Source organism: Flavicella sp. IMCC45668 (assembly GCF_057219105.1).
In genome coordinates this window covers 1556452-1671794 of sequence record NZ_CM170114.1, presented here as the reverse complement: position 1 = coordinate 1671794, position 115343 = coordinate 1556452, and the positions used below count along the sequence as shown (strand labels likewise).

General features: G+C 34.5%; 70 protein-coding genes (2 of these 70 only partly in view). 36 read left to right on the top strand and 34 right to left on the bottom strand.

Going from position 1 to position 115343, the window contains the following annotated elements:
- Window positions 1-1541, top strand: the 3' portion of a protein-coding gene (gene ligA / locus AC2DZ0_RS07055) for an NAD-dependent DNA ligase LigA (protein WP_484644606.1). Its footprint begins 460 nt before the window's first position; the window shows 1541 of its 2001 coding nt (coding positions 461-2001); its start codon lies beyond the left edge, outside the window; the stop codon is at window positions 1539-1541.
- A 30-nt stretch (window positions 1542-1571) separates the two neighbouring features.
- Here the strand turns inward: ligA and AC2DZ0_RS07050 are convergent, their stop codons facing one another.
- Entirely contained in the window at window positions 1572-3032 is a 1461-nt protein-coding gene (locus AC2DZ0_RS07050; RefSeq protein ID WP_484644604.1) for a carbohydrate porin, read from the bottom strand.
- A gap of 254 nt (window positions 3033-3286) precedes the next feature.
- Here AC2DZ0_RS07050 and AC2DZ0_RS07045 point away from each other — a divergent pair, with 254 nt between their 5' ends.
- The 6 genes from AC2DZ0_RS07045 to AC2DZ0_RS07020 all read left to right on the top strand — a co-directional run bounded on the left by AC2DZ0_RS07045 (window position 3287) and on the right by AC2DZ0_RS07020 (window position 14408).
- Complete coding sequence (locus AC2DZ0_RS07045) at window positions 3287-7573, top strand: hybrid sensor histidine kinase/response regulator (RefSeq protein WP_484644603.1); 4287 nt, start codon at window positions 3287-3289, stop codon at window positions 7571-7573.
- A gap of 133 nt (window positions 7574-7706) precedes the next feature.
- Window positions 7707-9227, top strand: a complete 1521-nt coding sequence (locus AC2DZ0_RS07040) for a sulfatase family protein (RefSeq protein ID WP_484644602.1) — start codon at window positions 7707-7709, stop codon at window positions 9225-9227.
- Between the two features lie 13 nt (window positions 9228-9240).
- Window positions 9241-10689: a sulfatase-like hydrolase/transferase gene (locus tag AC2DZ0_RS07035; RefSeq protein ID WP_484644600.1), complete on the top strand. Its 1449-nt coding sequence runs from the start codon at window positions 9241-9243 to the stop codon at window positions 10687-10689.
- 190 nt (window positions 10690-10879) lie between these two features.
- A complete protein-coding gene (locus AC2DZ0_RS07030; RefSeq protein WP_484644599.1) occupies window positions 10880-11575 on the top strand; it encodes a fibronectin type III domain-containing protein in 696 nt (231 codons plus the stop codon).
- Between the two features lie 2 nt (window positions 11576-11577).
- Window positions 11578-12576: a Kelch repeat-containing protein gene (locus AC2DZ0_RS07025; protein WP_484644598.1), complete on the top strand. Its 999-nt coding sequence runs from the start codon at window positions 11578-11580 to the stop codon at window positions 12574-12576.
- Window positions 12577-12584: 8 nt separating this feature from the next.
- On the top strand, window positions 12585-14408 hold the full coding sequence (locus AC2DZ0_RS07020; protein WP_484644596.1) for an arylsulfatase: 1824 nt from the start codon (window positions 12585-12587) through the stop codon (window positions 14406-14408).
- Window positions 14409-14473: 65 nt separating this feature from the next.
- Here the strand turns inward: AC2DZ0_RS07020 and AC2DZ0_RS07015 are convergent, their stop codons facing one another.
- The 3 genes from AC2DZ0_RS07015 to AC2DZ0_RS07005 form a co-directional block, all read right to left on the bottom strand.
- A complete protein-coding gene (locus tag AC2DZ0_RS07015; RefSeq protein WP_484644594.1) occupies window positions 14474-17386 on the bottom strand; it encodes a glycoside hydrolase family 2 protein in 2913 nt (970 codons plus the stop codon).
- 10 nt (window positions 17387-17396) lie between these two features.
- The gene (locus AC2DZ0_RS07010) at window positions 17397-18269 is read right to left on the bottom strand and encodes a family 16 glycosylhydrolase (RefSeq protein ID WP_484644592.1); all 873 of its coding nucleotides are present in this window, start codon (window positions 18267-18269) and stop codon (window positions 17397-17399) included.
- A gap of 122 nt (window positions 18270-18391) precedes the next feature.
- Window positions 18392-19243 carry an AraC family transcriptional regulator gene (locus AC2DZ0_RS07005; protein ID WP_484644590.1) on the bottom strand — a complete coding sequence of 284 codons (852 nt, stop codon included), beginning with the start codon at window positions 19241-19243 and terminating at the stop codon, window positions 18392-18394.
- A 160-nt stretch (window positions 19244-19403) separates the two neighbouring features.
- Between AC2DZ0_RS07005 and AC2DZ0_RS07000 the strand changes: the two genes are divergently transcribed.
- From AC2DZ0_RS07000 to AC2DZ0_RS06950, 11 genes are all read left to right on the top strand, one after another.
- Window positions 19404-20522: a Zn-dependent alcohol dehydrogenase gene (locus AC2DZ0_RS07000; protein ID WP_484644589.1), complete on the top strand. Its 1119-nt coding sequence runs from the start codon at window positions 19404-19406 to the stop codon at window positions 20520-20522.
- A gap of 6 nt (window positions 20523-20528) precedes the next feature.
- Window positions 20529-21332 (top strand): alpha/beta hydrolase, encoded by an 804-nt coding sequence (locus AC2DZ0_RS06995; protein WP_484644587.1) that lies wholly within the window; start codon window positions 20529-20531, stop codon window positions 21330-21332.
- A 22-nt stretch (window positions 21333-21354) separates the two neighbouring features.
- Window positions 21355-22512 (top strand): cytochrome P450, encoded by a 1158-nt coding sequence (locus tag AC2DZ0_RS06990; protein WP_484644585.1) that lies wholly within the window; start codon window positions 21355-21357, stop codon window positions 22510-22512.
- A gap of 12 nt (window positions 22513-22524) precedes the next feature.
- Window positions 22525-22839, top strand: coding sequence for a 2Fe-2S iron-sulfur cluster-binding protein (locus AC2DZ0_RS06985; protein WP_484644583.1), 315 nt, complete (start codon window positions 22525-22527; stop codon window positions 22837-22839).
- Window positions 22840-22853: 14 nt separating this feature from the next.
- Window positions 22854-24104: an NAD(P)/FAD-dependent oxidoreductase gene (locus AC2DZ0_RS06980; RefSeq protein ID WP_484644581.1), complete on the top strand. Its 1251-nt coding sequence runs from the start codon at window positions 22854-22856 to the stop codon at window positions 24102-24104.
- Window positions 24105-24116: 12 nt separating this feature from the next.
- Window positions 24117-26672 carry a glycoside hydrolase family 2 TIM barrel-domain containing protein gene (locus AC2DZ0_RS06975; RefSeq protein ID WP_484644580.1) on the top strand — a complete coding sequence of 852 codons (2556 nt, stop codon included), beginning with the start codon at window positions 24117-24119 and terminating at the stop codon, window positions 26670-26672.
- Between the two features lie 99 nt (window positions 26673-26771).
- Window positions 26772-28322, top strand: a complete 1551-nt coding sequence (locus AC2DZ0_RS06970; protein WP_484644579.1) for an alpha-L-fucosidase — start codon at window positions 26772-26774, stop codon at window positions 28320-28322.
- Window positions 28323-28638: 316 nt separating this feature from the next.
- Window positions 28639-29433 carry a T9SS type A sorting domain-containing protein gene (locus AC2DZ0_RS06965; RefSeq protein WP_484644577.1) on the top strand — a complete coding sequence of 265 codons (795 nt, stop codon included), beginning with the start codon at window positions 28639-28641 and terminating at the stop codon, window positions 29431-29433.
- Between the two features lie 313 nt (window positions 29434-29746).
- Window positions 29747-30943: a T9SS type A sorting domain-containing protein gene (locus tag AC2DZ0_RS06960; RefSeq protein WP_484644576.1), complete on the top strand. Its 1197-nt coding sequence runs from the start codon at window positions 29747-29749 to the stop codon at window positions 30941-30943.
- Window positions 30944-31218: 275 nt separating this feature from the next.
- On the top strand, window positions 31219-32262 hold the full coding sequence (locus AC2DZ0_RS06955) for a T9SS type A sorting domain-containing protein (RefSeq protein WP_484644574.1): 1044 nt from the start codon (window positions 31219-31221) through the stop codon (window positions 32260-32262).
- A 231-nt stretch (window positions 32263-32493) separates the two neighbouring features.
- Complete coding sequence (locus AC2DZ0_RS06950; RefSeq protein WP_484644572.1) at window positions 32494-33282, top strand: T9SS type A sorting domain-containing protein; 789 nt, start codon at window positions 32494-32496, stop codon at window positions 33280-33282.
- 66 nt (window positions 33283-33348) lie between these two features.
- Here the strand turns inward: AC2DZ0_RS06950 and AC2DZ0_RS06945 are convergent, their stop codons facing one another.
- Genes AC2DZ0_RS06945 through AC2DZ0_RS06905 form a run of 9 tightly spaced genes read right to left on the bottom strand, consistent with a single transcriptional unit; the run spans window position 33349 to window position 48434 of the window.
- Window positions 33349-34776, bottom strand: coding sequence for a sulfatase-like hydrolase/transferase (locus tag AC2DZ0_RS06945; protein ID WP_484644570.1), 1428 nt, complete (start codon window positions 34774-34776; stop codon window positions 33349-33351).
- Window positions 34777-34791: 15 nt separating this feature from the next.
- On the bottom strand, window positions 34792-36063 hold the full coding sequence (locus AC2DZ0_RS06940) for a glycoside hydrolase family 117 protein (protein ID WP_484644568.1): 1272 nt from the start codon (window positions 36061-36063) through the stop codon (window positions 34792-34794).
- Between the two features lie 40 nt (window positions 36064-36103).
- Window positions 36104-37345: a family 16 glycosylhydrolase gene (locus tag AC2DZ0_RS06935; protein ID WP_484644566.1), complete on the bottom strand. Its 1242-nt coding sequence runs from the start codon at window positions 37343-37345 to the stop codon at window positions 36104-36106.
- A gap of 9 nt (window positions 37346-37354) precedes the next feature.
- Window positions 37355-39082 carry a glycoside hydrolase family 2 protein gene (locus AC2DZ0_RS06930; RefSeq protein WP_484644564.1) on the bottom strand — a complete coding sequence of 576 codons (1728 nt, stop codon included), beginning with the start codon at window positions 39080-39082 and terminating at the stop codon, window positions 37355-37357.
- An 8-nt stretch (window positions 39083-39090) separates the two neighbouring features.
- Entirely contained in the window at window positions 39091-40203 is a 1113-nt protein-coding gene (locus tag AC2DZ0_RS06925; protein ID WP_484644562.1) for a glycoside hydrolase family protein, read from the bottom strand.
- A 37-nt stretch (window positions 40204-40240) separates the two neighbouring features.
- Entirely contained in the window at window positions 40241-41524 is a 1284-nt protein-coding gene (locus AC2DZ0_RS06920; protein ID WP_484644560.1) for a glycoside hydrolase family 117 protein, read from the bottom strand.
- 9 nt (window positions 41525-41533) lie between these two features.
- Window positions 41534-44563 carry a glycoside hydrolase family 2 TIM barrel-domain containing protein gene (locus AC2DZ0_RS06915; protein WP_484644558.1) on the bottom strand — a complete coding sequence of 1010 codons (3030 nt, stop codon included), beginning with the start codon at window positions 44561-44563 and terminating at the stop codon, window positions 41534-41536.
- A 2-nt stretch (window positions 44564-44565) separates the two neighbouring features.
- Window positions 44566-46845 carry an FAD-dependent oxidoreductase gene (locus tag AC2DZ0_RS06910; RefSeq protein WP_484644556.1) on the bottom strand — a complete coding sequence of 760 codons (2280 nt, stop codon included), beginning with the start codon at window positions 46843-46845 and terminating at the stop codon, window positions 44566-44568.
- Between the two features lie 26 nt (window positions 46846-46871).
- Window positions 46872-48434, bottom strand: a complete 1563-nt coding sequence (locus AC2DZ0_RS06905) for a sodium:solute symporter family protein (protein ID WP_484644555.1) — start codon at window positions 48432-48434, stop codon at window positions 46872-46874.
- A 245-nt stretch (window positions 48435-48679) separates the two neighbouring features.
- On the opposite strand from AC2DZ0_RS06905, the gene AC2DZ0_RS06900 reads away from it, so the two are divergent.
- Window positions 48680-49687 carry a LacI family DNA-binding transcriptional regulator gene (locus AC2DZ0_RS06900; protein ID WP_484644553.1) on the top strand — a complete coding sequence of 336 codons (1008 nt, stop codon included), beginning with the start codon at window positions 48680-48682 and terminating at the stop codon, window positions 49685-49687.
- Window positions 49688-49740: 53 nt separating this feature from the next.
- Here AC2DZ0_RS06900 and AC2DZ0_RS06895 read toward each other — a convergent pair whose 3' ends face one another.
- The 3 genes from AC2DZ0_RS06895 to AC2DZ0_RS06885 are packed head-to-tail and all read right to left on the bottom strand — an operon-like array spanning window position 49741 to window position 52723.
- Window positions 49741-50619 (bottom strand): hypothetical protein, encoded by an 879-nt coding sequence (locus AC2DZ0_RS06895; protein WP_484644552.1) that lies wholly within the window; start codon window positions 50617-50619, stop codon window positions 49741-49743.
- A complete protein-coding gene (locus AC2DZ0_RS06890) occupies window positions 50619-51782 on the bottom strand; it encodes a carboxypeptidase-like regulatory domain-containing protein (protein ID WP_484644551.1) in 1164 nt (387 codons plus the stop codon). The genes AC2DZ0_RS06895 and AC2DZ0_RS06890 overlap by 1 nt, the downstream gene beginning before the upstream one ends.
- A 56-nt stretch (window positions 51783-51838) precedes the next feature.
- Complete coding sequence (locus tag AC2DZ0_RS06885; protein ID WP_484644549.1) at window positions 51839-52723, bottom strand: T9SS type A sorting domain-containing protein; 885 nt, start codon at window positions 52721-52723, stop codon at window positions 51839-51841.
- 348 nt (window positions 52724-53071) lie between these two features.
- On the opposite strand from AC2DZ0_RS06885, the gene AC2DZ0_RS06880 reads away from it, so the two are divergent.
- The 10 genes from AC2DZ0_RS06880 (at window position 53072) to AC2DZ0_RS06835 (ending at window position 72859) form a co-directional block, all read left to right on the top strand.
- The gene (locus AC2DZ0_RS06880; protein WP_484644548.1) at window positions 53072-55555 is read left to right on the top strand and encodes a glycoside hydrolase family 2 TIM barrel-domain containing protein; all 2484 of its coding nucleotides are present in this window, start codon (window positions 53072-53074) and stop codon (window positions 55553-55555) included.
- Between the two features lie 11 nt (window positions 55556-55566).
- On the top strand, window positions 55567-57246 hold the full coding sequence (locus AC2DZ0_RS06875) for a sulfatase-like hydrolase/transferase (RefSeq protein WP_484644547.1): 1680 nt from the start codon (window positions 55567-55569) through the stop codon (window positions 57244-57246).
- An 8-nt stretch (window positions 57247-57254) separates the two neighbouring features.
- A complete protein-coding gene (locus tag AC2DZ0_RS06870) occupies window positions 57255-58643 on the top strand; it encodes a glycoside hydrolase family 28 protein (RefSeq protein WP_484644545.1) in 1389 nt (462 codons plus the stop codon).
- A 228-nt stretch (window positions 58644-58871) separates the two neighbouring features.
- Window positions 58872-60473: a sulfatase-like hydrolase/transferase gene (locus AC2DZ0_RS06865; RefSeq protein WP_484644544.1), complete on the top strand. Its 1602-nt coding sequence runs from the start codon at window positions 58872-58874 to the stop codon at window positions 60471-60473.
- A gap of 234 nt (window positions 60474-60707) precedes the next feature.
- Complete coding sequence (locus AC2DZ0_RS06860; RefSeq protein ID WP_484492291.1) at window positions 60708-62258, top strand: sulfatase family protein; 1551 nt, start codon at window positions 60708-60710, stop codon at window positions 62256-62258.
- Between the two features lie 203 nt (window positions 62259-62461).
- On the top strand, window positions 62462-63010 hold the full coding sequence (locus AC2DZ0_RS06855; RefSeq protein WP_484492290.1) for an RNA polymerase sigma-70 factor: 549 nt from the start codon (window positions 62462-62464) through the stop codon (window positions 63008-63010).
- Between the two features lie 118 nt (window positions 63011-63128).
- Window positions 63129-64295, top strand: coding sequence for a FecR family protein (locus tag AC2DZ0_RS06850; protein ID WP_484644543.1), 1167 nt, complete (start codon window positions 63129-63131; stop codon window positions 64293-64295).
- Window positions 64296-64450: 155 nt separating this feature from the next.
- The gene (locus tag AC2DZ0_RS06845; RefSeq protein ID WP_484644541.1) at window positions 64451-67789 is read left to right on the top strand and encodes a TonB-dependent receptor; all 3339 of its coding nucleotides are present in this window, start codon (window positions 64451-64453) and stop codon (window positions 67787-67789) included.
- 24 nt (window positions 67790-67813) lie between these two features.
- Entirely contained in the window at window positions 67814-69391 is a 1578-nt protein-coding gene (locus tag AC2DZ0_RS06840) for a RagB/SusD family nutrient uptake outer membrane protein (RefSeq protein ID WP_484492287.1), read from the top strand.
- Window positions 69392-69640: 249 nt separating this feature from the next.
- The gene (locus AC2DZ0_RS06835) at window positions 69641-72859 is read left to right on the top strand and encodes a VCBS repeat-containing protein (protein WP_484644540.1); all 3219 of its coding nucleotides are present in this window, start codon (window positions 69641-69643) and stop codon (window positions 72857-72859) included.
- Window positions 72860-72969: 110 nt separating this feature from the next.
- Here AC2DZ0_RS06835 and AC2DZ0_RS06830 read toward each other — a convergent pair whose 3' ends face one another.
- The 15 genes from AC2DZ0_RS06830 to AC2DZ0_RS06760 form a co-directional block, all read right to left on the bottom strand.
- A complete protein-coding gene (locus AC2DZ0_RS06830) occupies window positions 72970-74484 on the bottom strand; it encodes a sulfatase family protein (protein WP_484644538.1) in 1515 nt (504 codons plus the stop codon).
- 74 nt (window positions 74485-74558) lie between these two features.
- A complete protein-coding gene (locus AC2DZ0_RS06825; protein ID WP_484644536.1) occupies window positions 74559-76415 on the bottom strand; it encodes a sulfatase family protein in 1857 nt (618 codons plus the stop codon).
- A 7-nt stretch (window positions 76416-76422) separates the two neighbouring features.
- On the bottom strand, window positions 76423-78885 hold the full coding sequence (locus tag AC2DZ0_RS06820) for a glycoside hydrolase family 2 TIM barrel-domain containing protein (RefSeq protein WP_484644535.1): 2463 nt from the start codon (window positions 78883-78885) through the stop codon (window positions 76423-76425).
- Window positions 78886-79039: 154 nt separating this feature from the next.
- Window positions 79040-80374 carry a family 43 glycosylhydrolase gene (locus tag AC2DZ0_RS06815; RefSeq protein WP_484644533.1) on the bottom strand — a complete coding sequence of 445 codons (1335 nt, stop codon included), beginning with the start codon at window positions 80372-80374 and terminating at the stop codon, window positions 79040-79042.
- A gap of 338 nt (window positions 80375-80712) precedes the next feature.
- Window positions 80713-81963, bottom strand: coding sequence for a glycoside hydrolase family 117 protein (locus AC2DZ0_RS06810; RefSeq protein WP_484644531.1), 1251 nt, complete (start codon window positions 81961-81963; stop codon window positions 80713-80715).
- A 26-nt stretch (window positions 81964-81989) separates the two neighbouring features.
- Window positions 81990-83009: an L-rhamnose/proton symporter RhaT gene (locus AC2DZ0_RS06805; RefSeq protein WP_484644529.1), complete on the bottom strand. Its 1020-nt coding sequence runs from the start codon at window positions 83007-83009 to the stop codon at window positions 81990-81992.
- A gap of 48 nt (window positions 83010-83057) precedes the next feature.
- Window positions 83058-84092, bottom strand: coding sequence for an aldose epimerase family protein (locus tag AC2DZ0_RS06800; protein WP_484644527.1), 1035 nt, complete (start codon window positions 84090-84092; stop codon window positions 83058-83060).
- Between the two features lie 23 nt (window positions 84093-84115).
- Window positions 84116-85210, bottom strand: a complete 1095-nt coding sequence (locus AC2DZ0_RS06795; RefSeq protein ID WP_484644526.1) for a mandelate racemase/muconate lactonizing enzyme family protein — start codon at window positions 85208-85210, stop codon at window positions 84116-84118.
- Between the two features lie 24 nt (window positions 85211-85234).
- Window positions 85235-86689 carry an aldehyde dehydrogenase gene (aldA, locus tag AC2DZ0_RS06790; protein WP_152285429.1) on the bottom strand — a complete coding sequence of 485 codons (1455 nt, stop codon included), beginning with the start codon at window positions 86687-86689 and terminating at the stop codon, window positions 85235-85237.
- A gap of 9 nt (window positions 86690-86698) precedes the next feature.
- Window positions 86699-88126 carry a sulfatase gene (locus AC2DZ0_RS06785; protein ID WP_484644525.1) on the bottom strand — a complete coding sequence of 476 codons (1428 nt, stop codon included), beginning with the start codon at window positions 88124-88126 and terminating at the stop codon, window positions 86699-86701.
- Between the two features lie 14 nt (window positions 88127-88140).
- Window positions 88141-88905 (bottom strand): SDR family NAD(P)-dependent oxidoreductase, encoded by a 765-nt coding sequence (locus tag AC2DZ0_RS06780; RefSeq protein WP_484492487.1) that lies wholly within the window; start codon window positions 88903-88905, stop codon window positions 88141-88143.
- Window positions 88906-88990: 85 nt separating this feature from the next.
- The gene (locus AC2DZ0_RS06775) at window positions 88991-90007 is read right to left on the bottom strand and encodes a zinc-dependent alcohol dehydrogenase (protein WP_484492277.1); all 1017 of its coding nucleotides are present in this window, start codon (window positions 90005-90007) and stop codon (window positions 88991-88993) included.
- A gap of 209 nt (window positions 90008-90216) precedes the next feature.
- Window positions 90217-91008, bottom strand: coding sequence for an IclR family transcriptional regulator (locus tag AC2DZ0_RS06770; RefSeq protein ID WP_484644523.1), 792 nt, complete (start codon window positions 91006-91008; stop codon window positions 90217-90219).
- Between the two features lie 113 nt (window positions 91009-91121).
- Window positions 91122-93662 (bottom strand): glycoside hydrolase family 2 TIM barrel-domain containing protein, encoded by a 2541-nt coding sequence (locus tag AC2DZ0_RS06765; RefSeq protein WP_484644522.1) that lies wholly within the window; start codon window positions 93660-93662, stop codon window positions 91122-91124.
- 225 nt (window positions 93663-93887) lie between these two features.
- On the bottom strand, window positions 93888-96374 hold the full coding sequence (locus tag AC2DZ0_RS06760; RefSeq protein WP_484644521.1) for a T9SS type A sorting domain-containing protein: 2487 nt from the start codon (window positions 96372-96374) through the stop codon (window positions 93888-93890).
- Between the two features lie 492 nt (window positions 96375-96866).
- Between AC2DZ0_RS06760 and AC2DZ0_RS06755 the strand changes: the two genes are divergently transcribed.
- Genes AC2DZ0_RS06755 through AC2DZ0_RS06745 form a run of 3 tightly spaced genes read left to right on the top strand, consistent with a single transcriptional unit; the run spans window position 96867 to window position 103242 of the window.
- Entirely contained in the window at window positions 96867-99950 is a 3084-nt protein-coding gene (locus AC2DZ0_RS06755; protein ID WP_484644520.1) for a SusC/RagA family TonB-linked outer membrane protein, read from the top strand.
- A 22-nt stretch (window positions 99951-99972) separates the two neighbouring features.
- Window positions 99973-101667 carry a RagB/SusD family nutrient uptake outer membrane protein gene (locus AC2DZ0_RS06750; protein WP_484644519.1) on the top strand — a complete coding sequence of 565 codons (1695 nt, stop codon included), beginning with the start codon at window positions 99973-99975 and terminating at the stop codon, window positions 101665-101667.
- Window positions 101668-101682: 15 nt separating this feature from the next.
- Window positions 101683-103242 carry a PKD domain-containing protein gene (locus AC2DZ0_RS06745; protein WP_484644517.1) on the top strand — a complete coding sequence of 520 codons (1560 nt, stop codon included), beginning with the start codon at window positions 101683-101685 and terminating at the stop codon, window positions 103240-103242.
- A 164-nt stretch (window positions 103243-103406) separates the two neighbouring features.
- Here the strand turns inward: AC2DZ0_RS06745 and AC2DZ0_RS06740 are convergent, their stop codons facing one another.
- Window positions 103407-103826 carry a hypothetical protein gene (locus tag AC2DZ0_RS06740; RefSeq protein WP_484644515.1) on the bottom strand — a complete coding sequence of 140 codons (420 nt, stop codon included), beginning with the start codon at window positions 103824-103826 and terminating at the stop codon, window positions 103407-103409.
- Window positions 103827-104179: 353 nt separating this feature from the next.
- Between AC2DZ0_RS06740 and AC2DZ0_RS06735 the strand changes: the two genes are divergently transcribed.
- Window positions 104180-105814, top strand: coding sequence for a tetratricopeptide repeat protein (locus AC2DZ0_RS06735; protein WP_484644513.1), 1635 nt, complete (start codon window positions 104180-104182; stop codon window positions 105812-105814).
- Window positions 105815-105855: 41 nt separating this feature from the next.
- On the opposite strand, the gene AC2DZ0_RS06730 is transcribed toward AC2DZ0_RS06735, so the two are convergent.
- Both AC2DZ0_RS06730 and AC2DZ0_RS06725 read right to left on the bottom strand, forming a co-directional pair.
- Window positions 105856-107436 carry a ThuA domain-containing protein gene (locus AC2DZ0_RS06730; RefSeq protein ID WP_484644511.1) on the bottom strand — a complete coding sequence of 527 codons (1581 nt, stop codon included), beginning with the start codon at window positions 107434-107436 and terminating at the stop codon, window positions 105856-105858.
- A gap of 121 nt (window positions 107437-107557) precedes the next feature.
- A complete protein-coding gene (locus AC2DZ0_RS06725) occupies window positions 107558-109102 on the bottom strand; it encodes an alpha-L-fucosidase (protein ID WP_484644509.1) in 1545 nt (514 codons plus the stop codon).
- 304 nt (window positions 109103-109406) lie between these two features.
- On the opposite strand from AC2DZ0_RS06725, the gene AC2DZ0_RS06720 reads away from it, so the two are divergent.
- The 3 genes in view from AC2DZ0_RS06720 to AC2DZ0_RS06710 are tightly spaced (at most 45 nt apart) and all read left to right on the top strand, a layout consistent with a single transcriptional unit that may run on beyond the window.
- Window positions 109407-112568, top strand: a complete 3162-nt coding sequence (locus AC2DZ0_RS06720) for a SusC/RagA family TonB-linked outer membrane protein (RefSeq protein WP_484644507.1) — start codon at window positions 109407-109409, stop codon at window positions 112566-112568.
- A gap of 10 nt (window positions 112569-112578) precedes the next feature.
- On the top strand, window positions 112579-114501 hold the full coding sequence (locus AC2DZ0_RS06715) for a RagB/SusD family nutrient uptake outer membrane protein (protein WP_484644505.1): 1923 nt from the start codon (window positions 112579-112581) through the stop codon (window positions 114499-114501).
- 45 nt (window positions 114502-114546) lie between these two features.
- On the top strand, window positions 114547-115343 hold the start of the coding sequence (locus tag AC2DZ0_RS06710; protein ID WP_484644504.1) for a hypothetical protein. It continues 1246 nt past the right edge of the window; the window shows 797 of its 2043 coding nt (coding positions 1-797); its start codon is at window positions 114547-114549; the stop codon falls past the right edge of the window.

Genomic DNA, 115343 nt, shown 5'->3' with positions numbered 1-115343 from the left:
TGCCTTTAAAACTAACAAAACCGTTTTTAGACTCCTTTGAAATTCGTGGAGAGATCATATTGCCTTTGGATGGCTTTAATAAAATGAACGAAGCTCGGGAAGCAGAAGGGGAAGATGTTTATGCTAATCCAAGAAACACGGCGAGTGGAAGTTTAAAGTTGCAGGATAGTACTGAAGTAGCCAAAAGGCCTTTGGATTGTCTTTTATATCAGGTTGTTGTGGATCGATCGAAATTTGAGTCTCATTCAGATATTCTTAATGCGGCTGCAGAATCTGGATTTAAAGTACCAGATACCATGACTGTTACAAAAAGTATTGAAGAAGTATTTGGTTTTGTGAACCGTTGGGATTTAGAGAGACATAATTTGCCTTATGAAACAGATGGAGTTGTAATCAAGGTAAATTCTTTAAGGCAACAAGAAGAACTTGGGTATACAGCAAAAGCGCCACGTTGGGCAATAGCCTATAAATTTAAAACTGAGCAACAAAGTACTGTGCTTAATGAAATTACGTATCAAGTTGGTAGAACAGGGGCAATTACTCCTGTGGCTAATTTGGAACCAGTTCAGCTAGGAGGAACAACAGTGCGCAGGGCTTCTTTACATAATGCGGATCAAATTGAAAAGTTAGATATTAGGATTGGAGATTTTGTATATGTAGAAAAAGGAGGAGAAATAATTCCTAAGATTGTTGGAGTTGATTTAGAGAAGCGACCTAAACATTCTATTGAGACTAAGTATGCTACAAATTGTCCGGAATGTAATGCTGAGCTTGTTAGGAAGGAAGGAGATGCAAAACATTATTGCCCAAATGAGTTTGGGTGTCCACCTCAAGTTACCGGTAGAATTCAACATTTTATTAGTAGAAAAGCAATGGATATTGATGGTTTAGGAGGTGAAACAGTTGAGCTTTTAAGGAAAGCAAATTTGGTCGCAAACTATGCAGATTTATACGATTTGACGGAAGAGCAAATTCTTCCCTTAGATAGAATGGCTGAGAAATCCGCTCAAAATATTGTTAGAGGAATTGAGAAATCAAGGGAGATACCGTTTGAGAAAGTATTATTTGCTTTGGGGATCAGATTTGTTGGAGAAACAGTCGCTAAAAAATTAGCCAAATACTTTAAAAATATAGATTCTTTATTTGCTGCTTCTTTTGAAGAGTTAATTTCCGTGGATGAAATAGGAGACAGAATAGCAGAAAGTATTGTGAATTTCTCTAAGGATGAGCAGAATCTTGAATTAATTGACAGGTTGAAAACTGCAGGATTACAGTTAGAGTTGTCTGCTGAAGTTCTAGAGAATCAATCTAGTCTACTTGAAGGAAAAATATTTGTGGTATCTGGAGTTTTTTATGAGCTAACAAGAAACGAATTGAAAAAAGCGATAGAAGACAACGGAGGTAAGGTTTCAAGTTCTATCTCTAAGAAAACAACTTATGTTGTGGCGGGAGATAAAATGGGACCTTCTAAATTGGAAAAAGCAACTAATTTAGGAATTACGATAATCTCAGAAGAAGATTTTATTTCAATGATTAAATAAAAAAAGGGAGCAATTATTTGCTCCCTTTTTTTAATTCCATAACCACCATTCAGTCTTTACACCAAAATAGGTACCCCAACTTCGCTTTCCTGTGAATTGAAGAAAAGGGGAATACAAATTGTCTTGCGCGTATTGATTATATTTTGCAACAGAAGCAACAAATCTAAAATGTGGTCTTGCCCATATACTTCTCTGTCCATTTGGCACAAAAACAGGAGCTATCGTGAATTTAGTCATGCTTGCTGCTGGATTATCACCATCACTTCTTCTTGAATAATGAAATTCAGTTATTAGGTGAAAATGGTCTGTGAAAAAATATTCATCTCTTGCTCCAATGGTAAAGTCGACTTTTTTATTGTAAACTTCTCTACCAAAATAGGTTTTTGATAGTCCGTTTCCTGGAGCACCACCTTTACTATACGTCATGATCACATATGGGTTGATGGTATTGTTTTCGGAAGTGTGAAATACAGAATGATTCACTATTGCAAGGGAATGTGCTCCTTTAAAAGTTCTAGAAATAGTGTCTGGTGCTCCAAAAGTAGCCCAGGTTTTTGAGACTCCACCATCACCACCATTTGCAATTCTTGTACCGTATCTTATTGTAAAATCATTAAATGAACCTTCTTTCATGTTTTTGAAATTAACATGATGTCTTGCACCAAAAACGAATCCATAATCTGAGTCGTAGTTATAAACAGGAACTTCAGGTTCTATTGGGTTGGTTGGTATGTCTTCTATTTCACTTGCATGAGCGTCTGGAATTCTGTGATATTCACCTAATAAAGTAATTCTATTTTGATCATTTAAATCAATATCATGTTCAGCAACTAAAACAGTTCTTTGCCTTAATGCTGCACTTGGAGTTCCTGTTTTAATGTTTAGATAAAAATAGGGAGGTACAGTTGATGTAGTATCTGTTGCGGTAACAAAGATAGCAGCAAGTCTTGTTTTCTTAAATTCAATACCAAAACCTTGGCCTGAATGGTCGTTAAAATAGAAATGATCTGCTACATGTACATCAGGTCCTCTATAAAGTCTTGATCCTATCCAAAAATTAATTCCTGTATTCTTAATATTTCTTGCTTGGACAAATAATTCAGGAATTGCAAACGTAAGTCCACCAAGACTTGATGTTGTACTGTTACCAAAGGAAGTTAAACTATTACTATAAACAGAAAGTCTAAGTTGCATGTTGATATACGTACTATCACCTTTTTGGGGTTTGAATTGTAAAGACGGGGCAAATTCTAAATAATCTTGCTCTTCCATACGCCCACCTATACTTCCCATATTGTTTAAGTTTAATCGACGTCCAATGGTTCTACCATGATCAAATGACCAATCAACACCAACTCTACCGTAAGATCCAACCGAAACAGCTTTGTTTGTGATATGGTCATAAGCGATTTGCGATTTTGTCGTAGATGTACTTAAAATAAGTGCAGTTAAAAGTACAAAGAGTTGAAAGTTAGCGTTTTTGAAATTCATCTTTTTTCGTTTAGTTAGCAGGATAAATATAAAGAAAATATACTGTGAATGTTAAAAAATGTTAATTTTTTGCTTTCTGTATTTCTGAAGGATTGGATGAGTTTTCTATTTTGTTTTGATTATTGATTGAAACCGTCTACATTTGTTTTTATTGAATAAATTTTAGCCTGCTGTAAGTTCATCAACTTTTGGCGGCGCATTTCTTGAAAAACGAGTCTCTCTCCAGACTGATTGAATTCTTTTGAATTATGAATATGATTGATTTTATACATAGAAGTTTTATTGGATGTAGGTTGTTTTGTTTTTTTATGTTGTTTTGTGTTTCAACAAGTATATCAGGACAAAATTCTATTGAGTTTGAGCATTTATCAACTGTTGATGGACTGTCTCAGAATGATGTAAATTGTATTTATCAAGATAAACAAGGTTTTATGTGGTTTGGAACCCATGATGGGTTGAATAGATATGATGGCTATAGTTTTAAGGTTTTTAAACCGAATCCTAATGATGTTACTAGTATCAGTAGTAATTTGATATGGTCTATTGCTGAGGATGAAAATGGAAATCTGTGGGTTGGTACCACAGGAAATGGTTTGAATTTATACAATAGAAAAACAGAGAAGTTCACCCGTTATATACATGATGATTTTAATAAACATAGTATTGTAGATAACACCATACGTGCAGTATTTAAAGATACTAAGAATAGGCTTTGGGTTGGAACTGCCAAAGGGATAGATATGGTGAATCTAGAAATGCCACAAGATTCCATAAAATTTAGACATTTTAAATTGTCTTCAAACGAAGTGGTGCTAGGAGGTAAAAATGCGAACAGTGTAAATCAAATATTTGAGGATTCTAATGGGCAAATATGGGTAGCAGGAGCAAAAGGCTTGCACAGACTGTCTCATGATGAAAACGGAAGTATTTATTTTCCTAGAGTGAACAGTATGATTGGTCTTCCAAAATTTACGCCTGTTAAGAATATTATTGAAGATTCATTTGGAAGGGTTTTAATATCTACCTCAAAAGGATTGTATAAATTACAGTTGGATCAAAATGTTTACAGAGCCGATAGATTTTCGGCCATGAGTTATGGAGAACTTGCAGTTGCGGGAGATTATTTATGGGCAGGAAGTAATAGAGGCTTAACTTATTTTAAAAATAATAAAAATCTAAAGAAACCTAAAAAAATAAAAGAGTTTACTTACAATCCCAGGTTTCCAACAAAAAGTTTAAGTAAAAACAATGTAACATCCATTTTTGTGGATAAAACAGGAATTGTTTGGATTGGTGTAAATGGTGGAGGTATAAATAAATATGATCCAACAAGAAAGCAATTTGAAACAGTTAGGAAAACGTTAAACCCTAAAAGTCTTAGCAATGATAAAGTAAGATCAATTTATGAAGATTCTAATGGTACCTTATGGGTAGGTACAGAAGGAGGAGGCGTAAATATGATGAGGAAAAACGCTGAAAAAATTGAAGAATTTGAATTTGTGAATTTCGGATTTAAATGGCCAGTATATTCCATCAAAGAAGTTGAAATTAATAAGAGGAAAATCTTATTGTTAGGCTGTCAAGGCCCTGTTTCTTTGTATAAAATAGATATCACTGAAGATAAAGAAATTACAAGATCTGACTTAATAAAGAACAATGACTTTAACAGTAGTTTATTCTCTATGGCTGATGATAGTTATGGGAATTTATGGTTTGCAACATATGGGGCCGGGATTTACAGATGGATATTAAATGAAGAGACCAATGATTTTAAGAAAGACATCCTTTCTTATAATAAAAACCAAGAAGGTAGTGTTTCAAGTAATATTATCAGAAAAGTTTTTATCGATAAAAATAAAAATGTTTGGTTTGGAACCGGGAATGGATTATGTAAATTGGATTCGGTTGAAAGTCTAAAGAAAAACCCTGTTTTTCAGGTTTTTAAGAATGATCCTAAAGATGCTTCGAGTTTAAGCCATAATTATATTTTAAATATTTTTCAATCTTCTACAGGAGACATTTGGATTGGAACTTTTGGAGGTGGTTTAAATAAAATGATAGAAGACCCTGAGTCGGGTAGTATTTCTTTTGAAGTTTATTCAGAGCTTAATGGATTGCCAAATAATGTTATCAAAGGTATTTTAGAAGATAATGATGGGAATTTATGGTTAGCCACCAATAGAGGTCTCTCTAAATTTAATCCAGTTAATAAAAGCTTTAAAAATTTTGATGTTAATGATGGACTTCAAAATGATGAGTTTGGAGAGTTAGCCGCTTGGAAAACGAAAGAGGGAAAACTTATGTTTGGAGGGGTGAGTGGTTTTAATATTTTTGACCCAACTACCATAAAAAATAATAAAGTTAGCGGTGAAACTGTAATTACTGGATTTTCAATTTTCAATAAACCTATCTCAATAGGAGAAGAGGTAAACGGAAGAGTAATCCTTACCAAAGCAATAAATGAAGTTGGAAAGATAGATTTAAAATATAGTGAAAATAGTTTTTCTTTTGAGTTTGCCTCCTTGCATTATGCAGCACCCAAGAAAAATATGTTTGCCTACAAGCTGGATGGCTTTAATAAACATTGGGTATATACAACCTCAGATAAAAGGTTCGCAACTTATACTAATTTAGAACCTGGAGAATATACGCTACAGGTGAAGGCCTCAAATAATGACGGGGTTTGGGATCAAACACCAACGAAATTAAAGATTAAGGTAATACCACCTTGGTGGAGTTCAAACTTAGCAAAAATAATATACCTTTTACTTTTTGCATTAAGTCTGTTTGGTTTCAGGAGATATACCCTAATAAGTTCTTCTAAGAAGCATGATCTAGAATTAGAACATTTAGAAAAAGAGCAACACGAGGAAATACATAGATTAAAACTAGAATTTTTCACGAATATATCTCATGAATTTAGAACTCCGTTAACCTTGATTCGTGGTCCGCTGGATTATTTAAGAAAAAAAGGTGATTCTATTTCTAAGAAAGAAGTATCTGAGCAGTATGAATTAATGTTTAAAAACGTGGATTATTTATTGCGTTTGGTAAATCAGTTGCTTGATTTTAGGAAAATGGATAAAGGTAAAATGGATTTGGTTCTTGGTGAGAGTGATATGGTTGCCTTTGTTGAAGGATTGGGAGAACCTTTCCAATTTTTGAGTTCAAAAAAGAAAATAAAATTTGAGATTTCCTCAGAAAAGAAGAGTATTAATTCATGGTTTGATTCAAATGCTTTGGAAAAGATTATTAATAATTTATTATCGAATGCATTCAAATTTACGCCTGAAAATGGTTCCGTTGAATTGATGGTTCATGATGGAGCTACATTTGAAATACCACAAGGAATTCAGGAAGTTGAACATCAGTCTAAATATGTGATCATTCAAGTTAAAGATTCTGGCCCAGGAATTCCTAAACATAGAATTCAGCATATTTTTGAGAGATTTTATACTCAGGTTGGGAAAGCAAATTTAGATATGAAAGGTACTGGTATTGGACTTTCGTTTACTAAAAAATTAGTAGAACATCATTCTGGTATTATTGATGTAAAAAGTGATCCTTCTTATGGAACTTCTTTCTTTGTGTTTTTGCCGAAAGATAAAGAAATGTATCATGTTTCAAAAGATGTAAGTTTTAGAGATGTTAATGAGAAAGAACCTCTTGTTGGCCAGGCTGATGCGGAGACGCATGTGATGGGAGTTTTGGATGATATTGTGGATCAAAATTTATCAAGATCAAGATCTCAATTACCGGTGTTGTTGGTTGTTGATGATAATCCTGATATTAGATCGTTTATCAAAAAAGGATTAGGTGAGAGTTATTATATTTATGAAGCAGAAAATGGTGAAAAAGGTTTTGAAGTTGCAAATAAGGTAATTCCAAATATAATTATTACCGATTTGATGATGCCAATAATGGATGGAGTAGAGCTGTGTGGAAAATTAAAAACGACAAAAGAAACAAGTCATATTCCAGTAGTTATGTTAACCGCTAAAACCTCAGAAGAGTCTGAAATTGAAGGGTTGAAAATTGGAGCAGATGCTTATGTTAGAAAACCTTTTGATATGGAATTGTTAGAGTTAAAGCTGTCAAATATTTTAAAACATAGACAGAAGTTACGAAAGGTTTTTAACAGGGAAATAGTCCTTCAACCGAAAGAAGTGACGGTAACTTCAACTGATGAAACATTCTTGCAAAAGGCTATAGAGATAGTTGAAAAACATATGATGAATTCAGAATTTAGTGTAGAGTTGTTGGTAAAAGAAATGGCTTTAAGTAGGAGTAATTTATTCTTGAAAATTAAAGAACTTACAGGTTTGTCCTCTAGTGAGTTTATAAGAAATATAAGACTAAAAAGAGCTGTTCAGTTATTAGAAAAAAGTGATTTGTCGGTGAAAGAGGTAATGTATATGACAGGGTTCAATACCGCATCCTATTTCTCTAAATGCTTTAAAAAACAATTTGGGGTGATCCCTAGTAAATATGTAAGACAAGCGGACCGTGACTCTAATGAAGGGGATGATAGTGCAACTTAAACCATTTGTATCGGTTTAAAGAACATATGTATTTTAATTATTAGTTTATAAAATCAATCTTTGTAGAGAAGATGTAAATTAATATTAATTGCTAATTTATACTCGCTTTTAAGCGAGTATTTTTTTGAGACATATGAGAATAAAAATTATAATTCTAGCTTGTTTTGTTTTATTGACAAGTTGCGGAAGTAAAAAAGAAAAGCAAGAGGTAAGTTCTAAACCGAATATCGTATTTGTTTTTACAGATGATCAAACGTATTCTTCTATTCATGCTTTAGGTAATAATCAAATTATTACTCCAACTATGGATTCATTTGTGACAGAAGGGACTACTTTCACGCATGCTTATAATATGGGATCTTGGAGTGGTGCCGTTTGTGCAGCTTCTAGAGCTATGATGAATTCTGGAAGATTTGTATGGAGAGCCAATGAATTTAGACAGAAATGGAAGAGTAACGATCCAACCTCATTTGATAAGTCTTGGTCAAAAGTTATGGAATCAGCTGGTTATGATACTTATATGACAGGGAAATGGCATGTAGATGCTCCTGCAGGAAAAGTATTTAAAAATGTAAAACATATTCGACCTGGGATGCCAAAAGATGCATGGGATCATTATGCAATGGTAGAAAAATTCAAAAAAAATCCAGAATACAAGAAAAATGGATCAGAGGCAATTATGCCCGTGGGATATAACAGGCCTCAAAATGAAAATGATACCTCTTGGTCTCCAACGGAAACCAAATTTGGTGGTTTTTGGAAGGGAGGAAAGCATTGGAGTGAAGTATTAAAAGATGATGCCATTGACTTTATTAATCAAGCAAAAACAAAGGAAACTCCGTTTTTTATGTATTTAGCATTTAATGCACCGCATGATCCTAGACAGGCACCTCAGGAATATCAAGATATGTATAAGGTGGAAGATATGGAATTGCCAAAAAGTTATATACCTGAGTATCCTTATCGTCATGATATAGCTAATAGCAACGATTTAAGAGATGAAGCATTGGCTCCTTTCCCAAGAACAGAGTATGCTATAAAAACTCATATTAAAGAATATTATGCGAGTATTACACATGTAGACGCTCAAATTGGATTAATTGTAGATGCGTTAAAGAAATCAGGTAAAATGGATAATACGTATATAATTTTTACTGCAGATCATGGATTGGCAATGGGAAGACATGGATTACTTGGGAAACAAAATTTATACGATCATAGTATGCGTCCACCAATGATTATCTTAGGGCCTGAAATACCTAAAAATAAAAGAGTTGATGCTGATGTCTATTTACAAGATGCTATGGCTACCGCCATTGATTTGACAGGGATTCAAAAACCGGAGTTTGTTGAATTCAATAGTTTTCTTGATTTAGCAAAAGGAAATGTAACTGAAAGTCATTATAAAGAAGTTTATGGAGCATATTTAAGTGTGCAACGTATGATCAGAAAAAATGGGTTTAAGTTATTGGTCTATCCAGAAATCGAAAAAGTGATGTTGTTTGATATGAATAGCGATCCTGAAGAAATGAACGATATTGCTCAATTACCGGAAAATAAAGAAAAGGTGAGAGCTTTATTTAAAGATTTGATAAGGCTGCAGAAAGAAATGGATGATCCATTAGATATTCAATCTATATATAAGAAACTTTAAAAGCTCATTTCAGATGTATAAAAATATTGTATTTGGTATGATTACTGGACTCGTACTTTTAAGTTGTGAGTCTAAAGAGAATAAAAATAAGTCTCATAAAACTTCTCAGAAACCCAATATTATTGTGGTCCTCACAGATGATCAAGGTTGGGCTGATGTTGGTTTTAATGGCGGAACCGATATTCCAACTCCAAATCTGGATGCAATTGCAAGTGAAGGTGTGATTTTTTCTAATGGTTATGTTTCACATCCTTATTGCAGTCCTTCAAGAGCAGGACTTTTAACAGGTAGGTTTCAAGCTCGTTTTGGGCATGATTGTAATATGCCTTATAATACCGTGAATGATGAAACGGTAGGAACTCCTTTGTCTGAAGTGATGATTTCCGAAGCATTAAAAGAAAAAGGATATAGAACAAGTGCTATCGGAAAATGGCATGTAGGAGATCATCCTGATTTACACCCTCCTAAACAAGGTTTTGACCATTGGTTTGGTTTTCCTGGAGGAGGTATGAATTATTGGGGAATATCAAACGGACCTTTACAAACTATTTTTAGAAATGGAGTTGAGGTGCCGCAAGAGGAATTATCTTATCTAACGGATGATTTTACAGATGAAGCAATTCGTTTTATTAATGAAAAAAATGACAAGCCTTTTTTTATGTATCTAGCATACAATGCTCCCCACGGTCCAAATCATGCCACCGAAAAATACTTGGATAACACAAAGCATATTGAGTATGGTGGAAGAAGTGTTTATGGTGCTATGGTGAATGCAGTGGATTATAACGTGGGAAGAATAGATTCAACTCTTGTTGCAAAAGGGATTAAAGAGAACACGATTTTAGTCTATTTAAGTGATAACGGAGGTCGTGGTGAATTTGCGGATAATCGTCCAAACAGGGGGTATAAAGGAATGTTGTTTGAAGGTGGAATCAAAGTTCCATTTTTCATCAGATGGCCTGAAGGATTAAAAGGAAATCAAGTATATTCAAACATGGTAAGTTCCTTAGATTTATTTCCTACTTTTTTGGATGCTATTGGAGAGGATCCGAAGCAAAGAAAACAATTAGATGGAGTTAGTTTGTTACCATATGTAAGTGAGCAAAAATTAGATAAGCCTCATGATTTATTATTCTGGAGGTCTGTTGGCGGTTATGAATATGCTGTTAGAAAAGGTGATTATAAATTGTATAAAAGTGCCTCCAAAGAGAAAACACTTTTATTTAATTTAAAAGCTGATTCGTATGAACGACATGATATTGCGGATCTTTATCCAGATATTGTAAAAGAATTAGAAAAAGAATACAAAAAATGGGATGCTGAAAACATTGAGCCAGGTTGGTTAGATCCGCATATTCCAAACTGCATTAAAGGACAAAAAAAGTGGGAGTTTGAAAGAAAAAAATCGACTTATACCATGAGTAAAAAACGTTATTCTAAAAAAAATAAAGAAGAACATTAAAATTTTATTTTTAATTGAAATAACAAGGAGTTTAGAATTTGAAATAATGAAGTTCAGTTTTAATTCAGTAAAAAGTACGCGATGGGCAGTGGTCAAAACCATATGTTATACTGAATCAAGGTATTGATATGTTGTTCATATGCAATCTATTTATAACTTTACTACTTAAAACCAAATTAAACTTTTGAAAATGAAATTATTGAAAAACCAAGTCGGAATAGTTACCTTAGTTCTGTGTGTTATTATAGCATCTTGTTCTAAAGATGATCCTGCTCCTGCACCCGTACCAGAACCAGCGGTTTTAGTATATCCATTAAATAATGAGGCTTGTGAACCAGGTTCTATTGAATCTGAGACAAGAGCAACCGTTTTGTTTGATTGGAATAAATCTGCTAATACAACGAGCTATAGAGTTTATTATAAAAACTTGGATACAAATGAAGAATTATCTGAAACTACTTCAATAGATAGTAGAGAAATAACCTTGACAAGAGAAACTCCTTATTCATGGTGTGTAGTGTCTAGTTCAAGCTCTTCCGAAGCTACCGCGAAAAGCGATGTTTGGCAATTTTACCTATCGGGGGATGGAGAAGTCAATTATGTCCCATTTCCTGCTAAATTAATAAGTCCAGAGTTTGAAGCAATACTAACAAATACTTCGGTAACATTAACTTGGGAAGGGAGTGATGCAGATAATGATATTTTAAATTATGATGTTTATTTAGACGAGAATGAAACTCCGACAACGAAGGTGGGAGATGCTATTACCGATTCTGAATTGGTTCAAAATTTATCTGCTGGTAAAACCTATTATTGGAAGGTAGTAACAAGAGACGAAATTGGAAATACATCCACTTCTGTAATTTCTAAATTTTCTATTAATTAAAGATGAATTTTTATAAAAAGCTTTTATGTATCGGGGTTAGTGTCATGTTCTTGACGGGATGTACTGGCTTACCTACGAAAGATAAACCAAAAGATACTACTCAATGGATGGCTGTTTTATCTTCAGATGGATCTGAGCCGATTCAAAGACATGAAGCAGCTTTTGTAAATGTGGGGACAAAATTTTATTTGTTAGGTGGCAGAGGAATTAGACCGGTTAGTATTTTTGACACAACAACTAAAACATGGTCAAAAGGGACTAAACCTCCTATGGAGTTCCATCATTTTCAACCTGTGGTGTTTGGAAATAAAGTTTATATCATAGGGGCTATGACAGGTAAATACCCGGGAGAAACTCCTGTGTCACATGTGTATTATTATAATACAATTAAGGATTCATGGCATAAATCTTCTGAAATCCCTGTTGAAAGAAGAAGAGGTTCTACTGGAAATGCTTTGAAAGGAAGTACGGTTTATATTACTTGTGGAATTGTAGATGGACATAGAGGTGGTCATCAAAAATGGTTTGATAGCTTTGATTTAGTTAGCGGAAATTGGAAGATTCTACCAGATGCACCTAGAGCAAGAGATCATTTTCAGGCGGTCTATTTGAACAATAAAATCTATTCTTTGGCCGGTCGATTATCGAAGGCACCTAAAAAAACTTTTTCAGAAACAATTGCTGAAGTCGATGTGTTTGACATGAATTTGATGAAATGGTCGACCCTGAAAGAGAATTTACCTACGCAAAGAGCCGGTAATATGGCACTAGCCTTTAAAGACGAGGTTTTGGTGATGGGTGGTGAATCGGCTACACAAGATTTGGCACATGCTGAGGTAGAGGCGTTGAATACTAAAAATAATACATGGAGAAGTTATCCTTCCTTACTTCAAGGTAGACATGGGACAGGAGCATTTGTTTTTAATAAGCATATTTATGTGGCTTCTGGCTGCGGGCATAGAGGTGGTTCTCCTGAATTACAATCAATGGAACAATATTAAATAAGAATATGAGAATAGTAAAATTAGCAATTGTACTTGTTGCTGCACTCGGGAGTTGCACATCTAACAAAGTTAAAAAATCAGATAACCCTGAAAAACCTAATGTGATTTTAGTGATTACTGATGATCAGGGATATGGAGATTTGGGAGTGCATGGAAATAAAATTATTAAAACCCCAAATTTAGATGCTTTTCATGGAGAAAGTTATCATTTAACTGATTTTCATGTTGGACCTACATGTGCACCAACAAGATCTGCTTTAATGACAGGTAGATATGCAAATAGCACTGGTGTATGGCATACGATTGGAGGTTGGTCCTTATTGAGAGAGCAAGAAAAAACTTTAGCAGATATGTTCTCAGAAGGTGGATACGTAACAGGTGGCTTTGGAAAATGGCACATGGGGGATAACTATCCATTTAGACCTGAACATAGAGGGTTTCAAAATACAGTGATGCATGGAGGTGGTGGTGTCCAACAAACTCCAGATTTTTGGAATAACACTTATTTTGATGATGTATATTTCAAGGACGGTAAACCAGTCCAGTATAAAGGATATTGCACGGATGTCTTTTTTGGGGAAGCTATTGAGTTTATCAAAAAGAATAAAGAAAATCCATTCTTTTGTTATATAGCTCCAAATGCGCCGCACGGTCCGTATAATGTACCTCTTGAATACTATAATATGTATAAAGATTTACCTGGTGATGTTTTGCAGGAGAAGCAAAAGCGTTTTTATGGAATGATCACGAATATAGATGATAATTTCGGGAAATTGCGAGAGACATTAAAAGAATTAAAAGTAGCTGACAATACGATATTAATTTTTATGACGGACAATGGAACTGCAGCTGGTGAGTATTATAACAAGAAGACAAAAGTAAGTACTGGATTTAATTCAGGAATGCGCGGTCATAAAGGAAGCCAGTATGAAGGTGGACATAGAGTTCCATTTTTTATTCATTGGAAAAATGGGAATATCTATAAATCAACAGACATTAATGAGTTGACGGGAGTTGTTGATATTATGCCAACTTTAGCGGAACTATGTGGAATTTCTTTACCTAAAGACCATCTTAAGATTGCTGGAGAAAGTATTGTTTCAATGTTGAAAAATCCTGAGCTTACAAATGACAGAATGCTTGTTACGGATTCTCAGAGAATTCAAAACCCAAAAAAGTGGAAGAGTTCTGCCGTAATGCAAAACAAATGGAGGTTGATCAATGGAAAAGAATTGTATAATATTTCAAATGATAAAGGACAAAAGAATAACATAGCAGATGCTAACCCAGAAAAAGTAGCTGAAATGCGTGCCTTTTATGAAGCGTGGTGGAAAGAAGTATCTGTGGATTTTGATAAGGAAATTTATTTTAAAGTAGGTTTAGATATTGAAAACCCTATAGCTTTGACTTGCCATGATATTCATGCAGATAATGGAAATCAACCTTGGAATCAAGTGGCTATTAGAAATGGGGATCAAGGAAAAGGTTATTGGTGTATAGATGTTAAAGAAACAGGGAAATACAAAGTTTCTTTGACGAGGTATCCTGCGGAAGCAAATCTTTTAATAAATACAACGGTTCCTGCAATTACTAAAGAAGATTTACCAGGATTGGAAAGAGAATTACCAAAAGGAAAAAATCTTGGGTATACTAAGGCATCTATCAACATAGGAAATCAAGTAAAAAGAGAAGTTGAAGTTTCGGATAACGATAAGAGTGCGGATTTTGTTGTAGAACTTACTCAGGGTAAGGCCAAAATGAATGCGAACTTTTATAACAAGAAGGGAGAAAAGAATGTTGCTTATTATGTTTATATAGAAAAAATATAATAAAGTATCCATAAACAAAAAAGGTCAACCATTCGGTTGACCTTTTTTTATTTCTAAAGTTGTTATTATTTCCATTCACTAAGTTCAAAGGCATTGATCCAAATACCTTTACCTTCAGTTCCGTTGTAGTTTATTATTACCGGATTTTTTCCGTCTGATTGTATTATCACGGTACTTGTTCCTGGTAAGTCCCACTGCATTTGTTTTCCTTCTGTAACAGTTCCTTTGACTGGTGATTCTCCAACTAAAGATGAAGAAGTGATCGTTAGGTTCTTTTCATAGGGTAATTTATAAGTGTTTAATGATTTTAATTTGTCCTTATTAGGGTCCATCAAATCAGAATTTGTTCTTGGAGCATGATGCCAAACTTTTAACTTATAATTTCCTTTTGGTAGATTTTCTAAAGTCAAATTGACACCTTCCTTACTTACTCCAATGGCTCCATCGCCATAGGCAAATCCATATTTACCAACAACATTCATTTCTCCCAACCATTTTACAAAACCTTCTTTATGAGCTGAGGTAATACTAATTTTAGCCTTTTCAAAAGATTTGAATTCATACGAGTTTGTTTGATCATTACTTCCATTCCAAAAATTCCATCCGAATTGGGTTAATTGATCTGGGGCTCCTAGATCTACTCTTTCGTTTTTAAAATCATACACCGTTATGGCATCTCTAGAAATGATATTAGCATTGCTTTCTGTGGAATAGGTTGTGATTTTGGCTGATTTCAAACCTTTTGATTTTGCATAAATGGAAATTTTACCAGGTTTAGAACCCGCTCTTACCAATGCCGGAGCAATTCCATATTCTGTAAACATTGGGTTTGCATTTATTTCGATATCATCACCAATAATTGAGGCATCTCCTTTGGTAGAAAATGTGATCTTTTTCTCAGAATCTGTAACAGTATTACCGTTTTTGTCAACAATAGTGGCGTATACCATTAAAATATCTGTTTGATCTGCAACAAAAGTCCTCCCTTCAATGTCTGCTCTTAATTGAATAGCATAAGGTTTGCCAGCAGTGCTTTTAGATGTTTGTAAACTTGATGCATCGTCAAAATATGCTTTCGCAGTAAGTTTACCTTTTTTGTACTTGATATTTTTAAATATAAATGGAGGGTGATCTAATCCAACATAACTTGTATCTGCACTTGGTTTGTCTCTAGCAATTGATTTACCATTCAATAGTAATTCTACTTCGTTTCCATTGCTGTAAACTGTAATTTCCTCTGTATTGGAATTCCATTCTTCTTTGATGTCAATAAACGGTTTCTCTAATAATTCTGATTTGTACCATTCTGCAGCTGGTCTGGGCTGTCTAAATATGGTCATCAAACCACTTCTAGTTCTATCTATAGAATCGTTAGCTTTAGGGTGAGTTGGATGAAAAGTATAATAAGCATGTGCGGTCCATGCAATTAACCCAGTCATTAACGGATCTCTTTTATAAGGGGCAACTGATTTGGCTCCTATGCGTCCTTCCATTGCAAATATAGGTTCTGTTCGGTCCCAGATAAAAGGCCCATAAAGCATATTGGCATTGATGTCGGTTAACCCAGAGGCTTGCCAACCAGTCCAACGTGCTCCCTGTGAGGCTGTCAGTCTATTTGGGTCTTCTTGCTTAATGGTGTTATGGATTCTTGGGACGTAACCTCTGTGATTCACACCTGCTCCCCACATGACAATAGAAGGGTGATTTCTATGATTTCTTACCATAGTTCTTGCCGCTTTTTCAACGTTGTCCCACCATTCGTCTTTTTGAGAAATAGAAATCCAAGTTGGAGCTTCTTCATATGCTAAGATTCCAAGTTCATCGCAAGCATCCAAAAGAGCATTGTCTTGCGGGTAATGTGCTGTTCTAATAATGTTAAAGCCAAATTCCTTGAATTGTAAAACATCTTTATAATGAAGTGAATTAGGAACAGCATCCCCTAGATATGGATATTGTTGATGTCTATTCATACCTAGTAATTTAATTGGTTTACCGTTCAAAAGAAACCCTCTTATTGGGTCTTGTTCGAATTTTCTTAATCCAATTTTATTTTCGATAAAATCTACTTCTTTTCCGTCTACTTCAATAACTGAATTTACACGGTACAGATATGGGTTTTTAGTATCCCAAAGTTCTACATTATCTTCTAAACTTCCTATTTGGTTGAATTGATATTCTTGTCCGGGTAATAATTCTTGTGTGTTTTCTAAATTTAAAACAACGATATGCTCTTTGTCAATAATACGTGTTCTGATTTTTACAGTAGTAGGTTTTGTGTTTTCGTTTTTTACAGCTGTTTTGATATCAATAGTAGCGTTTTTATTCACAGGGTCTATAGTAGGGGTGGTAATGTTTACCCCAGAGTTTAATGATTCCCAGTTAAAAGTAACATGTACTGGATTTGTTTCCACTAGATATACATCACGGTAAAGACCACTAAATTTAACATAGTCAAATGGACCAGGATCAGGAGGAACAATTTCATTTCTTCTATTATCAACTAATAATGTAATTTGGTTGATACTTCCTTTCTGAACGAACTCTGTAACATCGAAATGAAAAGGTGTATACCCTCCAATAGAATTCTGTCCTACGTGAACACCATTGATCCATAAATCAGTTACTTGATGTGCACCTTCAAACTCTAGAAATACCTTTTTGTTTGATTCCTGAATATTTAAGTTTTTTCTGTACCAACCAACCGTTCTATGAAAAACTAATTGTGTTTTTTCGTCTTGAAGTCCATCTAATGTTAAGGAGGTAAGTTTTAATGTGTGGGGAACGCTAATTTGTTCCCATTTGGAATCATCTAAGTTCTTTGTATATAATTTTTCATCAGGGTCGCCTAAATGAAACTTCCAATTTTGATTCAAACTTGTTTTTGTCCTATCAGTATTTGGGAAACCAAAAGGAAGCTCTTGACTTGTTGCGGATAAGCATACCAAGGCAAGTAATAATAATGCTGCGTTTTTTTTCATATTTATTAATTTAATTTTTCTTTTGCCAGACTCTAAAATATTTAATGTGGAATTCTCCATCCAAACGGTTGTCATCAGGTAGTGCTCCAAACCACTTGTTAGATTCACAATTGAAGTTGATTTCTAGGGGTTGATGCCAATGTGTGTTTTTTGCTTCCCTAAACAAAATACCATCAATATAAAACCGAATAAACTCAGGGGTCCATTCAAGTCCCCAAACATGATAGTCTTTTTGTAATTCTTGAGGAAAGTAATATTTTTTTGTTCTTGAAAAATGTTTTTTGATATTGCCTTTATCCTCAGGAGCTCTAAACACATGAATGTTTGAATTTAAGTCATGACGGTTGTAGATAACACCAGGGGCATTTTCACAAATATCAATTTCTGTCCACCAATCTTTACTTACATTAGTCATCCAAAAACCGGAGACCCACGGGGCATCCATCAGTTTAATTTCAGCTTCAAAGTACCCGTATAAAAATTTTTGTTTGCTTTTAATAAAGCCAGTAGAATGTGTATAGGTTTCAGGTAGTTTTTCATCGCCGTGTTGATTGACTCTAATGACAACTTCACCTTTTTCTAAACTTACATTGCTACCATGAAAATACGTTGGTGCTCGACCTTTCCATTTGGGATTGTTTGCGTACCATTTATTGGTGTTTAGTTTTCCTTTTTGAAATTCATCAGAGCCACTTTTAGATTTTTTCCAGTTGCCAGAGTTCTCTTGATCGGACAAAGGGTGTTTATCCGTTTTTCTTAAAACAGCTGTTTCTGTTTTTACGGAATCTACATAGCGTTTTGGTGGTATCGTTAGATTTTGAGAATAGCAATGTACTATTCCAAATACAACAAGGAATAATAATATTAGACGACTTTTTTTCATGAGTATAATTGGTTTGTTTTATGAGTTTTAAGCTATGGTAAAATTATCTAGTATATGGGTTTCATTGAGAAACGTATGTGTTTTTGAACAGAACAAAATTCTTGAGGAATGATAAAAATTCACTATTCGTGTGGATTTTTTCTAAAATGTAAAGGAGAACAATTCATAAACTTTTGAAATTGTTTATAGAAAAAGGGAAGACTTTCATATCCGCAGTCATAAGCAATTTGGCTGACCTGTTTTGTTGTCTCAGTTAGTGATTTACAGGCTAGATTGATTCTGTATTCGTTAACAAAGGTGAAAAACGATTTGTTAAAAGTTTTTTTGAAAAACCGGCAAAAAGCTTCGTCTGTCATCGCCACTAAACTAGAAACATCACTTAATTTAATTTTTTTATCATAATTATGCCTTACAAAATGATAAACTGCCTCAATTCTGTTGTTGGCCTTTCGATTTAATATGGGAGTGAAATTCGAAGAAGATAATAGTTCGAGGTCTTCCTCTTTACTTAAACTCTCTAACAGCTTTACAAATCCAAGCATTTTGTGAAATGGATCTAGCGCTAACAACTCAAATAAACGTTTTGAGAATTTTTCTGAGGTATCAGAAGAAAATTTAATTCCTTGTTTTGATTTAGAGAATAATTTTTTGATGTTTGAGAATTCTTGTTTTTCTATCCAGTTTTGACCGAGTAATTCTTCATCCCATTGAAAGATAATAGATTGAACATGTGTTACATTTTCATCTGTGTTTTTCCAGCAATGTGGAATATTAGGACCGAGTAATACAAAATCACCTTCCTCAAATTTTTGTATGCTATTTCCAACATACCTAATCCCTTTGCTTTTTACTATATACGTAAGCTCAAATTCAGGATGGAAATGCCAAGGTGCAGTAAACCTTTTATTGTTGAAAATAAATGAGTTAAAAGAGTTTTCAGCAGGTGAAGCTATTTTTTCAAATTCGGCTTTCATGATCTGTTTTTTTTCAAAAATACTCAATTATGATGTTATTATCTGTTTTATTTATACAGTATGTCAATATAGATTACTATTTGGCTAGAATAGGTACTTTTTGCTTTCTAACATGTCTTTATTTTTGAATTATCAATTAACTAATTACAAATAGTATCATATGAGCACTACATGTAGAGCAGCTATAGCCAACGGGAAAGGTGGTTTTAGTATCGAAAATATTGAAGTAGGAAATCCTAAAAAAGATGAGGTTTTAGTAGCTGTTAAAGCTGCTGGACTGTGTCATACAGATCATGATTCCTTAAGTTGGGGAAAACCAATAGTGATGGGACATGAGGGAGCTGGGATTGTTACTGCAATTGGAGATTCTGTAAAAACCGTTAAAGTTGGGGATTCTGTAATCTTAAATTGGGCTACTCCCTGTGGAACATGTTTTCAGTGTGAGCATGAAAATGAACATATTTGTGAGAATAATTCTCCTGTAGTTGCTGGAGGCAATGGTTATACAGAGGGGCATGCTCATATCGATGGGACAAAGTATAACGATACTCCCATTGAACGTTCTTTTAATATTGGAACGCTATCCGAGTTTACTTTAGTGAAAGAATCTGCTGTCGTTAAAAACCCTATTCAAGATATGAGTTATTCGGCAGCGAGTATTGTAAGTTGTGGAGTCATGACAGGTTTTGGATCTGCAGTGAATACAGCGAAAGTTTCAGAAGGTTCTTCTGCCGTTGTTTTAGGAACAGGTGGAGTAGGCTTAAATGTTATTCAAGGAATAAAAGTGTCAAAGGCCTCAAAAATAATAGCCATAGATATCAATCAAACACGTTTGGATATGGCTGTGGAGTTTGGAGCTACACATACGATATTAGCAGATAAGAATGATAAGGGACTTTTGAAAGCTGCTGAGAAAGTGAAGGCAATGACTGATGGCAGAGGGGCAGATTATGCCTTTGAATGCACTGCGATTCCTGCATTAGGAGCAGCGCCATTGGCCATGGTTAGAAATGCAGGAACTGCAGTACAAGTAAGCGGAATTGAACAAGAAGTGTTGATTGATATGGCTTTGTTTGAATGGGATAAGAAATACATCAACCCATTATATGGTAAATGCAACCCACAAAAGGATTTTCCAAAAATTATTGATCATTATAAAAAAGGAGATATCATGCTAGATGAAATGATTACACGTACGTATCCCTTAGATAATTTACAACAAGCATTTGATGACATGCTTTCAGGAAAAAATGCGAAAGGTGTAATAGTTTTTGAATAATTGATGATGTCGAATTTTAAAACTACAGAAATTTCAGACCCGCGTTTTGAAACGAATAATTTACGTCATATCACGGTAAAAAGTAAGCATCTGAATCATAGGGGGGATATTTCAGTTTTTGTGCCACAAGGAAAAAAAATAGAGAATCTACCCGTTGTTATATTGATGCATGGGGTTTACGGTAGTCATTGGATTTGGGCTCACAAAACAGGTATTCATTTAAAAATGAAAGAATGGATAGAGAAAGGTGAAATTCAGCCAATGATAATTGCAATGCCTTCTGATGGCTTATGGGGAGATGGGAGTGCTTATGTAAAACATAGGCAATCAAATTTTGAAAAATGGATTGTGGATGATGTTCCAAATGCTGTTAAAGAATTGATACCTCAAGCAAGTGATACTTCTAAATTTTTTATAGCTGGTCTCTCCATGGGAGGGTTTGGTGCTTTACGGTTAGGGATAAAATACAATCAGTTTTTTTCTGGAGTGTCTGGTTTATCTTCCATAACGGTACTTGAGGAGATGAAACTTTTTGTTGAAGAACCCTTAGAGGCATATAAAGAAGAAAATAAAGAAGCTATTTCGGTATATGCTACAATTTTGAAAAACATTGAAAATTTGCCGCCATTTAGATTTGATTGTGGACGGGATGATGAGCTTATAGAAGGAAATAGAAAGTTACATCAGCAGTTGATAGAGGCAAAAATTGAACATACCTATAAAGAAAATTCAGGGAAACATGAATGGATTTATTGGGAAACACATATTAAAGAGACCATTGAGTTTTTTGATGGGATTTTAAAAAAATAAATAAAAATTTAAAGCTAAAAATATGGAAAAAAGTGCATTGCCAGATCCATTTGAAGAGGCGCGTATCCAAAAAGGATATGGAAAAATGAATGATCAGGAGGATCCTGTTACAATGGTTCTTGGTTTGAAAGACGTACGAAAATGTGCACATAACTGGAAAAAATTTCAGTCAGGTGCTACTCCAGGGAGAATTGTAGTTCCGTCTGAGGTAAATATAAGGGATACAAGACAAATTCCTTTTGAGGTAGATCCACCAGAGCATAAGGATTTTAGATCCTTAGTGGAACCTTGGTTTAAAAGACCCCTGGAGGAAGGGTATATAAATAAACTGACTGATCAGATAAATGATTTAGTTGATGAGGTTTTAACGATGAATGAAGTTGAGGTTGTTGCAGATTTTTCTTTGAAATTACAATCTAGGGCCTTGACGTTGTTATTGAATATTCCTTATGAAGAATCTGAATTATGGATTTCTTGGGGAACACACGTGTTTCGAAGTGAAGGAAATGATCTAGATGGAGACAAAGCAAAGCTATTGTATGATTATATAGATGGTAAAATCTGTATGGCGATGCAGAATCCTGGTGATGATTTGTATTCTATGTTATTAGCGGCAACGGTAAATGGTAAAAAGTTAACTAGAGAGGAAATTAAAGGAATTATCATCCTAACATTTTCTGGTGGTAGAGATACGGTGATCAATGCCATCACAAATTCAATTGCATACTTTGCCGAGCACCAGGAATCTTTAAAAAGATTAGCAGAAGAGCCAGAAATTACTGGAAAAGCAGTAGAGGAACTGATTCGTTATTTTTCTCCATTAACTCATATGGGTAGGGTGGTTACTGAAGATACTGAAGTTTGTGAACATGCAGTGAAGGCTGATTCAAGAATTTCATTATGCTGGGCTTCAGCGAATAGGGATGCCAAAGTTTTTGAAAATCCGAATGAAGTTGTTTTGGATAGAAAATTAAATCCGCATGTGGCTTTTGGTTTCAGTCATCATAATTGTTTGGGGGCAACTCATGCACGACAAATCATGAATATTTTATTAAAAACACTAGCGAATAAAGTTCAATCGATTGATATAATTGACTTCAAAGAGAATATTGAAGATTTAGATCAGTTCAAAAGAAAAGTTGGTTACGACTCGATAAAAGTAAAATTCAATAAAAAATAAAATAAGAATAAAATGGCAAAAATAACATTTATAACAAGAGAGAATGAGACGGTTACCTTAGAGGGGACTTCAGGGTCAGTAATGCAGTTGGCTGTAGATAATAATGTACCTGGAATTGATGGTGATTGTGGTGGAGTGTGTTCTTGTGCAACTTGTCATGTGCATGTAGATGAGGTTCATGTTAGTAAAACGGGTGAAGCAAGTGAAATAGAAGCGGATATGCTCGAATTAAATGATCATGCAAATGATAGAAGTCGTTTGTGTTGTCAATTAGAAATTAGTGATGCTTTAGATGGTGTTGTGTTGCAGGTTGCGGAATCTGAATAATTAAAAAATAAATGATGGTTGAGAACAATACTGATACACAGACTTGTGTGGTAATAGGTGCAAGTCATGGTGGTGTTAATTTTGCATTTTCCTTGAGGAAGGAAGGTTGGAAAGGGAAAATTGTTTTATTTGATCGCGATCCAATATTGCCTTATCACAAGCCACCCTTGTCAAAAGCATATTTAACCAGTGCTGAGGGAATGGATTCTAACTTTTTGAAGTCAAAAGAGAGTTATGATAAGGAATCTATTGAGTTGTGTTTAGGAGTATCAGTTCAAAAAATTGATAGACTAGAAAAGAATATCGTATTGAAGGATGGGACCCTTATTGAATATGATAAACTAGTTTTAGCCACAGGAGCTAGACCCTTTATTCCACCTATTCCTGGAGTTAAATCAGCATTAAATTTATTTCCTTTAAGAACAGGAGCTGATGTAGAGAATATCCGATTGGCATTTGAGAAATCAGTTTCGAAAAATATTTTGATTATTGGAGGAGGTTATATTGGATTGGAAACAGCAGCTTCTTTAAAGAAACTAGGGGGTAATGTTACTGTTTTAGAAAGGGAAGAACGAGTTTTAGCCAGGGTGACAGCTCCTGAAATGTCGTCGTTTTTTATGGATTTGCATCATGAAAATGGCGTGGATGTTTTAGTCAATAAAAATGTTGTAAAGATTGATGCCAAATCGGAAACTAATGTTGTTGTTTGTGCTGATGGATCTTCTTATGAGGCGGATATAATTATTGTGGGTGTTGGAATTAAAGTCAATTCAGAATTGGCTAAAGATGCCGGACTTGTGATTGATAATGGAATTCAAGTTGATGGAACCGCGAAAACAAGTGATGCTTCTATTTATGCTATCGGTGACTGCACGTATCACTACAATCCACATTATGATAGAAAAATTCGTTTAGAGTCTGTTCAGAACGCGGTAGACCAGGCAAAGGTTGCTGCTGCAGCAATTTGTGGGAAAACATCAGAATACAATAGTATCCCCTGGTTTTGGTCAGATCAATATGATGTGAAATTACAAATGGTTGGATTGTCTCAAGGTTATGATGAAGTGATCACTCGACAAGAGGAAGATCCTGCTAAATTTTCTATTTGGTATTTCAAATCAGACGAATTGTTAGCTGTTGATGCAGTAAATAATCCCAAAGCATTTGTCATTGGAACAAAATTTATTAAGGGTTCAAACCTAATAGATAAAACTAAATTAAAAGACGGTTCGGTGGTGTTTAAGCCAGTGAATTTGTTAAAATAATACATCAAACTCATGAGAATAGCATCGCTAAGTATTACCCTTTTATTATTATTTTTATTATTTGTGGCTTGTAGTCAAGAGAAAAATAATTCTAGAGAAACCATTGATTTTAATAAAAATTGGAAATTTGAATTGAAAGATGATGCCAAAATAGCATCTCCGACATATGATGATTCTCAATGGAGGGTTTTAGATGTACCTCATGATTGGAGTATAGAAATAGGTTATAATAAAGAAAAAGGAGCCGCTAGTACTGGGTTTGTTGAAGGTGGTATGGGCTGGTATAGAAAACACTTTGTTCTTTCAGAAAAAGATGAAGATAAAGAGATTTCGGTTTTGTTTGACGGTGTTTACAATAATGCAAGTGTATGGATAAATGGTCATTTTTTAGGGAAAAGACCTTATGGATATAGTAGTTTTTCTTATAATTTAACAGAGTTTTTAAGTTTTGATGGTTCTGACAATGTGATTGTTGTTCAGGTAGATAGAAAGGCTTTTGTCGATTCCAGATGGTATACTGGTTCTGGTATTTATAGGAACGTTACGTTGATAAAGAGGAATCCATTACATATGAAACAATGGGGGGTACAAATTACTACACCTGAGGTTTCGAAAGATAAAGCTTTATTATCTGTTAGTACAAAGTTGTCGGATGCTGTGGCTATGTCTGAGGATAATTTATCAATAAAATATAGTGTTTATGATGCTGATAAAAAGTTGGTAAAGAGCAAAGAGCAAAAAGTGAAAGATCAAAATACGATTCAGGTTGCTATTCCAATTTTGAATCCTAGATTATGGGGTGTTGATTCTCCCAATTTATATGTCTTAAAAGTGCAGTTGTTTGATTCTGAAGATATTGTAGATGAGGTGATTGAAACTTTTGGGGTAAGAACTTTTAATTTTGATGCAGCTAAAGGATTTTCTTTAAATGGTCAAAACATGAAAATTAAAGGAGTTAATTTACATCATGATGCTGGTGCTGTAGGAGCAGCGGTTCCAAAGGCAATTTGGGAGTATAGGATTGATAAACTAAAATCAATAGGGGTGAATGCTGTACGTATGTCTCACAATCCACATTCTACTGAGTTGATGGAGGTTTGTGATGAAAAAGGAATGTTAGTGATGGCAGAAGCCTTTGATGAATGGTACAACCCTAAAAAGAAAAGTTTAGTTTATTTAGGAGATAATGCTGCTTCAAAGGAAGATTCTAAATCTTATCCGTCTGTGTTTAATGAATGGGCAGAACGTGATTTGAAAGATCTAATTTTGAGAGATTTTAATCATCCATCTGTTTTTATGTGGAGTATCGGAAATGAAATTGAATGGACGTTTCCGTATTATTCTAAAGCATACAGAGAAATAAATAAAAAATCTGGTGCCCAGGGGTATGAGCAAGTTCCTGACTACGATGTTGTTAATATTAATAAAGTTTTTACTAAACATTTTGAAGGAGAAGATCCTCTAGCAAAAACGGCAAAGCAGTTGGTGAAATGGGTCAAAGAAGTGGATACAACTCGTCCAACAACGTGTGGTAGTGTTTTACCTTCTATAGGTATGGCTAGTGGTTATGGAACAGCCGTGGACGTATACGGATTTAATTATCGCGCTTCAGAATATGATAGAGCTCACAAAGTATATCCTAATTTAAAAATATTAGGAACAGAGAATTGGGGGGCTTATTCGGAATGGAAAGCTTGTATTGAACGGGAATTTGTTTCTGGTATTTTTGCTTGGACTGGTTTTGCGTATCTAGGAGAAGCGGGACCTTGGCCAAGAAAAGGTTTGGAAATTTCATTTTTCGATTATGCAGGTTTGAAAACACCAAGAGGTCATTTTTATGAATGTCTTTGGAAAAAGGACCCAAAGGTATATATGGTGACTACTCCAGCTAAAGAATCAGAATTTTCCTATTCGGAAAAAGAGGGATGGAAATTTGACATGCAGTATACACCTGCACCTGTATGGAAAATGCTTAGGAAATGGGAATGGTACAAAGTGTATCCAAAATGGAATTATACAGCTACGGAACCAATTATTGTACAGGCGTATACAAATTGTGAAGAGGCTGAATTGTTTTTAAACGAAAATTCTTTAGGAAAACAAAAACTTGAAGATGTTAAAGAAACAGATAATATTATCAAATGGATGGTACCATATAGTGAAGGTGTATTAAAAGTAGTGGGCTATAATAATGGTATAAAAGTTGATTCGTATGAATTATCAAGTCAAGGTGTTTTGACTAGCATTGCTATAAAAGGGAATAAAACTATTCTAAAAGCAGATGGATATGATGTGGCGGTCATAGAAATAAACTTGTTAGATGAAAAAGGAAACCTCATTACCGATAAAGAACATACCATTAGTTTTAGTCATGGTAAGTTGTTGAAAACGATTGGTGTAGATAATGGATGGGAAAAAAATGTGGCGACCCATCAAGGTAATGTTGTGAAAACTCATCAAGGAAAAGCTATTTTGTTGGTTCAGACAAAAACTGAACAAGGCATGGAGTCTATTTCCGCTTCAACAGCAGGTATTACCTCAGAAATATTAAAAGTCAAAATAGAATAAAAAACCATTTAGTCTTTTAATTAAGCGATTTGTGTTCCTAACAAGTTGATCTAATTGATATCTTTGAGCTATATCATTTCCAATTAAATATATAATAGAATGAAAGCGATCAAATATATCATAGCAGTTTCACTTATATTGATATCATGTTCCAAAACGCATGAGACTTCCATAAAACAGAGGGTTATTTACAAAGCAGAATGGGAGTCTTTAAAGCAGCATCAGACGCCGGATTGGTTTTTGGATGCAAAATTTGGAATTTATTGTCATTGGGGGCCATATTCAGTGCCTGCCTATGAAACGGAATGGTACTCTCATTGGATGTATGTTGATGCGAATAATCCTGAGGCAAGAAAAGGGAAAGCGCATAAGATTCATAAGCATCATATTGAAAAATATGGAACTTTAGATTCTTTTGGTTACAAAGATTTTATTCCAATGTTTACCGCAGAAAAATTTGATCCTGCAGAGTGGGCACAACTTTTTAAGGATGCTGGCGCAAAATTTGCTGGTCCTGTATCGGAGCATGCTGATGGATTTGCCATGTGGGATAGTGATTTAACAAAATGGGACTCAAAAGAAATGGGACCCAAAAGAGATATCATGGGAGAGCTATCTAAAGAGATAAGAAAACGTGATATGAAGTTCATCGCTACTTTTCATAGACAATGGTTGTATGCTTGGTTTCCTACATGGGATGAAAATACAGATGCTTCTAATCCTGAATATGCTGGATTGTATGGCCCAAAAGTAAACAAAGGAGATTTTAAGTATCCTAATAATCCACATAAAAAAAGAAAGTTTGATCCTGAAACTTATCCAATGGCAGGGGAAGAATTCAATCAACAATGGTTAGATCGTTTAAAGGAAATCGTTGATAAATACAGTCCGGATATGGTTTGGTTTGATAACAAGGTAGATGTTATTGGAGAACAGTATAGAAAAGATTTTTTGCAATATTATTATCAAACAGCAGAAGAAAAGAATCAAGAGGTTGTTTCAACCTATAAGTTTTTCGACTTTGCAGAAGGATCGGCAGTTTTAGATTTAGAGAGGTCTCGTATGAAGGAAAAAAAAGAATTTCCTTGGTTAACGGATGACTCTATAGATTGGAAGGCGTGGTCTCATATTAGTAATCCACAGTACAAATCAACCAATCGTTTGATTGATTTTTTAGTTGATGTTGTAAGTAAAAATGGGGCAGTATTATTGAATATAACACCTAGAGCAGATGGATCTATTCCTGAAGGTGTAAAAGAACGTTTATTGGAGATGGGGGATTGGCTGAAAACTAATGGAGAGGCAATCTACGGTACCCGTCCATTTCAGATATATGGCGAAGGAGATTTTGAAGTAAAAGAGGGGCATTTAAGTGAACATAAAAATGCAGATAATACTTCTAAAGATATTAGGTTCACAACTAAGGGAAATATTTTATACGCCACAGTTTTGGACTGGCCTGAAAGTGGTGTTTTGGAAATTCATAGTTTGAAAAAAGGGAATTCATATTTGTCGAAAAAAATTACCTCTATTGAATTTTTAGAGAATAAAACCAAGTTGGATTTTTCACAGAATCATAAATGTTTATCAGTGGAAATGCCTAAAGAAAAACTGGGAAACCATGCATTTGTATTTAAAATTAAGTTTTAATTACGAGTTTTGGAATTTTTTAATTTATTGATTTGAGCTCATGATGTAATCATGAGCTTTTTTTTGAATTTTTTTAAAAAAAACATTTGACCTATTTATGCTCATATTTGTATCGTTTTATGTGGTTAAAATAGATTTTGTCTAGTGTATTTATAGGTGACAAATAGTGTTTTTCAAAAAGGTAGTAATAGAGCTAAAGAATTTCGTTTTTTAGACGTTACTTTTAGTATAGAATTTGAAACATTTATGATATCCATATGAATTGTGTTAAGGTAGTTTTGTCAAGAACAAAATAATAACCTAAAAACAATTTATTATGATTAAAAAATTACTTTTAGTTGCGCTTGCAACAACGTCAATGTCATTTGCACAAACAAAATTAGTTTCCTTTGGAGGAGATGCGGAGGATGGTACTCCTGAATGGGCTACTTATACCACTCCAATAAAAGGTTCAGGGATTTCAGCTAGTGTAGTTGCTAATCCAAGTAAAACGGGCATTAATACAAGTGATAATGTGTTGAAGATTACAGAGACTACTGCTGCTAATACCGATTCAAGAACGAGAATTTTAAAGGATGGTACTGGGAATTTAGCTTTGGCCGCTTATGTACAGTTGAAACTTTATTCTCCAGTTGCAACAGGTTCTATCACATTTGCAAAAGGAGCTGCAGATTTGTCTGCTGATAAAATTACCGTGTCTTTTAATGTAGTTCCAAATACATGGACTCTAATTGAGTTTGATAATTCAGTTACAAGTATTGGGAATAGCACAAAATATGATATTGCATTCAATCATGATAGTGTAGATGATCCAAAGAATACTGCTGAAGTGACTTATTATGTTGATGAGATAACTCATTCAAATGGTTCGGTTTTAGGTGTGGATAATAACAATTCAAATCTTAGTTTGTTAGTCTATCCAAACCCAACTACTGGGATTGTTAATATTTCTGATATTTCTAAAATTCAGACTATATCTGTTTCTAATGTGTTAGGACAAGTAGTTAGAACTTTTGAGGCTAAAAACTCAATTGATATTTCAGATTTAAAGGCAGGTGTATATTTTATACAAGCCGATAATGGTTTGAAAAGAAAGATAGTGAAGAATTAAAAAAGATAATTATAATGAAGCCTCTGAGTATATCAGGGGCTTTTTTTATTGACAAAACAATCAGAATCATTAGTGCAATCATTTGCACATATGTGATGTTTTTAGAATCATTTGTTCTAAAGCTATCTTTAGTGTTTAAAGGTGTTTATTTCTTGTTTTTGAATCTTAGCCTTGTTAAATAACGTTCAAAATAAGAGTATTCTAACATGTTTTTGTTGGTTCATTTGTAGTAGTTTTTAAAACATATACGATGATTGTTCAAACTGATATTATCTAATTTTGATGAAACAATAAATAATCTTAAACAATTTTTATGATGATTAAAAAATTACTTTTTATGGTTACCATGGTGGTAACTTCAATGTCTTATGGGCAAACGACTGCTTATTCTATTTCACATTCAGGTTCAGATAATCTTGTGATTTCGTCAAATGGATATTTTTTAAATGATGATGGTAATGATGGTGTTGCTCCGTTTAGTGAAACTACAGTCACAGTTACTTCTACCATTACTTGGGATGCAGGAGCTGATCCAGTAGAAGCAGAACCAACTTCTTTTAGTACTTTATGGATGCCAATCAAAAATGCAGGTGGTGATAATATTTTTGCAAAATCTTCTGGTTTTAAAACAAATGTAGATGTCGTGTCTGATTCTGGAGCAGGAACTTCTCCTCGTATAATTACATGGGAGGTAACTACATTAACAGTATTGGATCAGGAAGATGCGGATAACAAAGTGGCTGCAACTTTAAAGTTTTCCGGTGGAGATCCTGATGTAGGATCGAAATCGTTAATAAATAATAACCAAGCTATCACAATTGTTGATGCTTACTATCCTGCAGGATATATTGATATTTCTAACGTTCAAACAACTATTCCTACAGTAACAAGAGGAGAGAGTTTTACAATGTCGTTTGATTATGTGGCAAATACAACAATTTCAGGACTTAGGTATAGAATTTTATTGGTGCATCCAGCAAATGGAGAAGAAGATCCTTATGCAAATGCAACTATTGGTGATGTTACTCATGCAGATATTACTACCACTGAGGGTACTTTAATTTCTGGATCAAGTACAATCAATTTTACGTTTCCATTAGATGCAACTTTAAATGGTTTAAGCGTTGATGCAACTGTTGATGATGGTGATGGAAATCAAATTGTGACAGGAAGTAGTGCTGATAGGTATGATTTACAGCGTAGAAATGATACTGATGATGGTTGGATAAATGACTTTTTTGGAATGACTTTTTCAATTGTAAATGAAGCTCCAGTTGCTTCTGTTAATAACGATCTAAGTGGAGAGTTAGAGATATATCCAAACCCTACATCTGGAATTATCCATATTTCTGATGTTTCAGGTCTTGACACGGTTCAAGTTTTAAATGTATTAGGACAAGTGGTTAAAACTTTTAATGCAGAGACTACTATTGATATTTCAGAATTGAAATCAGGAGTGTATTTTTTACAAGCTGCTAATGGATTGAAAAGAAAAATCATAAAGAACTAAATTCATTTTCTTTCATAATAAAGCCCTTTGAATATTTCAAAGGGCTTTTTTTTGTTTAAAAAGTAGATTTTATATTGACATACAGTGCTTGAGTTTAAATCTGTCTTTTTTTGTTTTTCTTGTTTTTATAGTGTTGTTTTTCAGGGGTTTGATTTTTTTTGTTCGGTTTTTGTGAGGTCGTTATTATTGTTGTATCAAGTTTATATCATGGTGCTTGTTTCTTGTTAAACTACTAATTTAGATGGTGTTAACAATAACCAACTTAAATTAATATTATGATTAAAAAACTACTTTATGTGATTGCTATTTTTGCAATTTCAATTTTAAACGCGCAAAATGTTAGTATAACAACTATTAATGGTGAGGATCCAGAAACGTTTAAAACAAACAATCCAAGCTTATCAGCAGGGACTGTCTTAAATGTTTTAGTTACCTATACAGATGTTAAAGATAATGGTGGAGGCTCCAATCTGCATATCAAACTTTTTGATAATTGGACTTTTTATGCAGGTAAGCAAACTGATGCCACAGTAACAAATTCGCTTTCCGCTCAGACGATAACCTTGCAATTAACAATTCCTTCGGTAAACCCTGGAACAAGTTTAGGACGTCTTCAGGTTCGTGGTTATAATGGAAGTTCATGGGATATCGGGAACTATGTAACAAATTTGGTGATTGAGACTGATGTGGTACCAGTTTCAGCTGCGGTTTCAATTACAAGTATTGAGGGTGTAACACCTGCAAGTTATCATACCTCAACAACAGGACAGTTAATTGAGGGAGATGTGCTAACCATTGGAGTAGATTATACGGCAATTAAAGAAAATCCAAATCGAGGAGATGTTATAGATGTCAGGGTACGATTTTTGACAAATAGTTATGGTTCGATACCAGAAGCTACCACAGCAGCTGCTACGGTAACGACTAGTGATTTATTGCAGTCAACGACAGTTGATATTACAGTACCTAACTTAGAATCGTCATTAAATGGAGTTAGATTGCAAGTTTTGGGATATGGGTACAACGGAGGGATAGAAGCTGATGCAGAAACATTTTCATATGTGTCTGAGACTTTTGATATAGATTCTTCTGTACTGTCTGTTATTGATGTAAATAAGAATAAGGGAACTGTATATTATAGTTCAGTAAGAGATGTGTTAGTAGTTAATTCTAATGTTTCTAAAGAATATACTATATATAATATGACCGGAGTGTCTGTTCAATCAGGTTTAACATCATCTGAAATTTCAGTGGAGGCTTTACCTTCAGGTATCTATATTTTTGTCACAGAAAACGGAACTGTTAAGTTTGTGAAATAAGTATTTGTTTTAAGAATAAGTTTAAACGTCTTTGAGATTTTCAAAGACGTTTTTGCGTTATGATTAATTAGTGTTTATTGGTTGTATAATTGAATTCGTCAGTTTTATTGGGGTTTTTTGATGTTTTGTATATATGATGTTATTTCTATATCAGGTTTATCTCGTGGCTGAATAACTGATTATTGTGTTTACGTTTGTAATTAAATAATAACCATATAAACATTTTAAATTATGATTAAAAAATTACAAATTATTGCAGTTGCGATTTTCGCTACAGGAACAATGAATGCCCAGTTACCAACTGGAACAATTACTTTTGATGAAGAAACTCCGGAATGGGAAATTAAATTTCAACATGGTGGTGAAAAAGCTGAAGCTATGTTAGTTGATGACACAGCATATTCACCTGCTGCTTCATCTGCTAATGCGATTGAATGGCATATTACAGCTGCTGGAGCACCAGACTATGCTTTCCCGATTGTGGATCCAGTAGGTGCATCGTTAACTTCAATGAACTCAATAAATGGTAAATCTTTTCGATTTGATATACTTACTCCTCATGCGACAGGAACAGTTACATTAGGTTTAAAAATTGATGGAAATTTTTATCAAACAGCTTCAACGTCGTACACAGGTGGTTCTATGTCTACATGGTCTTCTATAGAAGTTAATTGTTATGGGTATCCTGATGGAGTCGTTTCTAGAATGTATTTTATTTTTGACACGTTAGACATAAACGATAAATTCTATATTGATAATATTGAACAATTTGTAGATCCAACGGCTAGTGTTTCAGGTGAAGTTTTACACAGTGGAACTAAAGTTTATCCTAATCCAACAAAAGGAAACTTGAATATTTCTGATTTACATGGGGCCAAAACTGTTATTGTATCTAACGTTTTAGGTCAATATGTTAAAAGTTTGAATGCAAGCAACACTTTAGATGTTTCAGATTTAACTCCAGGAGTATATTTTGTAGAAACAGATAATGGTTTGAAACGTAAGATCATCAAAGAATAAGTAGTATCTACTGAACGCAAAAAGCCTTGGATTTCTTCAAGGCTTTTTTTGTTTTTTTAATTGTGCTTATTGCAGCAAATCAATTTTCCATTTGTCAACAATTTCTTGGTTAGTTGCATTTTCAGGCAAGCCTTTTTTTGCCATTCCTTTTGCGTAAAAATTATAGGATCCTGCCTTAGCACGCTCTGTGCTTTTTGGGGATTCTGGAACATTGTGTTTTTCAATTTTACAAACAAGCTTGTTTAACTGGTTATAAAGTCTTTTTTTTGTTTTTTTAAACTCCTTTTTGGTGGCTAGGTTGTTAAATTCATTAGGGTCTTTCGTTAAGTCATATAATTCAAACTCAGGTCGTGTATCCGCCATAAATTGATTGAACGGAGCGGCAAGTTCCCCTTTTTCATGTAATAAATGGTATAAACTAAAAGCTGGATATTGAAGCTTCTTATAGCTGGTTAATTGCATATAAGGCAATTCAGGTATTCTGTTCCAAATTAATTTATATCTGCCGTCAGTGATTGATCGTATATCATCTACTGCATCTCCGCAGCGTTGGCGGAATCCAAACACATACTTTCGTTTGTCACCTGAAAGAACATTTTTACCATGCATGTTTTTAGTAGGTTTGATCCCAGCCATCTCAAGAGAGCTTACGCTCACATCAATTAAACTAATTAGGTCTGTTTTAATGCTGTTTGCTTGTGCTTTGTTAGGGTAACGTACAATTAATGGTATCGCAAGGCCTCCTTCGTATAACCATTGTTTATCACGTATGTGTGGTCTACCATGGTCTCCAAAAAGAATTACAATGGTATTATCTGACAAGCCTTCTTTTTCTAATCTATTCAAAATATGCCCAACTCTTTTGTCGGCAATTTGAATACTTTCTAAATATAGCGCCCAATCAGCCCTGATCAATGGGTAATCTGGGTAACACCCAGGTAGCGTAACTTCCGCTGGGTCAATTGGATTTTCTTTGTCTTTTACAAAAACTCTATGAGGCTCGTGTATTTGTACCTGTGCAAAAAAAGGTTGGTTTTTATCTCTGTTTTTCCAATCTGTACTATCAAACAAGTTTTTATCTGAAAAATTATAGTCTTCTTTTCCAGGTTTATGCATTGCATGTGCCCAACCATTAGTGCAATAATATCCGTTTTTTCGAAATAATTCCATGAGTGTTGGGAACTCTTCAGGTAACGGTTTTTTATCCATAGTTCTATGGTTTAAGACGTTGGCAGCACTTGGGTACATTCCTAAAATTTGAGAGGATCTACTTGCAGAACAAACAGGTGCGTTAGAGTAAGCATTGGTGTATTTGACACCTTCGGATGCTAATTTATCCATGTTAGGAGTATAGACATCAGGATTACCGTAGCAAGCTAATTCTCTTCCAAGATCATCGCAGTTGATCCATAGGATATTTGGAGGATTTTGGGCGTTACAATAAACGCTTAGAAGTATAAGTAATGCTAAAGGTGTTGTTTTTTTGAAATTCATTGTTTCTATTTTTAATTATCTTCCTTCTGGATTTTTTGGTGTGCCTGGACTTTGTTCAAAATATACCTCAGGTTTATGCCAAACGCCGGTTTTTTTCATTTCAGGATTGTGGTAATCAAGGCTTAGGTCACAATCGAATCTAGCGATTATTGAGTAACTTTTTTTAGGAGTTCCAGCGTTGACAAAATGAGATAGGCCCCAGGTAAACCCTCTTCCGTTATTTTTATTTATAAAGGCATCGGCAGTATAGGGAGCTGCGGCAGTAGGAGTTAAAGAAACACCCGACATGATTTTAAAATTTACACCATCTTTTGCATATTGGATGGTTTCTCTTTCGTTTCCATCTTTAATAGCTAAGGTTGCAATCCCATCTCTAAATTTCCAGTAAGTTGTCTCATGGCCGGATTGCATGACAGGGTTCAAAGGGTGTTTGGTAAAAGGACCTATGGGGGTATCAGCTATTGCTAACCCATGTCCTACAGTATAATTTTGTCGGTCATTTGGCCATTTGTTATAGGCAGCTTTGTAATAAATATAGATTTTACCCTTGTAAACAAGTGGCTGGGGATCATGTGTTGCATTTTGATCCCATTCTCCTTCTTTTCCGAAAGGAATTACTTTGTCCGCTTCATGAATCCATGGACCATGTGGAGAATCAGAATATGACATAGAAACGGGACACAAATCACCTCTTAAACCGCTGGGTTCATCGAATGCTTGATAGTACAGATAGTATTTCCCTTTCCAAATTAAAATATCAGGAGTGGCTACAGATCTCCAGCCTGGATTTGGTTTTTTGGGTCTAGAAATAGCTACTCCTTCTTCCTTCCAGGTGATACCATCTTTACTGGTAGCATACCAAATATCACATAAATCCCAATCTGTTGATGGTATAGTGTTTGTGGCTTCCGAAGCTCTGTTCCATCCAATTGGAGGGACCTTGGTGTTCCTTTTTGTATACCAAATAAAAAAGGTGCTATCTACTTTAATTGGTCTTGAAGGGTCTCTTCTCGAAATGGTTCCATCTCCATTGTTATAATCAAACCCTTTAAGCCTGGTATATTTGAATTGAGAAAATAATTCATTATCTCTTACTCTTGTAGCCGGAAATTCAAACATTCTTTCAGAAGATGCACTTAATGGAATGTTTGGTTTTTTATCAGGCATCTTAAACGGAAAAACAGCTGAGTTATTCTTTTTTATTGAATTGTTTGATTCTTTTTTAGAACAAGACATTATCAAGACGGCAAAAACTGAAACAATATAGTATGGATATTTTTTTTTCATTTTTTTTACTATAGGTTTTGTCTTATTAAGATGTATTTCCTCATTTTTTATTGTAATATTTTACATAATCTACTTTCATAGAAGCACCATCCAATTGATCTGTTATTGCACCAGACCATTTGATAATTGCAAGGCTTAGCCAAATTGGTGTTTCACTAAAGCAGAATGTGTTTTTCTCCCTTCGAATTTCTTTTCCGTCGAAATAAAAAATAATATTTTTTTCGTCCCATTCTAGTCCATAGAGATGGAACTCTTCAGCAAAATTTGAGTTTTTATGGAGGTCCAGAGTTGCCACATCCACCCATTGGTCATCTTTTAAGTATTGAACTTTATAATCTGAAATTAAGTCGTTCCATTTATCCTTACTGTTCCATCCATTTATAAATTGGATGCAACCTACATCTATTGGATTTTTCCATTCAAATTGGATCCACTTATCACCTTTGGCTTGTGTAATCCAAGAGGTTTTGATATTTCCATCAGAAATGTTCGTTTCAGGATATTGTGTTCCATAGTTACCACTAGAGGTAATTGTCATGTTTTTAGAACGAATATGATTTACCAAGCCCTGAATGTCATGATCCGCGGATTCAGATAAAACTTCAGGATAATTACCTTTTTCATTTATTCCAAAAACTCTAAACTCTCTAATATGAAACTTTGATGCGTTTTTTGAGGTCAATCTAATTTTAGTAGTTTCGAATGGGATCTCTAATGGAAAGTCATAAGCAGGTTTTGTACCGAAAGAAAATCCTATATGACTTGAACTATGTTTTTTTTTTCCTTTGTGGTCATAAGTATAGTCAGACCAATTATGAATGTTCGTATTGACCTCATTAGGAAAGTGTCCTTCATTGATGTCTATTTCAAATTTCTTGCCAAGTGAAGGTTCTCCACCTCTTGTCATTAACCAAAAGGAATTATTGGTAGCACTTGCTCCTGCATACTTATATCTGCATTCGAAGTATCCGTAAGTAAATGTTTTTTTTGTCCAAATATTTCCAGCAGTCCAATCTTGCCCTCCTCTTTTTTCTTTTCGAGCAATAAGTTCCAAAATATCGTTTTTTACAATGGCATTCTCTCTCCATCGACTGCATAGAATATGTCCACTAGGTCCGTTTTGAGATTCCCAGTTTTTGTCTAAGTTTTTGTTTTTGTAGTCGAAGTTGTCCTCCCAAACAAGTTTCCATTTAGAATAATCAAAAGTATTTTCAGCTTGTGGAAAAACCAAGAAATTCATTAGTATACACAAGGTGGTGAATTTGTGTTTTAAGTTTTTCATAGGTTTAGTTTAATTGAGCCAATATTCATACACTTCTTTCAATTGTTGATATGCTTTTTTCTTGTTTCTTTTTTCATCAACAATACCCCATTCTCTGAATCCTGAGGCAGGAGTTCCTTTATAATCACTTCTATAGTCGTTATAGCTCCAAAGGGAGACTCCAGTAATATAAGGATAGTTCTTTAAATCTTTGATCCATTGAATTAAATTAGGGTCAAGTACAGCGTTCGGGGCGGGCCCAATTTGTCCTTTACCAATTTCTGATACAAATATGGGTTTGTTTGGGAATCGATTATGTACTTTTTCAATGATTTTCAACGCATGTCCATAGCTGTTAACTGATAAGAAATCAACTTTTTCATAAGGCTCTATTCCTTTGATTCCTCCTTGGTACGAGGTGTTGCTAACATAGGTTTTTAATCGAGTAGGGTCTATAGTTGCAACATAATCAATCATTTCATTTACATATTCATATTGTTTAACCGTTAAATGTTGTTCACCCCATTTAGGGTTTGTTGTTCTCAATTCATTACCAACACTCCAAGCAACAACAGAAGGGTGGTTGTAGTCTCTGTTAACTAAATCTTTCATCCATTCTTTAGTCAAAGGATTGTTGGGTATGGAATTTGGATCTTTTTCTCCCCAAACAGGAATTTCTTCAATCAATAAAAAACCATTTTTATCACAAAAATCTAGTATGTTCTCAGATAATGGAGCATGCATAAGTCTTGAAAAATTACAACCCAAAGATTTGATATCACTTAAATCTTTTAGGATTAAATGATCTGGTTCTGTATTTCCATAATCTGGGTGGTCATGTATTCTGTTTACTCCATTCATTCGCACTGCAATATTATTTAGGAAAAATTGCTCTCCCTTTACCTCAAACTTTCGAATACCAAAATGATCCGTTTTGGAATCTAAAATAGCAGCATCGAAAGTGATTTCAGTTTTACAGTTGTATAAGTTCGGAGTGTTAAAATTCCAAAGTTTATAATTTGCGATATTTCTTTTAAAAGTGATCGTTTTGTAGAGGCTAGCGTTTGCTGGAATAGCTATTTTTTGACGAGGTAATTTTTCTTGATCGATAATTTCCGATTGAATTTCAATAACCTTTTCTGTGTTACTTTTGTTTTCTAATTGGTATTTTATTTCAAACGAAATGATGTTTTTAACGAAGTCGGGTATGCTAGTAATATGTTGTTTAACCAATCGAATTTCATTATCAGCAAAAAGAGTTACATCTCTACTGATTCCTCCCCAAGCCCACCAAGCCCCTCTTCTTATAGTGTTGTCTGCCATCACAATTAAAGAATTACTTCTGTTTTTCTTTAGTTTTTCAGTAATATCAAACTCAAATGGTAAGTATCCGCCCACATGTTCTCCCAAAAACTCACCGTTAAGCCAAACATTTGCTGTTTGATAAACAGCACCAAATTTCAGTCGAATATTTTTTTTATTCCAGTTTTCGGGAACGGTAAAGTTTTTTTGATAATAAGCTTTTCCCTTGTAGGTTGCATAACGTTCACGAGTGTCCCAATTGCCGGGAACGGTTATCGTATCCCAATTTTTGAAGTTTTGTTTGAGTAAGTCAGAATTGTCAATTTCATTGGATGCAAGAAAATTCCATAATCCGTTAAGAGATATGGAATTATCTAAGATCTTATCTGTGGAGTTTGATTTTGAACATGAAATCAAAATAAAACCCATAAAAATGATGCCTATTAATTTTTTCATAGTTCACTCTATTCTTTAGTGATTTTCAAAGGAATTTGAATATTGAATGAATTTCTTACGTTGTTTACTAGGGTGTCTGCAGCGCATAACAAAGCAACAGGCTCTCCGTTTTCTATATAAACCTGTGGACGTTCTAGGTGTGTGAACTGTTGTTCTCTACCATCTTCCCAAGTTACTTTTCTTTCAGAAATATCAAAGTGTTTTGCTTTTTCCCATTTGATTCCATCATTAGAATCGTAGTGTACTAATGAAAACAAACGTTTTTTACCTTCAAATTTTATTCTTTTTACAATAGCGCGATACTTCCCATCTTGATACCAAATGTACGGGTCTTCGGCAGGGAATCGTTCTCCTGGAAATACAAAAACAGGGTCTGGGAATTTTTTAAATGGTCCGGTAGGACTGTCTGCAATAGCTACCATGTGTACCACTGGGCCTCCTGCAGGAAGTGGGAATTTTTTACCAACCGCTTTGTAAACCATTAATATTTTACCATCAGCCATCTCGCAAACAGATGGGTTAGAGGTCATCAAAGCATCATATGCGTTTTCGTCCTCATGATTGATATCCAAAACAGGTTGGTCAAAGCGTTTCCATGGTCCATTTGGGGAATCTGCCACTGCAACTCCAATTCTTTGATTGTTTCTGTGCATCCAGTTAATTTTTGCCTTTCCTGGTACACTTACAATTTTTTTATCCCCGGTGTTACCCATGTGATATAAGTAGTATTTTCCTTTTATTTTAAGAATAGTAGGGTTGTGCGTAGTTGTTCCATCCCATTTATTGTTATCTCTTTCCCCTAAGACTACGTCATGAAATTTGAAAGGTCCGAATGGAGATGTTGATGTAGCATGAGCGATTTCTGAATAATTTACCCATTCCCAACCAATTTTTTTTGGCCATCTTGAGTAAAACATGTGGTACAAGCCATCTTCACCTTTTGTCAAGGTACCGCCCCAAACACTGTTGTCTTCTTCGTTGAAAACAGAAGTTTTGGATACTTTTCCAAATTCGATTTTAAAGTTTTCAATTTTGTGGCTTTTGACATTTTTAGTTTCCTTTTGTTTGCAGGAAACCAGTGCTATACAAAGAATTAATGTAAGTGATAGAAGATGTTTCATTTATTGTGTTTTAGGTGAATATATTATTGTTCTGTGGTTAATCTTTTTTCGATGCAGCTTGGTCGGCCTTTATCCTTTCCAGTTGTTTTTTATTTAATTTATGTTTAAAATAAACTTCTGGTTTATGCCATCTGATTTTTTTCTTCATTTGTGGATCGTGTAAATCTAAACTAAGGTCACAATCAAATCGGGCTAATATAGAGTGCTGCTTTTTATGAGAACCAGCATTTACAAAATGTGACAACCCCCAAGTAATTCCTCTACCATTTTTGTTGTCTAAAAATGCGTCTGGAATGAATGGTCCGGAGGCTACGGGCATAAATTTAGAAACAGATGCAATTTCAAAATTTACCCAGTCTTTTGCATATTGGATAGTATTATTTTCATTACCATCTTGAATTACTAATGCGGCAATTCCCTCTTTAAATGGAAATAGAGAAGTTTCATGTCCTGAATTAAATAATGGATTTAAAGGGTGTTTTTTAAATGGGCCTAAAGGATTATCCGCAATAGCCAAACCGGCACCAATCCATAAATTGTCTGGTCTGTTAAAAGCCGATTTATAGTAGATGTATATTTGTCCATTGTGGATAAACGGATTTGGATCATGAATCGCATATTGATCCCATTCTCCTTCTGCTCCATTATTGATAACTGCACCTTCATGGTAGGTCCATGGTCCATCAACAGAATCAGAAGAAGCTACGGCAACCGGACAATAATCTCCTTTTTTACCACTTGCTTCCATAAAGCCTTGAAAATATAAATAGTATTTTCCTTTCCATTTTAAGATGTCTGTAGTTGCAACAGATCTCCATCCTACTTGTGGCTTAGGTGGTCGAGGTACCGCAACACCCTGTTCTTCCCATGTAAATCCATCGGTACTTGTAGCATACCAGATTTCGCATAAGTCCCAGTCTGTTGAAGGTATAGTGTCATTACTTTTTTCTGCGTTTCTTGCACCAATCGGAGGTGTAGAAGTGTTTCTGTGTGTATACCAGATATAATACTTCCCGTTTTCTTTTAAAATTTTTGAAGGATCCCTTCTGGATATGGTTCCATCTCCATTGCTATAGTCTAAGCCTTTTAGTTCAGTGAACATAAAATTAGAATATAATTCATTTGTCATCGGAGTAACACCATCGTATTGAAAAAATGCACGCTTCATGGCACTGCTTAATACTCTGTTTTTAGTGTCTTTGTTGATATTATAAGGAAAACCGTTTTCGTTAGTTGGTTGCTTTCGGTTATTGCAAGACAAAAATATTGCAGCAACAAAGCCAAGAATTAAAGTTGTTTTAAAATGGTTTAAAGTTTTCATGAGAGTAGTTTAATTTTTATTTGCTAGTACTATATTGGACCAATTGCTTGTTTTTCCTTTGTTTTCTCTTTGGATTTGTAAGTATATTGGAGCCTTTTTTTCCGTATCTATAGTCATCATACCTCTTACATTTGATCTAAAAGTAAAATTTAAATTGTCCTTGCTATAACCATATTTCACATTGTAAAATGAATCATCAAACTCACTGGTATAGCCGATTACCACTTTGTTATCTGCAATAAAAGCATCCCAAATTTTGGGAGGTAATAATTTGCCATTGGCTTTTCCAGTTGTACCATGGTTTATGTTGCTTTCTCCTTTATCGTTAATAGCGATAACATTGCAGATATAATCTTCATTGTTCTTTAAGCCAGTAACTTCAATGGCATTTGTGATGGATTTAAATGAATTTATGATATCTCCGTTTTTCGATTTACATGTGACATAATATTCATTTGCACCTGCAACCTTTTCAAAAAGGACCCTTAGTGAAGAGTCTCCAGGGATTACTTCTATGTTGTTTGGGGTTTTAGGAGTAGTAAAAGCATAAGTTTCACTATGTCTTACGTATCCTGTAGGACTAATTAATTCTATTTTTAAATCTAAAATTTCTTCTGAAGTTTTCTTCCATGTAATTTCTCCGTTCCAATTTTTGTCTGCCGGACTTATAGAAGGTAGTTTGATATTGTCTGACTGTAATATTTTACCATCTTTATTCCTAAAACTCCATCTTAGGGTATAATTATTTAATGTGTAGCTAGGGTAATCTTTTGGACCTCTAATTGGGATGTTTACTTTTGCCTTATTTTTATTTATATCGAAATTTAGAATTTCTATATTTTTTATAGGACTTAATTCTTTAGAAACTCGATTGAACATTCTTCTTTTTTGTCTCCAAACATTGATCAAGCCCCATACTCTGTTTTCTTCTTGAGAAGTAGCAGCGTATCCACTTCTATAGTCATTAAAAGTCCATAAAGAAGTTCCTATTACAAATTCATTTTTTCCTCTCCATAACTCGTGCCAGTCAGAAAAAATTTGTTGATCCCCATCTAAAGAAGTTGTAGGGTAGGGATCGAACCCATATTCTGAAATAAAAATAGGTTTTTCAGGCCACTCTCTCCTTAATTTATTTATGATCTCTTGAGGATTACCTTGCCAACGATACATGTTGTGCATAATTAAGTCAACCTCCGTATTTGGATCTGTTTTTCTGTTAGCGTGGTCCTTTTGTCCACTATTACTTACACAGGTTACGAGTCGGTTAGGGTCTAATTTACGAACATAGTCCATCGTGTTTTTTGCATATTCATAATGGTTTGTAAGTTCATTTCCAACACTCCAACCAATGATACTTGGGTGATTCCAATCACGTTCTATCATTCCTTTTAGCCAGTGTTTGGCAAGAGGGTAGTGAGGTGGGGTGAATTCTGGGTTTGTTAAGTTACGCACATTAACCTCTTCAAAGAGCAGAATTCCTTTTCTATCGCATAAGTCAATTAATTTTTCATTTTGCGTACCATGCATAATTCTCATAAAATTAGCACCTGCTTCCTTCATTAGGTCTACATCTTTTTCCAAGACCTCTATAGGTTCAGAAGATCCCCAAAAACGGTGTTCACTTACTCGGTTGAAACCTCCTAATCGTATTGGTTCCCCGTTTAATAAAAGTTGTGATGCTGTAACCTCTACTTTTCTAATTCCAAAGTGATTATTTTTTGTGTCAACAACCGTTTTGTTTTCTGTGATCGTCGTTTTTAGGTTGTATAGTGTTGGATTGTCAAAATGCCAAAGATGAACATTCTTAGCTTTTATTTCTCCGGCTAGGTCAAATTCACCTGTGCTGTTTGCTGCAATACTCACTGTTTTGTGTAACGCTATTAGATCTCCATTCTTACTGATTTGAGAATGAATGTTTACTTTTTTAGTTTTCTTGGAATTGTTTTCAATGAATACTTTTAGGTCTATTTGTGCGGTTCCATTTTCTAAATCAGGAGAAGCATGAATATTTTGATTAAGGATTCTTACGTCGTTGTTTTTTAAAAGATACACATCTCTAATAATTCCACCCCAATTCCATGTAGCACCAACTTTTGCACTATTATCGGCTTCAACAGCGATTACATTTTTAGATCCAAAAATTATCTTATCACTAATGTCAAATTCAAATGGAGTAAATCCCCCTCTATGCGTTCCAACAAAGGTTCCGTTTACATATACTTTAGCAACATGATATACACCGTCAAATTTAAGACGATATCTATTTGATGAGCTTTTTGACGAGTTGTTAGGTAAAGTGAATTCTTTACGATACCAGCCTAAACCATTATAGTTAGAGAATGAATTGATCATTCCCCAGTGGCCAGGGACTTTTAGATCATGCCAATTTTCGTCGTTGTAATTTGGTAGAAAAACTTCATCAGGTTGCTGTTTTGCTTCCAAGTAGGCTTTTTCGGAAATGGGTCTAAACATAACAGCATCTGCTGCAACATTATTTTCTGTAATAGCAGTGATCTCCATATAATTATTGTAATCTGCATCCATTTTATAAATACCCAAACTCAACCATTGCCCACAAAAATTTCTTTGCCCTACATATTTAGTTGTTGTTCCGTTCGCGTGATTTATATTCACTTGAGCGGTCATATGTGAAGAAAATGGATAGCGAATCAAAGTTTCGTAATATCCAGACGTTTTGATACCAGGCTTGTATCTTACATAATTTTCAGAAGATTCACCAGGATTAAACCTACGGGATAAATAATTTTCGCCATAAAAAACGGATCCTCTTGCTCCTTTATTCTTTAGCTGCCATTTCCCTTTTATTGCAACTTTTTCTTTGTCGTTGTTGTCAATAATTATATCTGAATCTTGTTCAATAATATTTAATGGGTTAGAACCCATACCATAAATAACATTGAATTTCCAAGTGCCATTTAAAGAAATTTTGGATGGAGGAAATTCTTTATTGGGACTCTGTTTGAAAGAGCATCCAGACAATAAAATTAGAAAGTTTAGAAGTAGCAATATGTTTTTCATAATTATGCGCATACAATTTCGAAAATAGAAGCAGGTACTTTGTCAGACGGGTGCTCTACTTCAATGGTTAAACTTGAGGTTTTAATTTTTTTATCAAATTTCCATGTGTTTATGGTTTGATAGTTTCCTGTGTTTTGAACAACTATATTTCCATGTTCGTCTTTGATTGTATAGTTCCTTAGGCAGAATGGAGCAACTTCTTCAGGATGTCCCATAAGTGTTGATTCTAAAGGATGATCATAGTCGTTATCCATAAACAAAGTTATCTGACTAATTTCTTGTGGTTGCACCCAACTTATATTAATGTTAGGAGTTGAATCACTCAACTCAGCAGTCCATGAGTTAACTGTTGTATTTGGTCTAACAAAACCATTTCCTAAGTTACTTACATTAAAAGCTTCTATAGCTGGTGAAATTTCCATGGCAATGTTTTTCCCTTCTGGTCGTCTTTGAGGAATCCAAAACTCAAAAGTATCAACCCCGATGTTTTCTGGTGGGGTTTGTTTACCATTATTAGAAACGGCTTTATTAACTCCGTTAAATACTGAAAGAATACCACTAAAACGTTGGTTGCTATTTTTAAGTTCAATAGAAGGGTTGGATAGAAAGGTAACAAATCCATATTGATTTTCTTGTACTGAATTGTCAAAGGTGAATTCAATAAATTGTTGTCCTTTTTTTACTGAAATAGTTTGTTTTTCAAGTATTAGTTCAGGGCAATAATTATCTGCTTTTTTAGAAGTTCTAAGTTGAATTTCTAATTCAGTATCTTCTTGTGCGTTCACTTCAATTTTGAAACTGTATTTTGTGTTTGCTGTTAAAGGAAGTAATTGTGCAGCAGAAGTCGCTAAATTAGTCCAGTTTCCATCAAATTTTATAGTCGACAGACTTAAATTAGAAGAACTTGAAATATCGGCTGACGTTAATAAATTACTCTCTTTTTGGATAGATACATTTGGGATGCTTTGACCAAAAAGATTTAATTCATTTTGTAATTCTTTTATCAAGCCATTTTCCAATATTCCTGCAGGTTTCACTTTTTTGGAAATGCACATGTTTGCTGCAGCTCCAATCGCTTGAGCACATAATCCTGTTGTTGCCATAACTCTTGTAGATCCAAAGGCTACATGTGTTGCGCTAATAATACGACCGGCTAAAAATAAGTTATCAATGTCTTTGCTGACAAAAGATCTGTAAGGGATGTCATAAATACCCTTAGAATGCCATTGTGTACAACCTGATTTTTCACTATAAACTCCATCGGCAGGGTGTAAATCAATCGCCCAACCACCATGTGCGATGGCATCATCAAATTTACTTTGGTTAATAACATCCTGTTGTTTCATCATGTATAAACCTTCAAAACGTCGACTTTCTCTTTTTCCTGGTACAGTACCTACCCATTCCAAGGTCATATTTTCAACATCTTCAAATTCACCTGAGTTTTTAATATAGTCCCATACTCCATATATGATTTTCCAAAGTTCGTACTTGATTTCTTCTGTGTCATGAATAGTATCTCCTCGGCCGCCATATTCAAACCACCAGAATCTACAACCTTTGTCGTCTTTCCCAATAGCTTTATATCGAGGAATTGCTTTGATGTCTTTGAGAGCAAATTCGGGAGCAGTAAATTTAACTGGTTTATCCGTATTTTTACTGTAGAAGTACATAGAATGACCTAAAAGCTCACCATAAGATTTATCTGGTGCAAATAATTCTCCAAATTCTTCTTTGGTTTCAGCTCCCATTCTAAAAGAAGCGCCTGCTTTAAAGGCAACAATTCCATCTCCTGAGGCGTCACAAAATAATGGAGCGTTAACTATATACTCTGTCGAGTTTTGTGGGTTAAACGCCTTTACAGAATTGATGTTTCTGTCATCTGATTTTTCTATATCATAGACTGAGGTATTTAACAGAAGTGTAATGTTTTCTTCGTTTAATACTTTTTCTAATAAAACAGTATCAAAAATAACGGCATTTCCTTCTTTATTTCTATATAGATTTTCAACCAAGATTTCATCCATTACACCTCCTTCACGAGACCAACGGTTGTTGTTTCCTAGATGTGAGGTTGCTCCTAAAATCCACAGGCGAACTTCTGATGAAGCATTTCCTCCTAAAACAGGACGGTCATGGATAAGGACAGTTTTAGTTCCTTTACGTGCTGCAGTTATTGCGGCACAAACACCGGCGGTACCACCACCTATAATAACCAATTCGGTGTTTAGGCTAGTAGTTTTGTTTTGTCTTACGTCTGCTATATGATTTTCAACAATCATTGTGTTTTATTTTTAGTTATAATGTTTTATTTCTCTGTATTTTTTTTGATAATGATCGCTCCTAGAATAAGTACTGCGGTACCCATTCCTCCGACTAACATAACTCCAGTGTCGGCAATGAACGAAAGTCCTAGAATTAACAAACCTGTTGAGAAAACTCCAATACCAATAACTCTTCCTCCTTTTTTGTTTCCACTTCTAGATTCTTCTTCAGTAGGACTGCTCTTTTTTGATACTTTCTCTAAGTATTCAGCGTGCTGCGTGTTTTCCAGATTCTGTTGTTTTGCGATTAGATCAAATACCAATAGTAAGATAATTGGAATCGCAACACCTACACCCATTTCAGTAGCTCTATCGAGGGAGAAAGAAAAAATAGAGGGACTAATGAATTTAAAAAATCCATTGATAGTAAGGGAAATTAATGTTACTGCTAAAACGCTTTTTCCAGTTTGATATTTCGAGAATAAAGCCCAAAGAGGAGGTAAAAACATTGCACCGCCGGTAAGGGCTGCCAAACTCATTACCACATTTACGATTCCTCCCATTAACGGTACAAGGAGCGCCACAATAATAGTAATTACCCCTAGGGAAACCGTTGCGGTTTTACCAATTTTAACGAGCTGAATATCTGAAGTTTGTGGTCTAAAGTGTTTGTAAACATCATTAGCCAAAACTCCAGCTGAAATATTCAATGTTGTGTTCACTGAACTAGAGGTAGCGAAAACCATCCCGCCAAGCATAAGACCTAACATTCCAACAGGCAATACCTCTTTACACATAAGTAAATAAGCACCTTCCTCTGCTAAATCACCTAATCCTGGGTTCAGTACTTTATAAATCATTGGTGGCAACATCCAAATCAATGGGCTAATTGTATATAAACCTCCAAATAACCAGCCAACTTTTTTAGCTTCCTTAGGGGTAGCAACACTAGTATATCTTTGGACATATGCCCAGTTACCAGCGATAAAAAATAAATTATATAAGCCAAAAGCGACTAGGAAACCTGGAGTATATTCATCATTTACAAAATCGAAAAAATTATCAGGAGCAAGTGATATAAAGTTATCAACTCCTCCAGTTTTTTCAAAAGATAATGGAACTACTATTAATACCGCTGCAGTGAGTACTACGAATTGCAGTACATCTGTCACAATTACAGCCCATAAACCACCGACAGTAGTGTAAATTAAGATTAGGATTCCCAAGAAAATTACACTCGCACTAATTGGGATTCCTGTAGATACTTCTACAATTTTTGCAACCGGATATAAGAATGCACCTGTGGTAAAAACCGAAATTAATAGAAATAAATATGTGTATATTTTTTGTGTTTTATAACCTAGTCTGTCTGTTATGAATTCAGCTGCTGTCAAAGCCTTTGTTTTTTGCCATTTAGGAGCTATCCAGAACCCTATGATTAAACCAGCAATACACATAGTCCATTGAATTGCGATTGCTACCCAACCACTTTTGTATGCAATGGAGCCCCAAACAACGAAGGTTCCAGCCGAAAAGAAACTCATAAATAAAGAAAGTCCACTCATCCACCATGGTAAAGCACCTCCAGCGGCAAAATATGATTTCATGTTTTTCCCCGCTTTTGAGAAGCTCATTCCACATATAAAGACTAATAACGTGAAGACTAAAATTACTGTAATATCAATAAGACCCATATAGATTTGATTTTTAGATACTGCAATTTCGATTAATTTTAAGTTTTTCACAATGGAATCCATAAAATGATTTCCGAAAACGTTCCCGAAAACGGTTTTTATTTACGAGAACGTTTCCGTGATTTGCGAGAAACTTAATAAATGCCTAATATTGGTATATGAAACATACAACAATTAAGGATGTTGCAAAAAAATTAAATGTTTCCGTATCAACGGTTTCAAGAGCATTTAATGACAAGTATGACATTCGTACCGAAACTAAAGAATTGATTTTAAAAACAGCAAATGAGATGGGGTATAGACCTAATCCGATTGCCAGGAAATTGATTCAACAGCGCTCCTTAAATATTGGAATTATAGTACCTGAATTCGTAAATGGTTTTTTCCCGGAAGTCATAATTGGAGCTCAAGAAATATTATTGGAACAAGGATATCAAGTGTTGATAATGCAATCTAATGAATCTTCGGAAACAGAGTTAAAAAATGTGGAGACCATGATTGATAATATGGTGGATGGTTTGATCATTTCATTGTCTTGTGAAAATCAAAATATTGAAAAATATAAGGAACTGATAAAACAAGATGTACCTATGGTTTTTTTTAATAGGGTAGTTGAGGAATTGGAAGCTTCAAAAGTAGTTTTTGACGATTATAAATGGGCTTTTTTCGCTACGGAACATTTAATAGTACAGGGGCATACGGATATTGTCCATTTTTCTGGACCAAAGGATTTGTCGCTTTCTAAGAACAGAGCTCATGGTTTTGATGCGGCGCATAGAAAACATAAGATTGAATTAGGTAGAAAAATTCAATGTGGTTTTTCTATGGAGGAAGGGGCACGTGTTGCCTTAGAGCTAATTGAGCAAAATGAAGTTCCAACGGCTATTTTCTCAGCAAGCGATGCTGCTGCTATCGGTGCAATGAAGGTATTTAAAGATCATGGATTTGAGATACCAAAGGATATTGCAATTGTTGGCTTTTCTGAATCAAGGTTGGCAGAACATATTGCACCACCATTAACTTCGGTAAGTCAACCCACAAAAGATATTGGTCAGACTGCCGCAAAATTATTACTAGAGCAAATAGAAACTAAAGGGATATTTGTACCCCAAACAATAGTTCTTAATGGGAGGTTAAACGTAAGAGAGTCGTCAATTAAACTTTAAAGTAAAAGAATAAACTAAAAAGCAACGATGTGACTCGTTGCTTTTTTTTTCGCTTATTTTTTTAGAGGATAGAATCGAAAAAAATCTATTTCTAATGTAGAATCGGTATAATCGCTAAATTTAAAACGTTGTTTTTTATAGGGGTTGTAAAGGTTTCCTATATACCAAAACATTTCAGTAGCGCATTCTTTTGGAATACTTCCGATGGAAGGCTTTTCGTTATTAAATACTATACGTCGGCCAATTTTAACCCACTTTTTATCGGATTCTTCCCAAAGTTGAATGTAATCTGGATGGTATTCAAGTCCTATGGTTTTCCATTTGTCAAATCCTTCAGTAACTTTTTTTAACATAACAGCCTTTTCGTATCCTAGTTTTTTTCCATTGGCGTCATTTACTTTAACTGATTTACCCAATGATGGTACTTTAACTCTACATGGCGCATCAGAACTCCATCTACCAGTTGGGGTGTTTTCAAATTCGATCATATCGATTTCTAACCAATTACCTCCAGTTTTTATACACTCTTTTCCTTCATCTGTTTGACCATTGCACTGAGCGCTCCAAACACTTGGGTGCCATATGTTTTGCATGTGATTTGGTATTCCGGATACTCTGAAGCGAGTAGAAATGAAACCGAAATGAGATTTGTTTTTTGATACAATTCCTCCTGCTTTTCGGTCTTCTAAACTTCCGCGACAGATAAGTTTTCCATTTACTCTTGAAACATATTTATCTCCAGGTCCAATACCGCTTGGTTTTGTTTGTCTGTAGTTCCATTTTTTTAAATTTACTTTTCCATTGCCGTTAAATTCATCTGATATGGACTTATCGACTTTCACTTCGTAGATGTCCCTTACAGAGCTAGGTAATTTCTGGGCGACTGCACTAGATAGTACGAACAGACTTATGCAAAAAAATAGTTGTTTCATTATTGTTTATTTGAGTATTTAAATTGATTTTCCATACTAACACCAAAGTTTGCTTCTAATTCTTTTTTGATCTCTTTAAAATACTTTGTGTCTGGGGGAGCGTTGAAGTTAGTCCAAAATTCGGGATGGTATTCAATTTTTAATTTTGCCATGTCCGTTGTATGTGCTAAAGGTTGATCTCTAACTTTTGTTTTCTTTTTATTGGTTTCTAGGTCTAAAATAAAAACTTCGTGTTTGTAAGTAGCAGATATTTTATTATTTGATTTACCTAATTTTCTTTGTAAGTCGGCAGGGATAGTTTCCATTGATTTCCATTGTCTAGAATGGTATCCTAGATATAGTTTGCCTTCTTTGTTTTTTTTGTAAACAAATAGAGAGTTGTTTGCCCTATTTTCGATCTTATAAATTTTGTACGTGTCTACACCAATATAGAGTTTATAGGAAGCTTGCTTTTTTGGTTTTCCTTGGATGATGACAACATCTTCTCCTTCGTATGAAGAGTCACCAGTCTTCTTCCAGGTTGTTTTTTTTATGTTTATGGATTGTCTAAGTGGGTTTCTGATAGTCATTGGTATAACTGAGTGTCTATATTCAGTTTTTTTGAAAAATCGATAATCAGCCGATTTTCTTGATTCTAAAACTTCAATGGCGCTTATATTTCTGGCAGAGGGACCTTTGTCAGAAATTTTCATATAATGCTCTACAAAAAAACGGGCTGTTCCTTCTTCACTTGAGGCGCGTCGATAAAGCATGGTCAATTGATGTTTTGTGCTAACCGTATTTTCTTTTAGTTTTTCTATGGCCTTACTAACATATACTTCTGGTTTTAGAATTTCAATCTCGTTTAGACTGATGGAACTTTCGGATAATTGAATAACGTTATTCTCTCGACTAAGAAATTCACTAATTTTAATATTAAAAGTATCGAAACCCAAACAGTTAATTGAAAGGCTATCTTGCTTTTCCTCCTCAGTCACCAACAAAATAAACTCTCCATCTTCGTTGGTAATTGTTCCTTTCGTATTGTTAGCATAACTCACAGAAACATACGGAATAGTCATGTCTGTGTTATCTTTAACGATACCAAAAACCTGGGTTTCTTGAGAGAATAACTCTAAAGAGCACAAAATGAAAAGAACTGTTATGCAAAATGTGTTTTTCATGTGTGAAAGTTTGGTTGATTAGCTCTACATAAATCAAAATTATCTAGAGCTTTTGGTTAATTTTTAATTATTCTTTGACTAGTCGTGTTACCATTTATTTCTGTAAGTTCAATTATATAAAATCCATTTGAGAAATTAGAAATATCCAGCTTAAAGTTTTTAGAACTAATATTGTTTTCAGAAATTAATTTACCACTTACGTTAAAAATAGATATTTTAGAAAGTCTAGCTTCTGATTTAATTTGCAACTCATTTTGAACTGGATTAGGGAAAACCATCACCCCTAAGCTGTTTATTGTGGATACATTCGCAGATGGTGCTTCATATTCAATATTTCCGGGGTTGCTTGGGTGGGATTCGCTACCAAATTTAAAGTAGGTTTCGTCGCTTGATCCAGCTGATGCATCTGATTGCACAGTTACTTCAAAACAAATTTCTGTAATACTGGAGGCTTTCATACTATTTAAATAGGTAAGTATGTCAAATTCAAAATAGGTACCTACGCTTGCTCCACCAGAATATGTGAACGTTGCAACAGAGGCTTCTACCGTTCGGCCGGTATAAAAATCTGTAGTCCAACTACCAGAAGTAATAGGAAGATCTGTACCGTCAACTCCATCTGAAATACCGTTGATAGCGATTACTCTGTCTCCAGGTATTTCTTCTTTATTGTTAGAGGTATTGTATATTTTAAATTTTGCACTAGTCAAAGTCAGACTATTTAAACTGCTAATGTCAAAGTTATAGTACATTTTTCTTCCGTACTTGGAGTCGGCAGTCCCTCCGATTTTTAGTTGGTTTTCTTCGTTGCCCCAATTCCCTCCTGGATTTCCGTTTCCTTCAAAAGTATAACCGCTGTCGGAGGATGTTAGTGTTTGTTGAGCATAAAAGTTAAAATGTAATAGAACTAAAAGTGTTGTAATAATGTAGTTTTTCATCATAATAAAAGTGTTTGGTTATTAGTTGTTTATGGTAAATATAGAGAGAAGAAAAGTTGTTTTTTTCGATTGGAGATTTTTTATTCTCGGGAACGATACCGAAAACGTTTTTATTTTTCGGTATCGTTTTCGGAATACTGACTTGATGTAGGAAGGATTAGTAATTGGTTTTTCGAATTCAATTTTCATTTGTATCACAGGAGTGTCAAAAAGATGATTTTAACTTTTATGAGATTAGAAAAATAAGTAGAACAAATGTTTTTTAAAGGGCTACAGATATTCATTTGCTTTTTTTGCACTTGGGATAGGGCTATATTTACCCAAGTTAACTTTATGATAATAAAAAAGAATATGAAATATTTCAAATTTTTAATGTCCCTTGTATTGTTTGTTTTGATGATGCCTTTAAGTTCTTGTAATTCAAATAGCGTTACGGTTGTTAAAGATCAAGATTTTAATAAGGGTTGGAGGTTTAAAAAGGCTTCAATTAACAACGGACAGGAGGTTTCGTTAGACGACTCTTCGTGGAGGAGTCTTGATTTGCCTCATGATTGGGCGATTGAAGGACCGTTTAGTAATAAGCATAACGCAAGAACTGGTGGTTTGCCGGTTACAGGAGAAGCTTGGTACAGAAAGCATTTTGAACTAGAATCTATTCATAAAGATAAGCGTATTTCCGTAGAATTTGATGGAGCTATGAACAATGCAAAAATTTGGGTAAATGGTTCTTATGTGGGAGGTAGACCTTATGGTTATATTGGTTTTGAATTTGATATTACGGATTTTGTAAAGTTTGATCAAGCAAATATTATTGCAGTTCAACTGTCTCCAGAAGATTTATCGGCAAGGTGGTATCCAGGAGCCGGAATATATAGAAATGTTAGATTGAAAATTAACAATTCAGTACATATTCCACGATATGGTATTTCAATTACGACCCCGTCAATTAAAGACGGAAATGCAATTGTACAAGTTGATACAAAGGTTAAAAATACGGGTAATTCATCCGTAGAGGTTGTTTTAGAAACAAAAATTAAGGACAAACAAGGTTTGGTTGTGGCAAGAGAGGTTTCATCTGCTTCTATGGAGGGAGGATCTGAGATAAGCCTGACTCATGATATAAATGTTGACAATGTTACTTTGTGGGAAATTGGAAATTCGTATTTGTATACTGCCGAAACGTCAATTAAAGTAGGAAAGCAAATCGTGGATGCAGTTTCTAATAACTTTGGAGTTAGGTCAATTGCTTTTGATGCTGAAAAAGGATTTTTATTGAATGGAACAGTTACACAGTTGAATGGGGTCTGCATGCATCATGACCAAGGACCTTTAGGTGCTGCTGTGAACTATAGAGCAAAGCAACGTCAAATGCAAATTATGCAGGAAATGGGAGTAAATGCGTTAAGAACAAGTCATAATCCTCCTTCTCCTGAAATGTTACAAATTTGTGATGAATTGGGGATTGTTGTCATTACAGAAGCGTTTGATGAATGGAAATTAGGAAAAGTAGAGAATGGGTATCATAAATATTTTGATGAATGGCATGAACGAGACCTAAGAGATATGATTATGAGGGATAGAAATCATCCTTCTGTAATTATGTGGAGTATCGGTAATGAGATTTTAGAGCAGTCTAAAAAAGATGGATGGAAATTAGCGAAGCATTTAAGTGATATTTGCCATGATCAAGATCCTACAAGGCCAACTACAGCTGGATTTAATTATTATCCTGCACCATTTAAAAATAAATTAGCGTATCAAATAGATGTGGTTGGAATGAATTATTGGTCTGATAAATATGCGGAAATTAAAAATAACAATCCCGGGATTATTTTATATGGTTCAGAAACCTCTTCTCAAACGAGTAGTAGAGGAGTGTATCATTTGCCAATAGATTTTTTACCTAAAAAGGAAACAAATCACGTGTCTAGTTATGATGCAATTGTGGGGCCGCCTTGGGCATATGCTCCAGATATTGAGTTTGACGATCAAGAAAAAAATCCGAATTCTTTGGGAGAGTTTATTTGGACTGGTTTTGATTATTTAGGAGAGCCTACTCCTTATGGAGGTAGAGATAATTCTACAAATGGGTATTGGAATGATGATTGGCCATCTAGATCATCATATTTTGCTCCTGTGGATTTATGTGGATTCCCTAAGGATCGTTATTATTTATACCAAAGTCAGTGGACAACAAAACCGATGGTTCATGTATTACCTCATTGGAATTGGAAAGGTAAAGAAGGAGAGATGATCCCTGTATATAGTTATACTAATTGTGATGAAGTTGAACTATTTGTTAACGGAAAATCTTATGGAAGAAGAATAAAAGGAAAAGATTTTACAATGATTCCTTCTGAGTACCATGGTTTTGAAAAAGGAATGTATAAATCGAAATATCGCTTATCTTGGAATGTTCCTTATAGCCCTGGTGCTATTAAAGTAGTTGCCTATAAAAATGGGAATATAGCGGCCGAAAAAGAAATTAGAACGTCAGGTAAACCTGCAAAAATAGTGTTACAAGCAGATCGAGAGCTGATCAATGCTGATGGTTCCGATTTGTCATTCGTAACAGTACGTGTGGTGGATAAAGATGGGAATTTATGTCCATTAGCAGACAACCTGATTGAATTTAAAGTAACGGGACAAGGAAGTATTGCAGCTGTTGGAAATGGTGACCAGACTTCATTGGATTCTTTTCAAGAACCAAATAGGAAAGCTTTTAATGGTTTGGCAATGTTAATTGTGAAATCAACGGAGAAATCTGGAAATATTAAAATTATCGCTACCGCTGAGAATTTAAAAGAAACAACCATTACGGTTCAAACAAAATAAATTATTGAAACATGAATATTACAAAAATGAATAAAATTTTATTCGCAATGACTTACTTATTAGTAGGTTCATTTTTAAATCTGCAAGCTCAGAAAAAGTCAAAACAACCCAATATTGTTTTTATTCTAACCGATGATCAATCGTATGGAATGATGGGATGTACAGGAAATGAAATAGTACAAACTCCTAATATTGATAGATTAGCAAAAGATGGAGTGCTTTTTACCAATGCACATATTTCAAGTGCTATTTGTACTCCTAGTAGAATTTCTATCCTTTTAAGTCAATATGAAAGAAAACATGGGGTGAATTTTAACTCGGGTACTGCAGTATCAAATGAGGCTTGGGAAAAATCATATCCAGTTGTTATGAGAAATGCTGGTTATTATACAGGGTGGATTGGTAAGAATCATGCCCCAATAGGAGAAGGAGGATATACGAGTGGCTTGATGGAAAAAAGTTTTGATTATTGGTATGCAGGTCATGGACATATTCGTTTTTATCCAAAACAAGTACATGATATTTTCAATGATGCTATTGCTTCTACTCAGCCAGAGGTGATCAATGAAGGAGTAGATGATTTTTTAGATCCAAATGCTAGAAAATTAAAAGGAGCAGTTAAGTTTTTAGAAACGAGACCAGCGGATAAGCCTTTTTTGTTGTCAATCAATTTTAATTTACCTCATGGAGCTGGAACTAGTTCTATGAAAATGAAAAAAACAGATGACGAGATATATAGAACATTATATAGAGATATAGATATTCCTTTACCAGCAAATTATATTGCTAAAAAAGATATAAAAACACCAAAGTTGCCTGGAGATTTGTTGCGTGCAGAAGATCGTCAAACAGGTTATAATTATTCTGATACTCCAAAGGATGTTAAAGAAAGGTATATCAGGCAGCTTCAAGCCATGACAGGAATTGATCGATTGGTAGGGAATTTACGTTTGAAGTTGAAAAAACTGAAGTTGGATAAAAATACAATTATTGTTTTTACATCGGATCACGGATTGTTTATGGGAGAGCAAGGACTAGGAGGAAAGGCTTTGTGTTATGAAAAAACGACACATGTTCCTATGATTGTGATGAATCCAAAAGCAAAACGAAAGAATAAAGGAAGAAAAAGTGATGCTTTGGTACAGTCAATAGATGTTGCTCCTACAATGTTAAGCATGGCAGGTGTAGAGATACCTCAAGAATTTCAAGGGAAGGACATATCAAATTTATTAGTGAATAAAAATGCTGAGGTAAGAGATTACGTTTATACAGAGAATCTATGGTCTACTCAGTTTGGAAACCCTAAGTGTGAAGCTGTTCAAGATAAAGAGTGGAAATACATCAGGTATTATAAAAATACTACATTCTCTGCATCAAAAAAGATAGCCACAGCTAAGGAATTAGGGGTTCCTGTAAACAAAATGTTGTATGCAACACATGATCCTGATATTGCTTATTACAGATACTTATCGGATTCTTCTTTAGAGGGAGAACAGCCTGTCTATGAGGAGTTATATAATTTAAAAAATGATCCTTCAGAATTAAAAAATCTTGCTGACAAAAAAGAAAACAAAGAAATTCTTGAAAAGTTACGCTCTGTTTGGAAGGAGGAGATTATCATGGCTAGAGGAACCGGTAAACCGAAAGTGTTGAGATATACAAATGACAGTCACCCTAAAGGTGGACATTAATTTTAAGTATGAAGAAAATTATATTAATTCTTTTTTTTAGTATTCAATGTCAGATTTTTGCGACAGAATTCAATGTTTTGGATTTTGGAGCGAAAGCCGATGGGAGTACTATTGATACAGAAGCGGTGCAATTAGCAATTGATGCTTGCACAGAAAATGGTGGAGGAAAGGTCATTATTCCAGCGGGTAAAACCGTTGTGGTCGGAACTCTTTATATAAAAGATTTTGTAACTCTATATATAGAGAATGGAGCTGTTTTATTGGGTAGTCCGAATATTAAGGATTATACTACCGATACTCATTATAACACTTATAAGGACGAACCGCATATGGATCGTTGTTTGATTTTTGCTTCTAAAGCGAAGTCTTTTAGTATTCAGGGTAATGGTGTGATAGATGGGAATGGAAGTCCTGAAAATTTTAATAAAAAATTGGGAGGAAGACCAATGTTGTTGCGTTTTTACAAATGTAACGATATCAAACTTCAAGATGTAACTTTAAGAAACCCGGCTGCATGGACATCAGCATGGCTTTATTGTAATGAAATAGTTGTTTCAGGTATTAAAATTGTTAGTCGCGTAAATCGTAATGGAGATGGTTTGGATTTTGATGGGTGTACCAACGTTAGAGTAAGTGATTCTTCCTTTGATAATAGTGATGACTCTATTTGTTTACAGGCATCAAACGCGAGCTATCCATGTAAAAATATTACGGTAACAAACTGCATTTTTACTACAAAATGGGGAGGTATGCGTATCGGATTGGCTTCGAGAGGAGATTTTGAATCTGTAACAGTTTCTAATTGTACATTTTTTGATATTCAAGATTCTGGTTTGAAAATTCAGATGAATGAAGGGGGAGAAATGAAAAATATGACATTTTCTAATTTGGTAATGAAAAATGTACCACGACCTGTTTTTATGACCTTTTGTCAACAAAGAGCGGGGGTTGATATGCCAAAGAAAATGTTTCCCATGAAAGCAATGCATGGATTTATTTTTAGTGATTTTATTGTAGATAATAGAGAATTGGATAAGAATTCAGCTTTCTTTATAACAGGTATGCCAGGACATAATATTGAAGACATTCAAATGAATAATATTCAAATGACTGTTTCCGGAGGTGGTACTAAAAAGGATGCAGACAAGATTATTAAGGAGTATACATTGGAAACTCTTGGGAACTGGTGGCCGGAATTCAGTAAGGTTGGCACGTTGCCAGCTTCTGGGGTTTATGTGAGGCATATAGATGGTTTAACGATTAGGAATTTTCATTTAAATACCGATGAAGAAGATGAACGTCCATTCATCGTTCTAGATGATGTTTCGAATGGTGTAGTGTCTAGCTCTTTTTTGAATAGAAAAGCTGTTCGTAAAAAAGATATTGTTAGAAAGTAAATTTTATATTTAGAATAGAATAAAAGGTCCTGCAAGAAATTGTGGGACTTTTTTTGTAAGTGTTTTAAGGTTGTATTTTGATTTTGAGGTTGTTAGTGAGTATCGCATTAAAGGTTAAAACATTTATGGTAATAAGAAAAACATTTGTTCACAGCAGATTCTGCATGATGGCATAGCTTTGTGGAACCAAGAAAAGTTAAGATGTAACCTTGAAAAAAGAATATAGATATGAATGTTTTAAAAATAATTATCTCATTTGCTTTGGTGCTACCGATAATGAGTATTGCACAAAAAACAAAACCTAATATTGTATTGGTTTATGCTGATGATATTAGTGCAAGAGAGTTTCCGGTGTACAATTCAAAAGTTTGGAATGGAGATTCTAAAGGAGAAAGTACAGATATGAATATGAGAGCTAAAACGCCTGTATTAACAAAATTAGCCACTGAAGGTTTGTATGTGAAAACGGCCTGGGCAGCTACTATTTGTTCTCCAAGTAGAGCTATGATGATGACAGGAAGATATGCCGATAAACATAAGTGGTGGCATAATGGAGATCTTGGATTTTCGACAGATAAAAAAGGGAAAAAAAGACCTTGGCCCTTGTACGAGAGTTCAACATTGATTGGCCATATAGCTCAAAAAGCAGGCTATGCTACACTTTGGTCTGGAAAAACTCAGATGAAGGGATCTGATTTACAAAAATTTGGTTTTGATGAAGGGGTTTTTACTCCGGGAGAACAAGGGGCACCGAATAATCCTATGACTGATTTTAAAATTATTCCTAAGAAAATAAACGGCAAAAAGGTTTATATCAATGCAGATACAGGTAAGCAAGTGGATACCTATCAGCAATATGGTTGGTATTGGCAACCTCATGTACGTTTAATGAATCACCCAAGTCAAAATGAAAAATTAGCTTGGTGGCCAAGTACAAAAAAGGATAAAAAGAATTTTGGTTTAAATACATTTGGACCCGATGTAGAATTGGAATTTATTTTTGATTTTATGGAGAGAAAACACAAAGAGGATAAACCCTTTTTTGTTTATCATACAACCCATTTAGGGCATGGATCGGTTGATTTTTTTAATCAACATCCAAATAATAAATATCCACAAACTCCAAAAATTGAATGGAAAGGGAATAAATATGTTCGCTATGCTCCGAATGTAACCGGTGATAATGGTGTATATGATACGCATAATTCTTTATCAAAGCCTGGAATTAGAAATCATATTAATTATTTAGATTACCAAGCCTGGCTATATATAAAGAAGTTCAAGGAGTTAGGTGTAGAGGATAATACCATTTTTATTTTTTGCGCTGACAATGGAACTCATTATTATGGTAAAGGAAGTCCTGTAAGTCAAAAAGGAACGCATGTGCCTTTTATAGTGTATGCACCAGGATTAAATTTAACAAAGCAAGGAGAACAAGATATTTTGGTGAATATTGCGGATGTATTGCCTACCATTGCTGATATTACAGGGGGTGCTATAGAAAAGAATTATGAGCTTGATGGAGTGAGTTTATGGCCTTATTTGACTACTGATATGAAAAAGCATAGAGATTGGATTTATGCTTATAGAAAAGATCAGCAGTTGATTAGAGGTTTTGAGGTAATGAAAGATGGTAAAGGAACTTGGTATGACGTTAGAAAAACACCAGATGATTTGGTAAGTTTTCCGATAATTAAGAATTGGGATAAAGTGCCGAAAAGTCTGAAGCAGGAACAAGAACGATTCCTGAAATTATTGCCAATTTATGATTTGCATGATACAGCACATGATGCACCTGGTTATGTGCCGAAAGTAAAGAGCAAAAAATAAGTATTGTTTTTTAGATCCTTTCAGTTTCTTGAAGGGATTTTTTTTACTTGAATTTTAGATGAAAATTTGGGGTAAAATTTAGTTGAAATCTCTTATTTACAGAACAAATGTTTTAAAATGAAGCTGCTCTGATTTTCGAAGTATTTTTGATGTTTATGTTCATTATATTTGAATGAAATGAAGTTTAAAAAGAATCAAATTTGTTCTTTTCTAAACGAATTATAAAAATATTATATGATGAAAATTGATTTTTTAAGAGTCTTGATTTTAGGGTGTTTTCTGATTTCTTTTAGTGGAGTACAAGCTCAAAAAAAGAAAAAACCAAATGTGATTGTTATTTATACGGATGATCATAGATATACCGGTATTCATGAGCTTGGAGGAATGCCAGTAAAAACGCCAAATATTGACGGTCTAGCAAAAGAAGGGATAGTTTTTACAAATACGTATTTGATGGGAGCATTTTCTGGAGCTACTTGCATGCCTAGTAGGGCTATGTTGCATACCGGGCGTCAGTTGTTTCATTTAAAAGGAAAAGGAAGAGAGCTTCCGTTAGATCATCATTCGATGGGGGAAACCTTTCGGAAATCTGGATATCGCTCTCATGTAATAGGGAAATGGCATCAAGATAGAGCTTCCTTGTCACGTTCATTTGATTCAGGGGATCACATAATGGGGATTGGAGTTTATTTAACAGATCATTACAGAATGCCACTTTGGGATTGGGATCATAAAGGTGTTTTTCCAAAGAAAGATGCTTATTTAATAGAATTTGATGACAAAGGAAAAGAGGTTCAGAGACCTATTGCAAAAACAGATAAGAGAGGACCTACAGGTAATGAGGAACTAGGACCCCATACGTCGGAAATATTTGCCAGAGATGCTGTAAATTATATTAAAAAATATAAAAAACGAGACCCTTTTTTTATGTATTTGGCTTTTCATGCTCCACATGATCCTAGACAAGCTCCCCAAGAATACAGAGATATGTACCCAATAGAAAATATGGAATTGACACCTTCCTATCAAATGCAACATCCTTTTGATAACGGAGATATGGTTTTAAGAGATGAAGCATTAGCTCCATGGCCTAGAACAGAGGAGGTTGCAAAAGAACATTTGGCGAGTTATTATGCAATTATTACCCATTTAGATGCTCAAATAGGAAAAGTGATAGAGGCATTGAAAAAATCAGGTAAATATGATAATACACTGATTGTATTAGCTGGAGATAGTGGATTGGCAGTTGGAAATCATGGTTTGATGGGGAAACAAAGTTTGTATGATGAGGATGGAATTCATGTACCTTTTGTTATTTCTGGTGGAGCAGCACCTGATTCAGGAAAAAGACTTGGAGCATATTCATATATACATGATATTTTTCCTACGATTTGCGATGTAGTGCAAATTCCAATTCCTACTTCTGTAGATGGACTGAGTATGTTACCAGTTATAAATGGCGAAAAAGAACAAGTGCGAGCGTATACTTATCATGCCTACAAACAATTTCAAAGAGCCTATCGAAAGGGAGATTATAAATTAATTGAATACGTAAGATCAGAAGGAGAACATTATAAAAGAGGGAAATTTATTGCAGGATCTAGAGTGACACAATTATTTAATTTTAAGAAAGATCCTTGGGAGATAACAGATCTATCCTTTTTACCAGAATACAGCAGTAAATTAGATTCAATGAAAAGAGAGATGGTTGAAAAAGCGATTGAATTAAAGGATAAAAAAGGGAATACTTTGGGGGAAAAATATGACTTTTGGGAGGCATATTAAAAAAAAACAAGAAAAAAATATTTTTTTTATGAGTAAAATAAACCCATGTAATTAACCATATTACCTGGGTTTATTAGTTTATTTAGAACTCATTGTTTTTGTGGAAATGTCGCCTTAGATAGATTTAGGTTTGACAAGTAGGAATCTTTTAATTACTTTTATTGAGCAAAGTTCTGACCAAATTTTTGTAAAAAATAACCACATTGAAGCCCAACAACAAACAGAAACTAACTTTAAATAAATTCAAAGATATGTATGGATCTTACCATACGTCTTTGATTATTTTTGCTGAAAAATATGTGCAGGATCTGAGCATTGCGAAAGATATTGTACAAGATGTTTTTATTAAAATTTGGGAAAAAGATGTTGTTTTTGCGAATCAAAACAGCATCAAGTCTTACCTCTACACTTCTGTAAGAAATAAAAGCTTAGATTATTTAAAAAGTAAAGAGTTTGCAATTAAAAGAGAATTGTCGCCTTTAGAAATGTCAATTTTGGAAAGCGATTCTTATTTTGAAAAAGAACTTTTAATGGAAGAAGTTTCTAGACTCGTGCATGAAGCAGTAAACACTCTGCCTTATAAATGCAAGGAAATTATTTTGTTAAGTTTGAAAGGTTTGAAAAATGAACAAATCTCCGAAGAGTTATCCGTTTCCATAAATACGGTTAAAACACAAAAAAGAATTGCTTACCAAAAATTAAGACCGATGTTAAATGGTGCTTATGTTTTTATTGCATTTATTTTTAATTAATTTTTTTTTTTTTTTTTTTTTCACCCCCTTTTGATTTTTTATCGTCTTAGTAATGTAACGTGTCCGATAGGCACCTTAAATTGCTATGAAAAATAATTCTGTTCATAAAATTTCTCGAATGGCAAAAATAATTGCCAAGGCTAAACTGAATAAACAAAAGGTTGATTCTCAGGAGATCTCTGAGTTTTATAATGAAAAAGACGCCAAAGAAATTTTATCTCGATTAGAGGAAGGGGAGTTTATCAAGCGGAGAGAAAAGAAAATTAAAAAAATAGAGGAAACTAAAAATGAGGATTGGGAAAATTTACTTTTAAAGTTACAGCCAACTCCTAAAAAAAGCTACTGGTTACAAATTTCAAGAATTGCCGCAGTTTTAGTTCTTTCTTTGTCGGTGTATTATTTTTACAATAATGAACCCGAAAAAATTGAATCGTCCATTGATTTAACTCAAGAGGATTTTGTTTTTGATGAGAAAGATGTTTTATTAAAATTAGATAATGGTCAAGTTGAGGTTATTTCAGCAGATGGAACGAAAACGTTGGTTGATTCAGAAGGAAAGGTAATCGGAAAACAGATTGGAAAACAATTAGATTATAAAACTGTCAAAAAAGAACATATTGCGAAAAAGCTAGTCTATAATGTTTTATCTGTCCCTTACGGAAAAACTTTTCAAATCGAATTGTCTGATGGAACTAAGGTTCATATGAATGCAGGGTCTACATTGAAATATCCCGTGGCATTTATAGAGGGTAAAAAACGGGAAGTGTTTTTACATGGAGAAGCATTTTTTGATGTGACAAAAGATCCAAAACATCCTTTTATAGTAGCAACGGATAAATTAAATATTCGAGTTTTAGGAACTTCTTTTAATGTAAGTTCTTATGAAGAAGATAAACAGGTAAATACTGTTTTGGTGGAAGGAGCGGTTTCTTTATATAGCAAAGGTGATGTGTATAGTAAAGAAAATAGTGTAGCTCTTAAACCAGGCAGAAAAGCTACCTGGAAAAAGGGATCTGAAGTGATAAAAATCAAAAAAGTTGATACCTCAATTTATACGGATTGGAGGTATGGGAAAATAAGATTTAAGCACATGCAGTTTCGTGATATTTTAAAAAAGCTAGAAAGACATTATAATGTACAGATCACGAATTCCAACGAGGGACTAGCGAACCAATCGTTTACTGCAACTTTTGATGTTGAAACCATAGAACAAGTTCTACAATCGTTTGATAAAAATTACAAATTAACCTATGTGATTAACGGTGATAGAATTCAAATTAAATAATTTAACTAAACTTAACCAATAAACTACTTTTTATGACTTAACCAATTTTACTTGCCACAGAACTACATTTATAAAAAAAAACCGGGAAATGCTGGAACATAACCCGATTGAAAATGTAGTGATTTTTTTTAACCACTAAACCTTATAACAAAAGTATGAAAAATCTCATTAATGTAGGAGAACGATTCCCCTATGCCTTAAAGTTTGATTTAAAGATGAAATTAACCGTTTATCTATTTATTATATCACTCTTTCAAATACAAGCGAATACCTATTCTCAATTGACTAAAATTTCCATGGATTTGGATAATGTAACCATTGAAAATGTATTGCTTGAGATTGAAGAGAAGACAGAATTTAAGATTTTATATAATGACAATGAAGTTGACTACAACAGAAAAGTTTCTGTGAATGTAGAAAATGAATTGGTATTTACAATTCTAGATAATTTGTTTGATAAAACTAAAATCTCTTATGAGATAGTTGACAAACAAATTGTGCTATTAAACAACCCTTCTAAGCCTTTGACAACGGCAGCTATTCAGCAAACAAAAGTTGTTTCTGGAACTGTTTTAGATGATACAGGCGGACCGTTACCTGGAGCTTCTGTCATGGTGCAGGGAACAAGTGTTGGAGGAACTACAGATTTTGATGGTAAGTTTTCTTTGGAGGCTCCATTAAGTGCTACAACAATTATTGTTTCTTATATGGGATTCAAATCAAAAACCGTTTCTATTGGTGATGGAACAGGTATTACAGTTGCATTAGAACCAGATTCAGCTACTTTAGATGAGGTGATTGTTGTTGGTTACGGAACAGTGAAGAAATCAGATGTTACAGGATCTATTTCTAGTATTAGTGCAAAAAGTTTTGAAGATCAACCATTAGCTAGGGTAGAAGACGCTTTACAAGGTAGAGCTGCCGGGGTTTCCGTAGCTAAACAGTCAGGAACACCAGGTGGACCTGTTAAAGTTAGGATTCGTGGTGCGAATTCAATAACAGGAAACAATGATCCTTTGGTTGTAGTAGATGGAATTATTGGAGGAGATCTTTCAACGATCAACCCAAATGATATCGCTTCTATGGAAGTATTAAAAGATGCTTCTGCAACAGCTATTTATGGATCTCGAGGAGCAAATGGAGTTATCTTAATTTCTACTAAGAAAGGTTCTGGGAAATCTAAAATGGATGTAGATTACTTTACTTCTTTTTCAACTGTTCCAAAAATGTTAGAAAGTTTAGGAGCAGATGCTGCTAACTTTGCTAGAATTGAAAATTTAAAAAGAGGAAGCGAGTTTATTCCACAGTCAGAAATAGACGAACTAGCACAGTCAGGAGGTACAAATTATCAAGATTTATTGTTTAGAACAGCGATAAGTCACAACTTGCAACTTTCTATGAGTGGAGGAACAGAAGATTTTAATTATTTTGTTTCTGGAAACTACTTAAACCAAGAAGGTGTTGTTCAAACTACTGGATATCAACGATTTTCTATTCGTTCTAATGTGAATGCAAAAATTACGAATAAGTTTAAAGTTGGAAGTAATATTTATGCAAGTAGAGGTAAAACAATCAATGATATCGAACAATTTGGTCGTTATCAAGGTACTTTGGTAACACACGCCATTGCTTGGGATCCTACAACACCATTGGTAAATGATGCAGGAATGAACAATGAGCGCTCTACTAGAGAATTGGCATCTCTTAACTACAATCCAATTCATAGATTGAACTTGAGTGATCTTCAAAAAATTGAGGATCGATTGAATGTGAATTTCAACTTAAGTTATGATATTGTTGAATCGTTGAATTTTTCTGTTGTAGCAGGAGCAAGCACAATTGGTATCACGAACGAAAATCTTAAAATGGATTTTGAAGCACCAGATGCTAACTTTAGTAGTTTTAAGACTACAAATTATCAAGTAAGTAATATCTTAACTTGGAAGAAGTCATTTGGAAAGAACAATGTTGTAGCGACTGGTGTTTATGAATTTTCAAAAGGAGAGTCAAGATATAATGCATACGGAGCAAATGATTTAATTGGTCCAGCAGGGTTTTATTTTGCTGAGTTAAACAAAGGATATAGTATCTCAAACAATAAAGTTGAGACAGGGATTTCTTCTTTTATGGCCAGAGTTGGTTACGATTGGGATAAAATCTTTTTCTTAACAGGTACGGTTCGTTCAGATTCTTCTTCTAGATTTCAAGGAGATAATAAAACAGGTACATTTTACTCATTCGCGTCATCATACAGTTTTAGCAATATGAGCTTTGTTGCTGATAGCGATGTTTTGAGTAACTTAAAAATTAGAGCAGGATGGGGACAAGTAGGAAATCAAGATATCAATGCCTACAGTACTTTCCCAGAAGTTAGTATCAATCAAAAATATTCTTTTAACGGTTTGCCTGCTCCTGTTCAAGGATCTACAATTGCAGGGATTGGAAACCCAGATACTACTTGGGAAACAACAACTCAGTTGAATGTAGGAGTTGATTTAGGATTTTTAAATAACAAATACAGTTTAAGTTTAGATTGGTATAAAAAGAATACAACAGATTTATTATTGAATGTACCAATTCCTGAAACATTAGCGGGTGTAAACATCAGTCAGATTCAAAATGTTGGTGAGGTTCAAAATACAGGGTTTGATATTACTTTAGGAGCTAATTTTATTGATACTGATAGTTTTAGATGGGACGCTAATTTAACGATGTCTAAGATTAAGAATGAGGTAATAAGTCTATATGACGGAAAAACTGAAATTCAAGGAACTTTCCAAAGTACAGATGGTCAAGGAGATATTTGGAATATTATTCAAGTAGGGGAGCCATTAGGACAATTCCAAGGAGCTACTTTTTTAGGAACATGGAAATCTACGGATAACATTCCATTAGATCCGGATACTGGTAATCCGATTGCAGTGCCAGGTGACGCTAAGTATTTACTTGATGATAATAACGAAAAAGTTATTGGAGCTATCGGAAATGGTACACCAGATTTTATGTGGGGTTTCAACAATACGTTTACCTACAAGAATTGGGATATAAACCTTTTCATTCAGGGAGTTCATGGATTTGATGTTTATAATACTACAAGAGCAATTATAGTTGGAGCTTCAGGAAACCAAAGAAGTTATATGCATCCAGAGCAATTAAATCAATGGACACCTACTAATGAAACAGATATTCCAGCAACTGGAGAAAATGTTTATGGGTCTACCAGATATGTTGAAAAAGGTGATTTCATAAGATTAAGTAACTTAAATATTGGTTATACTTTTAGAAATATTAAAGGAATTGAAACTTTGAAAATATATGGGGGTGGTCAAAATTTATTCTTGATCTCTCAATATTCAGGGTATGATCCAGAATTAAGTTCTAGACCTGCGGATGTAGCTGTAAATCCAGCAAATACAGATAGTGCAGTTGGTATTGATGCCGGAGCGTATCCAAATCCTAGAATTTTTTCTATCGGAGCAAAATTCCAACTTTAATAACCAAACTAAAAACATACAAAGATGATAAAATTAAATATTCATAGAAAATTTAAGATGTTTATGGCTGCTATTGCCTCTATTTGCATCTTGACTGTTTCTCTTCAAAGTTGTGTAGATTTAGAAGAGGATCCAACAGAGATTAGATTAGCTCCTGGAGCATATAGTTCAATATTTGAATTAGACTTAGGTGTAAATGGAATATATGCACAATTAAGAAATGCGTCCATGTGGTCTACGTTCTATGTGAATGGTTGGAGTGGTGATGATATGACTACTCATAAAACTAGTAACAAGGCAGATTTTAGAGAATTTGATCAAAGAAGTATATCCAACGCAAATGGTAGAACTGTTCAGAATTGGAATAACATTTATGGAATGATTGCTGCTGCAAACAATGTATTAAAAAACATTGAAGGAATTACATTAGAGGATCCTGAGGTACAGCAAAGACTTTTAGGTGAGGTATATTTTTTACGTGGTGCAATGTTTTTTCATTTAGCACGTGTGCATGGGAAAATTGCATTACCTACAACTCCAGAAATTGATTACGACATAAAACTTTCTTCTGAGATTGAGGTGTACGAGCAAATTGAAAGAGATTTAAATCAAGCGGTGGCTTTGTTACCAGTAATTTATCCTGGTGTAGAAGATGGTGCTCCTAGACCAAATAAAGGTTCGGCTAAATCGTTATTAGCACGTTTATATATGGATTGGGCAGGATTCCCGGTTAAAGACAATACTAAATATGCCAAAGCACAATCTACGGCGAAAGAAGTAATTGATAATAGTGCGTCTCATGGATTTGAATTGGAAAGTAATTTAGAGAACCTTTGGACAATGGATAATAGGTTTAATAAAGAAAGTACATGGACTATTGCTTACTGTCAACCTTGTGGTACTCAAAATGGTAAGTTTGCTTGTTTGGGAATGCCTGGAGACCTTAAAGGTTGGGGTGAAACTTTTGCTGAGATTAGATTTTTTGAGGATTTTCCAGAAGGAGCAAGAAAAGAAGCAACTTACAGAACTGATTTAGATTGGACGAATTTTAATGATCAAGTGACACCTGTATTTAAGAAAATCGTAGGACCGGATTTAGATGTTCCTTTAGGAGTATTCTTTACAAGTAGAAATGATTTCTATATGAGATATGCGGAAGTGTTGTTGATTTATGCAGAAGCTTCAGGTGAAGTAGGAGGCGCATCGGCGGAAGCTTGGGAAGCATTGAATATGGTAAGACGTAGAGCAGCAGGCTTGCCTTATGCTACAGCAGTTCCAACCGCAGTGCCACAATTAGATGCTGAGGGTAATCCAATTGCAGGATTGACATATCAAGATGTTACTTCTGGAGATTTAGCTGATTTGACTTTTACAGAAAGAAAATGGGAATTAGCTGGTGAGTGGATACGTTGGAATGATTTGGTGAGAAAAGAAAAGGTAGCCGAGGCACTTGGAAATAGAGATCCTCAAGTTACGCCAGATAATAAAAATGGAGGAATTATAGCGGTTCAAAATCCAATTATTGGTTCTTTAGGAACTGAGAATTATTTTGCACCTATTCCTGCGGCTCAAATAAAATTATTACCTGGATTAGGAGAATAAAGACATTCGATTAATTTGGTTTGATTGAGACGGTAAGGATCTTGGGATTCTTGCCGTTTCTATTTAATATTCATTGAATCTATGCATCTTTTTTTCAAAAAAAATATACATTTAGTCTTTAAATAAATGAATCACAAAATGAAGTATACCTCACTACATATTAGAAAACTTTTTCTCTTTTTTTTATCACTCTTTTTTTTATGCGCTTGCACGAAAACGCAGGAAAAAGAAAGTCTTAAAAAACAAAAAATGTTTTCCAATGTTACTTCGGGGGAATCTGGTTTGAATTTTTCAAATATTTTAAAAGAGGATGTGAAAACAAATTATTACAAGTATATGTACTTGTATATAGGTGGGGGTGTTGCCGCAGGGGATATAAATAATGATGGGTTGATTGATTTATTTTTTACATCTAATACAGGAGAAAATAAACTTTTTTTGAATCAAGGTGACTTAAAGTTTAAAGACATAACAGAAAGTGCTGGGATACATCATAAAGAAGGCTTTGATACTGGGGTAACGATGGTAGATGTCAATGCAGATGGTTTGCTGGATATATATGTTTCACGAGGTGGTTGGAAGCATCAAGGAGGAAAGTTTGCAAATTTATTATTTATCAATAATGGAGATCTAACATTTACAGAAAGTGCAAAAGAACTTGGTATTGCGGATGATAACCGTACCATACAAACAACCTTTTTTGACTATGATAATGACAATGATTTGGATGTTTATGTTTCCAATTCTCCTGATATTGAAGGGAAAATAAAAATTTTAGATTTAAGAAGTGCTGATAAAAACTCGAAAAATGCTGCCTTAAAAGGAAACGATCGTTTATATGAAAATGATGGAACCGGACATTTTACAGATGTTTCAAAAAAGTCGGGTATAATTACAGATTTAGGTTTTGGCTTGAATCCCCAGGTAGGTGATTTAAACAATGACGGTTGGTTAGATTTATATGTTTGTAATGACTTTAATTATCCGGATTTAGTCTATATCAATAATCAAAATGGAGGATTTGTTGAATCTAGAGATACGTATTTTAAGCATATGTCTTTTAATAGTATGGGAAGCGATTATGCAGATATAAATAACGATGGGTTAGAAGATTTGATGACTTTGGATATGAACCCAGAAGATTATATTAGATCAAAAACAACGATGGGAATGACTTCCATTGAAAACTTTGAGGCCATGGTTGAAAATGGATATCATTATCAATACATGCATAATATGTTGCAATTAAATAACGGGCAAAAGAATTTTAGTGAAATAAGCAAAATGGCAGGTATTGCTAACACAGATTGGAGTTGGTCCATCTTGTCAGCGGATTTTGACTTAGATGGTTTCAATGATTTTTATATAACCAATGGGGTTTATAGAGATGTAATTGATAGAGATACCAATAATAAAATTCTTTCCATTTTAAGAAAAAATGGAAGAAAACCTACTGCAGAAGATTTCTTGCAGTTTACAAAAATGTTACCACAGCAAAAGTTAAACAATTATTTTTTTAAGAATAATGGTGATTTAACTTTTGAAAATACATCTGATTCTTGGAATGATACCAAACCAACATTTTCAAATGGTGCTATTTATGCCGATTTAGATAACGATGGAGATTTAGACATTGTTGTAAATAATATAAATGAAAAGGCAACATTGTTAAAAAATAACGCTGTAGAACAACAACTAGGAGGGTTTTTATCTATTTCGTTAAACGGTCCAGAGACGAATAAATTTGGTTCGGGTGCAAAAGTAAAGATTCACCTTTCAGATAATTCTGTTCAAGTAAGGCAATTAACAAATACTAGAGGTTTTTTATCATCAGTGTCTAATAAACTAAATTTTGGTGTTAAAAAGGGTGTAGGTATTAAGAGCTTAGAGGTTCAATGGTTGGACGGTACATCACAGCTTTTAAAGAATATAAAAGTGAACCAACATATCGTTTTAAACTATAAGAACGCTCGAGTTGTAAATAGCGTGAAAAATGATGATCAAAAGTTGTTTACAGAGAAAAAAGCAAATGAGATACATCAAGACCCTTATTTTAATGACTATAATAAACAAGTTTTGTTACCACATAAATTAAGTCAAACCGGTCCGTGTCTAGCTAAGGGAGATGTAAATGGAGACGGTATTGATGACTTGTATGTTGGAGGTGGACATACCCAACCAGGAAAAATGTTGATAGGTACAAAGAAAAATGATTTGAAGGAGAAGAAAATTAATGCTTTTGTAGAAGATCGTGCTTATGAAGATACTGCTGCAACATTTTTTGATGCTGATAATGATGGTGATTTAGATTTGTATGTAGTAAGTGGTAGTTATGAATTTGAAGAAAATTCTGAATTGCTTTCAGATCGTTTGTATTTAAATAATGGGTTAGGAGGCTTTTACAAGTCTAGAAATTTAATTCCTGTTGTAAATAATTCTGGATCTATTGTAGTTTCTGAAGATTACGATAAGGATGGTGATATGGATTTGTTTATTGGAGGAAGAGTTATTCCTGGTAAATATCCTTATGCGCCAGAAAGTTATTTGTTGGTTAACAACAATGGTAAATTTCAAATTAAAACAAAAGAATTAGCTCCAGGATTTCTTGACTTGGGCATGGTCACGGCGGCGCAATGGGTAGATATAAATAAAGATGGTTTTTTTGATTTAGTAGTCTGCGGAGAATGGATGGGTCTCGAAGTATTTTTAAATAAAAAGAAACAGTTGGTGAAAAGCGAAGCCTATTCTGAATTGAGTAGTACCAAAGGTTGGTGGAATAAAATTTTGGTAGAGGATATTGATAATGATGGAGATTTAGATATTGTTGCAGGTAACCTTGGATTGAATTATAAATTTAAAGCATCAAAGAAAAAACCATTTCATGTGTATACAAGTGATTTTGATTTTAACGGAATAGAAGATGTTTTTTTAGCAAAGGAATATAAAAACAAACAGGTTCCGGTTAGAGGAAAGAGTTGTTCAACTCAACAGTTACCGCATTTAAAAAATAAGATAAAATCTTATCAAAAATTTGCCAATTCTGATTTGGCCGGAATTGTTGGACCTGGAATTAAATCGGCATTGCATTATGAAGCAAATGAATTTAGATCAGGTGTTTTTATAAACGAAAACAATAAATTTAAATTCGAACCTTTTCCTAATCAAGCACAATATTTTCCAATAAACAGTATCGTTTATCATGACTTTGATCAAGATGGGAAGAAAGACTTGTTAATGGCTGGGAATAATTATCAATCAGAAGTTGAAACGACAAAGTCTGATGCAGGTATTGGTGTGGTATTAAAAGGTAATGGTGCTGGAGAATTCAAATATGTAGCATCTAAAAAATCAGGACTTTTTGCTAACAGAGATGTTCGAGATGTTATTTGGTTTGACAAAAACGAGAAACCATTTCTATATGTAATAAATAATAAAGATAGACATCAATTGTTTTACTTGAACAATTGATAAAGACATTGAGTGGGGCTAAAATATATGAAGTAATTTTAGTCTATCAATTGGTTGTTGTTTGAAAAGGGAATCGAAATTATTCGATTCCCTTTTGTTTTGTGGTTCAACTATCGAATAGCAGTTTTTATTTTACTGTCTCTAGTCTCGTTGTATGTTTTAAATAACTCCGCAATTAACTCTTTGTATTTAGGAGAGTTTATTAGGTTTTGATTCTTTTTCTCTGTTGGATTTTTCTCTAAGTCAAACAGAGCAATTGGAGTTCTTGTTTTATCTGTCTTGTCTTTTTTATCCAACTTAATAATTAATTTCCATCTCTCTTTAAGAATCATTACTTCCTTTCCGGTACCACTTTGAACCATGATATATGGATGAATTTTTTGTTTGTCTTTCTTGAGAAGAAGAGGTAGAAGGTTAGAGGAATCCATAGCTTGTCCCTCTGGGATTTTTTGATTCGTTAGAGCTGCAAGAGTTGCCATTATGTCTAAGCCTAGAACTGGAATATCAGATTTTGATTTAGACTTAATTTTATCGGGCCAACTAGCAATAAAAGGTACTTTATAACCTCCTTCAAAAGCCTGATTTTTACCACCTCTATAAATGTCACTAGGTTTGTGTCCTGATGCTAAAGTTTGTTTTATCATCAAACCACCATTGTCTGAAGTGAAAATAATTAAAGTATTTTTATAAATTCCTTGTTTTTTTAAAGATGCAACCATCATTTCTATTTGAACATCAAGCTCTTTCACCATATCTAAATGTTTTGAAGGAGTAGTGCCAGCAATTTTTTTACCATTTAAATACGCTGGAGGAGCATGAGGTTTATGCACTGCTTGCGAGCAATAATACATGAAAAATGGTTTGTCTTTGTTTGCATTTTTTTCAATAAAATTTACAGCCTTGCCAATCAGCAAAGGACCTATGTGATGAGGATCCCAATTACTATCACCAAGTCCTTCTAGTTTATCAAGTTTTACCCCAATTTTAGTCATGTTTTCCTGAGAAATATATGCTACTTTAGAGTCTTCTTTCAAAGGCATCATAGTTCCGTTTTCATAAACAGCATATGGATAATCCTGAATTCCTGCAGGCAATGTAAAGCTATAATCAAATCCTTTTTGTTGAGGTCCGTTAATCATTCTTGTGATGTCTACATTTGTTTCAGGTTTAGCTCTATTACCTCTGTATATTTTAGAGTCGCTTCCCTTTTCTAAAAAATCACCTCCAAGATGCCATTTTCCTAAAAATGCGGTAGTATAGTTAGCTTTTTGCATGAGTCTACCTAATGTAAGTTGGTTGTCTTTTATTGGGGAAGCCTGAAATGACCCCCAAACACCCCATGGATAGGGACTTCTATAACAACTGTTACCTGTCATGATAGCGTATCTTGAAGGAGCACATAAAGCGGCCGGGGCATTGGCTTTAGTGAACATCATTCCACTTTTAGCTAGTTTATCCAAGGCTGGTGTTTCAAGTATAATGTTATCTGAATGTAGTCTTCTGTAGTGCGAGAGATCTCCAACACCTATATCATCAGCTAAAATAACAATTACATTGGGTTGGTTTTGAGCGATGCCTATGACCGACAAAAAAAGTAAGTTTAATGATAATAAAAGATGTTTCATGTTTCCTGTTTTGAGTAGATTTCAAAAAAAAAACTAGAAAAAGAATAGAGTTTCCTTTTCTAGTTATTCTAGTTTTATGATTTAATTAGATATTCTAAACGTCTTAAAACCTGTGGCTCATCTAGAGCATTTTTCTTTAACTTTGTTTTGTCCAGTTGAAATTTATATTTATTTCCACCATCACTCATTAAAACAATAGAATTTAGAATTAGAAGTGCTTCTCCTCCGTCATTTGAATTATACAAGCAATTAGTCATGGATGCAACAGGATTTGACAGTCCTGTAAGCCCTAGGTATTCAGAGGCGCGAACTCGATTGATTAATTCACTGTCATTTTGTTCAATCTGTTTAATTAGATCTTTAAAAGTATCTGCTTCCTCACCGAAAACACTACAATCTATAAGTGCCCAATACCTTTCCCAAGGATCCGTTGACGTAAGACTTTTTCTTAGTTTTTCTTCAACTTCATTAAATTCAAAAAGACTGTAATTGGCTACTTTTAGATAATTTTTGATGTCTTTTTTGTGTTTTTGTCCAAATTTCACAGGATTATCAAAAGCATTGTTGATCAAGTAAAATTCAGGATAAAACGCTAAATCTGGCATTTTTGCAATGCGTTTGTTTAGATTTTTTCTTAGTGATTTTAAGGTTTCTTGGTATTCTGGAAGCTGAGCTAAATTCTTTGTTTCAAAAGGATCTTTTTCAACATCATACAATTCTTCAGGTTGTTTTGGTTCGTAAAATTGTGCTTGAATATCATTAAGTTTACCTTTGTTGTAAAAATTACTCCATTGTTGGTATCCTAGTTGTTTGTATCGATAATTATTCATCAGACCGTTAAAATTAAAAGGCTGGTAGTTTCTAGTGTATTTGAATTTACCTTTTCTTACAGCACGCACCATGTCATATTTTTCATCAAAACGATCCGCATAGCTAAAAGTTTCATCACGCTTAGATAGATCTTTTGCAGAAACACCTTTTCCTAAGAAAGGGATACCATCCATTCCTTTTGGGGTTTTGACACCAGCTAAATTTAATACTGTTGCTCCGAAATCAACGAAACTCACAAAACCATCTTCTTTGGTGTTTGCTTTTACCGAAACCAAGTTTTTGTAGTTCTCAGGAATATAAACAACTAGAGGAACATGAACTCCCATTTCGTTTATGTACCCTTTACTGCCTGGTAGAACCCCACCGTGATCGCCATAGTAAAAAATAAAGGTATCTTCTAGCAAACCATCTTTCTCTAATTCTGCTACAACGGCACCCACTTCAGAATCCATTTCTTGAATTTTGTCATGGTATCTAGCGTTTGAGTATTTAAATAGTCCTGTTTGAGGGTGGTTAGGCTGTACAAAAACATTTTTTTGATCATTTTTAGTTCCTGCCTTCATATCTTCTCTGCTAAAATGCATTCTACTTTCATGGGTAGTTGCAATATTGAATACATGAAAGAAAGGTTGGCCTTCTTTGCGATTTCTCCAAGATGCTTTTTTAGAGGATGCATCCCAAACATTATCTTCCTTGATAATATTATAATCTTCTTTAGCACAATTGGTCGTATAATATCCTGCTTTTCTTAGATACGCAGGAAACATTTCAACACCATCTGGCATTTCAACTTTTGCCATTCTACGATGATAATGTGTCGCCAATCTTGGACCATAAGAGGAAGCGATCAAGGTAGACCTTGCAGCACTGCATACCGCCGCATTTGAGAATGCATGCGTAAAAATAACACCTTGATTAGCTAAGTTCTCAATGCTTGGAGTTTCTACACCGTTTTCATCGAATAGTTTCATATAATGCTTAGAGTTGTCCTCAGATACAATCCAAACAATATTTGGGTTTTTCTTTTGTGCAGTACCTAAAAAGGAATTTACAACACAGAAGAACAATAAAATTTTAAAAGGAGAGAGTTTTTGATTCATTTTTTTATTATTTAGTTTCAATAGTAACTTTTGCACTTTTTAATTGTTTAGATTTAGCGTAAAGTGTTATTTTTCCTGATTTTTCTGTAGATTTTAAAATTGCCAAACACATTCCATTAAATGCTTTTCTTTTTTTAGCTTGAAAAGGTTCTAAACTTATTTGGTTTCCATTATCCACTCCAACAAGTGAACCATTTCCTCTTACAGAGAAGTTTACTTCATTAGCTGCAAGGGGACACATATTACCGTTTTTGTCAAGGATTTTTACAGTTACATAAGATAAATCGTTACCATCGGCGTCTATTTCTTTTCGGTCTACTGATAATTGAATTTTAGCTGGTTTTCCTGCAGTGGTTATAGATTCCTCTAGTATTTGTTTACCATCTTTATAACCGATTACCTTTATAGTCCCAGCTTGATAAGGAACATCCCAAGACAAACGATATTTAGATTTGAATGTTTTAGGTTCATATCTCATAAAGTCAACTAGAATTTCTGTAAGATCTTTTCCTTTTACTTTTCTTCCCATTGACTTCCCGTTAACGAACAACTCTGCTTCATCACAATTGGTGTAACAATAAACGGGTATTGTCTGTCCTTCCATACCTTGCCAATTCCAGTGAGGTAAAAGGTGTATCATAGGTTTAGAACTCCATTGACTTTGGTATAAGAAAAATCTGTCTTTAGGAAATCCACATAAATCCACTGCACCAAAATAAGAACCATGAGAAGGCCAGTCTCCATTCCAGTATCCATTTGTTGAGTTATCCTTCCCTCCATACGGGGTTGGTTCTCCTAGATAATCAAAACCAGTCCAAATAAATTCTCCCATAACAGTAGGGTTTTTTTCTTGGAAGTGGAATTCAATATCAGGAGGGTAGGCCCATGGTGGTCCAACAATGTCATAACTTGTTACATGTAATGATTCGTGATGTTTGTATTTTTCTATTGGAAAATGATATACACCTCTACTACTCGTGCAACTTGATGTTTCTGATCCGTAAATAGGCATTTCAGGGTAGTTACCGATAATCTCACTATATTTAGAAGGTTTGTAATTTACACCAGCTATATCTGCCTGTTGTGCAAAGTTAAAACGATACGGAGCTGAATAATTATTCATTCCAAAAGTTGTAGGTCTAGAAGGATCAATCTCTTTGCAGTATTCATGTAACATTTTAGCTACTTTCCAACCATTTTTTTTATCGCTTTGTTCTTTTATTTCATTTCCTGTACTCCACATGATAATAGAAGGGTGATTACGATCTCTACGAACCATATCTTTGATGTCTCTTTCAGCCCATTCTTTAAAAAACACATTGTATCCATTAGGTACTTTTTCAATATTCCATGTATCAAAAGCCTCATCCAAAACTAACAAACCAAGTTCATCACAAACTTCTAAAAATTCACGGGAAGGTGGGTTATGGCTTGTTCTAATTGCATTAACCCCCATATCTTTCATTATTTGTAATTTTCTTTGATCAGCTCTTTTGTATACAGCCGAACCTAAAGCTCCATTGTCATGGTGTAAGCATACACCGTTAAACCTAACTTTTTTATTGTTCAAGAAAAAACCTTCTGCACTGTAAAAGATAGAACGTAAACCAAGAGTAGTTTCGTAAGTGTCTACAGTTTTACCCTCTTGCACAATAGTAGTAACTAGTTTATATAGATTTGGACTGTCAATATCCCATCGCATTGGGTTTTTAATATCATTGTATACCGCAGATACGGTAGAGGAGTTTGGGGCGATTACAATTTCGTCAGTGTTTTTTGCAACACTTTTTCCATTGGGATCAAAGTATTCATGATTCACAGTTGCTTTTACGTTTTTGCTACTTTTATTCTGAACTGTAGTTTCGTTTTGAACCACAGCAAGTTTTTCTGTCACTGTAGGAGTAGTTATATATGATCCCCATTGACCAACATGCACTGGTTCATCAATTTTTAGCCAAACAGATCTGTAGATTCCTGCACCAGGGTACCATCTAGAAGATAAATCCTTTGGAGTCAACTTTACCGCTATGATATTATCAGAACCATCATATTTTAATTCATTGCTTATATCAAATTCAAATCCTATATATCCAAAAGGACGATTTCCAACAAAGGTTCCATTCACCCACACATGTGCATCGTACATAGCTCCTTCAAATTCAATACGGATTGTTTTCCCTTTTGCTTCTGTAGGCATTGTGAAGTGTTTACGATACCATCCAGTTCCGTGAAAGGGCAATCCTCCACATCGCGCATTGTACTTCTCATCGAATGGACCTTCAATAGCCCAATCATGTGGTAAATTTAATTTTCTCCATTTGGAGTCATTGAACGCCATCGTTTCGGCTCCTTCACTTTCTGCGTTGAAAAACAACCAGGACTTGTTGAAGTTTTGATTTTGAGCAAAACTTGATATACTGATGAAAACAGCTATTATCAGAGTTGCTATTGAGAACACATTTTTTTTCATTGTTGAGTTTTGAATAAGATAAAGTTTATTTTTATGTTCAAATGCACGAATGGCAAGCGAAAGCTACAAAAATAACCGTATATAATACATATAACCGTCTACAAATGTTCAATAAACTAATACGAATGTGTTTTTATCTTGGTGTAGATCCTTTTTACTCTAATAGTAACCAGTTTAGATTCACAACTTTGTCGGCTCCCCAGTCAGATTTAAACACCACAACTATATTTTTTATTCCAGTAATTTTTTCTGTGATATCGGTTTCAATAGTTTTCCACTGGTTCCATCCCCCGGTAAATTCCGCTGGAAAAGTAGCAATTAGTTTACCTTTGAAGTGCCCTAATCGAACTTCGAAACTCCCATTTCTTTGCCCACATGCAACTCTTGCCTTAATTTTTTTAGCCTCACCATCACCAAAATCAACACGGTTAAATTTTACATAACCCATCATTTTGGTATCACAAACCATCCATCCTTTTGGTTCGTTTCCTCCTACAAATGCTGTTTTAGCTGATGAGATTTCACTATACCGATCTATTTGAATGGTGTCATTTACTTTTGGAGTTCCAATGCCTCTTAACGTTGGTTTTACTTTTTTGATGGTCCCATCTTTCTTAAACTCCATATAGTCAGCTCTCATGGAACGCAGTTTGTTGTAGCCACTAATTTCCCACCAATGATAAAATAAAATCCATTTATCTTGGTACTTGACAATGGAATGATGGTTTGTTCCGTTTCCAATATTATCCATGATTTTTCCTTGATATTGATAAGGACCCATTGGTTTGTCGCTAGTTGCGTATGCAATTGTATATCCTTCTTGCGGAAAGACATGGGCAAAAGTCAGATAATATTTTCCTTCATGTTTTAATGGAAATGGACCCTCTACATAACCAGCGGGTAAGCCTTTTACTTTTATTCCACTTCCGTCAATTTCCTTCATATTGTCTTTTAGTTTGGCTACCTTCAATGTCCTTCCACCAGCATAAAAAATATAAGCTTTCCCATCATCATCTAATAACAATCCTGGATCAATTCCATCGAGACCTTTTATGTATTCTTTCTCCCATTTAAAAGGTCCTGTAGGTGATTTAGAGGTTCCTACACCGATACGTCTAAAGGCACTTTCATCCTTAGGTTGAGCAGGGTAGTAATAATAATAGGTATTGCCTTTTTTGATGCAGTCAGGGGCCCACATCCCATAGGAGTTTTTCTTTCCCCAAGGAACGTCATTTTGATCCAAAATACTTCCATGGTCTTTCCATGTGTTTCCGTTTTCTAGGGAGAACGAATGGTAACCAGGCATACAGAATTTTGGAGCTTTTACCCCCTTTGGTGGGATTGCGTCACAAGAAGGGTAGACATACAATTTGTTGTCAAATACACGAGCTGTTGGGTCTGCTGTATATAAATGGGTTACTAATGGGTTCTGTGCATACAATGTTTGAAGTAGGATGCAAGCTAATAAAGTATTTATTAAGTTTTTCATGATGTAGTTTTTACTAGTTCAAAACTAATCAAGAATTTTGTGGTTTAAAGAAACAGATGATTTTCAAAGGGAAACAGATGGTTGATAAATTTTTGTATAGTTTATGATACTACATTCTATACAATGGAGATTGTTTTGAAATTAGGTTCCGTTATCTACGGAACCATTTAGTTTTTTTGTTTGGCCAGATAACATAATAAATAGTTTAAAATATAGGAGCGATTTTTAGTAGCATGAGTTGTGTTTGGTCAAATCATATGTGTTGACTTGTATTCAGATAGATTAGACTAAAAAAAAAGGCTGTCAAACGACAGCCTTTTTTAATAAAATAGAAAATTCTATTTTTGATTTTTTACAGAAAATTTACTTCCTTTTTTTACAACTCCTTTTGCGGTGTGGTGTTGCATTCTAGAAGTTTTAAATCCTCTAATATATTGATAGTTATAGTTTTTATATTCATGTGTTAATCCCCAACGTAAAATTTCAGTTGGTTCTTTTTCGTTGTCAGCCGTTCTGTTTAAACCGATGGCATGTGGTGCACCTTTTACTACTGCTTTAATCTCAAAGTTGATTCCATCAGGAGACCACTGTACTGTGTTTTTCTCCGGTCCATCCGTTGTGATTAAGGAAGCGATTCCTCCATTGTATGGCCAAACACAAATTTCATGACCACTATTACTTATTGGATTGTATGGAGATTTCACGTAGGGTCCTTTAGGGTTATCGGCTATAGCAACCCCATGTCTAATTTGACGTCCACCAAACGTAATAGCTTCACCCATTTGTTCTCCTTTATAGTAAAGGTAGAATTTCCCTTTGTAAGGAATGATACATGGATCATGTACCTTATGACTATCAAAATCTCCCTTTTTTTCTACAGCAAATCTATCTTGCTCTTCCCCTTTCCAAATACCGTTGTCGGCAGGGCTTAATATTGGTTCTTTACTTTTTGTCCAAGGTCCATTAGGTGATTTAGACCAAGCTAAACCTACTTGGTTTTTTACACGAACACTGTAAGGGTTCTTTACCGTTTGGTAGCATAGGTAATACATGTCTTCGTGTTTCATGATTTCCACTGTGAAAACAGAACGATCGTCATATTCACCAGCCTTTCCTCTTGCAACGGCAACTCCTTCTTCTTTCCAAGTAATACCATCTGTTGAGGTTGCATACCAAATATCACATCTGTCCCAAGGAAATACTTTGTCCTTAACAACATCGCCTCCAAAACCTTGAGAAGGTCCTGTACTTCTACTAAACCAAGTATAGTATTTACCATCATGTTTGATGATAGCACTTGGATCTCTTCTTACGACTCCTTCTTCATATGCAAAATCACCTTTTAAATCATAGGTTTGGTATTGGAAAAACCATTCATTTCCATAGATTAATTCGTCGTCCCAAAGCAATGCTCTTTTTGAGGCGGCACTTAATTTATCTTTGTTAGTGATTCCTAGAAAATCTTGTTTTTCATCTGATAATACTACTTTTTCATGATCTTCATGAGAATGAATGCAATCAGCTTTTTTCTCACATGAGAATAATGCTAATCCAATGATTGCAGGAATAAAAAATTTCATTTTGTTCATTTTGTTCGTTTTATTTTAATTTGTGTTTAAGCGAGTGTATTTGAGTAAGCTATAATTACGATACCAATAACCATACATGCCAATCCTAAATATAAAGAGTTTTTAGCTTTAAGAGATGCTTTGGCCCATTCTTTTGTTATCAATCCACTTACGATGGCCGTAACTACGCACGCAGTGTTGAAAATAGCATAACCAACACTACCACCAAGTTCTTTACCAAGCTTAAATGCTGCATATGCAAAAACTACAGAAGCGGCGAAATTGAAAACTCCCATGATACTTGTTAGGGCAATGTTTTTTCCTAGGTGAGGTGTTTTGAATTTTCCCCAAAGTTTTTTTGCAGATAATTGTTGTATAAAATAAACTGCAATGGCAACACCACCGGCCATATAGATGACATACATCACGGCAATGGCACTTTTCCAAGAGGCATTCCCTTGCGCTTGTGAAGCCTGATCAATGATTTCTGCTCCATAAGAGTTAGCAAAACTAAATCCGGTAGCAAGCAATCCACCTACAATAGCGATCGTGATTCCGGTTACAATTGATCCACCTTTGCTTGACTTTTCAGAACTCTCTGCTTCTTCATCTTGCTGACGAATAATTCCTGCTCTTCCGTTTGCCATGACCCCGATTAGTACAACTACTAAACCACCTAAGATTGTTAGGAATACATTACTAGCTGGGATTCCACCAATAAAAAATGGGATCAGTGACCCGACTAAAATGATGGTTCCAATGAAAATTGAAAAACCTAAGGAAAGACCGATATGGTTAATTGCTTTTCCCCACATCATGGCTCCAATTCCCCATGCAATACTAGATACAATCATTCCAATTAAGACGTTGGAAGGAATTGCGGCTAGAACATCAGAAAATCCATCGATTAATAGAAAAGCTGCAATGTTCGGAACTACAAAAGTGTTGATAGCGAAAAACATACTCCATGTGTTTTCAAATTCAAAGTCTTTTGTGAATTTCTCTGGTAAGGCATATAAGCCTAATAATAATCCTGCAAGAATTGCAAATAATACACCTGTTAACATATAATAATTTTAAGTTTAATTAATTCGTTTTTTTATACTCTGTCTAGATTACCATTCAAATTTAAAAATCGTGGTACTTTCAAATTCTTCTCCCGCTGATGTTATAGATTTTGGTGAGTTGGGAATATTGGGTCCGTTTTGATATCTGTGAGTTTCGCAGCAGAAACCACGGAATTTTCCATATTGTTCTCCATTTTCCCTTTTGATTTCATCAGAAGTGTATTTACCCGTATATAAGAGCATACAAGGTTCTTTACTATAAATGGTTAAGGTTCTTCCTGATTCATTTGATGCTACCTGAGCTACTTCAATTAACTCAAAAGTAGGATTTTCAAATGTGTAAAAATGTTCAAAACCATCATTAATTTCACTATGAACATCACCAATTATTTTTCCTTTTGTTAAATCATCGGCTTGATTCGAAATATCAACAATTTCTCCCGTTCCAGCTCCAGTTTCATCCATCACTTGTCTTTTGTTGGTGTTTACTTTTGCCACGTGTTTTTCAATAGTAGAAGCAAATCCGTCGAGATTAAAGTAAGTATGATTAGTTAAGGAAATAGGAGTGTCTTTGGTCGTAGAAGCTTTGTAGTCAATGCGTAACTCATTCGTATTGCTAAGTGTAAAAGTGACGGTAGTAGCCACATCTCCTGGATACCCTTCCTCTAAGTCTTTGCTAAGCAAAGTCATTTCAACTCCGTTATCTATTTCTCTCGATTGCCAAACCCTTTTGTCAAATCCTTGCTTTCCACCATGTAGATTGTTTTCACCACAGTTTTTTGCTAAGGTGTACTCCTGGTTATTTAGAGTAAATTTTGCATCTTTAATTTGAGAGCAATACCTTCCAATTGTTCCCCCGAAATAAGGAGAGTTTTCTAGGTAGGTGGTGTCAAAATACCCTTCTAATGTGTCAAATCCACAAGCAATGTTTTCTATTACACCACTAGAGTTAGGAACTTTTAAAGAAGTGATAGTTGCGCCAAAATTGATGATTTTCACTTCTACACCGTTTGCATTAGCAATGGTGTATTGTTTTATTTTTTCGCCTTGAACTTCTCCAAAGTCTGAAATATGTATACTCATTTTATTGGTTTAAGTTTAGTAATTTATTTTTCTTCAAAAGGAGCGAGTTTCTCCCAATCAAAAATAACACCTACTCCCGGATAGTCAGGTGCTACGGCTCTATAGTTTTCTACAACTAATGGTCTGGTTGTGTATTCATCAATAGGAAAACTATGCACTTCTAGCCAACCTGAATTTGGTTGTGCAGAAACCAAACTTACATGAAGTTCTTGCATACCATGTGAACAAGCTGGTATACCATGTTTGTCCGCTAATCTGGCGGCTGCTAACCATCCTGTAATTCCTCCACAATTGGAAGCGTCTGGTTGAGCAAATGAAAGTTTTGCCTGATCAAAAGCATATTCAAATTCGTGAATTGTATGGAGGTTTTCTCCCATGGCTAAAGGGAATCCCGTGGCATCAACAATTTCTCCAAAACCTTTGTAGTTATCAGGAATGATTGGTTCTTCAAACCAGGTAATGTCATATTGTTTGAATCCTTCAATCGCTTTGATAGCTTTTTCTACTGTCATAGAGTAGTTGGCATCCACCATGAAAGTAACATCTGGCCCAATATATTCTCTTACGGCTTTGATTCTGTCTAAATCTTCTTGCAGGTTTTCTCTACCTATTTTGATTTTTACAGCATTGAAACCTTTAGCTAAATACCCTTCCATGTTTTTCAATAGCTTTTCGATAGGGAACATCAAATCGATACCTCCGCAGTATGCTTTACAAGTATTACCAGCACCACCTGCCATTTTCCATAGCGGCTGACCTGCTTTTTTACATTTGATGTCCCATAAGGCGATATCAATGGTAGAAATTGCAAATGAAGCCACACCACCACGTCCTACATAGTGAACATGCCATTCCATGAAATCATATAATCCATCAATGTCAGTACCATCTTTTCCGATTAAAACCTCTGAAAAATCATGCTCAATCATGGCTTTTATTGCAAAACCTCCTTTTCCACCTGTATAGGTATATCCAGTTCCTTCGCTACCATCTTCCAAAGTAATGGTAGTAGTGATCAATTCAAAATGATAGTGATCACCATGTTTTGCATCAGCCATTACTTCAGGTAATGGAACGGTAAATAGTTTTACGTCTACCTTTGATATTTTTGTACTCATAATAATATTTTTTTAAGAATAGGATTAAGCTTTGTGTCTGATGTAAAATGTCTTTTTCTCTAAATATTGTTCAAAACCATATTTACCATCTTCACCTCCAGATCCTGAAAGTTTATAACCATTATGGAAACCTTGATGCTGCTCACCATGACCTCTGTTTACGTAGATCTCACCATATTCAAGCTCATCATTACATTTCATAATTGTATTCATATCGTTCGTGAATACCATGGCAGCTAAACCGTATTCACAATCGTTTGCGAATTCAATCACTTGTTCAAAAGAATTAAATTTTAAAACAGGTAGTATAGGTCCGAAAGATTCTTCATGTACAATAGTCATATCTTGAGTAACTCCGGTTAAAACAGTAGGTTCAAACCAAAATCCTTTTTCGAATTCAGCACCCTCTGGTCGTTTTCCTCCCGCGGCAATAGTAGCACCTTCTTTAACACTTACTTCTACCAAGTGCTCCATGTGCTTTAATTCATTTCCATTCACTTTTGGTCCCATATCTGTTTCTTCTAGCATCGGATCACCAACTTTTATTTCAGCAACTTTTGCTAAGAATTTCTCCATGAAAGTATCATAAATATTCTCATGAACATACATTCTTTCGTTACAAGTACAAACTTGTCCGCAGTTGTCAAATCTAGAATGCAGTGCAGATTCTACTGCTGCGTCAATATCAGCATCTTCAAAAACTATAAAAGGAGCTTTTCCTCCAAGTTCTAATTGAACATGTGTAAGGTTGTCAGCAGCATTTCTCGCAATTTGCTGACCTACTGGAGTGGATCCAGTCATTGTTACCATTTTACATAATGGGCTTTCAACAAGTGCGTTACCCATTGCACGTCCTGGACCAGTTAAGATGTTGATTACTCCTGCAGGAATACCTACTTTATTAGCCAAATCTCCCAATTCCAATGTTGCTAGAGGAGTTTCAGATGTAGGCTTGATAACAATAGTGTTACCAGCTACCAAAGCAGGCCCCAATTTTCTACCAGCTAAGGCAAGTGGGAAATTCCAAGCAGTAATTGCAACTACAACACCTCTAGGTACTTTTTGGATCCAAATTTGCTCATTAGGATTATCCGAAGGAATGATATCTCCTTCAATTCTTCTTGCTCCTTCACATGCATATCTGATAAAAGAAGCTGTTACTTGGACTTCGAAACGCGCTACTTTCAATAACTTTCCTTGTTCTTTTACTAAAAGTTGTGCAAGAGATTCGTTATTCGCATCAATTTCGTCAGCTAATTTGTACAGTAAATCTGCTCTTTCTCTAGCAGGTAATTTTTTCCATTCTTTTTGTGCTTTATCGGCAGCTTCTAAAGCTTCGATAGCTTCTTCTGCTGTTCCATTTTGCACACGTGCTACTACTTCTTCGGTTGATGGACTTACAATATCAATTGTTTCACCTGAAGTAGATGTTCTCCATTCACCATTTATAAATAATTGGTAATCTTTAATTTCTGCCATAATAGTATATTATTTTTTTAATTTTTCTTTTCTATTGTTGTCCATTCGAATGGCGGCTTTTCCCTCGTAAAGTCTCTTTAATTGCCAAAGAGGTCTTTCCAAAGTCAATTCCCATTCAAATAATTTTTTATATAATTCTTTAACTTTTTCTGGGTTTTCAGAAGCCAAATCATTTATTTCCGAAATGTCTTGTTCAATGTTGTATAATTCAGCGGGACGATCAGGGAATCTAATCAGCTTGTATTCATTGTGTCTTATCGCCGCTCTAGATTCTTTTTTCCAATACAAAGTTTCATGAGGTGTCTTTGAATTTTTTTCCTCTAAATAGGGGATAAGGTTAACTCCATCTAGATGTGGTTTGTCTTCTATTGTTCCACCTGCAATTGATACAAATGTTGGTAAAAGATCTAAGGTGCTTATAGGTTTTGTATAGACTTGTTTTTTTTCAAGTTTGCCTTTCCATGACATTAAAAATGGAATTCTTATACCTCCCTCAAGATGATTCGCTTTGGTTCCGCTTAATGGGGCGTTACAAGATTTATTGGAGTCCGTAGGTCCCCCATTGTCATTAGCAAAAACAATTAGAGTGTTTTTTTCCAGTCCTAATTCTTTAATTTTATCCAAAACAACACCACAAGCTCTATCCAACCCTATTGTCATAGCAGCAAGGGTTCTTCTTTTTCCTGTTAAGTGTTTTGGTACCTTCTTTAGGTCGTCTTCTCTTGCCTCCATTGGCGTGTGAACAGCGTTAAAGGAAAGATAAACGAAAAAAGGGTTGTTTTTGTTTTTTTCAATAAATTCAGAAGTTTCGTTAGCTAAAGCATCTGTTAAATAAAGTTCACTTTCTTGATAATTCTCAAAACCAGTTTCAAGTTGTTTGTCAGCTTCAAATTTTGGACTTTCTTTGTCAACCTCATAATAACTTCTTGCACCACCTCTAAAACCATAAAAGGTGTCAAAACCTCTTTTTGTTGGATGGAATCGATCCGCATTACCCATATGCCATTTTCCGAAAATTGCAGTGGTATACCCTAATTCTTTTAGGTAATCGGCTACTGTAGTTTCGTCTATGGGTAAACCCATTGCATCTCCTGTAAGTCCGGAGTGACTCATGTATCCAGGAACATTGTTTTCTTCAAATCCAAACTTTTGTTGGTATCGTCCGGTTAATATTCCGGCTCTAGAAGGTCCACATACCGCCGCAGATACATACGCTTGTGTAAACCTAACTCCGCTTTTTGCTAATGCATCTAGGTTAGGAGTTTTAAAATCTTTACTTCCTTGAAAACCAAAATCAGCATATCCTGCATCATCAGAAAGGATGAATACGATATTTGGTTTTTGTTGCGCGGAAATTTGGTGACAAACACCACATACAACCGCTAGTAAGCAAAGCGATTGTATGATTGTGTTTATCTTGATTAAAATTAGTCTCATTGAATATTTTTGAATTATCTACCCATCCATCCACCATCTACTAGCATGGTAGTTCCATTCATGTAGGCGGCAGCTTCTGATGCTAAAAACACTGTAGGTCCTGCAAAATCTTCGGCGTTACCCCATCTACCTGCTGGAATTCTTGATAAAATAGACTCAGATCTCACTGGGTCATTTCTTAATGCTTCTGTATTGTCTGTAGAAATATAACCTGGTGCAATTGCATTTACATTTACTCCTTTACCAGCCCACTCATTGGCAAATGCCATAGTCATTTGACCAATGGCTCCTTTGGAAGCAGCGTACCCAGGTACTGTAATTCCTCCTTGGAATGTTAGTAATGAGGCCGTGAAAATAATTTTACCTTCACCACGAGCTACCATTTCTTTTCCAATTTCTCTTGTTAAAATAAATTGAGCATTTTGGTTTACCTCAATTACTTTGTCCCACATTTCATCTGGATGTTCAGCTGCTGGTGCTCTTAAAATAGTACCAGCATTATTGACTAAGATGTCTATTTGAGGGTGGTCTTCTTTTACTTCAGCGATAAATTTGTATAAAGATTTTCTATCAGAAAAATCACATTGGTATGCTTGGAAATTCTTTCCTAAGGCTTTAACGTCTTTTTCTACTTGACTCCCCTCTAGCTCTAATGAAGCAGATACTCCAATGATATTTGCTCCGGCCTCAGCCAAACCAATAGCCATTGCTTTTCCGATTCCACGTTTACAACCTGTTACTAAAGCTGTTTTTCCTTCTAAATTAAATTTATTTAAGATACTCATGTTGTTAGTTATATGTAAATGTTTTCGATATGATTTTTTAATCTCAATAAATCATTCGAACTGACATTTGTGTTTAAAATTAAAGTTGACAGTCCATTAATACTTTTAAGCCATCAGGGTTCTTGTCGATGTTTTCAAATACTTGTTGTATGTTTGATAGCGGTTGAACGTCTGTAATCATAGCTTCAAAAGGCAATTCATTTGCTGTAATTAGCGCGATAGATTTTTCATAATCTTCTCTTTCATACACACGAGCTCCAATTAGTTTTAATTCTTTCCAAAAGAATTTGAAAAGATCAATTTCTTTTTTCACACCGTGAATGGCAACCATTACAATTCTTCCTCTAATTCCTGCTACTTCTGTCATAACATCCAAAGCTGGTTGAACTCCTGCAACTTCAAATACAACATCTGCTTTACGACCATCAGTTTTCCCATGAACATATTCCACTAAATCAACCTCTAACGGACTCACTGCATCAAAACCTAATTCTTTAGCTTTTGCGATACGTGTTGGGTTTACTTCTGAAATAATTACCTGAGCACCTACTTCTTTTGCAACCATTGCTACCAATAGCCCGATAGGTCCACCACCTAATACAACGGCAGTTTCACCCGCTACCAATCCACTTAATCGAACATCATGTGTTGCAACTGATAATGGTTCAATTAATGCCGCTAATTTTAAATCGGTATTTTCTTTCAATTTGTGTAATGTGAAAGCAGGTACATTCCAATATTGTTGCATAGATCCTGGACTATCAATTCCGATGAAGTTTAATTCTTCACAAATATGATTGAATCCTTTGTCAGATGGTTTTGCTTTAGAATCATCAAGAGGTCGCACCACAACTTTATCGCCTATAGCGTAATTATTAACATCTTCCCCAATAGCGTCAATAGTACCAGACATTTCATGCCCGATAGTTTGCGGCATGTCAACTCTTTGGTCCATCATTCCGTGGTAAATATGTACATCAGTACCACAAACACCTGAATAAGCTACTTTTATTCTAACCTCGCCTTTTTTTGGTTCCTCTACACTTTTCTCAACAACTGAAAAAGTCTTGTTTCCTTCGTATTGTGTTGCTTTCATTTTATAATATATTTTGTTTCAAATAAAAAACTTGTTTCTAATATGAAACAAATATATAAAATGTTAATGGTTTATTCGAATAAGAAACTGAATTTATATATGAAACCGATGTATGTTGAATTTTTGTCTAGTTTTTAGACGTGTTTGATCTAGGCTATAAATAGACTTTTTCGTGTATTGAGCAGTGCAAAAAAGAATGGTAGAGGAAATTATTTTCCTAAATATCCCAGTTTAGTTGAAATTTCAAAAGCGTAATCAGCAATAATTTTTCCTTTGTTGTCAAACTCACTATGTGGTAATCTACCATGGGGTGCGGTGATCCAAATAGCAGCTACAGGGGTTCCTTGTTCGTTAAAAATAGGAGCACCAATACAGTGAATACCTTGAATGTCTTCTCCGTTATCAATGGCATATCCAGTTTTTTTGACTTTCTTTAATTCTTCCTTAAAATCTTTTATCGAGGTTATGGTGTTCTCTGTATATTTGTGAAGTGTTTTGCCCTTTAATATTTTGTTGCTTTCAGGTTCTGGTAAGTAAGCCAAAATACTTTTACCGCCTACAGAACTATGCAAACTAAATTGCGTTCCTTGTTCAACAAAAAGTTTTACAGGGTATGAAGAGGATACCTGTTCTAAAATTGTTCCTTTAGAACCTAATAGAACACCTAGCATCACTGATTCTTTTAATTCATCACGTAGAGCACGCATCACATCTATAGACATTTCAACAATACTTTGTTCGTTTATTGAGGAGATACCTAGCGTTAGTATTTTTCTAGAAAGTGTTATTTTTTTAGTTGTCTCGTTTTTCTGCAAGTAATTTTTAAAAATCAATGTACTTGTGATTCGAAAAGCACTGGATTTTGAAATATCCAAGGACTGAATGATTTCAGATAAAGTTAATCCTTGTGTATGAACAGCTAATAGTTCAATAATCAAGAGCCCACGTTCTAAATTTGGAACATTGTAGCTTGATTTAGTTTCGCTTTTTTCTTCAGTCATGCTTTTTTGGTTGATTTGTAACAAAAGTAATATTATTTTTTATGCTGATACTATTTAGCGGAAACATAAAATAAAATTAGCTTTAACAAGAATGGTAAAGCTAATTTTTTGTTTTACTTAATTAGAATTTGTGTTTTGGCAGTTTCTAAACCGTTACCTGTTGCGGTTATGATAAGTTCTCCTTTTGTGTTTTGTGCTTGTAAAATAAGTAAAGTTCTCCCTTGATGGGTAGTGTTGATGTTGGTTTGGAATTTTTGTGTACTTTTTTTCCAACCATTGTCAATACCTAAAAAATTTGCTGGGCCTTCAATGGTATAAGTAATTTCCTTATCATCTGTTTTGGCAGGGTTTCCCTTCGAGTCCGTTAATTGAACCTCAATATGAACAACATCATAATTATTCGGAGAGATTTCTTTTTTATCAGGATTCAAAGTGATTTTGGATGCCAATTTTGCAGTTGTTAGTGATGTTGAGATTTTCTTACCGTTTTTAACTCCCTTGGCAATTAAAGTCCCTTCTTTATAAGGTACTCCCCATTTGTATATGTGATCTTCAAAATCTGCAAGCTTTTTCTTTCCTAGAGATTTGTCATTGAGAAATAATTCAACTTCCTCACAATTACTATAGATTTCAGTTGAAATCATTTCGTTTTCATTATAGTTCCAGTGTTCGTTAATATCATACCATTGCCATAAAGCTCTTTTCCATAATTCTGGGTTTTTCGCAACGATAGTACCTTTAGAGTCAATTTTGTTTAATGACTTTTCAATATTTTGAGTAGCAATAAAGATATGAGGATTCTCGTTCCATAGGGTTTTCATCATGTGATAAGAGCCTTTTTTGAAACCTGCCGTGTTTAACAATCCAGATGGTTGAACACGTACCGGCCATGGTTCTCTAATTTCACCCATATAATCAAAACCTGTCCATAAAAATATTCCAGCAATATGAGGTCTTTCTAAAACAGCCTTCCACTCATGATATTGGGCTAAATTTTCTGTCCCCATAATTGGTTTGTCTGGGTAGTTTTTGTGTCCGTAATCATACAATACACGTCTGTAACTATACCCTACGATATCTAAAGCATCAGCATAGCCAGATAAATGGCTGGCAGAAGGTAAAATACAATTCGCGGTAATAGGTCTGGTTGTATCTAATTCTTTTGTCCACTTAGATAACTTTTGAGCCGTTTTTCCGATGTCATATTTCTCTTTAGGTAACGTTTCTAATTGATGTTTTATTTCAGCAACAGAGTGAGGTGGCTCTGACCAAAAATAATTTCCTTGCCAGCTCATATTATTGAAAAAACCTGTTGCTTCTGCATTTCTAGGATAGGTCCATTCAATTTCATTTCCAATACTCCATTGAAATATGGAAGGATGGTTTCGATGACTTAAAACAACGGCTTGGAGATCTTTCTTAGCCCATTCTTGAAAATGTTCTACGTAGCCTCTTGTTATGTAATCGGTACTTTTAGATTCATTTTGATTGTATCTTTTGTCTTTTGGGTTGTCCCATTCATCAAAAAATTCGTCTTGTACTAAAAAGCCCATTTCATCACAAAGGTCTAATAATTCATTGGAAGCTGGATTATGTGAGATTCTTAAGGCGTTGACACCTCCATCTTTTAATATTTCTAATCTTCTTTTAAGGACTCCTTTTGGTATAGCGGTACCAACCATTCCTGCATCATGATGAATACAAACTCCTTTGATTTTCATGTTTTCGCCATTCAAGAAAAATCCTTTATCGGTATCGAATCTAATAGATCTGATTCCAAATGCAGTAATTTTTTTGTCTACTATGGTTCCATTTGATCTGATGCTTGTTATTGCTCTATATTGCTTAGGGTTGTTAACGGACCATAGTTGGGGTTTGTTAATATTTATCTCTTGAGTAATTTGGCCGTTTGTGTTTTGTTTTAGTTTGATGCTTTGCGTATCGCTTTTAACAAGGGTTCCGTTGGAATCTAATATGTTAGTTTCAATAGAAAGTGTTTGATCCTCTGAAGATTGATTGTTAATTGTAGTGTTTAAATTTACTATTGCTTGTTCTTCTGTAACTTCTGGAGTTGTAATAAAGGTTCCCCAAATAGGAATATGAACTTTATGCGTAGTGATTAGTTTTACGTTTCTGTAAATTCCGGCACCAGTGTACCATCTGCTATCAGCAAATCGGGTATGATCAATTTTCACAATAATTGAATTGGATTTTCCATTAGAATTTAGATACGCAGAAATCTCATAATAAAACGGCGAATAACCATATGGGTGAGATCCTAATTTATTTCCGTTTATGTACACTTCAGAGTTGTTGTAAACCCCATCGAATAACACATAAACTAATTGTTCTCGATTTGATGGAGAATCAAACTTCTTTTGATAATATCCATAGCCTTTAGAAGCTAAATACCCTGTTCCAATTGCATCTTTACCTAAGGATTCATCAAATTCATTCGCTACAGCCCAATCATGAGGTAATTGTACTTCTTGAAATTTTTTGTTTTCCAATTGGTTGATCGCTAAATTATCTTGTGATAAATAGAAATTCCATCCAAAATTAAAGTCTATTTCCCGTTCTTGTATAACATTTTGTTTAGTAGTACAAGAAAGCAGAAATGCAGACATTAAAAATAATAGAATGGAATTTTTCATAATAGTTAAAATTGTAACGCCTAGGAATAGAAATATTTCGAGGCTTTTATTAAGGGTATAAAAATCTTATTATTTTAAGTTATTCAAAAAGATACTGTCTAGACAAAATCTGTACATATAAAACAAAAGCTCAAAAAATCTAGATATCTTTTGGATATTTCGATTTCTTAAGCTTTAAGATTTCTATTCTGAGATTCGAATGAAAAATTAATTAAAAGTATCTTTTTAGTTTTTAATAAAGTTTTCGATGCCAAAATCTGTGATCAAAACATACATACCCATGTCTAGGTTTGAGACTTCAATAGAACCTTCTGTTTGACCGGATTTTATTTCTTTTCCGTTTATAGAGTAAATTTTAAACGAGATTGATTTCTTGTTAGTATCAAGGTGAAGAATATCTTTTACCGGGTTGGGATGAATCCTTAAGTTTTTATTTTTATTTATGTTTAAGACGGAAGCAATTTCCGTATCCATTATTACCTGAGTATTGTCATTTGCAAAACTTGCATTGTTATCCATTGAAATAAAAATTTTCATCAAGTAAAAATTTCCATCAGGTAAATTTTCAGTAGGAGTAGCACTTTCGTCTATAGTATAGGTTGTCTCTATTTCTTGTTGGTTAGGAGAGTCATTAGTTGCAGGGTAAATCGGGGTGTAGGTGTTCACAACGGACCAAGAAGAGTTCATTTCTTGAAGTGCAACTTGCATATAGGCAAGATCTTTTCCTGCAGTATTGTAATCAATCGTAAGATCTAGGTTTTGACCTGGAGCAATATTGGTAACCTTGTTTTTCCATGTACAAAAAGGTTCTGTTACTTCTTCTTCTTCAGAATAATTAAATATTTGAAAAATGGCGCTACTCACATGTCCCCCTGAGTCTGGGAATGTTACATCTACAGTGTTGTTAAAAGTTAGAATTTCCCATGCAACGGGTATTTCAATCACTCCAAAAAATCTGTTTTTATCAGCTTGATCGTAACCTCTATAGTCGGTAGGTACTGCAACGGCAGTTCCGTTTACAGTAACAGTAGGAGTAAGACTAGATCCGTGATCTCTTCCTAAGCCAAGTCTTAGAATAGCCTCTCCAGTATCGTTTTTTTCAATTGAGTTGATGCTAAAGTTTATGGATTGGTTTGCGATAATAGGTTGTAAGTAACTAGTTGCGTAGTATTTTTTTTCTTCATTCAGTTGATCTATTGTTACATTAGAATCAAAAGTATATTCTAAAATCATTGTAGACTCTGCTCCAAGATTTATGTTTTGGGTATTAGACGCGATTGTTTCCTCTTCAAGAACAGGAACGTTGTCAATCAGTGTGAGATGTCTTTTATAGATATTTGAAATCGATATGTCTTCGGTATCAAATAGGTTTAAGTCTATTGATTTTTCGTTGAATTCAAGATTGTTAAGGATAATATATGCTTTGTTGTCATCTATATAGGCATCTACTAAGATATCTAAATCATCAGATTTTGTATCAATTCGTGTTCCTTTAACGTTTTGCCATAATTGATAGAATTTAACTCTGTTTGTGTAAACCCATTCGCCAGTGTAACTATCTGGTTCATTCGTTTTTCGCATTAGTCTTGCATTGTAAGGAATATCTTTGCTATCGTTATATCCCCATTCTGCTTTTACTGGAGTAAATGGAATTGCGATTGCAATATGATCAGGTCTTTCCATAAAAGAAAGCATCATTGAATTTTGAGCTTTCAAAAATAGCCAGTCTTTATATGGGCTCCATCCTTGGTTGTTGTAATCATGGGTCTGCGCTCCGTATTCTGAAATAACATAGGGTTTTGTGTGTGCTAATGTCATCATACTGTACTGGTCATTCATATCAAAAGTAGCTTCTAAGTTACTACCAGATCTTAAGTCTACTTTTCCTCCAAACGCAGGGAAATCATATAAATGCCATGACCAAAAGTCCATTTTTGTCCCTGCTACATCAATAAATAATTTATCTCTGTTGTTCCATCTTTGGAAATCTCCTGTTTCAAAATCAGGAAAAGCTACGGTGTATCCACCAATAAGCAAGTTTTCATTTTGGGCACGTATTGCGTCTGCTACATCTACATGAAATTCAGCAATCTCTTGGAGTGAGTTTGTATAGTCTGTTTTTCCACCGAGTGCTTCATATGCAGGTTCATTTATAACCTCTACCCATTGTGGTTGAGGCTGACCGTTTCCGCCATGAAAGGCATTGAAATATCTACCCATATATTCCCCAGTTGCAGTTGCGTTCGCAAGTTCCCAGCCAAGTTTTGTAGGGACTTGACTTTCTCCTGTCCAAAAAGGATGCAATTGTGCAGCGATAACATGGTTTCTTCTTGCCTCGTAGGGGTGAATTGCTGTTTTAGTGGCATAAGTGTTTTTTGAATTAGTTCCCTTTGTAGTGATGCTAGTTGGGTCTGCAAAACCAGGTCTCGCCGTGTCTTCTGGCATGTAATTTAAATTCCAGGTAATTCCTCCTGTATCTCTCCCTAAATAGACGTCATATCCGTTAAGAAAATCATTCCTTAAATCATCTACAAAATTATCACCATCCCATTCTGTTTCGGTATGATTGGCGTGAATTGTTATGAATTTTGTTCGGTCAAAGCTGTCTATTTCTCCAGTTTTATGACGTACGTTTAATTTTATGTCAACTTGAGTTTGCGCAAAAGCACAAAAGTTTAAGAAAAACATAATTAATAAGGTTATTTGTTTCATTGATTTTGTTGGTTTTAGTTCAATTACAAATTTACTTCGGGTAGATCTTGAAAAAATATTTTAACACTAGATAATATCACAACAGTTTGTGATGTTTTTTTTACAATCAGAAAAAATGGATTGAATAAAACTAGATGAGCTTGGATTAGTAAAAGCATTCCATTTATTGGATCGGTTGGATTGTATCAGGGCTAAAGGGTAACTTTTTTTATTTAAATAAAGGGGGATCGGTGTGGTTTTAGAAACTCTATGATGGATTAGTTATACTTGTGAACTTGTATTTTTAGAAACATTTAGGGATTTCGTCCAGGGTGCTTGTCAACCTCAGTAAAATAGGGTTTTAGTCAAGTTTAAGTTTATATATTGTCTATGTAAAAAAATAGATTTTTTCCATGAATATTACATTTCGTAGGGTTTAAGTCTAGTAGAGTTCTGAAAAATCACTTTGGCTAAAGGTCATATTTGTAGGACTAAACTTTAATCGAAAAAAATATGAAATTCAATTTATGTGCAAATTGGGATACCAAGATTTTATTGACAACACTGTTGTTAATGAGTGTTGGTTTTATCCAAGCACAAAAAAATGCAATTAAAGGAAAGGTGTCTGATAAGGACGGCCCTCTTCCTGGTGTTAGTGTCTTGGTAAAAGGCACTTCTAATGGTACAATAACCGATTTTGATGGTTTGTACGAGTTAAATGTATCCACTGAGGATGTGATAGTGTATAGCTATGTTGGTTATAAACAAAGTGAGTTAGTTGTGGCTGCGGCAAGTTCTTATGATGTTACCATGCAGGCTGACGTAGCTGCTTTAGAAGAAGTTGTTGTTATTGGGTATGGAACTCAAAAGAAAAAAGAAGTTACTGGTGCAGTTGTTAAAATTACTTCAGATGTTATAGATATCGCACCCGTTGCTGATGTTGGAAGCGCATTACAAGGACAAGTTGCAGGTGTGAATGTACAAGCAAACAGCGGAAGACCTGGGGAAGCAGCAAATGTTCAAATCCGTGGTTTAGGATCTTTGAACTCAGATGGTTTGGGACCTCTTTATGTAGTTGATGGAGTCCCTTATGAGGGGAATCCAAATATTTCTCCTGATCAAATTCAAAGTATTGATATCCTAAAAGATGGTGCCTCTGCAGCTATCTATGGAACAAGAGGTTCTAATGGAGTAATATTGATTACTACCAAACGTGGTGAAGTAGGGAAAATGAAAATAAACTTCAATACCTACACAGGAATTCAAAATATTACCTCTGGTACTCCTTTAATGAATACTAATCAGCAATTGTACATTGAGGATGTAACCTTAGCGGCTTTAGGTAGAAAACCAACAACGTTTATCATTACTCCTGATGCATTGGATTATGACACTGATTTTGTAGGGGATGTTCAAAATAATAATGCCGAAATAAGCAATTATAATTTGCAGATATCCGGAGGTGTGAAAAACTTGACATTTAATTTAAATACAAATTATTTTAAGCAAGAAGGAGTTTTGATAAATTCAGGCTTCGATAGATTGGCAAATAGAATTACAGGGCAGTTTAATAAAGGAAAATTAAAAGTGTTTACTACGGTTGGGTTTTCTACAGAGAATAGAACTCAAGAGCCTTGGGCTTTATATGAACAAGCGATTGTTCAAAAGCCTTGGAGAGCTCCATTGAACTCTTTAACTCCTGTAGGAGATACAGGGGTAGTTTTGCCACCAGATAATGAAATTCAGTATAGTTACCTGTCAAATCAAATGCAAAACACTGATGAGAGAACAACTAAAACGTTGAATTTTGCGTTTAATGCAGAGTATGAAATTTTTAAAGGGTTTTCTTATAAACTGAATTTAGGTACAAACTCATGGGAAAATAAAAGAGTATTCTACAGACCGCAAATTTTAGCCTATAATAATCAAGGAGAATTAAATCCGGGAGCTTCTAGAATTAATGCTCTTTTAGATGAAGATTATATATGGTCGCAAAGACAAACGATTGAAAATATCTTAAACTATAAAAAGAGTTTTGGTAAGAACAATCTTCAGTTTTTAGGGGTAATTTCTTATGAGCAATTTAATTATCGTGAAATGGGAGTGGGCGCTATTTTTAGTGAGCAAACTAGTAACGATTTGAGAACATTTGCATCTGCAAGTGAAGGTGTGAAACCGACTAGTAAAGATGAAACAACAACACTCTCTGGGAAATTATTCCGTGTGATGTATAATTATGATGGTAAGTATTTAGTGTCAGCAAGTATTAGGAGAGATGGTTCGTCAAATTTTTCTGAAGAAAATAGATATGGTACTTTTCCAGGGATTTCTGCTGGTTGGAATATTCATAACGAAGATTTTTTCCGTTCAAGGGTAATGAATAGTTTGAAATTAAGAGCCAGTTACGGAGAAGTAGGGAATCAAACAGTGAGGCCTTATTCAACAACTGCCACAATTCAATCGGGTGTGAATTATCCATTTACATCGGCTGAAGATTTAGAGTTCGGTTCTGTGCAAAGAAAATATGTGGATAGCAATTTAAAGTGGGAAACTACTATTTCTAGAAATATTGGTGTAGACATTGGAATGTTTAATAACAAATTGAATATTACTGCGGATTATTATTACAATGATAAGGAGGATATGTTGTTGAGAAAGAGTATCGCTCCATCAACAGGAACTTATCACCCAAGAACAGAAGGGTTATATGATGTGATTACTGTTAATGCCGGAAACATGTACAATAAAGGTATTGAGTTGGCTATCAATTATAATGATCAAACAGACTTTGGATTGAAATACGGTATCGTTGGTACTTTTACTCAGAACAAGAATGAAGTAACCAACCTTGACGGTGTTAGTAGAGGTTATGGAAATGGACGTCCAGTAACATCAATGGGAACAAATGTAGATTATACAACATTTTTAGCTGAAGGTTATGAAGCGGGTGCATTTTTCTTAGTACAGCATGATGGGATCATTAAAACACAAGAGCAATTAGATGCTTATAAAAATATTGATGGTTCAGCTCAATTAGGAGATATGATGTATAAAGATGTTGATGGGAATAATCAAATCGATGATAATGATCGTGTTTATAGTGGTTCCGGGCAAGCTAAGTTTGAGGCAGGTTTGACATTTAACTTTGCGTATAAAGGTTTTGATTTAACCCTACAGTCTTATTATTCTCATGGGGCCAAAATTTACAATGGTGCTAAAATGTTTGCCTATGCAAATGCTCGTCATACTGATATTTATAGTATGTGGTCTCCACAAAATCCGAATTCTGATATCGCAACTGCAAGACAGAATGCTTATCATAATAATGTAAGAGCGAGATCTGATTTGTTTTTAGAAGATGGAACTTATTTTAGGTTAAGAAATGCAACAGTAGGATACACAGTACCTAACACAAAAGAAATGGCAGGTATTGATAGATTGAGATTGTATGTTACTTCTTTTAATCCTTTGACTGTAACAAATTACAAAGGATATGATCCAGAAGTTGGTGGAGATGGAATCTTTACAAGAGGTGTTGATAGAGGGAATTACCCTGTGGCAAGAAGATTTATGCTTGGGGTTCAATTAGGATTTTAATTCTTGAAAAATATTATAAATTATGAAAATATTAAAAAAATATATACTCTTATCTATAAGTCTTATGGCTTTGGTAAGTTGTGATGAGGATAGTTTTCTAACGCAAGTGAATCCGAATGCAATTTCTACGGATACGTTTTGGGAAACTGAAGGGCAGTTTAATACGGCTTTGACAACGGTTTATGGAGCTTTACAGTTTCAGGGAGTTAGTGGTGCATTGATTCAACATGAAATGATGTTGGGTGATATTGCAGGAACCGAATCATGGTACAGACCAGCAGCGTTTAGGAATCTTACCTACAACGACAATACCTATTATGTTGTTGACAGATGGAATGAATTGTATATTGGAATCTTTAGAGCAAATCAAGTTATTGAAAATATCCAAGAGGCACAGATCTCTGCAACAGCAAAGGCTTCTATAGAAGCGCAAGCTAGGTGTTTAAGAGCTTTCTATTATTTCCAATTAGTTCATTCTTATGGTCAAGCTGTGATTCATACGGACGTAGCTAAAACAGCAGAAGATTTAAGTAAACCGTTATCAACTATTGAAGAGGTAACAAATCAAGTTATCAAACCTGATTTAGAATTTGCTGCAGCGAGGTTGCCATTATCTTGGTCTGAAGGAAGTAGTAGAGTAACTCAAGGAACTGCCAAGAGTTTATTGGGGAAAGTATATTTATACAACCAAGAGTGGAGTGAAGCAGCGGCTCAGTTTAAAGGTGTTATAGATTCAGGTGTGTATAGTCTTGTTTCGGATGTAGCTGATAATTTCACTCATACCAATGAACATAATTCTGAATCTATTTTTGAAGTTAGTTTTAGTAGTGAATTGAATCCAGGTGTAAATGGAGCCATTGTGGATGATACTGAAAATGAAACTGGAGCTGAAGCATCTGCCTTAGCAAGGGCGCTTGGTCAAATAAATTATGGAGGGTATAATACAGTTTTAGCCTCTTATTTTTTACATGAATTAATGGTGTATGATGAGGTAGATCCTGCAAACCCTATAAATGATGGCAATGTACATTCAAGACGCTTATCAGCATCGATCGCTCCTAAAAACTTTGAAGGAGATTACTACGGAAGAGAAAATACAGATACAAAAGGTTGGGGATTTGGTCAAAGTGCATATGTGAAAAAGCATACGAATTGGTACTTTTTAGAAGCAGAAGACGGAAATAGTAGGTCTGGAATTAATTTCCGACACATTAGATACGCCGATGTATTATTAATGTATGCTGAGGCTGTTATTGAGGATACCGGAGACTTTGCAACAGCTATTGCGTATATAGATATGGTTAGAAGTAGGGCAGGTGTAAAAACACTTCAGCAATATATGGATGAGAATTCTGGTCAATTTCCGCAATTACACGTTAGTACTCAAGTTCATGGTTCTCAACCAATGGTAACAGCAGATGCAGCCACGGTGATGAAGCACATTAGAAGAGTAGAAAGACCATTAGAATTGTGCTTTGAGGGACATAGATGGAAAGATATGGTTCGTTGGGGAATTGTTGACGAAGTTTATGCAGAGTTGAGAGCAGATGAAGTTTGGAGAGAAGCAAATAAGGCGACGATTTTTGATACACCACCTCTTTATATTGCTGAAAGAATCCGTCCAGATTTCTTTTTAAGTGAGCAAAACTATACACCAAACCAGCATAATTATTTCCCGATTCCATCAGGAGAAGTGCAAACGAATGAAGAACTATAAACTAAAACACACATTATGAATTATAAATATATATATGGTTTATTACTTGTTGCGTTAGCCGTTTTTACAGCTTGTAAAGACGAGGCAGAAGTAGACCTAATAATTCCAAGTCATAGGGTAATTGTGACATCGGAAATGGATTTTGAGAACAGAGTAAATATTAATGGTAGTATTTCTTTCGGGGATGTTTCGGCTGGAGTTGTTTCTAGAAAATGGACCTTGCCTAAAGGAATTGGTGATATTGAAGGTACATCGAATGATACAGTGTCTACAGCATCTACTTTTAAAACGCAATTTAAGGTTGTGGGTGATCATGATATTAAACTACACCAAGAATTTTACAAAGATGCTTATGACGGTGAGATTTTGAAAGGTAGTGTTTTGGATACTACCATCGTTGTATCAGTTTTACCGTTTATTGAGGCAGAAGTTAAGGCAAGTTTGTTGGACTCTGATGGCAATATCATTCGTGAATTAAATGTTGTTGAAAATGCACAAGAAGAGGTAGAGGCGGGAAGTACGGTAAGGTACTCATATGCAGCTATTGGTGAGCCAGCGGCTTTTAATTGGGCATTTGGAGGCGGTGACCCTTTGACTTCTGAATCTGATGTTGAGATAGATGTTAAATACAAAAAAATTGGAACTTTTGGAGTGAATTTCGTAGCTAAAAGAGATCGCCCTTTTAGTGCAGATACGGTAACAGTTGCAAATTTTGTATCTATTGTTCCTTCTTCGCAACCTGTAACTTTAGATGATGTTTATCAAAGGGAGAATGCAATTGCTTTAGAATTTAGTCGTGAAATTGATGAGACAACTTTAAATAAGGATGATTTTATGGTAACAATAGAAAATGGTACCCTTTTTACGCCTACTATTGTAAGTGCAGAATTAGACACGACTGAAGGAAATATTGTGGTCCTTAATTTAGGAACAGAAAATGTGTATAGTGATGACCTTGTAAAAGTTTCTTATTCACAAGGCGTACTATCTTCAACAGATTTTGTTAAAGTGAGTAACATTACTGATCATGTTTTAGTTTATCAGAAATCTAATATTTTGATTGGTTCAGAATATGATTATAGTTTTGAAAATAGTGCATTAGATACATGGAAAAATCTTGGATGGGGTGGTTTTGAAACCTTTACGTTTGATATTTCTGATGTTCAAGCCCAAGATGGTTTGAAAAGTGGATATGCGATTATGGAAGGTGGAAATGGAATGATCTTAGGACATAAACTTGCCGATGGATCTGATTTTATTAGGTTTGATGTTGAGGCAAATGTAAATTATGAAATTGGAGTATGGGTCTATGTAGATGGAACTATACCAAGTTTACCGAGTGCTCCTGATTTAAGAGTGTATTGGAACCCAGGTACAAATTGGGGAGTTGGTTCACATGCATTGTTTACCCCAGATTTTAAAACAGGTGAATGGGTGTATACTTCAGCAAATGCTCAGTTTGATGCTGCTAGTTCTATTTCGTTTATGATAAGAGGGAATAATGCCCAAAATATGGATCAATTTAAATTATATATAGATAATATTAGTGTTTCTAAAACACCATTGCGTCCGTAATGTAATGTTGAGTATTTAGGTTTGAGACCGATTTGCAGTGTGAAAACACTTGTAAATCGGTCTTTTTATGTGATAAGTTTCTTCTACTATGGTAGAAGAATATTTATTGAAAACTTTTGATTGAAGGATGAGAAATAGTGTGGAATTCTATTTCTAGAAGCTATTTATTTTTTTAGTTTAATGATTGAATAGTCGCTTTTATATTCAAAATCGCTGGCATTATTTAAAATCATAAATGCAGTAAGTTTGTAAAAATGCCCTTTAGGTAGTTTAGGTTTTAATGGCGGGTTTGTTGTTGATGTAATGTATTTGTATTCAATAGTACCAAAATTTTCATTCTCCACCGTTTTAAGCATTGGAATAGAATTTTTGTAGGTGTTGATTACATTCCCTTCTGCATCCACCTCTAGCAGTTTTGCATCGATGTATAAAAAGTTTAAGGGTCTTGCATCATAATTCAATTTCATAGAAATAGTATCAGATACTTGAATAGTTTCCACTTTATTTTTCCAGGTGATATTTTGGGCGTAACTCCCAGCAGAAACCCCTAGGGTTAGAATAATTATTTTTTTTAAAATTTTCATGGTATTCGTTTAAGATGAAAAATTATTCGGTTCAAAAGAATTTTGTTTATTATTAAAAATTTGGGTTTAAGTAAATTTATATTTTTTTGATATTGAAACCTTGTGAGCTATATTGACTTCAACTTGACGAAACTTTAAATTGTAAATAAGTCAACTAGGTTTTATATAGACAAAAAATAAACAGGTGTATATTAATACGTAGTGAAATCGATTTTTTAAAAAAATAATTGTTGATTTGTTTGTCTTGTTATGGAGATGTAAATGTTTATTTATATCTTATCAGTTCAATTGAAGGGAATTCTTAAGTATCATTCTGCAAGTATTGATAAATATCATTTTTTAGAGAAAATATTATGTTAGAAAAAATAATTAATGTTCAGATAAAAATTAATATCAGTCTATTTATTTTAGTACTCTTTAGTTTTCAGTTAATGAATTCTCAGGAGGTAAATGAAAGAGATTCTTTATTCTATTTAGCCCGAAAATTAACTTTTACTCAGCCGGACAAAGCGATAGACTGTTACAATAAATCTATTGAATTAAGTCTAGAAAAAAATGATACCGTTAGGGCTGTTGAAGGTTTGATTGAAGTAGGAGATATTTATTCTCACCATGTGAATTATAGTAAATCCTATGATAGTTATTGGAGAGGGTTGTTATTAGAAGATGGTAAGGTTACTACAAGAGTTGGGAGAATTTACAAAGGATTAGGATGGTTGTATAGTTTTTTTGAAAGAGATGATGAAGCCTTGAAATATCTAAATATGTCGTTAGCGTTAAATAAAGAAATGTTTAGAAAAAATATCATTTTGACAGAGGTCTATATGTTGAGTGATTATTTTGCTCTAACAAGTTTTCATAGGGTAAGAGGCGATTATGAGAAGGCTCAGAAATATTTAGATAGTAGTCTCACAGCAAAGAATAATATTCTGTTGAATTCTAAAAATTTTTATTTAGAAGCCGAGTCGGGGTACTTAAAATGTATGCGTGGTGACATGTCTAAGGGGCTCAATGATCTTGAAAGTGCTGAAGAGTATTTTGGTGAAAATGACCCGAGTTATTTGGTTTTAATTTATTACATGTACGGAGATGCCTACAAGGTTTCGGGGAATATTACAAAGGCGGAGCAATTTTATTTAAAATCATTAGAGGTTTCTAAAAAATATAGAAGTCATTCAAATTATAAAATTAAAGTTTTTAAGGCTTTGAAAGAGTTAAAACTTCTTCAAAAAGATTATGAAAAGGCTTTTTATTATTTGGAAAAAGAGAAGGGTTTGAACGACGAAGTTTTTGGAATAAAAAACAAAAATAATTTGCCGTTGTTTGATATAAAGGACAAATATAGGTTGTCTAAAGAACAGATTAAAGATCAGGAGAATGAACAGCGCTTGAAAGTATTAGAGCATGAAGAAGATATTTGGTATTTAAAAACGATATTTTTAATTTTTTCGATTGTAGGGATTTTGGTGTTTACTTTTTTCTTTGTTAGAAATTTAAGAGAAAAACATAATGCTGAAAAACAAGTAATTCGAGAGCGTCAAGAAGCTGAGACCAAAAGGCAAGAGGAAATTCTTGAAATGAAAAATAAAGAATTGACAAGTTCTGCCTTGCGCTTGATAGAAAAAGAGGAATTTTTGAATAGTTTAAATTCAAAATTATCACAACAAAAAGATACTGTAGACGTGAAAACGATTAGTCGAATGGTAAAAACCATTCAGGGTAGCTCTTCAAGTAACTGGAAAGAATTTGAGGCTAGGTTTACTTCAATAAATCAAAGTTTTTATGAAAATTTAAAGGAAAAGCATCCAAAACTAAAATCAGCCGACTTAAAAATATGTGCCTTGATTCGTTTGAACTTTTCAAGTAAAGAAATGGCACCTCTTTTAGGGATCTCAGTAGAGAGTATCCATACTTCGAGATATAGGCTCAGAAAGAAACTAGGTTTAGAGAGAACAGAAAACCTTTCAGAATATATAAATTCATTTTAAAGAAAAAAGGTTTGACCATCGGTCAAACCTTTTTTCTTTTTTTATTTGTTTTTTAGTTCTTTCGGAAAGTTTTGAATCGGTTTTATTTGCATGTTTTTGTAGAAAATTTCAGCTGCTTCCGATTGGATTTGGATTTTACCCTTTGTTACAGGTATGGTTTTTCCTCCTACATCATACCGTGCATTTTTAACACGATTTACAACATGACCGTTTACTAAATGGATACTTTCATCGCCTAGTACATATAGCTCAAGCGTATTCCATTCTCCATTTGGGTTTTCAAACAATTGTGACTTGCTTGCTTGTCCTGATTCAAAACCAGGCCCCCATTTTAGAGGAGTTTCTTTTCCTTTCGGGGCATACGTGAAATGTTTTTTTCCGTTGTTATTAACTTTTACATCGGAAGGAACATCACCATAAACATCACCTAAGGCAATAAAATCTCCACAATCGCCTTGTTGCACTTGAAATTCTAAACTAGCCATCCATACGTTCCAAAATGCGCCATGAACACCTTTGGCATGGTACAGTATACCACTATCTCGTTTGTCCTTGAGTCTAGGTTCCCATTTTTTGTCTCCCCATTTGAACTCTGTTCGGAAATGATAATTTTGATATTCATTTTTGGTTGTTAACCCACCATAAATTTCACCTGTGATATGTAAGATTTTTTCATCATTTTCTTCGATTATTGAGAAAACGTTTTTTACATCGTTATTGAGACCTAAAGGCTTACTAGTTCTTACATTGTCAGATTTTTCATAATCTATAGCCACAGAAGTATGGACACCTCCCATAAAAACGTCCCATTTACTTAAACTTTTGTCCAATAAATTTTCTCCGTCTTGATGAATTTTAACTTCCGTTTCTCCCAAGCACCATCGGATTCCCTCTTTTAAATGAATTAGAAAATCTGGATTTGAGTATGAGGCATCAGTATGTCCCATACCTGTGTAAAAAATTCTTCCTCCTTCGTAATGATGGTACCAACAAATAGGATGTTCAGCATGCATTTGTTTACCAGTGTAGCTTGATTCATCCAGTGTCAAAAGTATATTGGCATGTTGCTCAACAGGTTCTTTAAAATTGTACCATTCATCAAACTTTTCAAATTCATGGCTATAATGATCCGTAGCAGGGTGTTGTAATGTTTTTGATTTGGTAATACGCGCTTTTTGTTGTTTGGGGTGTGAGGCAAATTGCGCAGCAATCATATGTTTGTAAAAGGGCCAATCGTATTCAGTATCCGTTGCAGAATGGATCCCTAAAAACGCACCTCCTTCATGGATGTACTTTTCAAAAGCCGCTTCTTCCTTTGGTCCCAAAATATTTCCTGTGGTATTTAAAAATAGTACCAGATTTTTTTGTGATAAATTTTGGGTGTTAAAAACTAAAGAATCTTCTGAGAGTTGAATATTCCATTTGTTTTCAGACCCTAAAATTTTAAGGGCACTGATTCCAACTTCTATAGATTTATGTCTGTAGCCGTTGGTTTTAGTGAAAACTAATATGTTTTTTTTAAGAGGTGTGTCTTTTTTAGTTTCCTTGTTGTGGTTTATTTTACATGCTGTGGCTATTCCAATGGTTAAAACCAGCAAGATTGTTTTAATTGTGTTTAACATGGCGTAAAATGAATAGTTGGTTAATCAATATTTAATGCGTGATGGTGTTTTTAACAGGTAAATTAAAACAAAAAAAGCCATACTAAAGAATTAGTATGGCTTTTTAAGGGAGTCTGATGACTTATTTTAATGTAATTTTTACTGTTTGAGCATAATCACATGGTTTTTGCTTCGGAGCATTTATCTCAAGTCCGTTTTCAGTTTGCATCCACTTTATTTTATTTTTACTTCCTAGGATTTCTACATTTGCAATAGAGATTCCTTTAGCTAACTCATTTCCCTTAGCCAAAGAGGTTATGTTTATTTTACCATCTGTAGGCCAGTCTAATAAAATAGCATATAATTTATCATTATGCTGCGTAAATCTAATGTCTTTAGACGAGAATTTCTGATTTTTACCTTCAGAATGATGTCCTTTTTTAACCTCTGTTGGACCTTCTCCAAAAGTTTTCCAATATTTAGTGTCATATATAGCTTCACCGTTAATATTTAACCATCCACCAATTTGTAATAAAATTTTCTTTTGATCTTCTGGAATAGTACCATCTGATTTCGGACCAACATTTAAAAGTAGGCAACCGTTTTTAGAAACGATATCAATTAAATCATCAACAATTTGATTTGTAGTTTTAGACTTCCAGTTTGTAACATAACTCCAAGAGTTTTTACCAATAGAAGTATCTGTTTGCCAAGGTAATTTTCTAATTCCAGGTAGTTTACCTCTTTCTAAATCATAAACAACTGAACCTTCTGGAAATGCTTCGTGTGAGAAGTTTTTGTCTTGTAAAACGACTTCTTTACCCCATTCAATTCCCTTGTTATAGTAGTATGCTGCTAATTTCGGACGAACACTTTGGAAATCAGGAATATCAACATAGAAGTCTAACCAAAAAATATCCGGTTGGTAATTATCTAAAACATCTTTTGTTCTTTCCCACCATCTATTTAAGAATTTTTGAGAAACAGGTTCTCTTAAATCTGTTCCTTTAGAAGAGTACAAATCTGCGTATGCAGGGTCAGTCGTATCAAAATGAGCTTTTTTATTGTAGAAAGACCAGTTGAAAGCAAAATGAGAACTAGCACCCATAATCATCCCTTTTTCTCTACCTGCTTTGAATAGTTCTCCTAAAATATCTCTTTTAGGTCCCATATCGTATGAATTCCATCTTGTGGTATTAGATTTATACATTGCAAAACCATCATGGTGATCGGCTACCGGGATTACATATTTAGCTCCAGCCTCTTTGAATAAGTCGATCCATTCTTCTGCATTGAACTTTTCTCCTTTGAACATAGGAATGAAATCCTTGTATCCAAACTCTTTTTGATCACCCCAGTTTTTTTTATGGTGCAAAAATTCTTTAGACGGACCTTCTTTTTGTAATTTTAATTGGGCGGTAAAAACAGCAGTATCCATATACATTTGTCTCGGGTACCATTCAGAACCAAATGCGGGTACAGAATAGGCACCCCAGTGGATAAAGATTCCAAATTTTGTTTTGTTGAACCATTCAGGATCTTTGTAATTCTTTTTTATGGATTCCCAATTCGCCTCAAATTTGGGTGTTTTTGAAACCTTTTGAGATGTTTTCTGTGACTTTGTTCCACAAGAAAGTAAAACGAAAGATGTGAAAAAGGTTAAAAGGCTGATTTTTAATAATTTCATTGTAAAGTATGTTAGTTATATCTGCTAAGCTAAATTACATAGAGTGTTTTTTAGAAATAAGAACATATGTTTTTTATATTGCAGTAAATGAACAATATCAAGTTTATATTTAGTACGAATTTAAGGGGTGAAGCTTGATTCAAGAAAATAGGAAATCTGTTAATTGAGTATTGTTTGAGTATTGTTTTAAATTAACAGATTTTAACATTTTAAACATATGTATTATGCTTCGATACATATGTCTTAAGTTTTACAATTATGATTGTAGATATTTGTTAGACTAATTTAAACCTAATTTAATAATATGAAATTCAAATTATTTGCAAGTTGTATTTCCAAACCCATATGTTTAGCTTTCATGCTATGTATGGGGATTGGATTTGCGCAAGCACAGAAGATTGTCGTAAAAGGAACCGTTACTGGGGATGGGGATGTCCTCCCAGGAGCGAGTGTTCTTGTGAAAGGTGTGAACAAAGGGGCTATTACTGATTTTGACGGAAACTATGAAATTGAAGCGAATGCGGATGCAACGTTGATATTTAGTTTTATGGGCTATTCAACCATTGAGGCTAAGGTGAATGGTAAAAGTACTGTTGATGTAGTATTAGAAGCAGAAAGTAATGCCTTGGAAGAAGTTGTAGTAGTAGGTTATGGTACTCAAAAGAAGAAGGAGGTAACAGGAGCGGTAGTAAGTGTAAAAGCTGCTGAGCTTGAAAAAACTACTACTTCAGATTTAGGAGCAGCATTGCAAGGTCAGATGGCTGGGGTGAATGTAACTGCTAGTTCAGGTGCACCTGGTGAAGAAGCGAACATATTAATTCGTGGTTTTGGTTCTTTGCTAGATGGGAATAGTTCTCCTTTATATGTAGTGGATGGTATTCCTTATGATTCTGATCCTCAGTTAGCAATTAGTGAGATTGAGTCAATTGATGTTTTAAAGGATGCGGCTTCGGCTTCTATTTATGGAACTCGTGGTTCTAATGGGGTAATTTTGATAACCACCAAGCAAGGTAAGGTTGGTCAGATGAATATTCGTGTAAATTCTGAATACGGAGTTCAAAAAATTATGTCTGATGCACATGCCATGACAAGTGAAGAGTTTACTTATATTGAAACCTTAAGAGGTTCTTTAAACTCTGGTAAAGTTCAAGGAGGGGTAGAAGGAGAAATTCATAGAAATGCTAGGTATTTTACAAACAATACTGATTTAGCTGAAATTATTTTAAATGATCTAGCTCCCATTCAGAATCATTCGGTAAATGTTTCTGGTGGTGTTCAAGGCTTGACATATTCATTCAATGCAAACTACTATGATCAACAGGGGATTATGGTTAATTCTGGATATAAAAGATTTAACGTTAGATCTAATACCACTTTTACAAAAGGGAAATGGAAAGTTACAACTGGATTGACTTTTAGAAGAGATAGTAAGAAAATTCCTAACAACCAGAATAATGTAATGAATAAGATCTATGATTATAGACCTTTTCAGGATTATATTGATTTAGAGTCAGATGTTATTGAAAATGCTTCTGATCAAGACTTGGATGATTGGGAGATAGGATCTGCAAGACAACAAGCCAATGTAGCAAGAAATTTTAAGATTTTTGAGGATAGAACATCTAATAGTCATTCAGGAAATGCACAATTTGATTATAGTGCTACAAAAAACTTAAAATTTACGGTAAGAGGTGGGGCTACCTATAATGATCAAAAAGGAGTTAGAATATCTCCAAAAGTTGAGGTGTATAATAATAATGGAGAGCTGATACCAAATACACAAGTTACTTCAAATAGAACTTCTGATTTGACAACTTCTAAATTAACGTTTGAAGCTTTCGTGAATTATACGAAAAGAATCCAAAAGCATAGCTTTAAGTTCTTGGCTTTGTTTTCATACGAGAAGTCTACATCAGAATATTACCAAGTTGAAAAAAGAGATAATATTCACCCAGCGGCGACAGTATTCGATAATTATGCCGTTGTTTACGCGATTGATAGTAATGGTAGAGATGGGACTCGTGTGAATAGAGGGAATTTAGCTCGTGTTCAATACAATTATGACGGAAAGTACTTGTTAAGTGCTAGTGCTAGATATGATGGATCTTCACAGTTTGGTTTGGAGAATAGATGGGCGTTATTTCCTTCTGTTTCTGGAGGCTGGAATGTGTCAGATGAATTCTTTTGGGAGCCAGTGAAAGATGTGGTAAACTCTTTTAAAATTAGAGCAAGTATTGGAACAACAGGTAATGATAGGTCTGCATTGTACGGCTACCAAACTGTGGTTGTAGCAAATAAAAATTATGTTTTCGGTAGTAATAATGCGACTGCTGGTTTACCTGGAGCAGGTGAGAGTTATAACTTAGGGACTTCGCAGCAGGCATATTACAATAAAGATTTGAAATGGGAGACAAACGTGGAAACAAATATTGGTTACGATTTTGGTTTCTTTAGAAATGCACTTACCGTAAGTACCGATATTTACAAAAGTGAAAAGAAAGATTTATTATTTCCCGTTAAAAATGCTCCTTCTACTGGTGTTAATGGAAACGAAACAGCAAGTAATGCAACAACTATTTTTAACATTGGTAATATGGAAAATTCAGGTGTTGAGTATGCTGTTAAATATAGACACAAGGGGAAATCTTCTGGATTTAATTGGAATGTAGCGGCTACCTATACACAAAATAATAATATAGTAACGAAAACAAGTTTGTCCGATCCCCTGATAAGATTGGATAATTCTCATATTTCAAGTAAAAATGGAGCTTCTGCAGAGGATGTGTCGGTTATTACGGAAGGTCATGAAGCAGCTTCGTTCTTTTTACGCGAAACGATTGGGGTTATAAAAACAGCTGAGCAGCTTGCCGAATATCAAGCATCTACAGATCCAACAGCTCGAATGGGAGAGTTAATGTATAAAGATCAAAATGGAGATGGGGTAATTGATGATCAAGATCAAATTTATATGGGAAGTGGTACACCTGACTTTGAGGTGGGTTTAAATTTCTCAGCGAATTACAAGAGGTTTGACTTTTCTATGCAATGGTATGGTTCTTTTGGTGCTGAAATCATGAATGGAAGTAAGGCCTATGCGTACCAATCGGGAACACATAAAGATTTATTTTACTCATGGACGGTGAACAATCCAACTTCTAATATTCCTTGGAATGATGGAGCAAATTCTAAATCTTATAGAGGGGCTTCAGATTACTTTATGGAAGATGGAACTTATGTGAGGTTAAGAAATGTTCAATTAGGGTATTCTTTCTCTAAAAAAGTTTTAGAACGAATTGGTGCTTCTAGGTTGAGATTATATGTTCAAGCTCAAAATCCAGTAACCTTTACAAAGTATTCAGGTATTGATCCTGAGGTAGGAAATAACGGTTTGAGTACTAGAGGTATTGATGCAGGTAGATATCCTATTTCTTCTCAGTATAAATTAGGATTACAATTTCAATTTTAAATAGTTAAAAATGAAAAAACAACAAAATACACATAAAACATTGAAATTCGGGAGAGTTTTTATGGTTAAAATGACCCTTGCGTTTTTAGGGTTGATCTCTCTTGAATCTTGTACAGATGATTTGGAGCAAATTAATCCAAATGCCATAACAACCTTAAGCTTTTGGCAGGATAATAATGACTTGAATGTTGGTCTTACAGCAGCATATAGTACCTTAAAAAATAGAAATATCTTAGGGATATTATTTGAACCTACTAGAGCTGATGTGGCAGTACCGACTAATTTTAGAGTAAAATTGACCAATACACCGATGTCAAGTCAAACATTTGACCAAACAACTAGAGAGGTGCAGGATAAATGGAATGCATTGTATCAAGGGGTGTTTAGAGTGAATCAGGTAATTGATGCATATAATAATTTGGTTCCTACGTATGAAACTGCTGATGCGAAATTAAAAGGACAGCTGATTTACACACAAGCAAGAGCTTTAAGAGGTTATTTTTATTTAGAATTATATAGCTCTTTTAATTTTGGTTCTGTACCTGTATTTGAAACAGTTCCAAAAACTTTGGAAGATTTGCATAAAGCATTTTCGAAAAAGGAAGATGTACGTGATTTTTTAATTGCTGATTTGACTTATGGATTAGAAAACTTGCCTGCAACCTATGCCGCTTGGGGTGATTTAGGGGATTCTAACATTGGTCGTATCACAGGTGGGGCTTGTGAGGCATTTTTAGCAAGAGCTTATATGTATGATAATGATTTTGCAAGTGCTGAGCCATTGCTTATGAACGTAATGTCAAACTACGGTTATGAATTGGCAGAAAATTTAAATCAAGTTTTTACTGGAGTAAACGAATTTAATAATGAGTCTATTTTTGAGGTAAATTATTCTATGGATCAAAATATTTTAGCTACGGATGAAGAGGCTGTTACTCAAAATATATCAAGTCAATTAGGAAACGGTAATGGAAACATTCAGCCAACAACATGGATGGGGTTATTATATAGAAATGATCCAGTAGATCCAGCAGATCCTGCAAATCAAGTTCCAAATTATGTGTACGATAAAGGTGAGTTAGTTGATCCAGAACCTGCCGATACTCGTTTGAGAATGTATTCTTCAAGGATGGGGAACTCTGTATGTCAAGTGGATGATCCGGATGAACCTATGTATGGGGTAACTGCCGCGAACTACGGTCAACATGTGAATGCAACACCTATGAACAAGAATTGTCCGGTGAGATGGAAAAAATTCACAAATTGGTATACTGTTGGAGATGGGTATGGAGAAGAAAAGAACCAAAACGAACCAACATTTAATAAATCAGGAATTAATATCCCTGTAATTAGATTGGCGGAAATCTACTTGTACTATGCAGAGTGTATGCTTGAAAAAGGGGATGTTTATGAAGGATTAAAATATATCAATAGAGTAAGAAAACGTTCTCATGTTTCTTTAATTGGAAACGCAACAGATCCTGGTGCAGAGTTTAATAATGCAGAGACAACTTATGTTGATAATATCAACTTGGGAGGAGATAGTCCTACAAATGCTGTAACCTTGGAAAATGTTAAAAAGCATTTAATGTTTGTAGAAAGACCTTTGGAATTGGCGTTAGAAGGAAATAGACCAGTAAACTTAAGACGTTGGGGAGAATTAGGAAATAGATTGACTGAATTAGCTAAATATGAGTATGATGCGTATCATTATGCTGCAGATTTAAATGGTGACCATCCTAAAAGATGGAGGTGTTATGTGGTTCCTACAGGTGAAGTACCATATTTTCCAGCAAGTGGATTTAAAGCGCAGGAAGCACATTTAAGAGATGCATTTATCGGTTCAACAAATTATAACCCTGAGTTTCATTCTTATTTGCCAATACCACAAGACGAAATTAATGGTAATTTAAACTGGAATGTTGTAGAGTAGTTTCATCGTGATATTACTTATTAGTTAAAACTAAAATATTGAAAAATGAAAACAATTAAAATATTAATTAAATCATTTCTACTGCTGCTACTTTTAGTGGGATGTTTAGGAAATGAATGGGAACAACCAGAAGATTTTACCGATTTGGTGTTTACTACAACAAATGGTAGTACCGCAGATCAAGGAGAGGTGAATAATTATTTGTCTTTTATGGACTTATCTGCAGGTGCAACAGCGCATTATTGGGAGATTCCGGATAACTGTTATTTTCTAAGGGGACCAATTCCTGCTAATTTGCCAAATCATGATGAATATATCATAAATGCAGGAGATACAATCAGTACGGATAAAACAGTTCATGTATTGTTTAAAAAAGGAGATTCAAATACCATCATTAAACTGCGTAATGAGTTTGCAGATTCTACTTCTTTTATATATCCAGGACTATGGGATCCTACAGGAGGAAATAGTGGAACAGGTGGTTTTATAAATGATACCATCAGAACAATTAGGATTGGAGATAAATGGATTGCAGAGGTTGAGTTATTAGTAGATGTGTATGATACCATCCGTCCTGAAATGGAAATGAGAGATATCAATGGTGTTGATATTGATTTTGAAGCTATTGATACAATCACTGTGGATTTTGGCGATAAACTGATATTTGATGATAGAAGTGCCTTGTTGGAAGATAATAATTCTCGTCCCGAACAAACCGTATGGAGAGTTTTTACGATTGAAGAAAATGAAGAGGATGAAGAAACAATTTTTAATAGTAGTACAACTTATGACCCTTTAGAGTTGGTGCCTGGTGGAGCTCATGAAGGACGTAACATTGACAC

What these genes read in the sequence shown, in the direction of transcription:
- AC2DZ0_RS07050 (WP_484644604.1), bottom strand. Translation starts at nt 3,032, where the DNA reads ATGAATTTCAAAAACGCTAACTTTCAACTCTTTGTACTTTTAACTGCA.
- AC2DZ0_RS07045 (WP_484644603.1), top strand. Translation starts at nt 3,287, where the DNA reads ATGATTGATTTTATACATAGAAGTTTTATTGGATGTAGGTTGTTTTGT.
- AC2DZ0_RS07040 (WP_484644602.1), top strand. Translation starts at nt 7,707, where the DNA reads ATGAGAATAAAAATTATAATTCTAGCTTGTTTTGTTTTATTGACAAGT.
- AC2DZ0_RS07035 (WP_484644600.1), top strand. Translation starts at nt 9,241, where the DNA reads ATGTATAAAAATATTGTATTTGGTATGATTACTGGACTCGTACTTTTA.
- AC2DZ0_RS07030 (WP_484644599.1), top strand. Translation starts at nt 10,880, where the DNA reads ATGAAATTATTGAAAAACCAAGTCGGAATAGTTACCTTAGTTCTGTGT.
- AC2DZ0_RS07025 (WP_484644598.1), top strand. Translation starts at nt 11,578, where the DNA reads ATGAATTTTTATAAAAAGCTTTTATGTATCGGGGTTAGTGTCATGTTC.
- AC2DZ0_RS07020 (WP_484644596.1), top strand. Translation starts at nt 12,585, where the DNA reads ATGAGAATAGTAAAATTAGCAATTGTACTTGTTGCTGCACTCGGGAGT.
- AC2DZ0_RS07015 (WP_484644594.1), bottom strand. Translation starts at nt 17,386, where the DNA reads ATGAAAAAAAACGCAGCATTATTATTACTTGCCTTGGTATGCTTATCC.
- AC2DZ0_RS07010 (WP_484644592.1), bottom strand. Translation starts at nt 18,269, where the DNA reads ATGAAAAAAAGTCGTCTAATATTATTATTCCTTGTTGTATTTGGAATA.
- AC2DZ0_RS07005 (WP_484644590.1), bottom strand. Translation starts at nt 19,243, where the DNA reads ATGAAAGCCGAATTTGAAAAAATAGCTTCACCTGCTGAAAACTCTTTT.
- AC2DZ0_RS07000 (WP_484644589.1), top strand. Translation starts at nt 19,404, where the DNA reads ATGAGCACTACATGTAGAGCAGCTATAGCCAACGGGAAAGGTGGTTTT.
- AC2DZ0_RS06995 (WP_484644587.1), top strand. Translation starts at nt 20,529, where the DNA reads ATGTCGAATTTTAAAACTACAGAAATTTCAGACCCGCGTTTTGAAACG.
- AC2DZ0_RS06990 (WP_484644585.1), top strand. Translation starts at nt 21,355, where the DNA reads ATGGAAAAAAGTGCATTGCCAGATCCATTTGAAGAGGCGCGTATCCAA.
- AC2DZ0_RS06985 (WP_484644583.1), top strand. Translation starts at nt 22,525, where the DNA reads ATGGCAAAAATAACATTTATAACAAGAGAGAATGAGACGGTTACCTTA.
- AC2DZ0_RS06980 (WP_484644581.1), top strand. Translation starts at nt 22,854, where the DNA reads ATGGTTGAGAACAATACTGATACACAGACTTGTGTGGTAATAGGTGCA.
- AC2DZ0_RS06975 (WP_484644580.1), top strand. Translation starts at nt 24,117, where the DNA reads ATGAGAATAGCATCGCTAAGTATTACCCTTTTATTATTATTTTTATTA.
- AC2DZ0_RS06970 (WP_484644579.1), top strand. Translation starts at nt 26,772, where the DNA reads ATGAAAGCGATCAAATATATCATAGCAGTTTCACTTATATTGATATCA.
- AC2DZ0_RS06965 (WP_484644577.1), top strand. Translation starts at nt 28,639, where the DNA reads ATGATTAAAAAATTACTTTTAGTTGCGCTTGCAACAACGTCAATGTCA.
- AC2DZ0_RS06960 (WP_484644576.1), top strand. Translation starts at nt 29,747, where the DNA reads ATGATGATTAAAAAATTACTTTTTATGGTTACCATGGTGGTAACTTCA.
- AC2DZ0_RS06955 (WP_484644574.1), top strand. Translation starts at nt 31,219, where the DNA reads ATGATTAAAAAACTACTTTATGTGATTGCTATTTTTGCAATTTCAATT.
- AC2DZ0_RS06950 (WP_484644572.1), top strand. Translation starts at nt 32,494, where the DNA reads ATGATTAAAAAATTACAAATTATTGCAGTTGCGATTTTCGCTACAGGA.
- AC2DZ0_RS06945 (WP_484644570.1), bottom strand. Translation starts at nt 34,776, where the DNA reads ATGAATTTCAAAAAAACAACACCTTTAGCATTACTTATACTTCTAAGC.
- AC2DZ0_RS06940 (WP_484644568.1), bottom strand. Translation starts at nt 36,063, where the DNA reads ATGAAAAAAAAATATCCATACTATATTGTTTCAGTTTTTGCCGTCTTG.
- AC2DZ0_RS06935 (WP_484644566.1), bottom strand. Translation starts at nt 37,345, where the DNA reads ATGAAAAACTTAAAACACAAATTCACCACCTTGTGTATACTAATGAAT.
- AC2DZ0_RS06930 (WP_484644564.1), bottom strand. Translation starts at nt 39,082, where the DNA reads ATGAAAAAATTAATAGGCATCATTTTTATGGGTTTTATTTTGATTTCA.
- AC2DZ0_RS06925 (WP_484644562.1), bottom strand. Translation starts at nt 40,203, where the DNA reads ATGAAACATCTTCTATCACTTACATTAATTCTTTGTATAGCACTGGTT.
- AC2DZ0_RS06920 (WP_484644560.1), bottom strand. Translation starts at nt 41,524, where the DNA reads ATGAAAACTTTAAACCATTTTAAAACAACTTTAATTCTTGGCTTTGTT.
- AC2DZ0_RS06915 (WP_484644558.1), bottom strand. Translation starts at nt 44,563, where the DNA reads ATGAAAAACATATTGCTACTTCTAAACTTTCTAATTTTATTGTCTGGA.
- AC2DZ0_RS06910 (WP_484644556.1), bottom strand. Translation starts at nt 46,845, where the DNA reads ATGATTGTTGAAAATCATATAGCAGACGTAAGACAAAACAAAACTACT.
- AC2DZ0_RS06905 (WP_484644555.1), bottom strand. Translation starts at nt 48,434, where the DNA reads ATGAAATCATATTTTGCCGCTGGAGGTGCTTTACCATGGTGGATGAGT.
- AC2DZ0_RS06900 (WP_484644553.1), top strand. Translation starts at nt 48,680, where the DNA reads ATGAAACATACAACAATTAAGGATGTTGCAAAAAAATTAAATGTTTCC.
- AC2DZ0_RS06895 (WP_484644552.1), bottom strand. Translation starts at nt 50,619, where the DNA reads ATGAAACAACTATTTTTTTGCATAAGTCTGTTCGTACTATCTAGTGCA.
- AC2DZ0_RS06890 (WP_484644551.1), bottom strand. Translation starts at nt 51,782, where the DNA reads ATGAAAAACACATTTTGCATAACAGTTCTTTTCATTTTGTGCTCTTTA.
- AC2DZ0_RS06885 (WP_484644549.1), bottom strand. Translation starts at nt 52,723, where the DNA reads ATGATGAAAAACTACATTATTACAACACTTTTAGTTCTATTACATTTT.
- AC2DZ0_RS06880 (WP_484644548.1), top strand. Translation starts at nt 53,072, where the DNA reads ATGAAATATTTCAAATTTTTAATGTCCCTTGTATTGTTTGTTTTGATG.
- AC2DZ0_RS06875 (WP_484644547.1), top strand. Translation starts at nt 55,567, where the DNA reads ATGAATATTACAAAAATGAATAAAATTTTATTCGCAATGACTTACTTA.
- AC2DZ0_RS06870 (WP_484644545.1), top strand. Translation starts at nt 57,255, where the DNA reads ATGAAGAAAATTATATTAATTCTTTTTTTTAGTATTCAATGTCAGATT.
- AC2DZ0_RS06865 (WP_484644544.1), top strand. Translation starts at nt 58,872, where the DNA reads ATGAATGTTTTAAAAATAATTATCTCATTTGCTTTGGTGCTACCGATA.
- AC2DZ0_RS06860 (WP_484492291.1), top strand. Translation starts at nt 60,708, where the DNA reads ATGATGAAAATTGATTTTTTAAGAGTCTTGATTTTAGGGTGTTTTCTG.
- AC2DZ0_RS06850 (WP_484644543.1), top strand. Translation starts at nt 63,129, where the DNA reads ATGGCAAAAATAATTGCCAAGGCTAAACTGAATAAACAAAAGGTTGAT.
- AC2DZ0_RS06845 (WP_484644541.1), top strand. Translation starts at nt 64,451, where the DNA reads ATGAAAAATCTCATTAATGTAGGAGAACGATTCCCCTATGCCTTAAAG.
- AC2DZ0_RS06840 (WP_484492287.1), top strand. Translation starts at nt 67,814, where the DNA reads ATGATAAAATTAAATATTCATAGAAAATTTAAGATGTTTATGGCTGCT.
- AC2DZ0_RS06835 (WP_484644540.1), top strand. Translation starts at nt 69,641, where the DNA reads ATGTTTTCCAATGTTACTTCGGGGGAATCTGGTTTGAATTTTTCAAAT.
- AC2DZ0_RS06830 (WP_484644538.1), bottom strand. Translation starts at nt 74,484, where the DNA reads ATGAAACATCTTTTATTATCATTAAACTTACTTTTTTTGTCGGTCATA.
- AC2DZ0_RS06825 (WP_484644536.1), bottom strand. Translation starts at nt 76,415, where the DNA reads ATGAATCAAAAACTCTCTCCTTTTAAAATTTTATTGTTCTTCTGTGTT.
- AC2DZ0_RS06820 (WP_484644535.1), bottom strand. Translation starts at nt 78,885, where the DNA reads ATGAAAAAAAATGTGTTCTCAATAGCAACTCTGATAATAGCTGTTTTC.
- AC2DZ0_RS06815 (WP_484644533.1), bottom strand. Translation starts at nt 80,374, where the DNA reads ATGAAAAACTTAATAAATACTTTATTAGCTTGCATCCTACTTCAAACA.
- AC2DZ0_RS06810 (WP_484644531.1), bottom strand. Translation starts at nt 81,963, where the DNA reads ATGAACAAAATGAAATTTTTTATTCCTGCAATCATTGGATTAGCATTA.
- AC2DZ0_RS06805 (WP_484644529.1), bottom strand. Translation starts at nt 83,009, where the DNA reads ATGTTAACAGGTGTATTATTTGCAATTCTTGCAGGATTATTATTAGGC.
- AC2DZ0_RS06800 (WP_484644527.1), bottom strand. Translation starts at nt 84,092, where the DNA reads ATGAGTATACATATTTCAGACTTTGGAGAAGTTCAAGGCGAAAAAATA.
- AC2DZ0_RS06795 (WP_484644526.1), bottom strand. Translation starts at nt 85,210, where the DNA reads ATGAGTACAAAAATATCAAAGGTAGACGTAAAACTATTTACCGTTCCA.
- aldA (WP_152285429.1), bottom strand. Translation starts at nt 86,689, where the DNA reads ATGGCAGAAATTAAAGATTACCAATTATTTATAAATGGTGAATGGAGA.
- AC2DZ0_RS06785 (WP_484644525.1), bottom strand. Translation starts at nt 88,126, where the DNA reads ATGAGACTAATTTTAATCAAGATAAACACAATCATACAATCGCTTTGC.
- AC2DZ0_RS06775 (WP_484492277.1), bottom strand. Translation starts at nt 90,007, where the DNA reads ATGAAAGCAACACAATACGAAGGAAACAAGACTTTTTCAGTTGTTGAG.
- AC2DZ0_RS06770 (WP_484644523.1), bottom strand. Translation starts at nt 91,008, where the DNA reads ATGACTGAAGAAAAAAGCGAAACTAAATCAAGCTACAATGTTCCAAAT.
- AC2DZ0_RS06765 (WP_484644522.1), bottom strand. Translation starts at nt 93,662, where the DNA reads ATGAAAAATTCCATTCTATTATTTTTAATGTCTGCATTTCTGCTTTCT.
- AC2DZ0_RS06760 (WP_484644521.1), bottom strand. Translation starts at nt 96,374, where the DNA reads ATGAAACAAATAACCTTATTAATTATGTTTTTCTTAAACTTTTGTGCT.
- AC2DZ0_RS06755 (WP_484644520.1), top strand. Translation starts at nt 96,867, where the DNA reads ATGAAATTCAATTTATGTGCAAATTGGGATACCAAGATTTTATTGACA.
- AC2DZ0_RS06750 (WP_484644519.1), top strand. Translation starts at nt 99,973, where the DNA reads ATGAAAATATTAAAAAAATATATACTCTTATCTATAAGTCTTATGGCT.
- AC2DZ0_RS06745 (WP_484644517.1), top strand. Translation starts at nt 101,683, where the DNA reads ATGAATTATAAATATATATATGGTTTATTACTTGTTGCGTTAGCCGTT.
- AC2DZ0_RS06740 (WP_484644515.1), bottom strand. Translation starts at nt 103,826, where the DNA reads ATGAAAATTTTAAAAAAAATAATTATTCTAACCCTAGGGGTTTCTGCT.
- AC2DZ0_RS06735 (WP_484644513.1), top strand. Translation starts at nt 104,180, where the DNA reads ATGTTAGAAAAAATAATTAATGTTCAGATAAAAATTAATATCAGTCTA.
- AC2DZ0_RS06730 (WP_484644511.1), bottom strand. Translation starts at nt 107,436, where the DNA reads ATGTTAAACACAATTAAAACAATCTTGCTGGTTTTAACCATTGGAATA.
- AC2DZ0_RS06725 (WP_484644509.1), bottom strand. Translation starts at nt 109,102, where the DNA reads ATGAAATTATTAAAAATCAGCCTTTTAACCTTTTTCACATCTTTCGTT.
- AC2DZ0_RS06720 (WP_484644507.1), top strand. Translation starts at nt 109,407, where the DNA reads ATGAAATTCAAATTATTTGCAAGTTGTATTTCCAAACCCATATGTTTA.
- AC2DZ0_RS06715 (WP_484644505.1), top strand. Translation starts at nt 112,579, where the DNA reads ATGAAAAAACAACAAAATACACATAAAACATTGAAATTCGGGAGAGTT.